Raw genomic sequence first — 115,343 nt, forward strand, 5'->3', positions numbered from 1 at the left:
TAGGTGAGCCTGTTGAAAGACCATCCCAATATTTCGACGTAGCTTATTGATTGGAAATTCATCTAGCTTCTTTCCTTTAAAGAGAATTTCACCTCTATCAGGATCCTCTAATCGGTTCAGCAACATCAATAAGCTACTTTTTCCAGCGCCTGAAGGGCCGATGATCGTTGTTAATGATCCTTCTAGCATATCAAAATGAATATCTGACACACGTTCATTATTCACATTTTTCACTTCAATTATTTTATTCATGAGACGACCTTTCCTTACTGTAAATTAACACCATTATTCTATCATGCATTGATGACCTATGATACGAAAGTGCCTTTCGTGTATAGCTTATGTATTTTCGACCTTCTCATCCTAAAAGACAACCCCAAATAAAAAACTCTGCGCAGTGCAGAGCTATTGTTTCATTCCACTTATTAGCTTTTGCCTATGCGCAGAGTGGTTCGTAGGTCCAATTCCATTACCTATAGAAAAAGAATTTGCAATGGCTGCTGTAATAAATTCTTTTGCAGTTGAGACCGCCTCTTGTATTGTTCGTCCTTTCGCAAGCTCTGCAGCGATGCAAGCAGAGAAGGTACATCCCGTTCCATGAGTATGTTTTGTATCAATTCGTTTAGACTCATAGTGATAAAAACGTTGGTTCGCATACAAAACATCTATAGAAGTTTCTCCATCCATATGTCCGCCTTTAACAAGGACAGCCTTTGCACCAAAGTCCTGTAGTGCCGCTGCAGCTTCTTCCATTTCTCGAACTGAAGTAATTGAGTCGCCACCTAATAACTCCGAAGCTTCAGGAATATTTGGTGTAATAATAGTACCAAGAGGAATGAGTTCTTCCTTCATGGCACGAATCGCCTCTTTTTGAAGGAGTGATGCTCCTCCCTTTGCAATCATAACAGGATCAATCACAAGGTTTGGCACCTGGTATTCTCTTATCTTCTTAGCAACGCCCAAAATAATATCACTAGAGAAAAGCATACCAGTTTTCACAGCATCTGTTCCAATATCCGATAGCACAGCATCTAACTGAGATTGAACCGCTTCTATAGATTGGGGATAAACATTGTGAACCCCTAGAGTATTTTGCGCTGTAAGTGCCGTTATGGCACTCATCCCAAACACCTCACGCTCTTGAAATGTTTTTAAATCGGCCTGAATACCAGCTCCTCCCCCACTATCAGATCCAGCTATCGTAAGTGCTTTACGCATAAAACTCACTCCTTCATTATATAACCTGGAAACGATCAGGTCGAAATTGACCGATCCCTATTTCACTAACACTTCCATCGATTTCATCAGCTACAATCTTTGCTGTAACAGGACTAAGTAAGATTCCGTTCCGATAATGACCAGTGGCTAAAATAACCTTAGGTTTATGATCTAGCTTTCCGATAATAGGAAAGCCATCTTGAGTAGCAGGTCTTAACCCCGCCCACTTATGAAATGGATTTTTCTGCTGTAAGGCAGGCATCACTTGCTTACTCCATTTCTCAAGTCTTCCTACACCATGTTCCGTAACAGCTGTATCAAAACCAGCGATGTCCTCCGAAGCACCAGCAACAACTGATCCATTTGCTTTCGCTACAAGATAGCCTTGACTTGTAAAAATAATGTGATTGAGAGATGGGGCTTCATATGCGCAAATTTGTCCTCGTATTGGATAAATTGGCAACGTCAAACCAAGTGCTTCCTCCCAGTACATAGACCATGCTCCTGCAGCAAGAACAACTCGATCGCTTTCGATCCGTTGACCTTTTACCACAACGTTATTCTCTTCAAACGTCGCCTCTCCCGCATTCTCTATCACCCGAACACCTAACTTGCGACAAGCATCTAAAAGTGCTGAGACGTAGCCAGGAGCATAAATATGTGACTCTTCTGGACACCATAATGCTGCAACAACATCTTGAGAAAGGCCTGGCTCTTTCTCTCTTACTTCGTCAGCATTTAATATTGTAGATTCGACGTTAAACTTACGTTGCCAGGCCTGCTTTGTCTCAAGAGACAGCCGATCAGCCTCATGATAGATACAATAAAGACTGCCGCTCTCGCTATATTCAAAATCAACATCTGAATTCTGTTTGATTTCTTCCTGCCATTTCGGGAAAAGCTTTAAACTATTTTGGCAAAGCCTGAAAAAATCATCTGGATCTTCTTCAATTTCCGAATAAGGCGCAAGCATGCCTGCAGCTGCACCTGAAGCTTGCCCCCCACACTTATGAGCTTCTACTACAGTCGTTTCATGTCCCCTCGTACGGCATTCATAGGCAATGGAGAGACCAATCACTCCGCCTCCTACAATCGTAATGTTAGCCATGATCGCCCTCCTTCTATTAATTTCGTACTGGACTACTTGCAGTGGCGTACTTCTTTTTAGGAATTCTTCCTGCAACGTAAGACAATCTTCCTGCTCTAATAGCCAACTTAACTGACTCAGCCATCATGACAGGGTTTCTCGCTTTCGCTATGGCTGTATTAAGGAGGACTCCATCTGCCCCAAGCTCCATCGCTTGTGTTACATCAGATGCATGTCCAAGACCCGCATCGACTATGACTGGTACCTTCAGTTGTTCTGTAATTAGTTCAATATTGTATGGATTTAAGATGCCGAGACCAGTTCCAATAGGAGATCCACCTGGCATGACAGCCGCTGCACCTGCTTCTTGTAGTCGATAGCAAAGTGCTGGATCATCAGAAGTATACGGTAAAACAACAAAACCTTCTTTAGCAAGAACCTCTGTAGCTTTCAAAGTTTCCACCGGATCAGGGATTAGCATTTTTTCATCACGACTAACTTCGATTTTTATCCAATCACTTAAGCCAGATGCTTTTGCTAAACGAGCGATGCGAATGGCTTCTTCAGCAGTCGTAGCTCCGGAAGTATTGGGCAAATAGTGAAATGATTGATTCTCGATGTGCTGTAAAATCGCATCTTCATTTGGTGCAGTAAGATTCACTCTTCGAATAGCAAATGTGAGAACTTCTGCTTCAGAAGCTTCAATTGCTTTATTTTGAACATATGGATTTGGATATCTTCCCGTGCCAAGAAACAATCGTGAAGAAAGTTCTTTACCGGCTATTGTTAATTTATCATTCATTCGGTCAACCCCCTCCTACAAAGTGGACAAGTTCGATTTTCATTCCTTCTTTTACTTCTGTATCGATCCATTCCGAGCGATCAATAATTGTTCCATTAACTTCAGTGACAACCAACCCTTCTTGCAAGCCAAAATGAGTAACAACTTCTTTCAATGTTGCCACTTCTAAATCATGCTGCTCTCCATTAACTAGTAATGTCACTTGGGAATCACCTCTTTTTGAATGGATTGAATAAATGCTTCGCACGTGCCTTTAATATCGGCACTACCAACTACTTCACTAATGACACATACTCTAGAAGCACCTGAATGGAGGACGTCCGAAACATTATGCAATTTGATGCCGCCGATGGCTACAAACGGAATAGATATTTCTGCTGCAACTTCTTTGAGATAGTCAGTTGTTACTGGATCAACAACATCGCTTTTGCTATTTGTAGGAAAGACTGGCCCAGCCCCAATGTAATCAGCACCACGCTGCTCTGCTTCTCGCGCTTCTTCGATTCGATGTGTGGAGATACCTATGATCTTATTAGGTCCAACAATCTTCCTTGCTACCTCTAAAGGTAAATCATCCTGACCGAGATGAATGCCATCAGCATCAACGGCTAGCGCAATATCAATGTGATCATTCACAATAAAGGGAACTTCATATTTTTGTGTTAGCTCCTTTAATCTCAAAGCTTTTTCTAGTACAACCTTTTTAGAATTCGTCTTATCACGCAATTGAATAATATCAGCACCACCTTGTATCGCTTGCTCCATTACCTCAACTAGGTCTCGATCAGGGTGGAATTCTTCCCCTGTAATGACGTATAATTTAAAATCCTTCATTATTTACCTCCTCTAATACTTTTAACCTTAAGCCTATGTTAACGAGCTTTGTTGATTTTCGGCTCAATTACGCTCTGTGATAACCAATCGCTTCGAGCTAAAAATCGAGAATCAAGAGTATAAGCTACCACCGTAAACGCTTAAAAACGATTAACATAAAACACACTAAAAAACCCCATTCCGCGTAAGGAATGGGGGTAGTAATACGTAATCAATACTGCTACCGACTTCCCTACGCTGGTATCAACCAGATCAGGTTCAAGGGTAAAAGAAATGACGGTTTCTTTTTCTCAGCCTTCCCTTACATGAAGGCACCCCTAGTCTTTGGAATTATGAAATTAAGTTTATTATGACAAAGAAGTGATTAAAAAACAAGCCACTAACCTACATATACAGAGAAGAAAGGAAAATCCCTAACGTATCTTGGTAAATAGTGTTGAAATCAGAAGTAGGCAAAGGACTTTCCCCTTTTCCAATTTCTACGGTAAAACCCGGTCTTCTAAAGTCTTGAATAAACCAATCCTTGTATCCAGCGAAACTATCAACATAGCGAACTGCTCGATAACCGCTCAGTCGCGAAAATTCTCTCACCAAGATTTCTGACTCAGGAGGTTCAAGTCCTTCGAAACCCCAAAAGATCACTTCACCTTGAGAATGAAATGCTAGCGCACGATCAAATTTCTTTCTTCTCGTCAGGTCTGCGATCGCTATTGCTTCTGGCTCTGTAAGCGGTGCTTTTCCCGGGTAATTTCTTGGAGAAGGTTTTGTTGGTTTTCGTTCAGCTTCTATTTCCCATTTAGCAGGATACTGATTGTTTAAATCAACTCCCCTAATGTTCGCCTTCCATCTGTTAAATTGTTCACTTCCATTATTAATTTGATCCGCCAATGAGCGGTAAGGTTCTTCTTCAGGTAATCCATTAATGACAAGATCCACTCCATCTGGGTTTACCATGGGTACAAGAGAGAGAGAAGTCGTTTCATATAGAGATGGGAGGTAAACACCGCTCAATCTCTGACTATTCGTCAATTCACGAGAATAATCATCTACAAATTTCATAATGAGAGTTGAGGTTAACCATTCATTAGCATGAAATGCTCCATTCATATGAACTTTTTTCTTTCCTGTTCCCACTACTAGTTCTGGGATTGGCTTTTCCATGACAGATTCGCCAATGATGGATCGTTTAATAAATGGATAAACAGCAAGTATTTTTCGAATATCATTAACAAGGGTTTGATAATCGTAATTTTGATTTGGGTTAATGAGTGACCACGTTACACGAATCGGTATATTCACTTTTTCTCCTGGTTGTAACGAAAAAGGATTCGAATCGTTTAGCAAAAGAACACCATCTAGGGGTGTTCCGTACCATCCTGCTATTTTCCATAATGTATCTCCTGGCTTAATGGTATAACTTTTCGTGACAAACCCAGGGATCTGAATTTGTTCTCCGACTATAAGTTGATCAGGATTCTCAAGATTATTACTATCTAATATTAATCGAAGTGGAATTTGAAACACTCGGCTATATTTCCAAAGGCTATCCCCACTCTTCACCCTAATTTTCATGTCATACCCTCCCACATTTCATATCCTTCTTACAATGATATGAAATAATGAGTGATGCATATGCTACATAATTAGGACATATTAGCCTTATTGCTCGCCTCAGAAAAAATTCATTACAATACAATAACCCCACCTAACATCCAAGGTGGGGTTTGCATCTTTCATGCTATTTTTCTATTTCTGTATCCTCTTGTTGCTCATCATGCTTGCCTAAGAAACGTAGAAGGTCTCCATAAACGATTTTATCTGAGTAGGCAAGATCAGTTTTTGCCTTCTCCATGTATGGTTCACAGGCTGATTTATCCGTTTCTTCTCCTGTTTCTTTGTCATAACAGACATTTTTAGTGTATAGATTATTTTCAGTAATGAAGCTTCCATCGCGAAGGATAGTGAAATTATCCTGTTCTTTTGCAAAAAGATCGTTACCAAATTTAATCATATCCTTCGTATCAATACCAAGCAGGTGCATGATCGTCGGCTTCAAATCAATTTGACCACCGACCTGGTCCATCACTTCCCCTTCTTGGCCAGGAATATGAACAACGAGTGGAACTTTTTGAAGCTCCGTGGATTCAAATGGTGTGATTTCTTTGCCTAAGAATTCTCCCATAGCTTTGTTATGGTTCTCAGAAATTCCATAGTGATCACCGTACATGACGAAGATGGAATCTTCATAAAGTCCTTCTTCTTTCATGCGCTCAAAGAATTTCTTTAGAGCTTCATCCTGATATCGAACTGTAGTGAAAAATCTGTTAACAGTTCCATCATCTGAAGTCCACTCTGGAATATATTCATCCTCTGATTCAAGTGTAAAAGGAAAGTGGTTCGTTAATGTAATGTATTTAGCATAGTAAGGTTCCGGTAGCGTTTCTAAATATTTAATGGATTGATCAAAGAAATATTCATCTTTCAATCCCCATCCGATTGAATTATCAGGCGTTACTGTAAAATCGTTAATGTCATAGAACTTATCGTATTTAAGGGAGTCATACATAACGTCACGGTTCCAGAAGCTTTTGTTATTCGCGTGGAAGACAGCATTATAGTATCCATCCTCACTTAATATTTCTGGAGATGCATTGTATTCGTTACCTGAATGGGTAAAGAATACAGCTCCACTTGGGAGTCCATATAATGAATTCTCAAGAATAAATTCGGAGTCAGAAGTTTTACCCTGAGCTGTTTGATGATAGAAATTCGGGAAATAATAACTTTCATCTATAAGATCATTTAAGAAAGGCGTAATTTCTTCTCCATCCACTTCTTCATTCACTACAAAACTCTGTGTGGATTCTAACGATACAAGGATGATGTTTTTCCCTTCTGCTTTACCAAACATTTCAGGATCTGGCTCAACGTGGTTAGCTTTTACATAGTTTTCGATATCTACAATCTCACTGCCATCTGCAAATGCTCGCTGTGCTTTTGCTTTGGACTGAAGAACAGCGTCATAAACGTGGTAGTTATAAGTACCAATATATTTTATGAGCATTTCACGATCAAACGTACGAGTTAAAAGCTGCGGGCGTTCTGTTTCTGCAAGCCCAACATTAACAGCAAAAAGAGCTATAGCGCTAGCAAATACAATAGCAATTTCTTTCTTCTTAACCGTGTACGCCTTCGTTTTTCTTACGAAAAGGAAAACTGCCAGAATAATGATATCTACAAAGAGCAAGAAATCAAAACCGCTTACAAGTTCAGCAATACTATTACCGAGCTCTCCCATATTATTCGTTTGAAACAACAATGGTATTGTTATAAAATCAGTAAATTCACGGTAGTATACGACGTTTGCAAATAGAATAAATGAGCCAATAAAATTAATGACCAGTAGTACTCTGTTGCGATACTTTGGTGAGGCAAATAGGGCAAAACCGAGGAATAGCAATACAGAACTAAGTGGGTTTAGCAGTAATATAAACCCTTCCATTTTATTTTCAGGTTCAATGTTGAAAGCAAATTCGTACACCAAATACGTTTTTAACCACAGCATAAAGGCTACGATTAGGAAAAAAGAATACTTATTTTGTAGCTTTTTCATGTTTTCTTAGTACCTCCTTAGTTGAATATAAGGAAAAGCTACCATTACTTTCTACGACCATACATAATCGCTATGATAGTATGTTTTCGAAATTTAATCAACTAACTTTTGTCCTTATTTTAGTATTTCTTTCACAATTATTTTGATTCTGAGCTTCCTGTCTGTTAGTAATAACGAATGAAATGGACAAAAAGTTTCATTTGGGCAATTTTTTTACAAAAAAAAAGAAAAGATCGAACTTAACTGATCTTTTCTTCCCTTGTTATAGCAGGCTGAAACATGAAAAACCAGGACTATTTCATCAATTTCGTTTTTACGAGCCACGCTCCTCCTATTACGCCAGCATCATTGCCGAGTGTGGCAATTGCAAAATCCGTACCTTCTCTAACTCTTGGCAATGCATATTTTTCAAATTGTTTTTTTAAGGGGGTTAGAAGCGCTTCGCCTGCTTTTGATACGCCCCCACCTATTACAATTTTAGAAGGATTCAAAGAATTAGCCAGGTTCGCAATCGCAAGTCCTAGATGGAAAGATACATTATTCACTACTTCAACAGCATATGGATCCTCGGCTTCAGCGCCTTCAAAAATATCACGAGAAGTAATTTCATTCTTTTCTTGATAAATATGATATAGGACACTGTCCTGATGTGACATAAGTTTTTCCATCGCAATACGAACAACACCAGTCGCTGATGCTACTGTTTCAAGGCAGCCTGTTTTGCCACAATTGCATTGCGCTCCACCATCAGGGATGGATGTAATATGACCTATTTCCCCCGCCATGCCATTCGTTCCATGAATGATTGTTCCATTCGTAATAATGCCTCCGCCTACTCCAGTCCCAAGCGTGACGCATAGCAAATCACGTGCTCCATCACCTGCGCCACGCCACATTTCACCAAGAGCAGCAATGTTCGCATCGTTATCAATAATAACTGGTAACCCTGTTTCAACTTCAAGCTTGTCTTTTAAAGGAAAGTCTCGCCATCCAATGTTTACTGCGTGGTAAATAAATCCTGAATCCATTTCAATGAAACCTGGAGCTCCCATACCGATACCAGAAAACTTCTTTCTGCTAACGTTCATTTCTTCCATCTTATCATCAATAGCACGAGCTATATGAGTTGTGATATGACGACCAGCTTCCGATTTATCAGTAGGAATTTCCCATTTACTAATAATTTCACCATAAAAATCTAGGAATGAAAGCTTGATGGTTGTTCCACCTAAATCAACACCAATGAGCCATTTTTCTTCTTTCATCTTAATCCACCTTTCGCAAGTAACACTTTATTTCAGAGGAAAACCTTTCTTTTCAAGAAATTTCTTCATATACGTTCGAACAGGGGTCGCTAATTTATGTGCCATCATAGAAGTCCATCCTGCTGATCGTTGACCTCCCGTTCGATTCGTGTAATAACCTGAAATAACTTCATCATATTCGTTTAATCCTTTTTTAAATGCATTTGCATCCTGCTCATATTCATCAATATGATAGATGTTATTTAGAGGTAATCGTGGTTTTACATCTGGATCCTGATCGGGATATCCAACACAAAGACCAAATAAAGGAATAACAAATCGAGGAAGATTCAATACTTCACTCACTTTTTCAAGGTCGTTCCGAATGCCACCAATATAGCAAATACCTAGTCCCATTGACTCTGCTGCTATGCTGGCGTTTTGTGCAGCAAGCGCTGCATCTATTAATCCTACCATGAACTTTTCAGTTGTTTGCGTCGTTTCCGTTACATCTGTCCCATGCATTTCAGCTGTTGCATGGTGACGATTGAAATCTGCACAAAAAACAAAGAAGTGACCATTTTTTTCAACATAACTTTGCCCACCAGCTAATTCAGCAAGCTGCTTTTTCTTTTCTTTGTCTTCCACACCAATGATCGAATATGCTTGTATGTAGCTTGAAGTTGAAGCGGATTGCGCTGCTTTTACTAACGTATGAATTTGCTCTTCCGTTAATGGCTTATCTTTAAATGCTCTAATTGAGCGGTGAGCAAGCATCGTTTCAATTGTCTGATTCATGTTTTGTCCATCTCCTTGCTAATTTCATTTCTTATGATCATTCTGGCGACGAGGTAATCCTCTTTCTCGAGAATTTTCATATCGTATAACTCTTGGATCTCACCTTCCATTAGTTCAAGATCTCCAAGTCGAGTTCCAGTATAAACAATCATGCCATATTGCTTTAAAAGCTGCTGTATATCATAAAATGTTTTCATTTTCTTCACCATTGTTCATTATAGCAATCCCTAGCGCCAAAAAAAATAATTACGCACAAAAAGACCACATTCCCGTTTAAGAAATGTGGTCTCTGCTTTACATTTGTAAATAAGCCATTGCTAATAGTCTATATTAACGATCTGGATCTTTAGGATGTAATACCGTAGGCCTGCGATTTTTAAGTGGCATAGGTGATCTGAAAATAACATCTCGAAATGCTCGATAAGAAAACGGGATAAACGGCCATAGATAAGGAATATGAAACGATTTTGTACGAATTAAAAGCATTATCCAGAGTGTAAATCCTCCAACAAATCCAACTACGCCAAAAGCTGCGGTCAAAACGAGCAGTAAGAGACGAAAAAGTCGATTGGCAAGACTTAATTCATAGGATGGTGTTGCGAATGTCCCCATTGCTGCAAGGGCCAAATATAAAATGACCTCATTAATAAACAGTCCTACCTCTACTGCTACTTGTCCAATCAAGATGGCTGATACAAGACCAAGCGCAGTCGCAAGGGAGGTTGGAGTATGAATGGTTGCCATCCTGAGTATATCAATCCCTATTTCTATAAGAAAAAATTGAACGAACAGAGGCAATGTTCCGTTTTGATCTACCCCAATAAACTGCATATTTGAACCGAGTAACCGTGGGTTTGTAGCAAATAAATACCATAGCGGCAAAATGAAAATTCCGATCCAAACGGCTATAAAACGAACAAGTCTCAAATATCCGCCAACAAGCGGCTTTTGCCTGTACTCTTCAGCATGTTGCAGATGATGCCAGAAAGTAGTAGGTGTAATAAGCACACTGGGCGATCCATCTACAAAGATCAATACATGACCTTCATAAAGGTGAATAGCTGCTGTATCGGGACGCTCTGTGTACCTCACAAGAGGATAAGGATTTAAATGTCTTCCACAAATAAATTCTTCAATTGTCTTTTCGCCCATCGGTAAGCCATCTGTATCAATGTTACTAACAGAATCCTTAATTCTATTTACGATTTCAGGATCAGCAATATCTTCAATATAACTAATACAAATGTCTGTTTTGGACCTTCTACCTACTTGCATATATTCCATTCTTAACGTTTTATCTCTCACTCTTCTTCTCGTTAGTGATGTATTGAATACGATCGTTTCTACAAAGCCATCTCTCGCGCCCCTTGTTACACGCTCCAAATCTGGTTCCTGTGGTCCTCTGACCGGGTACGTTCTTGCATCGATCATAATAACTTCGCTCATACCTTCTACAACAAGGGCAGTTGGACCAGCAAGCACTAAATCCATTACAACATCAAGATCTTTTTGTCGATCAATTTCAACGTATGGGATATGTACTTTCATGAGCTTCTCAAGTGGATCAGGATCAAGTTGGGAAGGTTCAAGTCTTGATAGTAACTTCATAAGATAGTGAAGAATATCATCTTTGACAAAGCCATCGATTAAAAACATCGCCATTTTTCTACCTGCGTAATCAAGATCTAGCTGAATAACATCAAAACTTTTACCAACACCTAATTCTTTATGAAGGAAATCGATATTTTCCTCAAATGAACGACTAACGGGATGAATGATCTTTTTTTGAGACATAGTTCCCCCTCCTCCCTTCCATCATTCACCATTCTTACATTTTGCATACCTCATTGGAAAATTGGGCATAGAAAAACCAGCCTTTTAAGAAAGGCTGGTTATCTCATTCAATCGATCATTTCCGATAAGAGGTACTGATAAATTAAATGTGCTGTATGAAGCATTGAATCCTGATGTGTTCGCTCATATGCGTGGGAAGCATCAATACCAGGACCAATAAGCGCATGACGAACATCCACTCCTGCCCGAATGGCAGCTGATGCATCTGACCCATAATAAGGATAAATGTCGAGTTTATACTCAATCTTATTTTCCTCTGCAAGCTTCACAAGATGTTTACGTAAGCGATAATGATATGGACCGCTTGAATCTTTGGCACAGATCGAAACCGTATATTCATCAGAAGTTTGTCCATCTCCGAGTGCTCCCATATCCACAGCTATGTATTCGATGGTTTGATCAGGGATATTGGAATTACCACCATAACCAATTTCTTCATTATTCGAAATTAGAAAATGCGTCGTATGTGGAAGCCTGATGTTGTTTTCTTTTAGTTTCTTAATGTTTGCAAGAAGAAGAGCTACACTAGCTTTATCATCCAAATGGCGTGATTTGATAAATCCAGAATCGGTAATTTGGACACGAGGGTCAAAAGAAATAAAGTCACCAACACTCACTCCTAAATTCATGACATCTTCAGGATTAAAGACCCGCTCATCAAGACGCACTTCCATGTTCTGTTCGTCTCGTTTGACCTCCCCATTGTTTTTATAAACATGAACAGAGGTTTGGTGTAAAAGAATCGTTCCAGTAAAACGCTTGCCATCTCCGGTGATAATCTCACAGTACTCACCTTCAATTGCATTAAATCGAAAACCACCAATTAAAGATAAGCGCAGGCGACCATCACTCTTAATTTCTTTCACCATCGCTCCCAATGTATCAACATGAGCTGTTAACATCCGTTGACGCGACGAATCTGCCCCTTCAATAGTAGCAATGAGTCCACCCTTATTATTTCGTTTTGTCTCTACTCCAAGCTCTTGCATTCTCCCCTCAACCCAACTAATGACTTCATCAGTGTAACCAGATGGGCTTGGAATACTAACTAATTCTTTCGTAGTTTGTAGAAGTTCTTCTGCATGAAATAAATCACTCATTGATTTCATCCTCTCAAATTGAATTAATTGGAAAAGCAAACGAATCCTTCTTCATATTTCAGTTAACTATCACATACATATGATGACAAGCTTACTCATTTGGAGGTATCGGGATGATCAAAAGAATTCACTACGTTATCATGCTAGGTATGATTGGTTTTTTTGCGCTCATCCTTGTTAACACTAGTAGTAATCCTGTTAGGGAATCATTTACGTATTTCCCACCTGATCCAGACGTCGCATTTGATTCAGCAAGCACATCTCTTTCTATTCTAACGCAGGACGATGAAGATGAATACACATTGGATTGGAAGACAGAATCAAGTCTTTCTGAAGTGGCTTACCTTCGTCAAGATTTATCGTTTCTCTATGAAGAAGGTCGCCTGATTGATTCCATGTCAATTTGGAAAGAAAATACGGCTACACTTCGTCAAAAAAAAGAATCTACAAGTGAAGATAGTGGACATTATGAAGCGATTACCTACCATTATGGAGAAATCCATTACCCTAATGATGTAATTAAAAGTGCCCAGCAATTGAGTTATGACCAACTTTACGTCATTGACTCTCCGATGACACCACTTGAATCTTTTAAAAAGGCTTCAAGTGAAGAAGAAAAAGAGTGGCAATACATTCTCGATCATGCCATGGATCAACAAGCCCAGTTGGTTTTCAAAGCTATGGTAACAGAATATAATCTTCATCCTGAAGACTATTATATTTTCCCGCTAACCTCGTTAGATCAATATCAACAGCGAACGCTCCCAGGACTATCTCAGAAACAGACTGCTGATACGATCGGAGGTATTTGGGAAGGTCTATACAAAAACTATTTCCTTGGCATAATTCCTCCGAATGGCCCGACAGAATCACCTATTGGCAGTACAATTCCAATCATATTGCTTCATAAACATTCACCATATTTACTCATCCTATTCCAAACGAAAAGTGGAAAGAACATTGAGCTTATTCAATACCTTAACGAGCCTATATTAGAGCCACAAGATACAGAAGAATAAAGAAAGGATTAATTGATTAATACTTTCTTCAGTTTTTCATAAGTCAATATTTCTGGAATATCTTTGCGAATTGCGTGGTCAACAGCTTCATTCCTGGAATTAAAATATATTGCATCAAAGCCTGCTTCTATAGCAGGCTTAATGTCATGATCCCACGTATCCCCTATGTAAAGATACTGCCCCGTACTTCCAAGAACATATTGAAATATGTCAACGTCTGGCTTTTCAATCCCTACAGTTTCTGAAATGTAAATATTCTCATGAGGGATCCATTGAAGCAGTTGAAGAGCTTTAATTTTTGCTAGCTGTGTTTCCTGCCCACCATTTGTAATAATGCCCAGCTCTATTCCACTATCCCTCAAATTAGATAGAATAGAGGAAACCCCGTCATATAATTCAGCGAAGGAGGCAACTTTAGATTGATATTCTCTTTGGAACTCTAACGCTTCCTCCTCAGAGCAAGTTAAGTTAAAATAGTCATTCGTTTTACAAAATCGCTTCACCTGGTACCGCTCTCTTGACCATCTACCTTCTTCATAGGCATTCCAATATTGATCGCAATTAGATTTGAATACATTAAACCACTGCTCAACTGAAACAGATTTACTTTTATTTAGCAACATTTTTTCTGCACAATGCAAAATGGTTTTTTTAAAGGCCTTTTCATGATCATAAAGAGTGTTATCTAAATCAAAGTAGATGTGTGTCCACTTCATCTAAAGCTCCCCCAGTCTCCGGTTAATCAAACTATTCCTTATTGTCTTCCCCCTATTCTAACCTTTTCAATTTTTAGAAGAAAGCTTTGTTAGCTTATATTGTTGATTCTCGACTTTTGCCTCATTCGAGTGGTCATCACAGAGCATAAATGAGCCAAAATCAACTGCGTGCATTAACATACCCTAGAACAAAGAAAAACCTCCACCGGTGAGGTAGAGGTTAAGATAGAAAAGAGCTAAAAAGTTTGTTACGTAAACCTGGAAATTTCAACGAATTTCCGACGACAAAGCGCCTTATCACCGCGACGCCTAGCAGCCCATTTAATAATCGGTATCGGTATTCATACAACACGACTACTAAAGATAATAGAACAAGAACCTTCGTTATTTTCATCATTCTCCTCCTGAAACTGTACTATATCTCTACTGTTTGCAGGTAATGACGTTTTTATCCATGATTCACAGAGGGGTCTTCACCTAATTTCTTATTATTCCAATAGCCCAAAATCACAGTAAATAATGGTGATAGCCATAGAAAGACTGCAAACGGAAGATAGCTTAACACCGATACCCCTAACGTTTCTGCAAAAAAGGCTCCCGATACTCCCCATGGAATTAACGGATTAATGAGCGTCCCAGCGTCTTCTAATGTACGGGAAAGATATTTCCGATCCACGCCTGCTTTATCATAAAACGGCTCAAACGTTTGACCAGGAAGAAGAATTGACAAATACTGCTCACCTGTTAACAAATTCACTCCAATTGCAGATGTGGCTGTGGCAGAAATTAAATGACCTCGCTTATTTAGAAGCTTTGTTAACCCGCTCATGAGGGATTGAATGATTCCCATCACTTGCAGAACGCCACCAAGTGCTAATGCTAAAATAATCAGTGAGACGCTCCACATCATTGATTGAAGGCCACCTCTATTTACGATTCCATTTACAAGATCACTTGATGTATCACTCACAAAACCATTTTGCATCGTTCCAAGAATTGAACCAGCTGAATACACGCCTTGTGTTAACATTGATACGATAATTCCCGCAAGAAGCCCGGCAAACAAAGTGACTAGGACAGGCACTCTTCTTACAGCAAGAACGAGCACGATAACAGGAGGAATTAACGTCCAGAGTGATATATTAAACTCACTTTGCAAAACCGACATAGCTTTGTTCAAATCCTCCGGGTTAACGGAAGTAGATAAATTTTTACTCATCATAAAAAAGAAGATTACTGCTACGACAATGGCTGGAATGGTAGTCTGTGTCATATGTCGAATATGAGTGAACAGATCTACTTTTGCAACAGCAGGAGCAAAGTTGGTCGTATCAGAGAGGGGAGACATTTTGTCTCCGAAGCATGCACCTGAAATAACAGCTCCAGCGGCCAAAGCCGGGTTAACACCCATTGCTGCTCCTATTCCCATCATCGCTACGCCAATGGTACCGATTGTAGTAAATGAACTGCCTGTAAAGCTTGAAACGATAATGGTCACGATCAATGCACTGATGAGAAACCACTCAGGCTGGATGAACTGAAGCCCTCCATATAACAATGTTGGCACCGTACCACTCTGCATCCATACGGCGATCATCATTCCTACTACAAAAAGAATGAGAACTGGCTTTAAGCCCGTAGTTATACTCTGCAGTAAAGCCTTCTCTATTTCTTCCCACTTCATACCAAGAATTAATCCCAAAATCCCCATTCCTACTACGCCAGCAAGAAGAGGAATATGCGGTTCTACCTTTAAGCCAATAATACTAAACAACATCCAGCTCATTAATAGCGCAATCACAACAAGCGCTATTGGAAATGATATTTTTTTCATTTTCTTTCTCTCCCTTGATCTATGTTCTCTCACCGATTAGTTTTGCTCTATCTGTATTTTTCCATTAAAAAAAGCCCTTCAATAATTGAAGGGACGAAATTTTTTCGCGGTACCACCCTTATTGACAGTAATAACTGCCCACTTATATCCTCAATATCGGGAGGATCACCCGTACCTAGCTCCTCAAATGTAATTTCACTCCTAGACGCCCTAGTTTTCACCAACCACCAGGTCTCTTCGACTGCTTATCTAGAGAAGCTACTTTTTCTGAATCTTCGCTTTTGTACTTTTATGCTTTTGTGCGTTTAAGTAACATCGTTATTCTATAATTGAATATGAGCTATGTCAAGGATAAGAGTTAAGATGTCAAAAAGCACCAGCCTAAGGCTGATGCTTTTTACATGCCAATATATCTTGAATAGAGTGCTTTTGCTCTTCCACTATCTTCTGTTCCTTGAATAAGTACCCGTCCATCTGGAAATAACACTAGTCTTTCCCCTTCCTCAAGTTGCGCTTTAAGTAAGAAAGGAGTTTTCTTAACTGTTGTTGTTTTTTCTAGCTTTGATGCCCATTCTTTTAAATCAAAATGACTTTCAAGCTGTATCTGAATCGTTTCTCTTCCACATAGAGAGGTGATATCCTGCTTAGCTCCCGCTTTTAATGATGGATATTCGTTTGTTTGGCATGTTGGACAACCTTCTTTAGGCGAAGAAAATTTCATCGCATAACTATGATTATGCCAAATATCCATTGTCATTAGGCTGCGATGAAGCTTCTCATGGTCTCCCGCTATATATTTCATAATCTCCGTCACTTGATACGATGCGATAATATCAACGATAGGAGAAATAACCCCGATCGTGTCACACGTTTCACCAGTCGTTCCTTCGCCACCCTGAATAAAGCAACGAAGGCAAGGCGTTTCACCAGGAACAAATAGTGCTGTCATTCCCCTTGAACTTACCGCCCCACCATATACAAAAGGAATATTCATTTTAAAACAAGCATCATTTAAAAGAAAACGTGTGGAAAAGTTATCGGTCCCGTCCATAACAAAGTCCACTTCTTCCATAAGGTCACTTACGTTACTTGCATTAACATCCGCTATGATCGCTTCGATTTCAACTGAGGAATTCATTTTTTCTAGTTTCTTTTTGGCTGCAATTGTTTTTGGTAACGCTGCCGAAACATCCTCTTCGTCAAAGAGCATTTGTCTTTGAAGATTGCTCTTCTCAACATAATCACGATCGACAATTCTTACACGACCGAAGCCCGCTCGCACAAGATGATTGGCAATCGCTGTCCCTAGTGCACCCATTCCTACAACAAGAGCCCGTGATTGACTGAAATTCTTTTGGCCTTCTTCGCCTATAGGAGAAAACAGCATTTGTCTTGAATACCTTTTAAAGTCATCCATTTAATCTCTCTCCTTTTGAACAAATTTATATTCTTCTTTTGTATTTACATTTAAAAACTGCTTTTTCAGTTCTTCAACTTTTATATATTGGGCATTAATTAATTCAAAAAGATCATTCATTTTTCTTTTTCCTGATAAAAGAAGCTCTTCGATAATGGATTTACAGGAAGAATGATAGATAGCACAGAGTGGCTGGCTTCTTCCTGAGCTCACCGGTATGACGGCCATTGCTTCTGGATGTTTGATCATTTCTTCAATTAGTGTAGAAAATAGACCATCTGTTACGAACGGCATATCACAAGCGACCGTTAGATAAAGATCACCATTCGTTTGAGTCATCCCAGAATAAAGACCTGCTAGCGGTCCCATCCCTACAAATTTTTCCTCATCTCTTATCACTCTTATATCTTCTGATGTGCTCATCCTAAACTGCTCTAATAAATCTCTATTTGTTACGATAATGGATTCATTTACAACAGGGTGAAGTTGATTCAGTACCACTTCATAAAAAGGCTTGCCGTGATAAGGGGCAAATGCTTTTGGGGATCCAAACCTTCTGGACTCCCCTCCTGCTAGCAATGTACCTATTATTTTCATAACCACCATGCCCCTCCCACAAGAGCGCCAATCATAGACGAGGCGAAATTGACCACGTCATTATTAAATCCTTTTATACCGCTGATTTTGACTGTCCTATTTCCACAATGCATATGGCGTTCGGTTTTTGAACCACATTTCTGACATTTTAATTCTTCTTGCAAGGTTGCTCCAATCAGCGTATCGCTTAAACAGCCGACAAATCCTGCGACCGTAACAATAACTAACCCTAGAAAAGATAAGTCAAAAACAAGTGAACCAACTCCTCCAATTAAACCAGCTCCGAGCAAAGACGCCAATATACCTGGCATACTAATAGCTCCAGAAGTGCCTGCCGGAACGAATTTCATCGTTATTATATGAAGGGGGCGTCGCTTTGAGAGAACGCCAAGTTCAGATGCCCAGGTATCAGAATTAGAAGTGGCAATCGCACTTAGAAAAATAAACAGCCATACATCCCCAGGGAATAAAAGCATCATTATTCCAGCGAAAGCAGCAACCCCACCATTTGCAAGAACTTGATACTGATCTCTCGAAGCGCCCTTTTCAACAATTTGTTCCACGCCATCTTTTAACTGCGCTTTATACTTACTCCATATAGTAGAAGTTAAAAAAAAGATACCAAGAAGCAAGAGCCCTTTCCAGCCAAAACCTAGTGCGATCGCGCACCCAACACCTGTGGCGGCTATTGCTCCATTTCTCGAAAGTGCATGAACTTTATATCCTAAAATACCTGTTATAGCACTTAAAAAAGCGTAAATGATCATTTTACGTTAACAAGCTGTTCATTAGTAATGATGGCTTCCACAGGTACGTCAAAAGATTCGGTTGGCACCTTTTCAACGACTTGAAATTGATAGGCAAGGGATACGGTTGAGTTTGAATAGTGTTGCAAATATCGATCATAGAAACCGCCACCAAATCCAATCCTAAAGCCATTAAGATCAAAAATGAGACCAGGAACAAGCAAAAGATTTATTTCTTCTGGGGGACACATTACTGTTTTATCGGGACGAGGTTCTTCCAACCCAAAATAAACGCTTTCTAGCTGATCCCACTCTGTTAAATAGCGAAAAGTCATCTGCTTCGTTTTCGGATTGCACTTCGGGACTGCTACTCTCTTTCCATTAGTCCAAGCTTTTTCTATAACTTTCTTCGTATTTATTTCACCTTTCATTGCCACGGTTAATCCGATCGTTTTAGCCTTTTTGAATGGTTCATATGTATAAAGACGTTCACGTATTTGTTCATCAAGCAATATTTTCTCATCAGCACTAATTTCTTTTAATTTCACTTTCATGTTTGTTCGCCATTCATGTTTTGATTGCATCATCATTCCTCCTACTTTTCTCTTCTATTAGTTTACGAGAAAATGTGCAAATAAAAAAGCAGTAGGATATCCTACTGCTTACTTTGTTTCGCGATGTAACGTCTGCTTTTTAAGTCTTGGGCTGTATTTTTTAAGTTCAAGACGATCAGGGTTAGTACGTTTGTTCTTCGTCGTGATGTAGTTACGATCGCCTGTTTCAGTGCAAGCCAATGTAATTTGTACGCGCATGAATATCCCTCCAAATCCTATCAAACTGTTCATTTAACAACATACTTCATTATGATAACAAACATATCTCATTCAATCAAGTTGTTTTTGTTGAAGAAAGTGACTCATATTTCTCAAGATAATCCTTCACCACATCTACGTACGTTGCATGTGACCAGGTTAAGGGTGCTACAGATAGTGGTTTACCCGTGTAAGGATGAACCTGCTCTGGTAGTATACCACTTGTGAGGGCCTGCTTAAATACCCAATCAATATGATTCTTCGCATCGCGAAGTTGTTCAATCGTTTGAGCACTAGAAATTTTCCATTTGGCGATCCATAGAGTACAAATAACCCAAGGATTCCCTGGTACTTCTTCTACATTTTGTGATTGTTGAAAATAATAATCACTAACATAACGTGCTACACCGCCTATACTTGTTTTGACAGACAGGCGTTTTTCAATTTCTTCCATTGTACGAACGACCCTTGGATCATCTGCAGGGAATACTCCAAAAGCAAATAGACCAAACAAACTGCTTTCTATTGTATAATCCTTCGTTATCTCTCCAGTCTCACCATTGCGGTACAACCCCCGAATAAAGCAGGAACGGGTCTTATCATATAAATGTGTCTCAATTCCTTTTTTGATCCGCTGCGCCCCTTCAAAATAGCTATCAGCGCGGTCATCTTCACCAAATAGCCTTGCAAACGAATGAGCTGCCATCAAACCTCCATAGCAAGCTGAAGCTGTAAAGCTAAAAATTCCAAATCGCTCTTCCCAAAGATCGTAAGAAGGAAGTGGTAAATCTAGCGCTTCATCCATAAATTGCAACAAGAACTTAGCTCCTGGCCGTACTAAGAACTTATAGAGCGATTGAGCAAATTCAATATCTCCTGTCGATTGATAATGCTCCCAAAAGGCCCAGAGAACAAGAGCAGTTTCATCTTCTTGTATTGGAAGCTGAGATTGCTTTAAACGATCCACATAGGGATGCCAGCTCGATCCTACAGAGCCATCAGGATTGTATTTGTGATGTAAATACCCTTCTTTTGAAAGAAGCTCTGCACAGCAGCGATAGAAGTTCGCCACCATTCCATGGTAACCTGCTTTTGACATCGCTGAAGCAATGAGAGCGCCATCTCTTGGCCACATATAACTATAATGGTCTCGATTGTAATGCAAAATGTCTGAATCATTCGCCGCAATAATCGTTCCATTTTGGTTGGTTTGCGTTCGAACAATTAATAAGCTTCTTTTATAAAGTGAAAGAATGTCCGATCCTAAGTCTGTCTCAGGTAACACCGACTTATTCACCCAACGGTTCCAGTACATCCGAATTTTTTCAACAGTCAATTGTGTTCCAATCTCACTTACATACTCATGAATACTACTAACTTCTTCCTTCGTCCTTCCAACTGTCATCCAATAATAGGCTACTTTCTCACTGTTAGGTTCCAGCTTCGTTTCCAAAGAAAATGTGCTATCTACTGATCCCTGTGCGATGGGATTCACATGTAAGTGGCCGTCTTCAGCATCACGCCACGTACCTTCAGCAGCCTGGAATCGTTTCACACCAGAAGTATACTGTTTAATTCCCGCCCCATCTATTTCACCATTAAAAAGAAAATATCGATATCGTTTGTAATGAATCATCGACTTAGTGTCAGGACAATAATAAGCTGTATCGCCTACTTCAGTTTCATAAATATTTAGATCTTGATGAAAAAAAATCCTAACGTCACGTCTTTGACCTTCAAGGTTATGAATCGTAATCTTACGAATCATCAGCATCTCACGCTGATGGACCCCCTCTTCAAACACAAGCTTAAGTCCAAGATGAGGATGGACAGCCGTACTATATGTTACCAGCGTGTCTTGATCATAATTAGGCTGAATCTCCCATTCAGATGAATGTAACCATGAAAATTTCCCATCTACCCAAACCCCTATACGATTTGCATGACCTTGAACGTGATTTTGCTGCCCAACATACGGATAATAAATATCTCGTATTTGAAGAAACTGATCCATATTTATAAGCAATTGTCCATTTCCTATTACTAAGTGTCTTGGCATTTTGCTACCTCCTATCCATCTCCTACACTAGTTTATTGCACGAGTGGACAGGTCATTACTTAAGCTTTCTAATTATATGAAAAAACCACACTCTAATTTAGAGTGTGGTTCGATCACTATGCATTAAGGTCGTATCGTTTCCCCTTCACAACATAAATCACGCTTTCGGAAATGTTCGTACAGTGATCACCAATACGTTCAACATAGCGGCATATAAATGAAAGCTGTTGAATTTGACTAACACTTTCAGGATGTTCGGTCATTAACTCAAGTAGCTCCTTCACAAGACGACCATACATGTTGTCAATTTCATCATCTGCATCCGCAACAGCCATTGCCTTATTCACATCTTCATCATAGAAAGATGCAAGCACTTCTTTCAGCATGTTGTTTGCTTTCTGAGCGAGCGCTGGAATTTCTTCGATCGGCTTTACAAATGGTTTATCGCCAATACGAATAATCGACTTTGCAATGTTAACTGCTAGATCTCCAACCCGCTCAACATCAGTTGTAATTTTCAGGGCTGAAATAAGTCTTCTTAGATCGGTTGCAAGCGGCTGCTCCTTCGCGATTAACCAAATCGCTGTTTCGTTAATCTCTTCCTCGAGGCGGTTAATTTTATAATCATTATCAATAATTTCAAGTGCTTTATCAACATCCTGATTCTTTAATGCAGTAATCGCATCATCAACCGCCAACTGCGCTAAAGAGCCTAGTTCAAGAAGCTTAGTCTTTATTTCATCTAACTGTTCTTGGAAATTTTCTCTTACTACCATAAATGCTCACCCCCGAAATAATTAACCGAAACGGCCTGTAATATAGTCTTCTGTTCGCTTATCTGTAGGATTAGAGAATAACTGGTTCGTATCAGAAAACTCTACGACTTCACCGTTTAAGAAAAAGGCCGTTTTATCAGAGATACGAGCTGCTTGTTGCATGTTGTGCGTTACGATAATAATACTGAAATCTTTCTTTAACTCTTGAACAAGTTCTTCTACTTTTAGAGTAGAGATTGGGTCAAGCGCAGATGTTGGCTCATCCATCAAGATAACATCAGGCTCAATTGCGAGACAGCGAGCGATACAAAGGCGCTGTTGCTGACCACCAGATAAACCGTAAGCATTTTCGCTAAGACGATCTTTTACTTCTTCCCAAAGCGCTGCACCTTTTAAGCTTTTTTCGACAATTTCATCAAGTACTTTTTTGTTTTTAATACCGTGAATTTTGGGACCATAAACGACATTTTCATAGATTGATTTTGGAAATGGATTCGGCTTTTGGAAAACCATCCCCACTTTTGTGCGCAAATCTTCTACTTTGTATTTGTTCTCAAAAATATTTTTCCCACGATAGTTAATATCACCAGACATTTTTACAATTGGCACCATTTCAACCATTCTATTAAGAGCTTTAATAAACGTGGATTTACCACAACCGGATGGCCCGATAATGGCTGTTACCTGTTTTTCTGGAATTTCGAATTTAATATCTTTTAGAGCCTGGTCTTTTCCGTACCATAAATTAAAATTTTGAATGCTATATACAGAATCTTTTTCTTTTATCTGTTCTTCTGACCGCGGAGCTTTTACGACTTTCTTTTCATCCATAACTGTTTTCATTTTCAAAATCCCCTTTACACATTGATGAGAGTTTTACGTAGCTACAGTCTTTTAGAAAACTTATTTCGAATTAAGACAGCAATTGAATTCATAATGAGCAACATCGCAAGAAGAACGATAATTCCAGCTGCCGCAACATCATGGAACTCTGTCTGAGGTCGACTTGTCCAGTTGAAAATTTGGATTGGCATAACGGTGAAGCCGGACAAGAAATTCTCAGGCAAGTAAGCTACAAACGTTAATGCACCAATCATAAGAAGTGGCGCTGTTTCACCGATTGCGCGTGATAGCGCAAGAATTCCTCCTGTTAAAATCCCAGGGATCGCAGCTGGTAATACAACCTTTTTGATTGTTTGCCATTTCGTAGCACCCATCGCATAAGAAGCCTCTCGAAGTTCTTTTGGAACCGAACGTACAGCTTCTTGAGCAGCAACAACGATTATTGGCAAAATTAATAAACTCATCGTTAAACCACCGGCTAGAACACTGCGCCCCATTTCCAACATCCGAACAAATACAGTTAGACCAAGTAAACCAAAAACGATCGAGGGCACACCTGCTAAGTTTGAAATATTTATTTGAATAAACGTTGTAAACTTATTTTTCTTTGCATATTCTTCAAGGTAAATCGCGGTTCCAACTCCAATTGTAAGTGCCACTGGAGCTATCACTGCCATCATCCATAAAGTACCGAAAAATGCTGCTTTAATCCCTGCTTTTTCAGGGAAACGAGACGCGAAATTTTGAAAGAACTCAAGATTTAAGTAACCAATTCCTTGAGTGAATATCCGATATAACAAGATAACAAGCACTACGAGTGCTAGCATTGTTGCTCCAAAGAAAATTCCTTTAAGAATCTTATTTTGTGCCAGTCTGGTTTGCATTTTACTTTTTACTTTTGCCTGATCTACTAATTGCATTAGTATTCCTCCCTGAATCTACGAGAAATATATTGCGCGATAAGGTTCATGATAAGTGTGAAAAGGAAGAGCGTCATCCCAACAGCATAAATGCTGTAGTAAATTGTTGTTCCATAACCAGCATCCCCTAGACTTACCTGCACAATATAAGATGTCATTGTCTGTATAGACTCCGTTACATCTAGAGTAAGTTTTGGTGTTGCACCACCTGCGACTGTTACGATCATTGTTTCACCGATTGCTCTTGAAATCGCAAGTACAAAAGATGCAATAATTCCTGATAATGCTGCTGGTAGAACTACTTTCACAGCAACCTCAAATCGTGTAGCGCCAAGTCCGAGTGCACCTTCTCGAATTGCGTTCGGTACAGAGCTCATCGCATCCTCTGAGAGAGATGCAACCATAGGAATAATCATAATCCCTACAACGATACCGGGGCTTAACGCGTTGAAAATAGGAAGACTCGGAATAATATTTTGTAGAACTGGTGTAACAAAAGTTAAAGCAAAGAAACCATATACAATCGTAGGAATACCTGCTAATACTTCCAGAATCGGCTTAATGATTCTTCTAACGCTATCACTTGCATATTCACTCAAATAAATGGCTGCTGCTAAACCTAACGGAATGGCAACGAGCATGGCGATCCCGGTAATCATTAATGTTCCAGAAATCAGTGGCCAGATTCCATAATCAGGGTTGTCTCCAAAAAACGGGTACCAATCTTTATTCGTAAAGAATTCAATAATTGAAACACGGTTGAAAAACGTAATTGTTTCTACAATCAATGTAAAAACAATACCAAGCGTTGTTAATACAGAGATAATTGCACATAAAAGCAATAAGCCCGGTACAAGTTTCTCCATAAACTTCGCTCGTGATTGATTTTTCTCTTTTTTGTCTTTAATCATCTGACGAACAGAGCTTTGCATTTATTACTCCCCCTCACAAAGAGCAAAACAGGATAAAGTGAGGAGCCGTAACTCCTCACCAATCTGTTTCATTTTATTCTTACTTACCAGCGATTTCTTCTAGTTTGTTCATGTCTTCTGTATACTTTTCTTCTGGAAGAGCTACATATCCAACTGCTTCTGCCATTTCACCAGCGTTTTCTAGTGCATATTTAGTGAAATCATATACTGCAGGATTTTCTTCTACTGCAGAGTGCTTCACATAAGTGTATAGCGGGCGAGACAGTGGCTCATATGTTCCATCTTGAATTGTTTCTGCATTTGGTTCTACAGCTTCACCGTCACCATTAACGATTGGAACAATGTTAAGGCTATCTTTGTTTTCAAGGTAGTAAGCATAACCGAAGAATGCCATACCGTTTTTAGAGCCAGTTACACCATTTACAAGTACATTGTCATCTTCAGAAAGTGTTGCTTCTTTCACCATTTGCTCATCTTCTAGTACTACTTCATTAAAGTAGTCATACGTTCCAGAATCTGTACCAGGGCTAAATAATTCGATTTTTTCTTCAGGCCATTCAGGGTTAACGTCGCTCCACATCGTTGCTTCGCCTAACCAGATTTTCTTTAAGTCGTCAATTGTAAGCTGATCTACCCAATCATTCTCAGAGTTAACAACGATAGAAAGACCGTCTTTTGCAATTTCAAATTCTGTGAAGTCAATACCAGCTTCTTCAAGTGCAGCTGTTTCTTCTTCCTTGATTGGACGAGAAGCGTTACTCATGTCTGTTTCACCAGCAGAGAATTTCTCAAATCCACCACCAGAACCTGAAACACCTACACTAACTTTTACATCAGGTTGTACAGAAGCGTATTCTTCAGCAACTGCTTCCATAATCGGGAATACTGTAGAAGATCCGTCCATTAGAACTTCGCCAGATACTTCTTCACCAGAAGCTTCTCCGCCGCTGTTTGTGTTACCAGAATTATTTCCGCAAGCTGCTGCGAAAATCATTACCATCGACATAACTACCATAAGCATAATGCCCTTGAACTTCATGTAATTTCCCCCTAAATGGATGTTTGTACTTTGTGACCAACCAGGTTGTTTGTGTATTGGCCTCTCAATCACAATTCTTAGAATACAGGCTAGATATTAATGTCGTATAAACCGAATGTAAAGAGATTGTAAATGCGTGTCGGAAAACGTTTTAATTAGTCTTTTTGGGGCATACCTTACTTTTGCAATGCATTCAGCCTATCACTTCACCTCAATCTGACAGATATTATTCATTAATTTGTCCTTAAACAATAAAAAAAACCGCTTTTCAGCGGTTTTTCATGAAATGCTATTCTGTTTCTTTTTTGTTAGCCTCAATAGGTTTCTTCGCTTCATCTTTTAAATCAAAATAAGCATCTAGAACGCGTCCACCTATTTTTTTATTAACATATCCTGAAGAAGAATCATTTACTTCTGGAACTACTACAGAAAAGGCTACTTCGGGATTATCATAAGGTGCATAGCCAACAAGGGTTAAATTATATCCATCTCCGATTTGCGCTGTTCCAGTCTTCCCAGCAGCTTGATAATCATCACTTTGGAAGTAAGGATAATGTGTACCTGCGGTTCCATTTGCCGTATTCATAACCATCCACATCCCCTTTTGGACATGTGTCACTTCTTCTTGACTCATTTTAATTTTGTTTAACACCTCTGGAGTGTTTTGGAAAAGAATAGTATTTGATAGACCATCTTTTTCAGAAGGTTCATGAACTTCTTTTAATATGTGTGGCTCAATACGATAGCCGCCATTTGCGATTGTAGAGGTATACTGAGCCATTTGCATTGGTGTATACGTATCATACTGTCCAATTGCAAAATCGAGAATTTTACCGAATTCATTCACACCTCCGTTTAATCCTGCACTTTCACCAGGGAGATCAACCCCGGTTTTAACGCCTAGACCAAACTGAGAGAATGACTCTTTTAGCTCATCGTAAGCTGAAGGGTCATAACTACTACTTTCGTACGGAGCATAGTCATAGTCAGCCATCTTCATCGCGATTTTCCACATATATACGTTTGAAGATCTTTGTAAAGCAACTAGGTCTGATATAGGCCCCATCGCATTAGCCGTATACGAAGATTTTTTACCTTCGTCCTTAAAGTATAAAACTTCATCCACAAGCGTCGTATTCGGGTTAATAACACCATACTGATAACCTGTTAAAACAGTTGCTCCTTTAACAGTCGATCCCATTGCGTAGGAGTCACCGATCACTCCAAACGTTCGGTCTTTAAACTCTCCGTTGCTATATTCCTTACCAGCAAGAGAAAGAATTTCACCTGTTTTGGGATCCATCATGACTACATAGCCTCGTGTTGCCCCATATTGTCTTGCATCACGAAGCTCTTCATCGAGAATTTTCTCGACTTCCTTTTGAAGATCGATGTCTAATGAGAGGACCAAATCGTTTCCTCTTTGTCCTTCAATTACTTTCGGTTCACCAATTGGCTCTCCTGATTTGTCGGTCACGTAGGTTTGCTTTTCTTTTTGACCTTTTAAGTACTCTTCATATTCTTTCTCGAGATAGCTAATCCCCACTTTGTCATTTCTTTCGTAATCTCTCAAACCATAATAATCTAACTCATCTTTAGGGATTGGTCCGACCCTTCCGAAAATTGTTTGAAGAGTATTTCCATAAGGATATTCTCGAGTTGCGTCTGCTTGAATTTCTATTCCAGGTAGTGAACCAAGGTTTTCACTTACTTTAGCAATTTCATCTTCAGTTAAACCAATCTTAATTGTTTGAGATGATAAAGCGTACCCAGTATCCATCGCCCTTTTGATAGCAGCTACCTCAAGCTCTTGTGGATCGTTCTTAATCTCTTCTAAATCATCATCATTAATCCGTTCAATTTGGAGTTGATAAGCTTCACTCGACTCAAGTTCTTCCCACTCTTTTTCCGTTAGCTTTGCCTTCGCTTTTTCCGGATTCGTTACAATCCAATAATCTTTAAGATCTCGATCAATGACATCATCTGTATCTTTTTCAATATACCCAGCTAATTTCTGAGCTAATTCAAGCCTCTCAGCTTGCTTAGTATTCTGCGTTCGGATATATGTAAGCGCAAATTCAGGGTTATTATCAACCAGAACTCGCCCATAACGGTCATACATTTTCCCACGAGGTGCTGTTGATTCTGCTGTAACATTCTCAGTTTGCTCAGAAACACGCTCGTATTCTTCACCATTTACAATCTGTATAACGCCCAGTCGAAGAATTAATGTAGAAAACAAAAGGAATACAGATAAAAATAATATATTTAGCCTTAAAGGCACATGATTTTTCTTTTTCTTCGTGTTCACGATAGACTCCCTTCCCTTAAACAAATATAGACACCTGTTCCAGACAGGTGTCTCTGCTCTCTCTTCTACTTACTATACTTAGTGATATAAAAAAAGTAAAGGGTCTAATGAGCTATTGTACGGTGTCAGGAGAAGGGTTTGGGGGGTGGGGAGCTTGAAGTTTTCTTACAAACAGGTAAATAAAAGAATGGCCAGCACCAACAATTAATAATAAAATCGGAATGCTCGTTTCATCGTCGAATAACGCTACTGTTATTAAGAATAAAAGAACGGAAACAATTCGTCCTAAGTTTAAGTATACCTCTCGAACGACAATATACTCAATCCGCATTTCAGCTGCATTCCAAGCCTTACCGATCACATCGTACGTAAGCGAAATGTAGGGGACAAGTAATAGTGGATAAGCAAGAGAAATACAAACACCATACATTAACAACCGGGCAAACGTTAGGTCGGATACAAGTAAAAAAACCGAAGCGTAAAGAATAAGTCCGCCATATAAAATAGCCTTCTTACGATATCGCGGTTTAATCAATCTCGTCGCCAAATAATAGGCTAAAAACGATACTCCTGAATTAACAAGTCCAAAAGTACCAATTGCAAGCTCACTTTCCGTCGTAATAAAAACTAGGACAACGATAATGAAAATAAAGGTACCTTCTCTTATACCTTGAAAAAAATGCGCGTGTAAAATGTTAAGCCAGTCTGTATTCGCTTTTCTTTCTTGAAAAACACGTGTAAATGAAAAAGTCCCTTTGGCAGAACGACGTTCGAGAAAGAAACTTAAGATTACAGCTGCGAAAAACAAAGCAAGTGAGACGGCAAATATTACTTTGTACCCCGTGAATGCTTCTAGACTTGAAATAATAACACCAGCAAATATTGGCCCAATCATCCCAGCGAAAGATGTAAGTAAACCAAGGAATCCATTAAAGAAATCCCTTGTGTCCGGTTCTGTAATTTCGAATGTTAGCACATTAAATGCAAGCCAATAAAAGCCAAACCCTATTCCGAGTAAAGCGCCCAGTAAGATAAGCAAATGACTAGCGTTCTGACCAAGAAAAAGCACTGTTATATAGAAAAGAGCGAGAAAAATCACTCCAATCCGCAATACAATAACTCTATCCATTTTTTTAGCCCATCTACCTGCGAGAATAAAGGTAAGCGGCTGACTTATAACCGCAGCAAGGTTGTATATACCTATATCCGCAAAATCACCAGACTGCTTCCACAAGTAAACATTTACGAACGTATTTGAGAGCGCAATACTCAGCGCGTATAAACCACCGATTGTAAGTAATAACAACAAATCTTTTGTTACCTCTATCTCACCAATCATATGTTTTATAACTTTCATAACAAACTCCCCTTTTTTCATCCACCCTTATTTTGACTTAAATTCTGTTCGTTATGCGGATGAAACAAAAAGGATAAACTGTTTTTGAAAGGGGACTGGGTATGTATTACTTTCTATATCGGACAGACTACATTTCTGAAAACAGTCAAATCCAACTACTTCAAAGCGTTCAACATCTTATAGGAGATGATGAACACTCGTTCTTTATTTATAGGATGAGGCACTATCTTCAAATCCAATATCGAATTGATCTCATCTCTTTAACCATCACAGATCATCAAGTTCTGATTTGTACACCTCATGATTTTGAAACTGGCTGTGATTTTACAGATTTTATAATAAATTTCATGCTACACCATTTAGGAACAATTTATACCTTAATCGAACCATAATAGAAAAACCCCCAACATAAATGTCGGGGGTTTTGAAAGCTTGGTAAATTATTTAGCTGCTTCGTAACGCTTTGCAACTTCATCCCAGTTAACTACATTCCAGAATGCAGCGATATAATCAGGACGTTTGTTTTGATACTTAAGATAATAAGCATGCTCCCAAACATCTAGCCCAAGAATTGGTGTAACACCTTCCATTACTGGAGTATCTTGGTTTGGAGTGCTTGTTACTTCAAGTTCTCCACCTTTTACTACTAGCCAAGCCCAGCCTGAGCCAAAACGACCAGCTGCAGCATTAGCAAATTCTTCTTTGAAGCTTTCAAAGCTACCAAATTTCTTTTTAAGTGCTTCGCTTAGATCACCTGATGGTTCGCCGCCACCGTTAGGGCTTAGCAATTGCCAGAAAAGTGAGTGGTTAGCGTGCCCGCCACCATTGTTTCGAACAGCAGTGCGAATGCCTTCAGGAAGTGCGTCAAGGTTGCCAAGAAGATCTTCAAGGCTCTTAGATGCATGCTCCTCATGACCTTCTAGTGCACCATTTAATTTTGTTACATATGCGTTATGGTGCTTGTCGTGGTGGATCTTCATTGTTTCTTCGTCGATGTGTGGTTCTAGTGCATTGTAGTCGTAAGGTAGTTCTGGTAGTTCAAATTTAGCCATTGTGAATCTCCTCCTTAAATATAGTATGTAACTTGCTGTTAGGGTAGCGTTAGCCACCACTTGAACATGATGTCGTCACAAGTTTACACTAGCAGAATTGTCATGCGTTTTCAAATAATAAACCTTTGAATTTCCGCAACACAGATAAAGTTTCCCCTCAGTATATGGAATTAAACATCTTAAAAGAAAAAATCGAGAATTAACATCGTAATAACATACATAAAACATAAAAAAACTCGTCATTATTTGACGAGTGGGATCTTTATTGAGTGGTGGCTCCGGACGGAATCGAACCGCCGACACGAGGATTTTCAGTCCTCTGCTCTACCGACTGAGCTACAGAGCCGAATCATGTTATCAGTATTAATTTTAATTAGTATGTAGTTTGCATTTACATTCAAAATAATTTGGAGTTGCTATGAGCTTAGGTTGCCCCTAGAGCACTCCATTTAAATTCTAACAAAGAAGTATGTTCGACGTAGTAAGAATTTTATTTTGGTTGCACCAATGGCACTCCAATTAAATTCTGACGAAGAAGTATGTTCGACGTAGTAAGAATTTCATTTTGGTTGCGGGGGCAGGATTTGAACCTGCGACCTTTGGGTTATGAGCCCAACGAGCTACCGAACTGCTCCACCCCGCGATGATGTAAAAGAACCTAATTTGCATCCATTTTTTAGAAAGCTAACTTTTAGAAAATGGAGGAGGAAGAGGGATTCGAACCCCCGCGGGCGACTAAGCCCCTGTCGGTTTTCAAGACCGATCCCTTCAGCCAGACTTGGGTATTCCTCCGATATGCATTTGGTGGACCCTGCAGGACTCGAACCTGCGACCGGACGGTTATGAGCCGTCAGCTCTAACCAGCTGAGCTAAGGGTCCTTATGTAATAAGTGGGGCGGCTGATGGGAATTGAACCCACGAATGCCGGAATCACAATCCGGTGCGTTAACCACTTCGCCACAACCGCCATGTTGTATCGTTGAAATATATGGTAGCGGCGGAGGGGATCGAACCCCCGACCTCACGGGTATGAACCGTACGCTCTAGCCAGCTGAGCTACACCGCCATATGGCTCCACAGGTAGGATTCGAACCTACGACCGATCGGTTAACAGCCGATAGCTCTACCACTGAGCTACTGTGGAATATTTCTTAACGACAAGAACTAATATATCATATGGATAAAGAAAGAGTCAATAAGTTTTTCAAATTTAATTGAATTAATCTTAATTTCAATTATGAAAATACTATATCACGCTTTCATTTTGTCATCAAGAACTTATAGGACATACACTAGGAACACAACCACCATAATCGTTTGGAGTAAACCTTTCATAACAGCTCCACCAAGAAAACCAAGCAATGAACCTACACCTACTTGAACAGATTCTTTAAAAGCTTTTCGATGAATAACTAGTTCAGCTAAGATAGCCCCGATAAATGGTCCAAGGATGATCCCTGCAAACGGAATGACAAATGGGCCAACAAGTAAACCAATTGTACTCCCCCATATCGCCGCCTTTGACCCTCCATACTTCTTCACGCCAAATAAATTACTAGCATAGTCCGCAACAAATAATAGCATCGTCAGCAGAACTTCAACAATCCAAAAGGAAATAGTCATTGAACCAAAATCAAAAAACACCCCATACAGGATAAACCCAACATAAATAAATAGTACGGCTGGAATAATTGGATAAATCAATCCCACAAATGCAATGATGAATGACGCAATGATCAGGCACCATAATAGAATATCCACGCTTTTAACCTCCCTTCAACTTGACTCTATTTTAGCGGAGATGTCACTTTTCTTCTATATAATGATAAAAAGAAGCAGAGGCATCCCTCTGCTTCCCACATTTATTCTTCTCCAATGACGGCTTCTGCAATATTCACCGCATGGTCACCAATACGCTCAAGGTTACTGATGATATCAACAAAAACAATTCCAGCACTTCCAGTACATTCACCCTCATTTAGACGAAGGATATGCTGCTTACGAAGCGTTCTTTCCATTTTGTCGATCTTATCTTCTAGCTTAACAACTTCCTGCGCCTTAGCTACATCCCATTTATCAAGTGCATCAAAGGCTTCATTGAGTGCAGAAAGAGTCAGATTAAACATTTCATCAAGGTCTTTCATAGCAACGTCAGTCATCTTCACTTTATTGCTTATTTGATAATCAACCAACTCAACAATATTCTCCATATGATCGCCAATACGCTCGATATCACGAACTGAGTCCATTAGCATACCGTGTCGTGTCGACTCATCTCCAGACAGAGAAGTTGCTGATAATTGGATAAGGTAATCTGTAATTTTATTATCCAGGTTGTTAATAGCTTCTTCATACTGAGCGGTTTTTTCAGCGCTCTTCTGACTCTTAGATGTTAAATAATTTGATGCTTCTTTAACACCCTTATAAGCAAATCCGCTCATTCGAATCACTTCTTCTTTAGCTTGTCCTAATGCAACAGATGGAGAGCGTTCGATAAATACTGGATCAAGGTGTTTTGGCTTATATTCAATCGTTGCATCATCACCAGGAATAATTTTTGTAACGAGATAGGCAAGTCCGGCAATGAATGGGAACTGGATAACAGTATTTGTAATGTTAAAGATCCCGTGTCCGAATGCAATCGTCATTTCCGGTGTTAAGTTTAATGCATCTCTTAAGTATTCAATAAACGGCGTATAGGCGAATAAGAATATTAGGAAAAGCGCCGTTCCAATTAAATTGAAAATAACGTGAGTCAGTGCTGTACGTCTAGCGGCAACGGATGCACCGATAGAAGCAAGAACTGCGGTAATCGTTGTACCGATATTATCTCCAAACAGAACTGGTAATGCAGCTTGAATATCCATTGCGTTCTGTGAATAAAGACCTTGCAATACACCAATTGTCGCACTGGAACTTTGTACAATGACAGTAAATACTGTACCGATCACAACGCCTAACAGTGGGTTCGAGCTCATGCTTACTGTTAATTCTTGGAAAGCCTCAAGGCTACGAAGTGGTTTCATTCCCGTACTCATTAATTCAAGTCCAAAGAACAACGCACCAAATCCGAAGACGATTTGACCAGCGTAGTTAATTTTCTTGTTTTTAAAGAAGAAAATTAACAAAGAACCGATGGCTATAATTGGAAGTGCGTAATCTTTAATAGGAAAACCAATAATAAATGCTGTAACAGTTGTACCAATGTTCGCACCCATTACAACGCCAATTGCTTGCTTCAGAGTCATAAATCCTGCGTTAACAAGACCGACTGTTAAAACCGTTGTTCCTGAACTACTTTGTATGAGAATAGTTACAATGACCCCAGCGAGCACACCCATAAACGGGTTAGTCGTAAAACGATCGAGAATGTCTCTTAATCGATCACCTGCTGATCGTTGAAGGCCGTCTCCCATATACTTTAGTCCAAACAGGAAAATACCAAGACCTCCCACAAACTGAAAGATCATCTCCTGAACGTTGAGTTCCATCATTTCAACCCCTTGCACTTATGTTTTATTTTTTTCGACAATACTCAACAAAGTCCCTTGTCTATTATCTACATCGCTCCCCCCTTTGTAAAGAGTTAATATAGATTTGTAAAGATATTATGCTGAAAACAAATTTATTTCAATAAAGTTTCACCAAGAATACTGTTCCCTTCTCTCTATATAAGATAAACTGATTGGGTGGAGAAACGCTCCACATTTAGAAAGGAGATTATTAATTTGAACGTTTTTAAACAACTTTACTACAGCTTATTTTCCCCTAAGATGATGGCCAGATTCCGTTTTCAAAAGCTAGGCAAGCCAATATTGTACGTGTTTTTACTTATGTTCCTTTCTTCTGTGCCAGTAGGAATTATGACGGCTCTATCCTTTACAAACGCTTATGAGGATCTCAAAACACATATGTCAGATCTACCAGAATTCACTTTAGAGGACGGATCTTTAACAAGTGAACAGTCTGAACCGCTTATTCGACAAAATGATGAAAATACTTTTATTTTTGATGCGACAGACCAGACAAAGCCTGATGATGTTGATCAATATGATTCCGTTATCGCATTCCTAAAAGATCGTGTAATCGTTGTAGATAGCGGTGCTAGACAGGAGTTTAATTACAGTAACTTTAGTTCGATGACTTTCACGAAGCAAGATGTTAATGAGCTAAGTAATAATCTGGACAACCTGCTCCCTATCTTTATTCCGTTACTGATATTCGTTATCTATTTGTTTCAAACCGGCCTTAAGTTTATAGGAGTTACCGTACTAGCTACAATTGGACTACTATTGAGAAGTATTACCGGAAGAAAAGCTTCTTATAAACAACTTTGGGTCTTATCTGTTTATTCAGTAACAATTCCAACGCTCTTCTTTGCGATTATGGCCCTCATTAAAACAGCAGTCCCTTTAGGATTCCTACTTTATTGGATTGTGGCCATCATGCTACTTTATCTTACGATTAAAGAAATCCCGTTACCAAAAAAACGTGTAACGAACGAGCGAGCAAATGATTCAACAGAAGAAAAATTTTGATAATTTACTCAAATCCCTTGCTTTTCACTTTAAAGTGATGTAGATTATGAAAAAAGCGACACAATAAAATTCCATATATTTTCAATTCTTATCAAGAGAAGCAGAGGGACTGGCCCTATGAAGCTTCAGCAACCACCAGATATTTTCTGGTAAGGTGCTAACTCCAGCAAGTTGATTTCAACTTGGAAGATAAGAAGAAGAGCAACCAAAGTCTTCTTCTTATAGAGGGCTTTTTTTATTGCCCTTATTCAATGAAAAGGAGATTGATTATGTCGAATAAACAGTTAGAAACACTACTTGTCCAATTAGGTAATCATTCAGATACTAAAACCGGTGCGGTAAATCCTCCAGTGTACTTCTCCACATCGTATAGCCATGAAGGCATCGGTCAATCCACCGGATTCGATTATTCAAGAACCAAAAACCCGACACGATCCATTTTAGAATCCGCTATATCAGAACTCGAACATGGTGATCAGGGATTTGCTTTTAGTTCCGGAATGGCTGCGATTCAAGCAATCCTTGCCATATTCAAAAGCGGCGACCATATTCTCGTCTCAGATGATTTGTATGGTGGGACTTATCGATTATTTGCCCATGCTGAAAAACATTATGGTATCTCCTTCACATATTTTGATACACAAAGAAATGAACAACTTTCATCACTCCTAACTCACCGTACAAAAGCCATTTTTGTTGAAAATCCATCTAATCCATTAATGAAATTAACAGATCTTGAAAAAATTGCACGGATAACAGAAAACAGGGACCTATTATTTATTGTAGACAATACTTTGTTCACCCCTCTTCTACAAAACCCACTACTGCTTGGGGCGGATATCGTCGTGCATAGTGCCACTAAGTATTTAGGCGGTCATAATGATATTCTCGCAGGGCTTGTGGTTGCAAAAGGTGAGAATATTTGCGCTGAAATCCAACAATACCAAAACGGTGCAGGCGCTGTGCTTTCTCCTTTTGATTCCTGGTTATTAATGAGAGGCATGAAAACCTTGCCACTCAGAATGAAGCAGCATGAAGAGAATGCCAGAAAGGTAACTGAATTTTTAACAAATCATGAAGCAATAACAGACGTTTTTTATCCAGATAAAGGTGGGATGCTTTCTTTCAGATTGCGCTCCGAAGAATGGGTAGATCTCTTTCTTAGAAAATTAACACTTGTCACATTTGCTGAAAGTCTTGGAGGGGTAGAAAGCTTTATCACATATCCTTCAACGCAAACTCATGCTGAGATACCAGAAGACATCAGACTTGAAAAAGGGGTGTGCAATCGACTGCTACGTTTCTCTGTTGGGATTGAAAACATTGATGACTTAATACAAGACCTGAATCAAGCATTGTCCATTTTTAAAGAGGAGGTTGTTCAAATTGACAAATACTGATTATACATTTCAAACAAAACTTCTTCATAACGATCACAAATTTGATAAAGCTACGGGAGCTGTTAGCGTCCCTATCCAACAGGCTTCTACATTTCATCAGATGGATTTTGACCAACCTGGAAAATACGATTACAGTCGTTCAGGCAACCCCACTCGCGAAGCGCTTGAAGAAACAATTGCCAATCTTGAAGGTGGGGTTAAGGGATTTGCGTTTGCTTCTGGGATGGCCGCTATCGCCACCTCGTTTATGCTCCTTTCACAAAACGATCACGTTCTTATATCTGAAGACGTCTACGGTGGGACGTATCGCATGATTCACGACGTTCTCGGGAGATTTGGAATTAAACATACTTTTGTAGACATGACAGATTTAAATGAAGTGGCGAGAGGTATTCAATCCAATACTAAAGTAATCTATATCGAAACGCCTTCTAATCCTTTGCTGAAGGTAACTGACATTCAAGCCGTTGTTAAATTAGCTAAAGCGAATAATTGTTTAACATTTGTCGATAACACCTTTATGACACCTGCTCTACAACGTCCGTTAGACTTCGGAGCCGATATCGTATTGCATAGTGCTACGAAATTCATTTCAGGACATAGCGATGTCGTCGCTGGTCTTGCTGCCGTAAAGAGTGAGGAATTAGCGGAACAGCTTGCATTCCTGCAAAACTCGTTTGGATCGATTTTAAGCGCTCACGATTCCTGGTTAGTTCTCCGTGGCTTAAAAACATTGCATTGTCGGCTAGATCAATCGTCTAGATCTGCGTTTCGTCTTGCGCATGCTCTTACTAAAGAAAAGATAGTAGAAGAAGTCTTTTATCCAGGGCTTTCTTATCACCCTGGTCACTCCACTCATATTTATCAAGCCGCTGGTCCTGGTGCAGTTTTGTCCTTTCGGTTACCTGATGAAAATGCCGTGCGTCTATTCACAAAGCATGTTCAAATTCCTGTTTTCGCGGTAAGTCTTGGTGCCGTAGAATCAATTCTCTCCTATCCAGCTAGAATGTCACATGCTTCTATGCCTCCTATAGAACGAAGAAAACGAGGCATCACAGATGGATTATTGCGATTGTCTGTGGGACTTGAAAATCCTGATGATTTATTAAAAGATTTCAAAAATGGATTTGCAGCTATTAGAAAGCAATACTCCGCTTCCGAAGCGAGTGGTCAACTATGAGTTTCCTTAATAAATTAAAAAACAATATTCTAATCGGTGATGGCGCGATGGGAACACCTCTCTATTCATATGGGGTAGATCAATGTTTTGAAGAGTTAAACCTATCGCATCCAGAGCAAGTATTAAACATACACCGCGCATATGTAGAAGCAGGTTCAGACGTGATACAAACGAACACCTATGGAGCAAACTACAGTAAATTAGCGAGATATGGTCTTGAAGATCTTGTAAAAGAAATGAACACTGAAGCTGTTAAATTAGCTCGACAAGCAGCAAACAAAGCGACTTATGTATTTGGAACGATCGGTGGCATACGAGGAATCAATACTCAAAAGACTTCTCTTGATGAAATCAAACGTAGCTTTAGAGAACAGTTATACTGTCTTCTACTTGAGGGCGTTGACGGGATCTTACTCGAAACTTATTACGATCTTGAAGAAATTTCATCAGTCCTTGGGATTGCTCGAAAACAAACGAACCTCCCCATAATAGCTCAAGTTTCCATGCATGAACCCGGGGTTTTACAAAACGGGACCTCCCTTCCATCTGCTCTTAAACAATTAGAAAAGTCTGGAGCAGATGTGACAGGTGTTAATTGTAGACTAGGGCCATATCACATGATTCAAGCTTTTGAAGAGGTCCCCCTTTCAACTAGTTATCTCTCTGCTTATCCAAATGCAAGTTTACCTGACTATGAGGAGGGACGATTGGTTTACCCCACTGCCCCTGATTATTTTAAACAAAGTGCTGAATCTCTCCGCAAACAAGGTGTTCGATTAATTGGAGGATGTTGTGGTACAACACCAGAACATATTGCTGCTGTTTCAAAAGCTTTAAAGGGAACAAAACCTATTACTCATAAAAAAATAGAAGTAATAGCTAAAGAAGTCACACAAACCGAAAACAACATAGAACGTTTGCCCCACTTGCATGAAATTGCTCAAAAGCAACGTTCTGTTATCGTAGAGCTTGATCCGCCTAAGAAGCTAAATACAAAGAAGTATCTCCAAGGTACGAAGGCCCTACAAGAAGTCGGAGTAGATGCTATTACACTAGCTGATAATTCCCTTGCCTCACCTCGTATTTGCAATACAGCTATGGCATCAACTATTCAGTCACAATTTAATGTTCGCCCTCTCGTGCACATAGCTTGTAGAGACCGGAATATCATCGGATTACAATCGCATATAATGGGGCTTCATACACTGGGAATTAATCAGGTACTCGCTGTTACTGGAGATCCTACAAAAATAGGAGATTTTCCAGGTGCAACTTCTGTATATGACGTATCATCTTTCGACCTTATCCGGTTAATCAAACAATTCAACAACGGGTTATCTTATTCCGGTAAATCACTTGGGATGAAGACTTCCTTTTCGATCGCAGCAGCTTTTAACCCTAATGTTCGCCATCTTGATCGAGCTGTCGCAAGACTTGAGAAAAAACAGCAGTATGGGGCGGATTATTTTATTAGTCAGCCTATCTATAGCGAAGAACAATTAATCGAAGTACATGAAGCTACAAAACATTTAACGTGCCCTATTTACATCGGAATCATGCCGTTAACAAGCTATCGAAATGCCGAATTCCTGCATAATGAAGTACCAGGAATAAAATTATCTGATTCAATACGTAAGCGAATGTCCACAGCCACCGATGCCAGTGAGTCACAAAATGAAGGACTCGCCATCGCAAAGTCCTTAATTGATGCAGCATTCGATTTATTCAATGGCATTTATTTAATAACACCGTTTTTGCGCTACGAATTAACAGTAGAATTAACTCGTTACATTAAAGAAAAAACTCGTATTGAAGAAGAAAGGAAGATTCATAGTGGTCTACCCCTCATTTGAAGATCTACTTAAGAAGAGAATTCTTGTTCTTGATGGAGCCATGGGAACAATGATTCAACAGGCTAATCTTATGCCCGCTGATTTTGGTGGTGAAGATTTCGAAGGCTGCAACGAATACTTATCTTTAACAAGACCAGACCTTATCTCCTCAATACATGATGATTACTTAGCTTGTGGTGCTGATATTATTGAAACGAACACTTTCGGAGCGACCGATCTCGTACTCGACGAATATAATCTTGGCCATCTTGCTGAAAAGCTTAACTACACATCTGCCATTCTAGCAAAAGAAGCAGTTTCCAAAGTGACGACATTTGATAAGCCCCGTTTTGTAGCTGGTTCAATGGGGCCAACAACAAAAACATTATCTGTTACAGGTGGCACTACATTTGAAGCTCTATGCCGATCCTATCAATTACAAGCAAAAGGATTACTAGAAGGTGGCGTAGATCTCCTCCTTGTTGAAACAAGTCAGGATATGCTAAATGTTAAAGCCGCTTTTATTGGGATTTCAAAATCTTTTAAAGAAAGCAATCGTTCTGTTCCCCTTATCATTTCTGGTACTATCGAACCGATGGGAACAACTCTCGCAGGTCAAAGCATTGAAGCTTTTTATTTATCACTTGAACACATGAACCCAGCTGTTGTTGGTCTAAACTGTGCAACAGGACCAGAATTTATGAGAGATCACCTCCGCTCTCTATCAGATCTTGCCACAACTTCTGTGAGTTGCTATCCAAATGCGGGTCTTCCAGATGAAGAGGGGCATTATCATGAAACGCCAGAAAGTTTGGCATTAAAAATTAGAGGATTTGCGGAAAAAGGATGGCTAAATGTAGTTGGCGGTTGTTGTGGAACGACACCTGCTCATATCAGAGCGATATCAGATTCTGTGAAGAATGTTCAGCCTAGAAAAGCGCCTCACTCCCACCCGCACGCAATTTCAGGGATTGAGCCATTTATCTATGATGAAAACACAAGACCTGTTCTTGTCGGAGAGCGGACAAATGTGATTGGTTCACGGAAATTCAAACGTCTTATAGCTGAGGAGAAATTTGAAGAGGCTTCTGAAATTGCTCGATCACAAGTAAAAAAAGGAGCGCAGGTTATCGATATTTGCCTAGCAAATCCTGACAGTGACGAACTTGCAGATATTGAGAATTTCATGAAATATGTTGTAAATAAAGTAAAAACCCCTCTTATCATTGACTCAACAGATGACGCGGTGATTGAAAAAGCCCTTTCTTATTCACAAGGAAAAGCGATCATCAACTCAATTAACCTCGAGGATGGAGAAGAACGATTTGAAGCTGTCACTCCTCTTATTCATAAATATGGCGCCGCCGTTGTAGTTGGCACTATTGATGAGTCAGGGATGGCGATAACAGCTGAACGTAAGCTCGAAGTTGCCAAACGCTCACATGAGCTACTCGTTTCTAAATACGGTCTCAAATCTTCAGATATCATTTTTGATCCACTTGTTTTTCCAATCGGAACAGGCGATGAACAATACATCGGCTCAGCTTCTGAAACAATTGAAGGGATAAAGCTTATTAAAGAAGCGCTCCCGGACTGTCAGACTATACTCGGAATTAGCAATGTATCATTTGGGCTTCCTCCTGTAGGGAGAGAAGTATTAAACGCTGCCTATTTGTACCACTGTACAAAAGCAGGATTAGATTACGCAATTGTGAACACTGAGAAATTAGAACGATACGCTTCCATTTCTGATAAAGAAGTTCGGCTTGCAGATGAACTTCTTTTCGAAACAAACGACATGACTCTTGCTGATTTTACAGCTTATTATCGTGGTAAAAAGAAAGAAAGCAAAGTACAAACGTCGAACCTCACGCTTCAAGAACGACTTAGTTTATATGTAGTAGAAGGAACAAAAGAAGGTTTGCTGCAGGATTTAGAAAAAGCCCTTAATGAATACAGTTCTCCACTTCAAATTATCAATGGACCTCTAATGAATGGGATGGCAGAGGTGGGTAAATTATTTAATGATAACCAATTAATTGTTGCTGAGGTACTCCAAAGTGCAGAGGTGATGAAAGCTTCCGTCGCTTTCCTCGAACCTCACATGGAAAAAGAAGATGCCTCCCATACCAAAGGGAAAGTATTATTAGCAACCGTTAAAGGCGATGTTCATGATATTGGTAAGAACCTAGTTGAAATAATATTAAGTAATAATGGTTTCGAGGTGGTTGACCTTGGAATCAAGGTTACCCCTACCGATCTTATTCATCAGATTCACGAGCAACAGCCAGATTTTGTTGGACTTTCAGGACTATTAGTGAAATCTGCCCAACAAATGGTTCTGACCGCTCAAGATATGAAGCAAGCTAAAATATCTATACCAATTATGGTAGGCGGTGCGGCTCTATCACGTAAATTTACCGATAATAAAATTTCAGCTGAGTATGATGGACCTGTTTTTTATGCAAAGGACGCAATGGAAGGACTATCGCTTTCCAATCGGCTAAGTAATGAAGAAGAAAAAAGAACTCTTATGGAAGAGCAATCTAAAAAAAGAGCTACTCAACCTGTCATAGAAAGGAAAACTAGCTCTAATAACGGAACGGCCGTTGCTGTTAAACCTGTTTCTAATGTAACGACTGATGTGCAGGTTTATCAGCCATACGATCTCGAGCCGCATATTTTAAGAAATTACTCTGTTGCACATATTGAGCCATATATAAATATGCAGATGTTAATTGGACATCACCTGGGTCTTAAAGGGAAGGTATCAAGACTATTAAAGGAAAAAAACGAGAAGGCTGTTCATTTAAAAGAAGTGGTTGACCAGCTGTTAACTCGAGCGAAAAAAGAAAATTGGATACAGCCCTCAGCGAAGTATCAATTCTTCCCAGCACAGTCCAATGGGAATGAAGTGATCATTTACTCTCCACATGATCATCAAACAGTTATTGAACGGTTTTCGTTTCCTCGTCAGCAAAAAGAACCTTTCTTATGTCTTGCTGACTACCTTCGTTCGGTATCAAGTGGTGAAATGGATTATGTTGGATTCTTTGCTGTTACAGCGGGAAGAGGAATTCGAGAACGTTCTCTAGAGTTAAAAAATAAAGGTGATTATTTGGAAAGTCATGCACTACAAGCATTAGCTCTAGAGACTGCTGAAGGTCTTGCTGAACACATTCATCAGTTGATGAGAGATAAATGGGGATTCCCAGACCCCACAGATTTCACTATGCAGAATCGATTTTCAGCAAAATATCAGGGTCAACGCTTTTCCTTTGGATACCCTGCTTGCCCCGAACTCGAAGATCAAAACAAGTTATTTGCACTCATTCATCCCCGAGACATTGGGATTGAATTAACGGATGGATGTATGATGGAGCCCGAAGCCTCTGTCACTGCAATGGTTTTCGCTCACCCAGAAGGAAGATACTTTAACGTTTTATAAGAAACAAAAGGAGGAGCCAGGGCTCCTCCTTTCTTATCTTATGGTAATTTTAGGATCGCTTCAAATGTATCATTGATGATCTTGAAACAGAAAAATAGTCTAAGCGAATCAATAGCATGTGATTATAGAAATGTCTTATTCATAGCTTTTTCTAAAATGTCCTTCTTTTCACTTTCACACATGTTATTGCTCTTTATTTCCAGCCTTTTCTTATATAAACTCTCTACATACTGTCCATATGACTGGTCATATTGCAACGAAAGGTCATCTCGAATTTTCTTTGCGAGCAACGGACTTGCTCCACCTGTGACAACAGATATCACTAGTCTTCCTCGCCTCAACGTTGCAGGTAGAGACACGTTACCTCTGTCAGCCTGATGTGATGCATTAACTAGCTGATTATCTTCGGCATGTTTGACAACAAATTCATTCACTTCATACGAATTGGTCGCTACAATAATTAAAAACGCATTATGTATATCACACTCCCTAACTGCGCGTTCCACGAGGGTAATATTGTCAGAATCCACATATTTCTTAATATCACTGTGAATATCAGGACTTACTACTTTTAGATTCGCACCGCAACCAAGTAGACCTTTGAGCTTCCTAAGCGCTATACGCCCCCCTCCAACAATGACAACTTTTTTTCCTACCAGGTTAAGGGTAACCGGATATTCCCTCATACCTTTACCTCCATCTCATATGCTTCTATTACTCTTTCTTTCAATACATCTTTCAAAAATTCATGGTAGCCGAGGTAATGACAAAGATAGAAATCTGGACCATCTCCATCTAACCTACTTATTTTATGTTCCATTTCTCTCATTAGAACACCTGTAAATAAAAGATAAGGAATGACAAAGACCTGACTATTAGTGCCGTTTTTAGCGTGTTTAATTCCTTCATCAAAGGTTGGAGTTGCAGCTGCAAGATAGCACACAGAGACCTTTTTAAATCTCATCTTTTCAAGGATTCGCCTTGCGATTCGATCTAAATCTCTTATTATATCAGGATCACTACTTCCTCTCCCTACAAGTAGAGCACTTGCATCTTGTTGAATGGAAACTCCTGTCTCCCTAACTCTTTCTTCTATAATAGAGATCAACTTATCGTGTACTCCTAAAGGACATCCCATGTGAACAGTTATCGATGGAAATTCTCCAGAGACGCGCTCTACTTCGTTCGGAATGTCCTTCTTTACATGAGTTGCTGCAAGTAATAAGACGGGTACTACCACAATTTCTTTCGCACCTTGTTGTACACATGTTGATATACCTTGATAAATATCGGGCTTCGAAAGCTCAAGAAAACATGTCTCTTGTATTGGATACCCAAGTTCTTTTTTACACTTCTCAACAAATTCTACCGCTTGATTTCTTCCTTCTTTCACGCGACTACCGTGACATATATATAGAACGGCTTTCACTATCCACCACCTCCTATAAGGCGCTAACGACCGACTTAGTGCTTTGTTCATCTCGTGACATTTTCTCAAACCAATTCAGTTTCGACCTTAGGTTTACCACTTCACCCACGATAATCATGCTTGGGTTTTGCACTCCTGCTTTCTTTACATCTTCTGTTATTGTCTCAAGGGTACCCGTTACCGTTTGTTGCGTTTGTGTTGTTCCCCAGTGAACAAGCGCAACAGGAGTTTCTTTATTTCTTCCATATTTTCGAAGCATCGAGCAAATATAAGGTAGATTTTTCACTCCCATATAAATGGCGAGTGTATCTATACCTTTGGCGAGACTCTCCCAGCGTAATTCTTCTTCTTCGCCTTCTTTACGATGACCAGTTACAAATGCAAATGTTGAACTTAGTTCACGATGTGTTACTGGAATGCCTGCATACATAGGGGCAGCAATACCAGAAGTAATTCCTGGAACGATTTCAAAGGGGATTCCATGGTTTGAAAGGACTTCGGCTTCTTCACCACCTCGACCATAAACAAAAGGGTCTCCTCCTTTTAACCTTGTGACCACTTTCCCTTTAAGTGCATGCTTTACGAGAAAACGATTTATGGTTTCCTGTTTTAGCGTGTGGTAATCAGGTAACTTACCGCAGTAAATTAACTCGACTCCTTCTTTTGCGTAATCGAGAAGGTCTTGATTGATTAAGCGATCATAGAGGATCACATCTGCCTGCTCAATACACTTTACGCCTTTCACTGTAATTAAGTCGATGTCTCCTGGTCCTGCGCCAACTAGATAAACTTTCCCCATCTGATTTCCTCCTCCACGAGATGATTTTATTCTTAAAAATCACTTAAGATCAAAAGTTATTGATTTATAATCAACCCTTGCTTTACTAAATAGGACATCACTTTATCAGCACATTCTTCTCTTGAGTCGTTATAGGTATCAATGGTGATTTCGGGATTGATCGGTTCTTCGTAAGGAGATGATACGCCTGTGAAGTGAGGAATCTCGCCACTACGAGCTTTTTTGTATAATCCTTTAAGATCTCGACTCTCACACTCATTTATTGGACATTTCACATATACCTCAATAAATTCACCTTGTTGCAGAAGTTCACGTACTACTTGTCTATCACTATTGAACGGGGAAATAAATGCAGTGATTGCGAATTGACCGCTATCAACTAGTAGTTTAGACACCTCCCCAATACGTCTAATATTTTCCTTGCGATCTTCTTCTCGAAAACCAAGATCCTTATTTAAACCCTGACGGATATTATCTCCGTCTAGTACATAACTTTGGACGTTTAATTCATGAAGCTTCCTTGAAACATCATTTGCCAGCGTTGATTTCCCGGAACCAGACAAACCTGTAAAGAAGAGTACTGCACTTTTATGCTGATTCCTCTGCTGCCTCATTTCTTTTGTTATCACTGTATCGTGCCAGGTTAAGTTATTGTTCACTGTCATCTCAAATCTCCCCCTTATGCGTTCACTGTCTTCTCACTCATCCCTTTAATTAATACCTCCACTACCTCAGGACGACTGAATGTTGCTGGAGGCTGCTCCCCATTTCGTAAAAGGGCACGTACTTTAGTACCTGATAAAATGACGTGATGTTCTTTTCCATGAGGGCACGTTTTGGCCGAAGCCATGCTATCGCACTTCTCGCAGTAGAAACTGTGTTCAAAAAAGAGTGGTGTAATTCCTAATTCCTCGCTTGTAAATTGACTAAAGATTCTCTGGGCATCATAAGTGCCATAGTAATCACCTACTCCGGCATGATCTCTCCCCACAATAAAATGTGTGCATCCAAAGTTTTTTCGAACAAGCGCATGAAAGATTGCCTCTCTTGGCCCTGCATAGCGCATAGCAGCAGGAAAGACACCAAGGTGCACACGATCTTCAGGGTAATAGTTCTTAAGTAGAACTTCATAACTTTCCATTCGAATTTCTGCTGGTATATCATCTGATTTGGTTTCACCTACAAGAGGATTCAAGAACAAGCCATCCACTGTTTCAAGTGCGGTCTTTTGAATATACTCGTGCGCTCGATGAACCGGATTTCTTGTTTGAAATCCTACAACTTTCTTCCAGCCCTGACGTTCAAAATACTCTCTTGTTTCAGATGGATCATAATGATAGCGGTCAAACTTGCCTTTTTCGGTTCTTTTAATAAGCGTAATTGGTCCACCAATGTAAACATCTGGTCTATCGTAAACTTTTTTCACTCCTGGATGTTCACTGTCCTCTGTTAAATACACGTGGCGCCCCTCCACTCCCTTATCAGGAGTATATTTGGATTCCACTTCTATTGTGCCGTACACAGTCCCATTATTAGTTAACTTCACTTTATCACCAATTGCGATCTCAGCAGCTCGTTCGTGCGTAACTGGCAACGTAATAGGAATGCTCCATGGCAACCCACTTTCTAATTTGAGGTGATGAACGACTGACGTATACTCATTTTCATTAAGAAAACCAGTTAACGGACTATACGCTCCTGTTCCGATTAATTCCAGATCACTTAACGCAGTAGCGTCTAACTCAATTTCTTGAATAATCCCATCAATTTCAGTATTAGGTTTGTAACGGTTAATCAATGTTCCTCCATGCGCGTTAATTGTTGCCATCTTAATCCCTCCAAATTGAATTTATTATAAGCTTCCTTCGTCTTGTAATGTTCTCTTTTGAGAGCGAATCGATCGAATTAAACTTCCTGACCCAAGCGTCGCTAGAATAACGCTGCCAATTGCAATTAATGTATATAAATCACTTTCTAAAAAAAGTTTGATCATACTATAAGAAATAACTAAAGAAAAAACCGGTGAAACTGCCCAAACTTTAATCATTCGCGTAATGACATCTTTCTGCCAAAGCTGAAATCCATCTTTAGCAGTTCCGATACCAATGATCGATGAGGTGGTAATCTGGGTAAGCGGCACCGGAATCCCAAATAAGGAAGCTCCAATCACAAGTCCAGCGCTCGTACCTGATATAGCACAACCTTCACCAAGTGAAAATTTTGTGATGCGATAACCATTCGTTTCAATGACACGTTTACCAAAAACTAAAGCACCTAAAGCAACAAAAGCTCCCCCAAAAAATGCGCCGTGAGAAAGGGATAAAACTCCCGCTCCAACTAGCGGTCCAATCGCATTTGCGACGTTATTCATTCCCGCTGAAAAGGCTTCTAGAAAACCGGCTACAATTAAAAAAATGGTGAGTGGCTTTTGCCACTTTGAAGTAAGATTGATTCTTTGTTTTAAAAGACCAAAAATTTTCCCAACGCTGAGAGCTGTCGCAAAAGCAATAACCGGTATAACGATCCACAACAACATAATGAACATCACATTCTGAAAGTACAAAGCACGGTAAGCAATACCAACTCCTACCACTGCGCCCACAGTAACTTCACTTGTTGATAATGGAATCCCCATCATATTTGCTAGAAAGAGCGCTGTTGTAGCTGAAATAAAAATAATCAAGATAACCTTTAGACTGAGTACGGAAGAAGGTATAATGCCACTCCCCATTGTTTTAATAACATTACCTCCACCTAATGTGGCACCACCAACAATCCCAATCGCACAAACACTCAGTGCTACGCTTCTTCTTTTAATCGCTCCAGCCCCGTAAGCCACTCCCATCGATGCCGCAGCTCCACTAGCCCCAATATTCATAGCAAAAAAGAGAGCCACTGTAATAACTAGGGTTGTCATGACCGTCACCGATTTGGTGCTGAATCAAAATGCAAGCCGCATTCCGTTTTTTCCTGATTTGCCCATCTCCCAGCTCTAGAATCACTACCTTCCAATACTCTTTCAGTGCATACCGCACATCCTATACTTGGGTACCCTTTATCATGAAGAGGATTGTATGGTAAATCCTTTTCGTACACGTACCTCCAAACATCTTTCCATGTCCAATGAATAAGTGGACAAACCTTAATCGACTGAAACTTATCATCTCTATTGAAATAATTTGTCTTTTGTCTGAGTGGCGACTGCTCTCTCCTTAAACCTGAGATCCATGCACTTACATGATCTAATTCTTCATGCAATGGTATGATTTTCCTCAAGTTGCAGCACTGTCCCGGGTCTCGCTCCCATAGAGCATCCCCTTTACTTAATGCCTGTTCTTCGACCGACTCCTTTGGTTGCTTTAACTTAATATTTAGAGATGGATATTTAGCTTTCACTTTATTAATTAGCTCATAAGTCTCATCAAAATGGAGACCTGTATCCAGAAAAACAATCTTCGCGTTCTGGTTTACCCGGGAAATCAAATCAATTAGAACGACACCCTCAACACCGAAACTACAAGCATATACAATATCATCTTGGTATATTTGATACGCCCACTCCAGAACTTCAAGAGCCCCTTTCGTTTCTGATTCAACGTCGAATTCAGGTTCCTTACCCGACCAATTATTATAGAACCAATTCATTTCTAACCCTCCCAATTCCGATCAAGGAAATATATTTAAAAGTTTAAAAAAAGAGGCGGTTCTAACCTTTAGGGTTAGAACCGCCTCTAGTTTCTCTAGTCAGCGCCAATATTAAAGTCGTTCTTTTTCTTTTCTTTCAAGTTGAACAACTTTCCCATCTTGAACAACAAGCGTAATTGACCCAAATTTTAACGAACTTAGCATTCGTTCTATACGTACAGCAACGTCTGAAAAATTCTGGTCTTTCGTTCCCATCATGCAACCTCCCTTAGTCGTAATAATCATGAGGAGAAGCTTATAAATGAAAAAAGCCTTCCCAAATTGGAAAGACAGATCAGGTTACCTTAATTCACCTTATCTTCCAAAATGGACTCCATTTTGCTGGAAGTAGCACCTTGCCAATCAGGCAGGTTGCTGGACGTCAACGGGCCAGTCCCTCGGTCTCTCTTGATAAGTTATTTTCTAAATCTTAACTATTATCTAACAATATGTCAACCCTAGTTTAGAGATCGGGATAAAGGGATTAGAAAAGAATATGAAAAAAACCCCGAATCTATGACTCGGGGACCATTTTTAGATTGGATGACGTTTACTTTCTTCTTTTTTCTCTTCTATTAAGATACGCGTACCATCTACAGACGTAATAACTACTGCCGTATCCTTGTCGATCCAACTTCCAACAGAAATGGCGCTGTACTTTTTCTCATTGACTTGTATTGTTCCACTTGGTCGAAATGGAGTAATTGTCATAGCCGATTCTCCAACTAAATTCTTATACTCAGCGTTCATGGAATTATACCCCATTTCACTGCTTAACCGATCCTTTAACGTCATTTTCGTCCACATAGAACGTGCGGGGAAAACACGCAAAAACAGGAATGAAGCAGCCGTACCAATTAAAAAACCACTAGAAACGAGAAGGCCATAAAGGAAAGTCGGAGAAGGAATGGCTACGGCTGTAACCATCATAATTAATCCAATCAAACCAAATGTACCATCATTGAGTAATTTCCCATCAAGAATAACTAAGCCTAAACCAACAGCAAACACAAGTCCCATCCAGAGAATTGATGATAAAGAAGTAAGATGGAAACTAAAATAAAATGTGAGCAATAGTATTCCGATCAATCCAAAAATACCTTTTACACGGACAAGTAACTCAGCAAACAAGAATAGCACGCTAAGTAAAACGATAAGAAAGCCAACTGCTGGCAAAGATAGAATCTCCATCCTCGCTCCCTCCTTTTCCTTCTTCTCTTATACGTTCAAAAGGGAAGAAAGTTTCAGTCACTTGTCACCTTACGATTGAAATACCCCTTTTATTCCATCAATAATCGCAATAAAGAAATCAATGATTTTTTGAATAAATGACTGTGTCTCGTCTTTATTTAAAAACTCGTCCAGGTTTTCTCTCGCGTTCTGCAACTGACTCTTCATTTGATCCCAATCAATATCAAGATTTTTCATTCGATTAAACAGTGCAACAAGACCATCCAACTCATCTTGAGTCAATTCAATACCTGAATCGTTAGCAATTTGTTTAATAACTGTTCTTAAATCATCTTCCGTCTCAGGTGGGTTTGTAGCAATTTCATCCTTAATCTTAGTCATTAGCTCTGTTGCTTTATCTGCGCCAATACTATCGCTCAATTTTGCAGTAGTGACAAGCTCTTCATTTGCTACTTGTTTTTGCTCCTCAGGTATCACTTCATCTGTGCTTAACTCATAAGCTTTGATTAAACCAGTTAATGCAGCCGTACCTGAAACCTCCATTGGTGCTGTCACATAAACATCAGCATCTTTTACTCCAGCTGTTATTAAAGCATTTGCGTACATTTCATCTGTTACCCAATTAATATTTTTTGTGTCAACGCTTAAACCAGCATCTTTTTCACCAATGGTTATGGAAGAAGAAGATAAGGCGCGGGTACCGATTAGCGCTTTACTTATATAATTCCCAAGATATTTATGCTCTTCTTCATTTGATACCGTTACCGTCATTGCATTTTCCGGAGCTTCCATTTCATCAACTAGCTTCTGTTTTTGCTCTTCAGATAGATCTTCACCAAGTGTAACGATGACATCCCCGACGCTCGCATCCGCTTGTGCCACCATAGGAATAATAGACATCATTAACACCATCGACAATAAAAACGGCAATCCTTTTTTAAGCATGTTTTTTGTCTCCTTTTAACGTGATGCTCTAATGAAGAGTAACTCAGTTAATCTCCCCATCTCTTAGTATTCTACTCGACACTCGATCGAAAGAAAAGATAATTCACTAGGAAATCTGTCATATCATGGAAGGACAAGCATATCGTAGTACAAAGGAAATCATTCTGAAGGAGTTGCGAGAGATGCGAAAACTATTGTTAAGTTCCCTATTTCTGCTTGTCCTTCATACAACTTATTATGATTTAACAACAGGAACTCTTACAAATAACAGAGCTATTTCAGAAGTATCAGAAGCAGTCGAAGTGGGGTCACCTGAAAAAAACTCTCCCTATGTGGTTTATAAAATAAATGCTGGCGATACTGTTCTTTCTTTAGTAGAAAAAGCGAACGGCTCAATACCGGTTCCGATTGAAACGGTCGTTCACGATTTTGAAACATTAAATAAAATTCATCCAACTCTTATACAAATTGGGAAAGAATATAGGATACCAACTTATGACCAAACATCTGCTCAATGATTATTTCTTGTCAATAGCTCTCTAAAGTTGCTACAATGGGATAGTATTACAGATGAGTCTTATTCCCTACAAGGGAGTATATAAAAGCGATCTAAATCATGAGGTAAGCAATCCTACATGTAAAAGGAGCGATTTTCGCATGAATGAAATTACCCACCGTAGTCAAACTAGACCTGTTAAAGTAGGTCCTTTAACAATAGGCGGTAACGATGAAGTTATTATTCAAAGTATGACAACAACCAAAACTCACGATGTGGAAGCAACAGTTGCTGAAATCAATCGTCTTGAAGAAGCTGGTTGTCAGATTGTACGAGTAGCTTGTCCAGATGACAGGGCAGCAGATGCAATCCCTGAAATCAAAAAGAGGATTAATATCCCTCTTGTCGTTGATATTCACTTTAATTATAAGCTAGCACTAAAAGCCATTGAAGGTGGAGCAGACAAGATACGTATTAACCCTGGTAATATTGGACGTCGCGAAAAAGTGGAAGCTGTCGTAAAAGCAGCCAAAGCAAAAGGCATTCCGATTCGCATTGGCGTTAATGCTGGTTCACTTGAGCGAAAAATCCTTGAAAAATACGGCTATCCTACAGCTGAGGGAATGCTAGAAAGTGCCCTCCACCATATCAAAATTCTTGAAGACCTTGATTTCTACGATATCATCGTCTCCATGAAAGCTTCCGATGTTAACCTTGCAACTGAAGCATATGAACTGGCAGCACGTTCTTTTAATTACCCACTGCATCTCGGAATTACAGAGTCAGGCACTCTATTTGCAGGTACAGTTAAAAGCGCAGCCGGTCTTGGTGTTATTCTTTCAAAAGGAATCGGAAATACGGCACGTATTTCTCTTAGTGCGGATCCGGTTGAAGAAGTAAAAGTAGCTAGAGAGCTTCTTAAATCATTTGGACTTGCAGCGAATGCAGCCACATTAATTTCTTGTCCAACTTGTGGTCGTATCGAAATTGACCTTATTTCAATCGCAAATGAAGTCGAAGAGTACATTTCAACAATCAAAGCACCTATTAAAGTAGCCGTGCTTGGATGCGCAGTGAACGGTCCAGGTGAAGCGCGTGAAGCTGATATCGGTATTGCAGGTGCACGTGGTGAAGGTCTCCTCTTCCGACATGGTGAAATTATCCGTAAAGTTCCTGAGGAAACCATGGTAGAAGAGTTGAAAAAAGAAGTCGACAAAATAGCAGAAGAACATTACAAGAAAATGGCAGAAGAAAAAGAGAAAGCTGAAGCTAACTCTTAATTCTTTTTCTTGATCAAAGAAGAAAAGCCAGGCACTTTAAAAGTGCCTGGCTTTTCTATTAAGGTTTTCAACTAAAAGAACGGTGCGAAGAATAAGCTGATGATCATTGAAGCGGCACCAACACCAATCGCCCATGATCCGAGCGTTGTTAGTCCCTTTCTCCTAGCAACAAATCCTACGACGATTCCCGCTGCTCCAAGAATGACGGGAAGTATAAACAAGGAAATAACCGATAAAGCAAGAGCAGCTACACCCACTCCCACTCCTGTTCGATCCTGTTCTTGTCTTTTAGCTTCAAAGTGTTCATGATGCTCCTCAGCAGTTGGACGTTCATTTTCAGGCGACTGTAAATAAGGACGGTCTAATACACCAGGGGCTACTTCAGCTGCAGCTTCCTCAAGATATTCCTCTTCCGATTCGCTGCGAACTTCGCGCTCCTCGATAAAGTCCAGATCGTCATCATGTCTGTCTTCTGTCATATACATCCCTCACTTTACCTTGTTGTGGAGCATGATTAGTATTTGTCAGTGAGTGTAAGAATATGTTCGTTCAATCAGTAAGATAATCCCAATTCCTTCTTATTGCCTTTCTTTTCTATGATATGATGAAAAGAGAGCAAATCAAAAAGGAGTTTTATTATGACGATCAAAAGACTAGGACTTGATATTGATGGAACTGTAACAAGTCCTAAAACCTTTCTTCCTTATTTAAATTCTTCATTTAATAAACAATTATCCTTACATGATATTACACAGTACAATCTTGCTAACCTTCTCGGCATTCCTCAAAAAGAGTTTTTTGAGTGGTTAAAAATAAATGAAGAGAAAATTTACGCAAATGCCCTTATCGCAGATCAAGCTCATCCTATACTAGAAGAATGGAAAGTGGATTATGAACTTTTCTACATTAGTGCAAGAGGGGATCATTTACTCAACACAACAAAAGACTGGTTTACATCAAATGCCGTCCCTTATCATCACATCGAACTTATTGGAAAACATGATAAAATTGATTCCATTAAAGAACATAGCGTTGACGTTTTTTTTGAGGATAAATACGATAATGCATGTGCGATTGCAGAGGAATGTGAGATCCCAGTGATCCTTTTTGACACTCCATACAACCAGGGAACAGTGCCTTCTAATGTATCTCGATTGGAAACCTGGCCAGAAGCTCAACAGTGGCTTAAGCACCATAATAAAAGCGGAAGAGCATAACTATGCTCTTCCGCTTTTAGGCATATGCCTGACATGCACCACAACGACCGTACACTTCAAATTTATGTCCTGTTACTTCAAACTCAGAGTCCCCTACTGGGATGTTCTCCATTGGACATGATTCTATTTGGCGAGTTTTACCGCAATCCAGACAAATGAGATGATGATGATGCGTATTCGTTGAACAGCTAAGACGATAGCGCTTTTCACCGTTCCATTCTGTCTCCTCTAATATCGTTAAATCCGCAAACAGAGTTAAATTTCTGTAAATCGTATCAACACTCATCCCGGGATAGCTTTCTTGCATATGGTTCAGCACATCTCTTGCTGAAAGATACCTCTTTTCTTTGGCGAAAAGAGTGACGAGATCCTCCCGTTTTTCAGTGTATTTATAACCTTCATCCTTTAAAATACGCAATGCTGTAGAGACATTCATATATCCACCTCATTATGTTAAGATTTCCACTGTTTTAATCTTTTGAATAGAAGAACGAACAACAAGATCAACGCTGATAGAATAACAATTGTTCCACCAGGGGCAATATCTAGATAATATGCCAGAACCAGTCCACCAAGCACCGCAACTTCTCCCAAAATAATGGAGTATGCGATTGTTTGCTTAAATCCTCTAGCAATTCGAATACTTGCAGCAACAGGAAGCGTCATAAGCGCCGAAACGAGTAGTACACCTACAATCTGCATCGAAACGGCAATCACGAACGCGACAAGTAAAATAAAAATGAAATGAATCCACTTTCCTCTAACGCCTGATACGATTGCTTGCTCTTCATCGAATGAGAGAAAAAATAGTTCTTTGTATAATAAAATCACAACAAGTACGACAATAATCGTTATCACTGCCACAGCCATTAAGTCACTTCGACTAATGGCAATGACGCTTCCGAATAAATAATTAAATAGATCAGAATTGAATCCATCTGCTAATGATAAGAATACGACCCCAAGTCCAATCCCCCCAGATAAAGTAATGGGGATCGCTAGCTCTTCAAAATGCTTGTACACTTTTCGCAGTTGCTCAATAAATAACGAACCCGCTGCTGAAAATCCCATTCCCATATAAACAGGATTAACGCCCTGCCAGAATGTAAAATACTTACCTAGAAGTAAACTAGCAGCTATTCCTGCCAAAGTAATATGTGATAAAGCATCCGCTATTAACGCCTGTCTTCTAACAACAATAAACACTCCAAGTAGCGGCGCAATAATTCCAATTAATATGCCAGCCAAAAAAGCGTTTTGCAAAAACTCAAATTTCCATAAAGCTTCTATCATTTTCTAAATGCCTCCGTGATCATGGTCGTGACTTAGAACGTGAACATGATGGCCATAAAATCCAGATAGTTCACGATCATTAAACTGTTCAAATTCATTTGTTTCACCATGAAAGTGAAGGGTTTTATTCAAACATGCCACGTGCGTTACTTTATCCGTAATCGTACCGATATCATGTGTTACAAGAAGCAAGGTAATGCCATTCTCCTGATTAAGCTTACCAAGAAGTTCATAGAAATCACTCGTTGAATTAGCATCTACCCCCACCGTAGGTTCATCAAGAATAAGAATTTCTGGTTTACTGACAAGCGCTCTTGCAATAAACACTCTCTGCTGCTGTCCACCAGAAAGTTCTCCAATATTACTTGATGCATAATCACTCATTCCTACTTGTTTGAGGGCCTCCATAACTGCTTTTCGATGCGCTGCTTTCATAAATTTGAATAATCCAAGTTTACTCGCTAATCCCATCGAAACGACTTCAAATACAGAAGCAGGAAATCCTGAATTAAAACTATTTGCTTTCTGAGAGACATAACCGATTTTGCTCCACTCATGAAACTTATTCATCTTCTTGCCGAATATATTCACTTGTCCCTTTTGAGGCTTCAATAGTCCAAATATGATTTTAATTAAAGTTGATTTACCTGAACCATTCGGACCTACAAGTCCTACAAAGGCTCCACTAGGAATAGAAAAAGTAATGTCTTCAAGAACATATCCATCCCCATAATGAAAAGAGATATTCTGAAGATCAATGATATTTTGAGAAGTTGCCATAAATAAAACCTTCCATCTATAAGAATCATTACGATTTACATTATGTAGTATACCTTACATGATGAACATTTGTAAATTTCCTTGATGATATTCTATCTCAGATAACTTATTGTAGTCGCCCCCCCCGTAATTTGATTGGTCATAAATCGTATAGGAAGTTCCTCAATAACATTAAATGGCCACAGCTTTCAGACTTGAAAGCTGTGGCCATCTTTACGCTTCTTCGGAGAAAGAAACGAAGGTGCTTTTAAGCTGTGTTTACATTTCATGAAGGCTAGCCATCTCCTGAATCTCTTCTGAATAGCTACTTTTCGGTGTTCCTTTTTCTGCTACATAAGCCTTCAATCCGCCGATGCCTCGGTTATAAGCTGTCAGAGCTTCATCCCAATTCTCATATTTTTCATAAAGATAATCAAGATAGGTGACGGAAAGTGTTATTGAAAAATAAGGGTCAAATAGCTTGTCCTCTGAATAATCAATCTCCGCCATATCGGCAATCCATGGAGCCGTATTTGTCATGAATTGAGCCATCCCATAAGCATGCCCATACTTTGTTTCTGGCCCAATGAGTTCAGGATCAAACGTATTTCCTGTCTCAACTTTCAGAAGCTCATAAACGATTGTAGGATCAATATCTTCTTTCATAGCCTGATACGTTAAGAACAATCCCCACTTCTTACTAAACTTCCCCTCACTATCTTGATAGAACTGTTCAGAGTAAGCTTTCGCCTGCTTCCACTCTTCTACACTTACTGAGTTTGGGTCAAGTGAGTAACCCGTTTCTTTTTCTAATTTACTAATAGCTGTCTGTGTTTTCATCTGATCATTCTGGGATGATTTCTGATTCAATTCACCGACAGTTGTTTCAGCATCGGCAACCTGCTCATTAAATAGATGAGATTGTACAAGGACTAGTGCTAGAACAAGTGTTAGAACAATTACAGTGATCATAGACAGAGGTTTTTTGATATTGTTTTGAATAAAATTAATAGTGTTGCACTCCTTTTCAACTGGTATTAATAAAGCTGAAGAGCACCAGTTAAGGTAATACCCTATCATCTTTTTCTCAAACCTTTCTACTATTTTGCTCATAAATCATTACAATTTCATAAGAAAAAAGACCCCCGGTATAGGAAGTCTAATGAATTGGAGATTTGAACTTCGCCCCTCTTGTTTCTTGAGTATTCATAATTGTAATAAATGCATGAGGGTCAATGTCGTAGATCACACTTTTTAGTTTCGTCACCTCTAACCTTGTTATAACTACATATATAACTTCTTTCTCCTCGTCAGTATAACCACCTTTACCAACGAGTTTTGTCGTTCCTCTACCAAGTCGATCTAAAATAGCATTCGAAATTTCCTCGTATAAATCCGAGACAATCAATACAGCTTTCGTTTCATCAAGACCTTGAATCACCGTATCAATTGTCTTAAAAGCGATATAATACGCCATTACAGAATACATCGCATTCTCCCAACTGAAAACAAATCCAGCCCACGTAAAAATAAATATGTTTGTAAACATAACAAACTCGCCAATTGAAAAAGGAATTTTTTTCGTTAACAAAATCCCTAATATTTCAGTTCCATCCATTGAACCGCCATGTCTAATCACCAATCCAACGCCTAGTCCTAATGTCAATCCGCCAAAAACCGTACCAAGAATAGGTTCCGTTGTAAATGGATCTGTATGGTGAAGAAAGGTTTCGAATGTAGCAAGCCCGATAATACCGAATAGTGTTGAAAAGGCAAACGTCTTACCAATTTGCTTATAACCATAATACATAAATGGAAGATTTAACACTACAACCAGAATAGCAAAATTAAATGCTGTGAGGTGATCTAAAATAAGGGATATCCCTATAATTCCACCGTCAATCAACTGATTTGGAACTAAAAATAATTCAATGGCTGCGGCAGCGAGAAAAGCGCCAATCATAATCATAAAAAGTCTATAAATTAAATGCGTTTTACTTTCTTTCCTATGCTGTTTTTTCTCCATGGGACCCTCCAAAGTATGTCTCTTATTTCTTTGAAGCCTATGTTAATGAGCATGATTGTCTATTGGCTCATTCACGACAAGTCATGAGTCAAAAGTCAAGAAAACGATAATAAAATAACCTGATCCTAAAAGTTTAGAATGTTCTTTTAGCGAACACCATCGTGAACTGTGTGCATAGTATGAGATAGGCAAAGGGGGCATCGTGATGAATCCAATACAGCTTCAACTTGTAAATTTCAAATTGAATCGTATTACAACAGAGGAATTGCTTCAACTATCTAACCAATATGGTATTACACTTTCAGCAACAGATGCAAAGAAAATTGTGCAAATTTTAAAACAAGAGAATATTGATATTGCGAACCAAACGCAACGAAAACGTATATTAATGAAAATTAGTCGTGAAGTTAGTCCTTCGGTTGCGTCACGCGTACACAAGTTAATTCTCTCTTTTCTTACCCAATAACAAAAAACCGCTTAAGCGGTTTTTTGTTAGACAGACATTAGTTTACTTTTTAAATCTTCATCAAACTTTTGATTTCGAAGCATTTCAATCTCTAATTTATAAGGCGCCTTCTTATTTTTCTTGTCTTCTCCTACATAAGGCGTTTCTAAGATCTTCGGAACATCTTTCAATTGAGGGTGATGAATCACCTTATTAAGTGCATCAAAGCCAATATAACCAAACCCAATATTTTCATGACGGTCTTTAGACGCACCACGCTCATTTTTACTATCATTCACGTGAAGCACCTTTAACCGATCCACTCCGATTACTCGGTCGAATTCATTTAGAACCCCGTTAAAGTCATGCACAATATCATAGCCTGCATCGTGCGTATGGCAAGTATCAAAACAAACGGATAACTTTTCATTATGTGTAACACCATCAATAATTTGAGCTAGTTCTTCGAAGCTTCTTCCGCACTCAGAACCCTTACCGGCCATTGTTTCAAGAGCGATTTGAACTTCTTGATCGGCTGTTAGCACCTCATTTAATCCTTCGATAATTTTCTGAATTCCTTTATCTGCCCCAGCACCTACATGAGCACCAGGGTGGAGCACGATTTGACGAGCACCAAGAGCATGTGTACGCTCTATTTCAGATCTGAGAAAATCAACTCCGAGTTGAAAGGTTTCAGGTTTTGTAGTGTTACCAATATTAATAATGTATGGCGCATGGACAACAATGTCACTGATACAATGCTCTTTCATATGGGCCGAACCTTTATCAATATTAAGCTTTTCAATCGCTTTACGCCTCGTATTCTGAGGTGCACCCGTGTAAATCATAAAGGTTGTAGCGCCATATAAAACAGCTTCTTCGCTTGCTCCTAGAAGCATTTTATCACCGCTCATTGAAACATGTGAACCTATTTTTAACATTATCTTCAATCCTTCCCTTTTCACTTCATCATTTTATTATACCTTTTTTGCTAATCTGCCATCTATTCATGTCGATTGAAAAAGTAAACTTAACACATGCCCTCTCATACGATTAAGCAGACAAAAACCCTCTGTCATAAGAGGGTTTTGAATTATTTCCGACCGCGCTTTTGCTGAATACGATCTCTTTCCTGCTGCATTTTCTTTTTATAGCCTGGTTTTACTTTCTTAGGCTTAGGTACAAAAACCTCAGGTTTTGATGAGGTAGGCTTTTTTCTTGGAGTTACGGGCTTCGCTTCTACCCACTCACCATTTTTAATTTCTTTGTACTCAATGCTAATGCCTTTTGAAGATAGCTTTTGTATAGCTTGTTGATCAGATGGTTCTGCCAATGTATATGCTATTCCATCGTGACCTGCTCTTGCTGTACGTCCTACTCGGTGAATATAGAAATCAAGATCTTTTGGTAGTTCAAAGTTAATCACGTGTGAAACGCCCTTAATGTCGATCCCTCTTGAAGCAAGATCAGTTGCGACTACATACTGACATTCAGCTTCCTGAATTTTCTTCATGATTTGTTTACGCTGACGTGCTTGAACACCACCATGAAGTCTTTCAACATTATGGCCATTTTCGATAAGGAAGTCAGCCACTTCATCTGCCGTTTGTTTAGTGTTAGTAAAGACAAGAGCAAGATAAGGATTAATTGCCTTAGTCACATTTAAAAGTAGCTCTTTCTTCTCTTTATATCGTGCAGGAATAAAAATGTTTTCTACTTTATCAGCCGTCACTTGTTCTGCATTCACTTCTACAAATTTAGGATTGTCCATGTACTTTTTCAAAAATGGCTGCAAGCTCTTTGGAATAGTTGCAGAGAAAACAAGCATTTGTAATTGTTTTGCCATTCGAGATGCGATATAGTCTACATCTTCAATGAATCCCATGTCCAACATTTGGTCCGCTTCATCAACAACAAGCATCGTTGCAGGAAAAACGCTTAGCGCCTGCTCTTCGACAAGATCCTTAATACGCCCAGGAGTGCCGATGACAATATGGGGTGTATTTTTCATACGACTAATCATACGTTTACGATCAGTTCCACCTACAGCCTTTTTAATAGAAATTGCTTCTTCTTCAGGGAGGGTAGAGATCAATTTTAACGATTCGTTGTAAATTTGATCGGCCAATTCTCTCGTAGGCGCTGTAATAACAGCCTGACATTCATTTAATCCACTATCAATTCGATGAATAAGTGGGAGTAAGAAAGCAAGCGTTTTGCCTGATCCTGTTTGCGATTGTCCGATCGCACTGTCACCATTACGTATCGCTGGGACCAGTCTCTCCTGTATTTCGGTTGGTCTGTTGAATTTCTGAGCTTCTAGAGCATCAACTAAAAAAGGCTTAAGCCCTAATCTATCAAAGTGTTTCATTATTATTGTTCCTCCATCCATTAATCCAACTTGTATTATAGAACATTTTTGCTCAAAGCGCCATACGTTAAGGGAAGAGCGATCCTCTTATTTATTTTAGAAAGCCATAAATTCGATGAAAGTGATCGTTTTTCAATTTTGCTACACGTTTGCCATAGTCACCGAACAAGAACAACAGAAAACTATAAGATTGGATCGTCGAACACCATTTTATTAGTAAAGCGATGCCCTAACTAATTTCACTTCATACAACTTCTCATTACTTGTATTGCCCATTAATCTCTATTCTCACACCTTCTATTTTTGTGGCATACCATATTAATACCAAGAGCTTATTATGGTCAAGTTATCATAAGGAGGGTAAGACATGAATCAATTTCCTCCCTCCCCCCAAAGTGGTCCGGGTCCAGGTATGGGCTTTCCATTTTCCGGAGGAGGGTTTCAAAGTCCTGGGCCAGGATTTACACAGCCTCAGCAAACAGGAGGTGGCGGCGGTCTGCTATCCAGGTTTTTAGGAGGAGGCGCTCCTCAAGGAAGTCAGGGACTCCCGACTCCTCCAGGAGCATTTCCAGCCATGCAACGAGGTACCATCCCAGGTTTACCCCAACAAGCCGGCATGCTCTCTAGAATCCTTCCGGGTGCCGGACAGGGTGGCATGGATATGATGGGAATGATCCAAAATGTTCAAAAAGTGATGCAGGCTGCTGATACAATTAAACCAATGGTACAACAATACGGTCCAATGGTTAAGCAGCTCCCAGAAATGATTGCTTTGTTTAAGGAATATCAGAAGTCTTCAGGGTCAAGTGAAGAGGATGAAACAGAGGATGAAGTCAAAGAAAAAACGATCAAGCAGAAAAAAACCCAAAAGAAAAAATCAACTAAGCAGCCCGCTGGAGTAAAAGCCAAGAAAAAAACAAAAACGACAAGCTCAAATGAAATCAGTATCAAGTCTAAGCCGAAACTCTATGTATGAACATCGTGATTCATTGAGTTATCTCGGAATCTCCTTTATAATTGAGTAAGAACAGTTATACAACAATCCGTATTTGGGTTGAGGAGGTACTCGATGAAAGTAACTAAAATTTCGCCAAGAGGTTATTGCTATGGTGTTGTCGATGCTATGGTAATTGCACGAAATGCTGCATTAGATAAAACATTACCGCGCCCGATCTTTATTCTCGGGATGATCGTTCATAATAAACACGTGACAGATGCATTTGAAGATGATGGTATCATTACACTTGATGGACCAAATCGGATGGAAATTCTCGAAAAAGTAGAATCAGGAACTGTCATTTTCACTGCGCATGGTGTTTCACCTCAGGTTCGAGAGCTAGCGGAGAAAAAGGGCCTAACTGTACTTGACGCTACCTGTCCAGATGTAACAGTGACACATGATTTAATTCGCGAAAAACAAAAAGAGGGCTATCACGTCATTTATATTGGCAAAAAAGGCCATCCTGAGCCTGAAGGTGCGATGGGGATTGCTCCTGACATTGTGCATCTTGTTGAAAAGCCTGAAGAAGTTGATGAACTTGAAATCGATTGTGATAACATCATTATTACAAATCAGACGACCATGAGTCAGTGGGATGTTCAAGAAATTATGGAAAAAGCAATGGAACGTTATCCACATGCGGTTATTCATAATGAAATTTGTAATGCCACTCAAGTTCGTCAGGAAGCCGTAGCCCAACAAGCAGGTGATACAGACTTAGTTCTTGTAGTTGGAGATCCTAAGAGTAACAACTCTAATAGACTTGCCCAAGTTTCCATTGAAGTTGCTGGCACACCAGCCTATCGGATTGCGGACATTTCTGAATTAAAGCTTGAATGGCTTGAAGGTGTTGAATCAGTTGGAGTAACTGCAGGTGCTTCTACACCAACTCCGATTACAAAAGAAGTGATACGTTTTCTTGATCAATATGATCCTGACAACGAAGAAACGTGGACTCGTGAGCTAAGCGTTCCTTCTTCTAAAATTCTCCCTAAAGTGAAAGTGAAAAAATAACAAAAATCCCGCCTACTTTTAGGCGGGATTTTTGTTTATCTAAACTGAAAGGGGTCCGTTATTTCTTGTGAAGACATAATAACCGTATCAAAATTTTTCTCTTCTACAAAAGCCTGCAATTTTTCCCGTACACCCTCAATCATAATCTTTTCAATATTATGGCCTGCATCAATAATTTGGAGCCCCTCCATCATAGCATCGTGAGCTACATGGTAATAAATATCACCTGATACAAATACATCTGCTCCACTAAATCGAGCTGCACTAATAAATTTATTACCGTCTCCACCTAACACAGCAACTTTTTTTATTTTAGAAGTAAGATTGCCTACAATTCTAACACCACTTGCGCCAAGCCTCTCTTTCACAAAACCAGCAAAATCTTCTAATGTCATTTCTGCATCAAGATGACCTATTCTTCCCAGCCCAAGCTTTTCTGGTTCATTTTCTAAAGGATAAATATCGTAAGCTACTTCTTCATAAGGATGCGCCTTTTTAACAGCATTTAAAACCTTCGCTTGTTGATCTGCATGAAAAATGCTTTCAATTTTCACCTCTTGAACAGCTTCTAACTCTCCTGATTCACCAATAAATGGCTGCGCTTGAACTGTGGGCTTGAATCGGCCAGTTCCTTGAGAAGTAAATGTACAATCACTATATTCACCTATAAACCCTGCTCCTGATTTCGAAAGAGCTGTTCTAATTTGTTCCTGATGTGTAATTGGAACGAATATAGCTATTTTCTTTAGTTCTCGTTGAAATGTTTCAACAAGAACGCTCGTTTCTTGTAGTCCTAATGCATCCGCTAGCATATCATTCACGCCACCAGGTGCAACATCTAAATTTGTATGTGCCGCGTAAACAGTGATGTCATTTTTAATTAGCTTCTCTACCATTTTCCCCTGTTCTGTATCCAAATTGATTTTCTTAAGAGGACGGAAAAGAATGGGGTGATGGGCAATAATTAAATCTACCCCTTCTCGAACCGCTTCGTCTACCACGTTGGGAAGAACATCAAGCGCGGTCATTACCTTTTTAACCTTTTTGTTTAAGCTTCCGATTTGCAATCCAATAGGATCACCATTTTCGGCATACTTCTTTTTTGACCAGGCCTCAAATTCTTGAATAATCGCCTGAGCTGAAGCTATCTTGCTCATGAGAGTACCTCCTTAATGATGTCACGCTCATTCGTTACCTGCGCTTCTTTGTCAGAAACACCTTCTGTATTTGTAAGAGACTGTAAGATCCGTTCTCTTTTCTTTAATTCAATCTGCCATTTTTTCATAAACGCTTCATTTCTATCCTTTAGGAGAAAGGGGCCCGCAAGTAAATTCTTTTGAAGTTCTTTGCCATCCATTCCAGCGTAGGGTTGCTTTCCATTGCCAGCATCAAATACAAGGACTTCGTAAATTTTATCATCTTCCTCAAGAATCCGTTCGTCGACAAGTTCCCAGTTCAAATCCGCAAGTCGTTCACGTAAAAGATGTGCCGCAACATTAGGTTGTAAGATTAGCCGCTTTACATTTTCTAGCTTCTCTACTCCGCCTAGCAAGATATCCCGTATGAGTTGCCCTCCCATTCCTGCGATTGTAACCACATCCACTTCTCCAGGCGAGATGACTTCAAGGCCATTTCCCTTACGTACTGTTATTTCATTGGTGAATCCGCTTCGCTTAACTTGCTTGATTGCCGATTGGTATGGACCCTCGTTCACTTCTCCGGCAATCGCCATAGTAATACGTTGATGATTCATCAAATAACATGGCAAATAGGCATGATCAGATCCAATATCAGCCACACTACTTCCCTCTGGAACAAAATTCGCAACCATTTTCAAACGTTCAGATAATAATTTATCGTTCATTTTTTCACCACTACTTATCCAGTTTTCTTCTCTATAGTTTACCCTCTCTGCATGCAAGCTAACAAGAATTTGCATTCCGTAAAGGTTAATTGACATACAAATAGAAAAGCCTCCTGTTCTCACAGAAAGCTTTTTTCCTTCTTATTTTTTCTCAGATAACCACTGAGCTACTGCTTCAGCTTGTTCTCCCTGAATAACTCCAGCTGGCATTCCCGAACCTTTACCATTATTAATAATGTCGAGAATTTCATCTTTGGAGTACTTTCCGCCAACAGCATTTAGAGCTGGTCCAACCTGGCCGCCTAGATCACCGCCATGACAGGAAGCACAGTTCTGAGCGTAAATATCTTCTGGTGCTGCTGCTTCAGCTTGTTCTTGCTTCTCGCCTTCACCTTCAGCACTTTCTTCGCCGCCCTGTTGCAATGCCCAGAAAGAAACACCAATAATGAGAATTAATCCGATAACTGCCGTCCATGCAAATGGAATAAGCGGATTCTTTTTCATTTCTTTTCCTCCTTGTACCGATTCGCTGATATCGTTTTCCCCAATTATGTAAGAGTAAACAAATCATAACTTATTTTACTTGAAAACGCTATGAAAGAAAAGGGGAAGCGAGGCAAATCACATATTTGTCATTGATTTCACTCTATACTTATCATAGCAAATTTTTCTAATAAAACAAACGGCATCAGCACAATCACTGATGCCAACAATTATTTTTATTTGGATATTTCTGAAGTAAGGTTTGCCCATTCAACTGCTGATTCACGTAACTTGTATTTTTGTATTTTTCCCGAAGCTGTCATTGGATACTCATCTACAAAGAAGACGTGTGCAGGTACTTTATATCTTGCAATTTTGCCTTTACAGTATAAAAGAATATCGGAAGCATTAACTGCTTCTTTTTCTTTTAATTGAATGCATGCTACTACCTTTTCACCGTATTTCTCATCTGGTACTCCAATAACCTGAACGTCCTGAACAGACGAATGGGTATACAGAAATTCTTCAATCTCCCTGGGGTAAACATTCTCTCCCCCGCGTATAATCATATCTTTCAAACGTCCTGTAATCTCTACATAGCCCTCTGAGTCCATTTTAGCGATATCTCCAGTATGAAGCCATCCTTCTTCATCAATCACTTGATTCGTAGCCTCAGGCATGTTGTAGTACCCTCTCATCACGTGATACCCTCTCGTGCATAGCTCACCAGCTTCGCCAGATGGAACCTCGAGGCCTGATACGGGATCAACTATCTTCACTTCGACACCTGGTAAGGCTCTTCCCACTGTATTAACTCTATACTCGAGCGGATCATTGGTTCTTGTTTGGGTAATTACTGGTGAAGCTTCAGTCTGTCCATAAGCTATTGTTATTTCTACCATATTCATTCTTTTCATGACGTTTTTCATCACTTCTATCGGACATGGGCTTCCAGCCATTATCCCAGTCCTTAACGAGCTTAGATTATAGGATTCAAATTCAGCAAGACTGAGTTCGGAAATGAACATCGTTGGTACACCATGAAGTGCTGTACATCTTTCTTTCTCCACAGTTCTTAGTACCAGTTCTGGTTCAAACTCAATGATCGGAAAGATCGTCCCTCCTGCAGAAAAAGCCGCTAAAGTTCCGAGCACACAACCAAAACAGTGGAAAAATGGAACAGGAATACAAAGTCGGTCATTATGAGTGAGCTCCATGCATTGGCCAATCTGGTAGCCATTATTGAGAATATTATTATGAGTGAGCATCACTCCTTTTGGAAAGCCGGTCGTTCCTGACGTATACTGCATATTAATGACATCGTCTGGATCAAGTTCTCCATTTCTCATTTCTAATGCTTTATCCGTCACCGATACGCTTCCCTTGAGAAAATCTCGCCACTTCATGAACGAAGAACGTTCTTCTGTACCAATATAAATAACATCTTTCAAATATGGAAGACCAGCTATCGCACATTTCCCAACAGTCAGTTGATCATTGCTTTTTTGAAGTTGCAAGAAAACCTCAGGATAAGAAGTGCCTTTGAAGCCATCAATTAAAAAGAGACGAGTGGATTCTGACTGCTTTAGGACATATTCTAACTCTGATGATTGGTAATTCGTATTAATCGTGACAAGAACCGCCCCCACTTTTGCAGTGGCAAATTGCAATAGTAACCATTCCGGTACATTCGTAGCCCAAACTGCTACGTTCTCTCCTTTAGTAACACCCAACCCTAGCAACGCTTTAGCAACTCTGTTCACTTCATTATTGAACTCTTCAAACGTGTATCGAACTTTTTCTTTTGAGTAGACGACAGCTTCTTTATTACCAAACTGATCCACTTGTCTTTCGAGCATCGATCCGATCGTCTCATGAAGCAATTTCGTCATAGTAACACTCCTATCATCATTAAGAATCCAAAAGAGATAAAGAGATCATCTTCTTCTCTTCTGGACCATGGGTATTTGCTTAGCTAATAATCAGTGTTGGTTTTGGCTCCTTTACGACTTGAACCAAAACTAACTAGTTAATGGGGTTCACTAATAAATTCATGTTATGAAAAAGACAATAATAAAGAAACTTCAAGAGTAACAACTAATCGAGCGCTCGTTCAGTTTAACAACCAATTTCTCGTGCAATAACCATTCTTTGGATTTCTGAAGTACCTTCTCCAATTTCAAGTAGTTTTGCATCTCTAAAATAACGCTCAACGTGATAATCGCGCATATATCCATTTCCTCCATGAATCTGAACAGCTTGATCACAAACTTCCATACAAATTTCTGAAGCATAGAGCTTACAAATAGAAGCTTCTTTCGTGAATTTCTTCCCTTGATCTTTCAACCAGGCTGCTTTATATACCATCGTTCTCGCTAATTCAATTTTCATCGCCATATCCGCTAGCTTAAATTGAATCGCCTGGAAGCGTGAAATCGCACGACCAAACTGCTTACGCTCATTAGCATACTGTAACGCCTTCTCATAAGCTGCCTGAGCAATCCCTACTCCCATAGCACCTATTCCAATTCGACCACCATCAAGAGTAATGAGAAACTGTCTAAAGCCATCTCCGCGTTTCCCCAGCAGATTTTCTTCTGGGACTCTCACGTCTTCCATTACAAGTTCCGTTGTGTTTGAAGAATGAAGTCCAAGCTTCTCATAGTTATCCACTACTCTAAATCCTGGTGCAGAAGTAGGCGCAATGATTGCACTAATTTCTTTATTACCATCCTTACGATCAGTAATAGCGGTTAATGCAAGATGATCAGCATACGAAGCATTGGTTATATAACATTTACTTCCATTAATTACCCATTCTCCATCTTTCAGTACGCCTTCAGTCTCGGTCCCACCTGCGTCAGAACCAGCATTAGGTTCTGTTAAACCAAAGGCTCCTAATGACTCACCAGAACAGATTGGCGCAAGATATTTCTGCTTCTGTTCTTCAGTACCAAATAAGTTCAGCGGTGCTCCTCCGAGTGATACGTGCGCCGAGTATGTAATTCCAGTTGAACCACACGCACGACTCAATTCCTCTACTACGATTGCAAAGCTGACGGTATCTGCACCGCCTCCTCCATATTCTTCTGGAAATGGAAGCCCCATAATCCCCAAGTCACCAAGCTGTTGAAATATCTCTTTTGGAAACCTTTTCTCTTTATCGCGTTGTTCGGCACCTGGCGCCACTTTTTCGTCAGCAAATTCTCGAATCATTTTCTGAATCATTTTTTGTTCTTTCGTTAAGTCAAAGTTCATGAACAAATAACCTCCTGTAAATAAAAATCCAATAATGTGAATGCGCTTACATTTCATTATCTCCTTTGATTGCTACTTTTTCAACATTTTAGAATATAAAAATAATTTTATATATTATTTTTTTGCCAAACTATTTTGAGAAGCCTACTACAACGGGCGTTAACGCTTTTTATACAAAAAGCGGCATTTGCAAAACGAAAGAAAAATCAGTAAAATAAATGACAGGAATTGTATTCTTTATTGATCCGTTCCACTAACGATAAAAAAAGAGTTTTTAACTAAACCGTTTTCACATATGGTAAGAATGTGATTCATTAAGCCATAAAAAAACTCTCTGACTGCATGAGCAGACAGAGAGTGATCCATTCTATTCAAGAAAATCTTTGAGTCGTTTGCTTCTACTTGGATGACGGAGCTTGCGAAGTGCTTTCGCTTCGATTTGGCGAATTCGCTCACGTGTAACTCCAAAGACGCGACCTACTTCTTCTAGGGTTCTTGTACGTCCATCATCAAGTCCGAAACGCAGTCTAAGAACATTTTCCTCTCGATCAGTTAGCGTATCTAGTACGTCTTCAAGCTGTTCCTTGAGTAGTTCATAAGCTGCAGCATCGGATGGTGCCAATGCATCTTGATCTTCAATAAAGTCTCCGAGGTGGGAATCGTCTTCTTCCCCAATAGGCGTTTCTAAAGATACTGGTTCTTGAGCTATCTTAAGAATTTCACGGACTTTTTCAGGAGAAAGGTCCATTTCCTTACCAATTTCTTCAGGAGCAGGTTCACGGCCAAGATCCTGAAGAAGCTGGCGCTGCACACGAATCAATTTATTGATTGTTTCAACCATATGAACTGGAATACGAATCGTTCTAGCCTGGTCTGCAATGGCGCGAGTGATAGCTTGACGGATCCACCACGTGGCATAAGTACTAAATTTGTAACCTTTACGGTAATCAAATTTCTCAACGGCTTTAATAAGCCCCATATTTCCTTCCTGAATTAAATCAAGGAAAAGCATCCCACGACCAACGTAACGCTTCGCAATACTAACAACAAGTCGAAGGTTTGCTTCAGCAAGACGACGTTTTGCTTCTTCGTCACCTTCTTCAATACGTTGTGCTAGACTAATCTCTTCCTTTGCAGAAAGAAGGTCTACTCGGCCAATCTCTTTAAGGTACATACGAACGGGATCATTTATTTTGACACCCGGAGGAACACTTAAGTCATTAAGATCAAATTCTTCTTCCTTATTCACTTCTTGAGGCGAAGGGTTTTCAGTACTATCTTCGATGACTTCTACACCTTGTTCCTCTAGATATTCAAAGAATTCATCCATTTGATCGGAATCCTGTTCAAACGGGGACAACCGTTCTACGATCGTAGAGTAAGTAATTAAGCTTGTTTTCTTTCCAAGCTCTACTAACTGCTCTTTCACTTGATCGATGGTTAATTCACCTTCCGCCGGCTGGCGAGTTGGTTTTTCAGCCATTCGATCCCCTCCTTCCATACATCTCAACAATAAAAATAGTTAATTTCTTAAAATGAATTTTTTAAGTTCTTCTTCATTTCAAGAATTTCCATAGCGATCTTAGCTGCCTGGACAAAGTCTTGCTTCATTTCCGCTTCTTTTTTCTCTTTTTCTCTCTCTTCTATCTTTATCCATTCTGGATAATTTAACACCTGCCGAATATAATCATGAAGTTCTTTATCCGACACGTCTTCATTTAAATCCATCATGGCCAGTTCAGAAGCAATTTTGACAAGGTTAGGATCAGTAAGCTGCTCCATGAATTGACTAATGTCCGCCTCATGGCCGTTAGCATAAAAGCTATACAGATATGCAGCGATCGCACTATGCTCGTCAATATTAAACGAACCGCCAACCTCTTCCTGTACTTTTTCTGCAACATCCAGATCTCGCATCATATATGCAAGTAAGATTCGCTCTGAATTCTGGAAAGCAGGCAGAAGCTTTTTCTTCACATAGAAATTTTTCCTAGCATTATTATCCCTTTTAGGAGGAGCATTATCCTTACTTTTCTTGCCCTCTTTATAAAATTGGGTAACTTGCTGCTTTAGCGCATCGAGTGAAAGCGAGAATTCTTCCGATAGCTGTCTAAGATAATGGTCTCTTTCGACAGGGTTTGAAAGGCCGCTAATTTCTTTAAGTACTTCTTCGATGTAGCGGATTCGTTCTCCTTCATCCGATAGGTTTTTTCCTGATCGAAAAACTTCCATTTTAAAAGCCATTACTGTTGACGCTGCCCCTATTACATCCTTTTCAAACCGTTCTGCACCGTATGTTCGGATATAGTCATCGGGATCAAGTCCGTTTGGCATTTTTGCGATTCTAACATAGCAACCGGCTTGGACTAATTCATCCGCGGCTCTTGTAGCAGCATTAATCCCCGCCTTATCTGAGTCATAACAAATCACCACTGATTCTGTCTGTCTTCGTAGAAGTTTAGCCTGATCTTTGGTTAATGCTGTCCCAAGACTCGCTACAACGTTTTGTACCCCATTCCCGTACGCTGTAATCACATCCACGTAACCTTCTAAAAGGATAGCCTGGTCTTTTAAGCGGATAGAAGAACGGGTAAGATGAAAACCATACAAAAACTTCCCTTTCTGAAACAATTTTGTTTCAGGGCTATTCAAGTATTTCGGTTCACCTTCCCCTAATATCCTACCTCCAAATGCGACCGGTCTTCCTTTTGGATCCCATATTGGGAACATAATACGATTACGAAAACGATCAAAATATTTTCCATCAAATTCCCTTTTCGCAAGAAGTCCGGCATTTGCAATTTTTTCTATAGGATAGTTTCTTTTCTCCAAATATCCCGTTGCATAATCCCACGAATCAGGGGCAAAGCCAAGTTGGAACTTCTCAATCATTTCATTTGTAAAGCCTCGCTCGCTCAGATAATCACGAGCTTTTTCGCCTTCTGGCGTCTTCACCATGCAATGATTATAAAGCTTAGCTAGAAAATCATGAGCCTTATAGATGACCTCATTCTCAGATGTTGTCTTTGGATTACTATTTTGATTGTCTTGAACTTCAGGTAGTTCTATCCCTGATTTCTGCCCAAGTGCTTCAACAGCTTCTATGAAGTTGTAACCTTCAATTTCCATTAAAAATGAAAATGCATTACCACCAGCGCCACAACCAAAACAATGATATATTTGCTTATCGGGAGCTACTGAAAATGAAGGAGTACTCTCCCCATGAAAAGGGCAAAGACCGAAGAAATTCCTTCCTTGTTTCTTCAGTTGGACATAATCACTAATCACATCAACGATATCGGTGGATTTGCGAATCGCTTCAATTTTCTCTTCCGGGATTCTGCCACTCATTAATTATCACCAACAGGTTCTATAATTTCGACAAATAGAAATGAACTCCTTCATAATTCGACAAAATTTTAATTAATTCTTTCCGAAACTCATCTCGATCTTCACTTGTAAACTTACGCGGACCTTTTGTATGCTTACCCGCTCTTCTACTTTTCGATGCTAAATAACGCGTATGTAGAAGAGTAGAAATGTTCTCTTCAGTGTATCTTTTTCCTCTTGGAGAAAGGACAAAAACACCCTTTGGAAGGAGTATACTTGCTAGTCCATAGTCTTGAGTTACAGCTAAATCACCTTTCTTAGCATGACGATGGATGTAGAGATCAGCTTCTTCCTTTTCAGAGTCTACCATAACCCACCTCGCTTCACGGAACGTCGTGCTCATATGAGCATACGATGCCACAAAAACGATTTCGGTGTCTGATAAAGCTTTTTGAAAAGACATCATTTCTTCTTTAATTAGTACAGGACATGCATCTGCATCGACAAAAAGCGTCAGTTTCTTTTTCGTCATAATTCTGTATTCTACATCTCCCTGAGTTATCCTTCTTTTGAAATTTATGTTTTAACTTTCAGAATTTTAGTTCAAGCCTCAATAGTATAAGAATCTTATTAAAGCCTTCTTATATGATTATAGACAATTTTTATTGACAATATTTGATTATATACTAAAAATATTAAATTGAACAGGTAAAAACGATAAAAAAACGCCATCATCGTGACCAGATTCAATCCGATGATGGTGTGATTCATTGATTTTCAAGCTATCTTCATGTTTGTTCATCACTGGTTAAGTTTTCAGCATAGCTAAAAGGCGAGATATCAATAAAATTAGATCAAATAGCTTTTGGTGAAAATGTAGATGAAACCAATCATTCTATCCAAGCTATTTTTAAGAAGTATGCTTCCCTTTATGTAAGCTAAGAATTAAATTAGCTGTTTCTTCAACAGCACGATTAGAAACATCGATCACCTGACAATTCATCTTATTAATAATCGTATCAAAATATTCAAGCTCATCTTTTATTCTTGTCATATTTGCATAGCTCGCTTCGGCATTTAATCCAAGAGCAATTAGCCTTTCTTTGCGTATATTGTTTAATTTCTCGGGGCTTATTTTAAGGGCATAGCATTTACCTTCACCAACAGTAAATAGTTCTTCAGGTGGGTCCACCTCAGGAACAATCGGCACATTAGCCACCTTCAACCTTTTATGAGCTAAGTATTGAGATAGCGGTGTTTTCGATGTTCTTGAAACTCCCACAAGAACAATATCTGCTAGTGCAATTCCTCGTGGGTCTCTCCCATCATCATATTTAACAGCAAACTCAATTGCTTCTACTCGACGAAAATAATCTTCATCGAGTTTATGTACGAGTCCAGGCTCATTGCGCGGAGCTTTACCAATAACTTCTTGCATATGATCAATCATAGGACCAATAATATCAACAGCCTGAATATTTTCTTTTGAGGCGACATCAAGAAGAAATTTTCTTAATTCAGGCACCACTAGGGTAAACGCTACGATCGCTTTCGTTTCTTTTGCAAGTGTCATCACTTCATGTATTGTAGCCGTATCCTCTACATAAGGAACTCTTCTAACATCGAAATCGGTAGGGTCAAACTGACTTGCTGCCGCCTTTACGACAAGCTCCGCCGTTTCACCAACCGAGTCTGAAATAACATACACAATTGCACGATTTGTTGTATTTGTCATATAAACCTCCTAAGCTAAATAATTTCATCCTTAGCCAGATCTACAAGAGCTCTGGTAATATTTGTTTTCGTAATTCTTCCGATAACCTCTATGCCGTTCTCTACATCTTTTACAATCGGTAAGGCATCTATCTGCTTTTCGATTAGCTGATTTGCCACTTCAATTAAAAGATCTTCTCGTGAGCAAACAGTAATATTGGGCATTCTTGTCATAATAATTGTTACTGGAATACTACCAAGATCTTGCTTACCGAGCGCAGCTCTTAATAGGTCTTTTCTTGATAAAACACCGACTAAATGAGCCATTTCATTTACAACAAACAGCGTACCTACATCCTCAAGAAACATCGAGCAAATCGCATCATATACGCTTGCGTTCTCTTGGACAACTACTGGTATAGACTTATAATCGTCAACTTTAATTTTTCTTATTTTCTCAGTAAGAAGTTGTGAGCCTGTTTTCCCTGTATAAAAATACCCAACTCTTGGCCGTGCATCAAGATAACCTGCCATTGTAAGGATAGCAAGATCAGGTCTAAGCGTTGCGCGAGTCAAACTAAGCTTTTCAGCAATATGCTCGCCTGTAATAGGTCCTTCGTTTTTTACGATCTGAAGGATTGTTTCCTGTCGATTATTCAGTTGGATAAGAATCACCACCTCTACTAAAAATGTTATACTGTATTTTCATTATTATATACGATTATACCATTTGAACGAAAGCATCGAGCCTGTATTTGAAAAAATCAAGCCATAAAAACTTTTTAAGTGATATTGTGAAGTAAATAAAAGCTATATGATGGAATATCGTTGATTTAGCTCTATTGAAAATAAAAAGCCTCCGGATTCTCTCTCCGCAGACTTTTTACTCCAGTTTGAATTTGTCTAACTGATCCAAAAATCGTTTTGACTTTAGGTAAAGGCCCGAATAAGCGTCAAAATACAAATTAAGAATGTGCCTAATCTCTTTTTTAGTTTCATCTTTAAGTGAAATATTTCCTAATCTTCCGAGATCAATGTGGGCAAACAGGTGAAGAAGCTCTGCCGTTCGTTTTGTCATTGGAAGATGATAAGGATCGACTGAAAGACAACGGTGACATAGCAACCCACCTTCATTAATTGAAAAGTGGAATTTCCCTTCAGGAAGGCCGCAGTTCGCACAACGATCCAGTTGAGGGGTTATTCCAGCAACACGTAGCATTTTTAATTCAAATATAAACACCACTACTTCAGGGTCTTTTTCTTCATCTAACGCGTGCAGCACCTGATAGAGCATCTCAAATAAATAGGGGTTAGGCTTTCGTTCCTCTGTTAATTTGTCAACAAGCTCTGCCGCATAAGCAGCATATGAGGTAAGAAAAAGATCATTGCGAATGGAACGAAATGAATCAATGATTTCTCCCTGATTCAGTCCCCCAAGACCGGATGTATGCTGGTAAAGATACTGACCATATACAAAAAGTTGAGAAACAGCAGAAAGACGGCTTTTAGGTTTTTTTGCGCCTCTTGCCATAACGCCAACCTTACCCGTCTCTCTTGTAAAAAGTGTTAGTATTTTATTTGTTTCACCATAGTCTACGGTTCGAATCACAATTCCTTCAACCTTTTTTAACAAGAACATTCACCAACCGTTTCCTGTTAACATTCCATAAGGTCAAGTGAGGCGAGTTACTTCTTCCAAATCGATAAGAGATTCTCCCTCTTCATCGCTCGGTGTTTCCATTTCCTTCAAAAGAAGATAAGTATCAATGTTTCCTGTTTCACAAAATATTTTCCAGGTAAACTCTAACACTTTAGATCCCACCTTTCATTTTGTAAAAAAGTTTTTCTCTTACCTCTAGCTTGACCTGACATATGTCGGTTTATGTGATGGAATATTTAACAAAATTTCACTTAATAGTCATCTTCCCGGTAACCATAATCACGTAATGATGATGGTTTGTTTCGCCAATCTTTTACTACCTTCACCCAGATCTCCATAAATACACGCGAACCAAGAAGGGCTTCAATATCTTGCCTTGCTCGCTTTCCTACTTCTTTTAGCATTTTCCCCTGTTTCCCGATGATAATGCCTTTTTGAGAAGAGCGTTCTACGACGACTGTAACATGAATATCAATGACATCAGAACCTTCACGTTTGATCATTTGTTCTGTGACAACTGTAACTGAGTGAGGGATTTCTTCTCTTGTCAAATGAAGAACCTTTTCCCTTACAAGCTCTGCCACAATAAATCGTTCAGGGTGATCGGTCACATGATCACTTGGGTAATATTGGGGCCCTTCTTCAAGATAGCCAACTACCTGCTCTAAAAGTGTATTCACATTATTTCCTTGCAAAGCAGAAATCGGAACGATTTCGGCAAATGAATATTTATCTTTATAAAAATTAATCATGGGGAACAATTGATCAGGGTGGACTTGATCGATTTTATTTATGACTAGGAAGACTGGACTTTCTACATTCTGCAAGCGATCAATAATATACTGATCCCCAGCTCCGTAACCTTCTTCAGCATTAATAACGAACAATATTAAATCGACTTCATTTAATGAACTTTGAGCCATTTTAATCATAAAGTCGCCTAGTTTATGTTTTGGCTTATGAATCCCTGGCGTATCGATAAAGACAACTTGTGCATCATCTCTCGTATAAACGCCTTGAACTTTGTTGCGCGTTGTTTGAGCTTTGTCACTCATAATCGCAATTTTTTGGCCAATCACTTCGTTTAACAAAGTAGATTTCCCTACATTTGGTCTACCAACAATTGATACAAATCCTGACTTAAATACTTCTTTACTCATTCAAATCCTCCGGTGAAAATGCGCCAGGAAGCAATTCGCTGACGGTTAATTCATGTATTTTTCCATCTAAGTTTGTTAAGATAACTTGCATATCTGGAGAACAAAGTTCAGATATCACCTGTCTACACGCACCACATGGTGGGACTGGCCTTTTAGTATCTGCAACTACTGCAATCGCTTTATATGCTTTATGACCTTCTGAGTAAGCTTTAAAAAGGGCTGTACGCTCCGCACAATTACACATGCTGTATGCAGCGTTCTCAATGTTACATCCACCAAATACTGTGCCATCTTCAGAAAGAAGAGCCGCACCTACTTTAAATTTTGAATAGGGAACGTAAGCCATTTCTCTTGCCTTTTTAGCTTCATCAATCAACATTTGCTTATCCATTACTATTCCTCCTTATGACTGAAACAAGTGAACAATCGGTTCGAAAAAGAGAAGGATACCGATTATAACTGAAATGACCGCAAAAAGAAAGACTGCAGCGGCTGAAACATCTTTTGCCACTTTCGCTATAGGATGTTCTTTTTCGGTAATTAAGTCAATCGACCTCTCAATCCCTGTATTTAACGCTTCTAAGCTTAACATGATACCGATTACAGTTAATAAAATGCTCATCTTTATCACAGATAGCTCAAGAATTAGCCCCGCTATCAGAACGAAACTACCTGCAATAAGATGAAATAGAAAATTTTGTTCATTTTTCACTAAATAACGAAAGCCTTGTGAAGCATATAGAAAGCTACGTAAAAACCGTAACAACCTAGACCGATTATCTCGTGAGGCCATATTGTTCTAACAGCACTTTTTGTTTTCCGAACATTTCTTTCTCATCTTCCTCGGTCATATGATCATAACCAAGTAAATGAAGAAAACCATGAACACTTAAAAAGCCAAGCTCCCGCTCAAAACTATGCCCATATTCAGTAGCTTGATCCTCTATTTTTGGAACGGAAATAACAATTTCTCCGAGTAAATGCGGTAGTTCTTCACCAATAATAAGCGGTTCTTCTCCCTCTTCCTCATCATCAAGTGCGAAGGAAATGACATCTGTCGGTTGATCTTTCCCACGATATTCGCGATTGATCTCGGTAATACGTTCATTATCCACAAACATAACCGACACTTCACTTCCCGGTCTAACCTCTTCTTCCTTTGCAGCATGGTTTAATAAATTCTCGAGCATCTCAAGCTGCTCTTTTTTAATTGAGTTCGTCTCATCAACAAAGTCTATCGTTAAATTCATGAAGTCACCTTCTTTTTTAATTCTGTTGGATATTCAATTCGACTATGAAAAATACCATTTAATGTTTCTAATATTGTTTTTGCAACAATGTCGAGCTCTCTGAGAGATAAATCACATTCGTCAAACTGTCCATCTTCAAGTCTTTCAGTAATAATTTTTCTTACGAGCGATTCTATGGTATCAGGGTTTGGTTTGTTCATCGACCTCACTGCCGCTTCGATACAGTCTGCAATTCCAACAACAGCGGCTTCCTTCGTTTGAGCTCTTGGTCCAGGATAGCGGAATTCAGCTTCAGACACCTGCTGATCAGATTGTTCACTTGCTTTGTAATAAAAGAACTTCAGCAGTGTCGTTCCGTGATGTTGTTCAGCTATATCCACAATTTCTTTTGGCAATCGATGCTTCCTGAGCATCTCCGCCCCGTCAGTGGCATGAGAAACGATAATTGTTTTACTTAAATATGGAGAAATTTTATCATGCGGATTTTCCATATTCATTTGATTTTCAATGAAAAAGTGGGGGCGTTTTGTTTTACCAATGTCGTGGTAATAGGCTCCCACCCTTGCTAGTAAACCGTTGGCTCCAATCGATTCACATGCTGCCTCCGATAAGTTAGCAACCATTACACTATGGTGATATGTTCCCGGTGTTTCAACAAGAATTTTTCTCAGAAGTGGATGGTTTGGATTAGATAATTCGATTAATCTTGTAGTCGAGATGATCCTAAAACCTGCTTCAAAGAAAGGCATAAGTCCTAGTGTTAACATAGATGAAAGAAAACCTGATACAAATGCAAACAAGAAATGGTAGCTTAATTCGATACCACTGTATTGTCCGTTCTTTAACATTAATAATATAGCCACTGAAACGATGTTTATTAAGGATACTAGTAATCCTGCTTTCAATATGTTGGATCGATGATTTCTTTTACCGAGGAAAAAGACTCCCGATAAAGAACTCATCAATACATAGAAAGCAAGTGACGCATTCATTGGTCCCGTTATTTCTCCGTTGAAAAACACGCCAGCACATACTCCAAAGAGGAAGCTTGATGCAATGGCTAATTGTTCATTAAAGAGCATTTTTATGAGCATAGAACCTACCGCTACAGGAACAATATAAGCAATACCCGGCAATTCAATTCCCTGCATCAAGCTTGATAGTTTCAGAACAAGCAGTGTGCTGAGATAAATGAGAACGAGAATCAATAAATTTGTATTGGCTGAGCGGACTCTTGAATTTACATCCTGAAAGAAGTAATACAAATAACCAGTAAGAAGGACAACTAGCAATGCAAGGCCGATATAAGGAACTGCATCAAACCCCTCATCAAGAAGACCAGCTAGTCTTAATTGCTCCATCACTTCTCTATTAATCATCGCTCCTTCTTCAACGATAATTTGGCCTTCACGAATCATAACCGGCTGAACTGCTTCTATTGCTTCTTGACGACTTTGTTCGGTTTGTTCTGGATCTAGAAAATAATTAGGCACAATACTCTGCTGTGCTACTGTTATCATTGCTTTTTTCTGCTCAGTAGGTAGAGAAGTAAGGGATAACCGATCTTCCACATCCGTTTTAGATTGCTCTAAATTATCAATAGACACTCTATCAGTCATGACTTCCATTACTTCAGATAGTGTCAGCTCTTTAATTAAGCTAATTTGAGACAATTCCGCTTCAAGAAGCGGCACGAGAGTTTCGTTTGAAAGTTCTGCTGACATCGACACAGATAGCAAAGATTCAAGTTCTGTTATTTTCTCTTCTGTCGTTTCAGCGTCATCACTATCATTTTTTTTAACCTTTTCAATACCTGAAAACAAATCATTTAATTGATCGACCTGTGACTGAGAAACTTCATCTCTGTAAACATATTTTGCGTCGATTTGAGCTGCTTTCGATCGTTCATCTTCTGTGGCTGTTTTATTTTCGATCGTAATAGGCGAAGCTATATCATGATCTGCTCTTGAATAAAGAGAAACGTCCAATGATTCAGGAATGACATTTGAAAGCATCGTTAAATACATGATGAGAGCAACTAGGCCATAAAGAGACCATTTCACCATTTTAATTCGTTCAATATTACGGAGATTATCCTGAAACAGACGTTTAATCTTCGCAACCATAGCTTCCTTCACCTCATAAGTTCTGGCCTCTACTACTCTTCTTCATATTTTATCAGAATTCCCTAATAAATGGAGCGGAATCTCACAATAAGTTAAACTGATTGCTAGCAGTTCAACTTGATGAAAACATAAAAGATAAAGGTATCTTGTTGAATTCTTAAAGGCTAAAAAAAGACCCGTTTTTCACGGGCCTTTGAAAGCTTATTTCGTTTCATGCTCGTATGCGTCAATAATTCGTTGAACTAATGGGTGCCGGACCACATCCGTTTGCTGTAAGTAAATAAATGAAACGTCTTTTACTCTCTTAAGGATTTTTTCGGCAGCAGCAAGGCCTGATTCTTTACCTTTCGGAAGGTCAATTTGCGTTATATCTCCAGTGATAACCATTTTAGAACCAAATCCTAATCGTGTTAAGAACATTTTCATTTGCTGAGAAGTTGTATTTTGTGCTTCATCTAAGATAACGTAGCTATCGTCAAGCGTCCGACCTCTCATATAGGCAAGTGGAGCAATTTCGATCGTGCCACGTTCAATTAAGCGCGTCGTTTGTTCAACACCAAGTACATCATGAAGCGCATCGTACAATGGACGTAAGTATGGGTCCACCTTTTCCTTCAAATCCCCTGGTAAAAACCCAAGACTCTCTCCAGCTTCAACTGCTGGGCGAGTTAGCACAATTTTCTTCACCTGGTTGTACTTGAGAGCTGTTACCGCCATTACAACAGCAAGATACGTCTTGCCAGTTCCAGCTGGCCCAATCCCAAATACCAGATCGGTTTTCTTCATAGCCGAAACGTAATGACGCTGTCCCAGCGTCTTAACTTTAATCGGTTTCCCTTTAGCGTTCGTTGTGATTTCTTCTTGGTAAAGTTCAAGAAGCTGATCTAGCATTCCCTGTTGAACAAGTTGACAAGCATAAACGACATCTCTCCCTGAGATACTTGCTCCGCGTTTTATAAGGGTGTGAAGCGTGTGGACAACTTCCTTTACCATGGCGATGGTTTCTTCATTACCTTTTACGGATATGCCTTCTCCACGAGTAACAAGTGAAACTTCAAGTGATTCCTCAATTATCTTTAAATGCTCATCGCCAGGACCAAATAAGCTTTGAGCTTCATTAGAATTTTCTAACTGCAATGTAAGTTCAACATAAGATTCTGCCAATAGCCATCAATCTCCTTGAATAATCGGTATGTCTTTCCCGATCTCTTCTATTACTTCATAGTGTATCTTTACGTTTACTTTACCATTCTCTACCTCATGGTGCAAAATCTTTTCCTCTTTAATTTCAGCTTCTTTGGAGGTTTTATTTAGGATGTCCTCCCGACTAACACTACGCGCCGCATTCAGTGCTTCTTTTTCTGTGTATTTTCTTGTCACTTCCTTTGTTGCCAGCACCTCTGTCGTTTGAAAAGCTATCGGGATTTCCCACTTCAAAAAATGAAAATCAGTCTCTCTTTTGAGCTCTTCGTAGTGTTCAAAATCTGGTTTAGAGAAGCCCCATATTGGGATGCGTAAGCCAAACAATCCAATCGCGTATTTCGTTTCTGATTCTCCTGTGTTTGTTTGAAAAGTAGATTCAAGTGGAATGGAAACATTAGTTACATACCACGTCTTTCCATAAACTTCGCCTCTTGCAGGAACAAGTTCACTCTTATCTTCTTTTCCAATAAAGCCTGAAATAAGCAATTGACCCGGTTTGACATATGTGTTTTCCTCTACCTGCGCCTGACCTTCCTCAACATACATTTTTGTAATGATCGCTTTCTTATTCGCAACGATATGCCTAGGACTTAGCGCAGGTTCTTTTTCAGGAAGCTGTTTTTGCACAACTTCGAAATGATAGGTAGTCCCGCTTTGCTTAACACCAACCCACGTAATTTCTTCTAAACTCTCTGTAATCTCGCGCTGAAGCTCTTGATTAGAAGGCAATTGAAAGATAAATTTACCCTTCTTTACTCCTAGCTCGACTGCTGCCTGCTTTAGTTTATGCTCCACTTCAGGTGTAGCACCATTTACTGTAATAGACCAAACCATGTTTGATAAAATGAATATCAATACTAAACATCCAATTACTCCACTGAGAAAGCCTCTAGAATATACGATCCTTTTAATTACAAATGGAAAACCTTTTCTTTCATGAATTCGAATTCTACACCTTGTCCTCTTTAAGTGCGGCCTAATTCTCTTTACATCAGAAGTATAGAGCGAAAGAATAATAGTATCTTTATCCAAACGAACAATATCCCAAATTGGTATGTTGTACTCAATACACCGATTAATAAAGAGTTCTGAATAAGAACCCACTACTTTAATTCGAACAAATCCTGAAAAAAGTTCTCGTAAGTATTCCTTCATAGCAGCCTCCTGTATAGTCAGCCTGAGGATATCATAAGGCTTCTGATCAGTTATTAGGTCGATCAAGGTAAGAAACATGTTCAATTTTACCCTCAAGAAGTATCTCTTCTGGAAGAATTGTCTTAAGCATAAAATCTTTTCCTTTAATCAACAATTGGCCATTCTTAAGAAGGAGGCGAACTTCTTCATTAGAGAATTTTAAAACACCTTGATGATTCTCTATGTAGATATGCAGCTGCCCTACCATGGTTATTCGTGGTAAATCCATGACTGCATCTGCAGGAAGCTCTAACCTTCGGGTTAACCAGCTTTTTAGACCATGCTTCCACTTTGCCATGGATGCTCCCCCCTCTCCCTTCATCTTTATGAAAAGAATCGCAAAACTATCCCACTTACATTTGATTAAAAATCCTGTTCTCATCTTATGCAAACTTAAAATGAATGATCGCGCTCCAACAAAAAAAGACGCCAATCGGCGTCTTTTGAACATTTTATTTCTTCATCTGTTTCATGCTTATCATCGAGGGATGCGGTTTTCTTGAGCGCGGCGGCCCAAGGATTTCCGACCAGATTATACCATCCCTTACATTCTTCTTATTTATCGAAAGATTCTTATCATTCTTATAAGAAGTTTGCTTCACATTCTTTTGAACTTTAATATCGTTCTCTGAATATCGATTCTCCCGCTTCGCCATCCGTCCTAGAGCTTCTTGATAAGCACTGACAGTCTCAGTTTGAGGAGTTTCCTCTTCCCCTATCCCATTAGACTCTGAACGGCCTGAGGCGGTATTTCCCTGCTCTCTCCGTCTTTGTGATTGCTGGCGATTGTTAGCAGTGGGCTTCGATTTCTGTTTTTCTTCCTCACTGCCCATTCGCTTAAGGAAACTAATAATTCCCCCAATAGCGACCAACACAAAAACAAAATTATTTAGAAGCAGTTCAATCAGATTATCCAACAAGATCACCTCCACCACAGGACTTAGGAAACAGTTTAGCGATCATCCTCATCTTCTTCCTGATTCGGTTTCCCGATCATGTCACGCATATCTGTATCTGCTTCAATGTTCTTTAAATTCATATAGTCCATTACTCCAATATTACCAGCTCTTAGGGCTTCAGCCATTGCCATCGGTACCTCAGCCTCTGCTTCAACAACTTTAGCACGCATTTCCTCTACGCGAGCGCGCATTTCTTGCTCTTGGGCAACAGCCATCGCACGACGCTCTTCAGCTTTCGCTTGTGCAATATTTTTATCTGCTTCAGCTTGATCCGTTTGTAGAACCGCACCGATGTTTTTACCGATATCAATGTCAGCAATATCGATCGAGAGAATCTCAAATGCCGTACCTGCATCTAACCCTTTGGAAAGAACCGTATGAGAAATCATATCTGGGTTCTCAAGTACCTTCTTATGATTTTGAGAAGAACCAATTGTACTAACAATACCTTCGCCTACTCGAGCAATAACAGTATCTTCACCAGCTCCACCTACAAGGCGGTCAATGTTAGCACGCACTGTAATTCTTGCTTTTGCTTTTACTTCAATTCCGTCCATCGCAACACCTGCGATAAAAGGGGTTTCAATCACTTTCGGGTTAACACTCATTTGCACAGCTTCTAATACATCTCTACCCGCAAGATCAATCGCAGCTCCTCGTTCAAAGCTCAGTTCTATATTCGCGCGGTGCGCTGCAATTAACGCATTAACAACACGGTCAACGTTACCACCAGCAAGGTAGTGGCTTTCTAATTGATTTGTACTTAACTCAAGTCCCGCTTTTACAGCTTTAATTAACGGATTAATAACGCGTGATGGGATAACTCGACGTAATCTCATCCCCACAAGATTGAAAATACTAACTCGCACACCAGCTGCTAATGCTGAAATCCACAACATAACAGGTACAAACGTGAAAAGAATCGCTAAACCAATAATAACTAACCCTACTATAACTAATAAACCTAACGTTCCAGTATCCATAATTTTCCTCCCTGATTTAAACTATTTATTTTCTCTTACAATGACTCTAGATCCATTTGTTTTTACAACCTTTACTGCTGTCCCAGCTGTTAAGAAACTCCCCTCCGTTACAACGTCCAGACGTTCGTCTCCAAACTCCGCTATGCCCGATGGTCTAAGCGGAGTCACCGCTACACCTTCCATTCCAAGCAGTTCTTCCCGAGTAGCATTTGAGACATACCCAAATTCTGACTTCGTTGAATCAGAAAGAACGATTTTTTTGAAGAAGCCACGATAGCCGAATAGCCGAATGAACAGATAAGAACCACCAATTGTAACGGCAACGGCAATAAGGACCGCAATTAAAACGTATTGCATCGATTGTCCTGAAGCAAGAACAATACTTGCTACAACACCTACCGCCCCAAGAACGCCGAATATCCCAAAGCCAGGAATGAATATCTCGACGATGATCAGCACAACTCCGACAATCAATAGAAGAAGAGATTCCCATCCAGCAAAACCAGCAATCATATGACCAAAGAAGAACAGTAGAAGAGCACCCGCTCCCATAAATCCCGGTACTCCAAATCCAGGTGAATATAGTTCCAATACAAGTCCCAAACTCCCTATAGATAATAAGATGGGAATAATGATAGGATTTGTAACAAAACGTGCAATTCTCTCTGCAATACTAACTTCAGCATCACTTACTTCGGCATCCTTAAGATTTAGAACGCTTAGTAGTTCTGTGCGATCTTCTGCAGTCCCTTCGGCATATCCAACTTTCACAGCTTCCTGATCGTTAAGCGTTAAAAGCTCACCTTTAGGTGCGTTATAATCCGGAAGATCTACATCAGGATCAGCCATTGCTAGCGCATACTTTGGGTCTCGGTCATTAAGTTCTGCGGCCGACTTCATAGCCGCATGCCAGAAAGACTCTGCTTTCTTTCCTGCCGTATTGCCAGATTGATCAATGATAGCAGCCGATCCCATAAGTGCTCCTGGTTCCATAATAATCTGATCCGCATTTAAAGCAATATAAGCACCAGCTGAAAGTGCTCGATTGGTAACATATGCTGTAATCGGAACATCTGATGCTTTCATAATCTTGGCAATATTATCAGCCGCATTCACAGCCCCTCCAGGCGTGTTAATTTCTAACACAATGTGATCAGCTCCCTGGTCCTCCGCATCCTGGATCGACCGTTTTAGAAATGCTTCCAACCCCCGCTCCACTTCCTGCTCCACAGGTATAAATGTAACGAGATCTCCTTCGCCTTCACCCAAAACTAACTCCCCAAAGAACGGAAGAAAAACCATCATCATGAAGCAAATACACACTAAAAACCTGACTATGTTTTTTCCGATAGTAATCCCTCCCTCCAACTTCCTAAGTATACGAATGAGATCATCATGAAGTTTCAATTTTATGTAGAAGAATATCTTTAGTATGACAAAAGGATTTAGAAAATACTAGTTTGAAATGGCATATGGATCAAAATTCTTTGAAATATAACATAACTATTTTTCCTTTTCACTTGTATCGTATGTATGAGCGAGCGTTGATAAAAAAAACACGCCCTGTTCGTACAGGGCGTGTTTGCGCTTGATCATATTTATCCAACACTTAATGCATAACTAAGTTCTTCTTCTCTTTAACAGGGAAGTGAACACCCAGTCACGCCTTAAGGTCTGATTGTTTCAACTAGTCATCTTTAGAAAACAGATAATCTTCTAAAGTGACAGCATCACTTTATGATAAGTTTTTTTGTACAAGACGATTAACAAGTCCGCCGTCCGCTTTGCCTTTTACTCGAGGCATTAGCGCACCCATTACCATACCCATATCTTTCTTTGAAGACGCGCCAGTTTCAGAAATAACTTTCTGAACAATCTGGTCAACTTCTTCTTCAGAGAGTTGTTTCGGCAGGTAGACAGATAAAATCGACAGCTCTTCATCGAGATTCTGCACAAGATCACTTCGGCCAGCTTTTTCAAATTCAAGGAGGGAGTCTTTACGTTGCTTGACTTCGCGAGTGAGAACGGTAAGTTCTTCCTCTTCAGTTAGATCATGACCCAATTTAATGGACTCATTCTGAATTGAAGATTTCACCATCCGAATAACAGATAGTTTGTTCTTCTCTTTGTTCTTCATCGCTACTTTCATATCTGCTGTTAAACGGTCATTTAGACTCACTGACCTAACACCCTCTCTTAGAACTTACGCTTTTTCCTTGCTGCCTCAGATTTCTTTTTACGCTTTACACTTGGCTTTTCATAGTGCTTGCGCTTCTTTACTTCAGCCATAGTGCCTTCTTTAGAAACCGTTCTCTTGAAGCGACGCAGAGCATCATCGATCGACTCGTTCTTACGCACGCGAGTTTCCGCCATCTCTATCCCTCCCTCCAAAACATAGACAATCATAACACATGACTTTCTAACAAAGACATGTCACCTGCAATTATAATACATCCCGTCCTGTTTATCAACATTTCTTTCGTATATTTTATTTATATTAGTCTTATTAAAGATTTTTTGTTTTTCACACATAATTGCTTTAAAACCGCAACTAAGTGAAAATTTAACTATTTGAATGAGCGGTGGTTATAATGAAAACTTTTTCCATAGCAATGAGAAAAAACGAGCATGTAACACGGATCCTGTCCATAAACTTTCAATGGAAAGGGGAAGTGCTAAATTGAGTCAATATATTGCATCTTTCATCGTCTTCATTAGTATTTTTCTTTTTGGAATGGCTGTTCTCCGCGTTGGACTAAATACAATCTCCAGTTCCAGGCTACAAACATGGCTTTATAGGGCTGCTTCAACGCCTTTACGCGGACTAATTACCGGCGCTGTTATAACAGCCCTGTTACAAAGCAGCTCTGCTGTGATGGTCATTACAATAAGCTTAATTGCGGCTAAGCTGCTTACCTTTAGACAGTCAATTGGAATTATTCTTGGCACGAATATTGGGACTACTATTACAGCTGAATTAATGACTCTTAATCCCGATCAACTTGTCATACCGCTATTATTGAGCGGCTTTGTCTTGCTTCAAGTTAGAAAACAGCTGCTTTTCAGCATTGGAACAGTTCTCTTCGGCTTAGGTTGCATTTTCGTTGCTATGCATGGGCTAGAAGCACTTGCTAAACCTTTATCGACTTTATCATTTATTAAAGATGTTATCCATCATACGAATTCAAACCTTATGTATGGTATTGGAATTGGGACATTATTAACTGCAGTCATCCAATCAAGTACAGCAACAACTGGAATTACAATGAGCTTTATTAATCAGGACTTACTTTCGCTATCCTCAGCTATTGCCATCCTTTATGGAGCGAATATCGGCACTTGTATCACAGCGGTCATAGCAAGTATCGGAAGCAGTGCAGAAGCTAAACTTGCTGCTTATGCTCACGTTTGGATAAACATAATAGGTGTAGTCATATTCTATCCGTTAATAGGGATTTTTGGCACGATGGCTTCTACCCTTACTACCTTTCCTGACGTTCAACTTGCTCACGTATCTATCCTCTTTAACGTCTTGTCTTCATTACTCTTTTTACCTGTAACTGGTTTGTTAGCACTATCCATAGAAAGGGTACACTCAAAAAACAATTTAATATAAAGCTAGCGAATTCAGCATAAATTCTCAGGCTTAGTTCAATTGACTGTCACCTTATTATCTACTGAGCAAAACGATATTCCCTCTCCTTCATAATATCTAAAAAACCCCATCACTTCTGTTAATAGAAGTAATGGGGTCGTTATATTAATAATCCGTATCTGCTGTTTCACCTTGCACAATTTTGACTCCAGCACTAGCTCCAATACGTGTAGCTCCTGCATCAATCATTGCTTGAGAACCTTCTAGGTCGCGAACTCCTCCAGAAGCTTTCACACCAATGTTCGGCCCAACTGTATTTCTCATTAGTTTAATATCTTCAACTGTAGCTCCACCAGTTGAAAAACCAGTTGATGTCTTAACATAGTCAGCCCCAGCTTTTACCGAAAGCTCACACGCGCGTGTTTTTTCTTCATCAGTTAGAAGACAAGTCTCAATAATTACCTTAACAAGCGCCTTACCTTTTGCCGCTTCAACAACAGCTTTGATATCTTGCTCAACAAAGTCGTTATTTCCATCTTTAAGTGCACCAATGTTAATAACCATATCTACTTCAGTAGCACCCTTTTGAATCGCATCATTTGTTTCGAAGGCTTTTGTTTCTGTTGTAACGGCTCCTAGAGGGAAACCAATTACTGTACAAACTTTAGCTTCAGCACCTTGCAACATTTCCGCTGCGAGGGAAACCCAAGTAGGATTAACGCAAACTGAAGCAAAGTTAAATTCTCTTGCTTCTTCACAAAGCTTTTCGATCTGCTCTCTGCTAGTATCTGGTTTTAGTGCTGTGTGATCAATCATTTTTGCTAGTTCTTTATTCATGATAGTCATCCTTCCAATTCTGTTTAGTTAGGTTAAGTTAATAGCTTAAAATGAAGCAACTGCAGCAGTTGGCTCGTCCTCGTTCATAACGCGAACAAATTGACCTTCATTATAAGGATATCCTGGTTTAGTGATTTTCACTTTAACAATTTTTCCAATCATTTCTTCAGATGCTTCAAAGATTACTTTCATATAATTCGCTGAATAACCAACGAATAAGTTTGATTCTGGGTCATCCTTGTACTTCTCTTCCGGAATTACCTCAAGCACTTCACCTTCATAATGGGATGCGTACTCTTTCGCAAGTTGATTTGAAAGCTCAATTAAATGATGAACACGCTTGTTCTTAACTTCATCATCAACCTGGTCTTCCATCCGAGCTGCAGGCGTACCTGTTCTCTTTGAAAATGGGAAAACGTGAAGTTCTGAGAATTTATGCTTTGCAATAAAGTCATATGTCTCTTTAAATTCCTCATCTGTTTCACCAGGAAAGCCGACAATAACGTCGGACGTAATTGCTAATCCTGGAAGTGCTTTTTTCAAACGCTCTAAGCGCTCACCAAACATTTCCATTGTATACTTTCTTCTCATTCGCTGTAGTACTGTATTGGATCCAGATTGAAGCGGTATATGAAGATGCGGAACAACTTTTTCAGATTGATTCAATACTTCTATCACTTCATCAGTTACCTGACTGGCTTCAATAGAAGAAATCCGAATTCGCTTAAGACCTTTTACTTTAGCATCAAGGTCACGAAGAAGCTGAGCAAAGTTGTAATCTTTCAAATCCTCTCCATAACCTGCTGTATGGATACCCGTTAGAACGATTTCTTTATAACCGGCATCAACAAGCTGTTGAGCTTGTGAAATGACCGCTTCCGGTTCACGAGATCTGAGAAGCCCTCTTGCCCAAGGAATTATACAGAAAGTACAGAAATTGTTACAACCTTCTTGAATTTTAAGAGAAGCTCGGGTGCGATCTGTAAAAGCCGGAACTTCAAGCTCCTCATATACACGCGCTTTCATAATATTGCCTACGCCATTTACAGGCTCTCGTTCGCGCTTATACTGTTCAATGTAATCAAGCATTTTAACGCGATCCTGAGTTCCTACAACAACATCCACTCCAGGAATAGCCATAATTTCTGCAGGTGAAGTTTGAGCATAACAACCTGTTACACAAATGACGGCATCAGGATTTTTACGAATCGCACGACGAATAACCTGTCTGCTTTTTTTATCCCCAGTATTCGTTACTGTGCACGTATTAATAACATAAACATCAGATGCATGATCGAACTCAACGCGTTCATAATCATGATCTTTAAACAACTGCCAAATCGCTTCCGTTTCGTAATGGTTTACTTTACAGCCTAATGTATGGAAAGCAACTGAAGGCATATAATCACCTCATTAGTTCAAAATGATAAGAAACTGCTGCCAGCACGTACATAGCAGCCGTTTCTGTTCGCAAAATCCTTGGACCAAGTCCACATGAAGCAAAACCAGCTTGAATTAAACTGGCTACTTCATTATCTGAAAGTCCGCCCTCTGGTCCAAATACGACCATTATTCGGTCATTCACATTTGCCTCGTGAAGCGTTTGAACAAGCGCAGCAGTTTCTCCTGCTCTCGCTTCCTCTTCATAAGCAATTAATTTATAATCATAAGACTCACTTGCTTTAATAAGTGATGAAATGGAATGAGGCATTTCAATCAATGGAATGGTTGTTCGATGGGATTGTTCAGCCGCTTCTTTTGCAATTTTTTTTAGCCTTTGCAACTTTTTAGCGCTTTTTTGCTCATCCCATTTTACAATAGAACGCTCAGCTTTAAAAGGGATAAACTGATCTGCACCTAGTTCTGTGCCCTTTTGTATGACTGTTTCTAGTTTATCTCCTTTAGGCAGTCCTTGAACAATTGTAACATGAACAGGGAGTTTCTTTTGTTCTTCCAACCATTCTATTGGAACAGCTTTGATTAAGTCCGAATTAATTTCTTCTAATTCGCATAGGGCTGATTTACCGTCTTCAGTGCAACATATGATGTTGTCACCCTCTGTCATTCTCATCACTTTCGAGATGTGCTTCACATCTTCCCCTTCAATAGTAACGTGACCGTCTTGAACTTGAGAGGCAGAAATGAAATATCGTTGCATCGTTCTACCTCCTTACTCGTGGGGTTTTCTGGCAATAAACGCAACCCAATCTTCCATTTGGAGCGTTTCTTCAATGATAAGACCCTGTTCAATGATCGACTGTTTTACTTCCTGCTTTTTCGCAGAGATAATACCCGAGGTGATAAATGCACCACCTGGTTTAAGGACGCGGGCCACATCGTCTGTAAAGCGAATAATAATTTCTGAAAGTAAATTAGCGACAATGACATCGTAAGTTTCATCAATGCCCTCAAGAAGATTATTTTGACTAACACTAACTTTGTGATGAACTTTATTTAATTTAGTATTTAACGCAGCGCTTTTAACAGCTATTTCATCAAGGTCAAGTGCATCAACTGGTTCAGCCCCAAGACTAGCAGCCGCGATACTTAAAACACCTGACCCCGTACCAACGTCAATCACACGCTGACCCGGCACAATGATTTTTTCAAGCGCTTGAACACACAATACCGTTGTCGGATGTGTTCCTGTACCGAAAGCCATGCCAGGATCAAGCTCAATAATAATTTCATCTGTTGTGACAGGCTTGTAATCTTCCCATGTGGGTGTAATCGTAATTCGTTCAGATATTTTGACAGGTTTATAATATTTTTTCCACGCTGTAGCCCATTCTTCCTCATTCACTTCACTGATTTGAACAGTGTTATGTCCTAAATCAATATCATAGACAAGTAGTCCATTAATCGCTTCTTTAATTTGTTCAACCGTTTCACCAAGAAAACTATTGACAGGCAAGTAAGCTTTCAAGATAACGCCTTCTTCAGGATAATCATCTGGATTGAGCTGATAAACCTCTCCGAAAGTAGTATCCCATACTTTCACAAGATCCATTGGGTCTTCAATGACTACCCCACTGGCACCTGCTTCATGTAAAATGTTTGATACTGCTTCAATTGCTTCGTTTGTCGTATGAATGCTTATCTCAGACCATTTCATTCATTGCCCACTCCTCTTTTGGATCCTTTTTTTCGGAAAGGAAACAGGCAGGCCACTTGAAGTAGTAGCCTGCAATCTGTTACCAGCTTTCACCTTACTTATTCTCCTTTGAACGCCTTTTTCACTTTAGAGAAAAAATTCTCATGCTGTTCGTCAGGTACCTGTCCGGAAATTTCACTAAACTCCCGTAGAAGCTCTTTTTGTCGATCAGTTAAGTGCTTAGGAGTAATCACTTGAATTTTAACATGTTGATCTCCCTGGCCATAACCACGTACGTTCTGAATACCTTTCCCTTTTAGACGGAAATTAGTTCCACTTTGTGTACCAGCTGGCACTTTAAGCTTCACTTTACCATGAAGGGTCGGCACTTCAATTTCATCTCCAAGACCTGCTTGTGAGAAGGTGATCGGCATTTGACATAACACATCATCGCCACTACGTTCGTAAAAGTCATGTGATCTCACATAAACAACTACAAATAAGTCTCCTGGAGGTCCACCGTTAACGCCAGCTTCCCCTTTTCCAGTTATGCGGATTTGTTGACCTTCATCGATTCCTGCAGGGAGTTTAACGTGAATTTTCTTTTTAACTTCAACTTTCCCTTTACCGCGACACGTCTTACACTTATCTTTAATAAGTTTGCCTGTACCTTCACAATGATGACACACGCGACGATTAACTACTCGGCCAAACGGAGTATTTTGCTCCACATTCAATTGACCAGCTCCACCACAGTGTGAACAAGTTTCAGGTGAAGTTCCTGGTTTTGCGCCAGAACCATCACATGTTGAACATTCTTCTTCTTTTGGAATAAAGATATCCGTCTCTTTACCAAATGCTGCTTCTTCAAAAGTTAGTTCCATTGAATACTGAAGGTCAGCACCCTGTCTCGGAGCATTTGGATTACGGCGACCTCCGCCACCAAAGAACATATCAAAAATGTCGCCAAAGCCACCGAAGTCAGCTCCTCCGCCACCAAATCCTTGATTTGGATCTGCGTGCCCAAACTGATCGTACTGAGCTTTTTTCTGAGAGTCACTTAATACTTCATAAGCTTCCGTTACTTCTTTAAACTTCTCATCTGCACCCGGCTCCTGGTTGATGTCTGGGTGATATTGCTTAGCAAGCTTTCGATAAGCTTTTTTCAGCTCGGCATCAGAAGCATCCTTACTTACGCCCAGCACTTCATAATAATCTCGTTTACTCATCGTATCCACTCCCGATTCTCTTCACATAACGTTTATCATATCATTGAGTTTATACGCTCTGCAATACTCTATCGTAAGCACCAGTGAACGCTAATAGCAAATTGGGTAAAGTTGGATAATAACCCAAAAGTTAATTGGTGAATATTACCATGATACGTCGCTTCCACCCGATTTTTAGAATTTTTCAAGTATGGAGAAAACGTGACCTGTGATTAGTTATTGTTCAACTGCAAACAACATTCTTAGCATACGTATTATATGGAATTGAATGGTTTGCATTTCATTTTAAACGAAAAAAGTCAAAGTCAAGATACGCCTGACTTTGACTTTTTTTCGTATCATCTTCTTACTTTTTGTCGTCGTCTACCTCTTCATACTCAGCATCAACGACGTTATCATCTGCTTGTTCAGCTCCGCCTTCTTCGCCAGCTTGAGCCTGTTGAGCTTGTGCAGCCTGCTCATAGACTTTCATTGATAAGGCTTGAACGATTTCTTGAAGCTCATCTTTCGCAGTGCGAATTGCTTCAATGTCATCATTTTCAAGAGCTGCTTTCACTTTATCTTTTGCTTCATTAGCTTTTGTCACTTCTTCTTCCTCTACTTGACCTTCAAGGTCTTTTAGAGTTTTATCAGTAGTGAATACGAGCTGATCAGCTTCGTTACGTGTTTCAACTTCTTCACGACGCTGCTTATCTTCTTCAGCGTTAGCTTCAGCGTCTTTCACCATGTTTTCAATTTCGTCATCTGAAAGACCGCTTGAAGATTTGATTGTAATAGACTGTTCTTTATTCGTACCAAGATCCTTCGCGCGAACGTTCACGATACCGTTTTTGTCGATATCAAATGATACTTCGATTTGCGGAGTTCCTCGTGGTGCTGGAGGAATATCAGTCAGCTGGAAGCGACCAAGAGTCTTGTTATACTGAGCCATTTCGCGCTCACCTTGAAGAACATGAATGTCAACTGAAGGTTGGTTATCAGCTGCAGTTGAGAAAGTCTGTGACTTACTAGTTGGGATCGTTGTATTACGCTCGATAAGCTTCGTAAATACGCCACCCATTGTTTCAATACCAAGAGAAAGTGGAGTTACGTCAAGAAGAACAACGTCTTTCACATCTCCAGCAATAACACCAGCTTGAATTGCTGCACCAAGTGCAACGACTTCATCAGGGTTAACGCCTTTGTGTGGATCTTGTCCTGTTTCTTTCTTAATCGCATCTTGTACTGCAGGAATACGAGTAGATCCACCAACAAGAATTACTTTATCAAGTTCAGATGGTGACATTCCAGCATCTTTAAGAGCCTGACGAGTAGGTGCCATTGTACGCTCTACAAGATTTGCAGAAAGCTCTTCGAATTTAGCACGAGTTAGGTTAAGCTCAAGGTGTTTAGGACCTGAAGCATCCGCTGTGATAAATGGAAGAGAAATTTGAGTTTGTGCTACGCCTGAAAGATCTTTCTTCGCTTTTTCAGCAGCATCTTTCAAACGTTGAAGTGCCATCTTATCCTGACCTAGGTCAACACCAGTATCTTTCTTAAATTCAGCTACTAGATGATCGATAATAACTTGGTCAAAGTCGTCACCACCAAGACGGTTATCACCAGCAGTAGACTTAACTTCAAATACGCCTCCGCCAAGTTCAAGGATTGATACGTCAAAAGTACCGCCACCAAGGTCAAATACTAGGATTGTTTGATCTTCATCTTCTTTATCAAGACCGTAAGCAAGCGCTGCAGCAGTTGGTTCGTTTACAATACGCTCTACTTCAAGTCCAGCGATTTTACCAGCATCTTTTGTTGCTTGACGCTCAGCATCGTTAAAGTAAGCAGGCACTGTAATAACCGCTTTTTCAACGCCTTCACCAAGATAATCTTCAGCGTAAGATTTTAGCTTCTGAAGAATGATCGCAGAAATTTCTTGAGGAGAAAATGATTTACCCTCAACGTCTTCTTTATGATCAGTACCCATATGACGCTTAATGGATTGAATTGTGTTTGGGTTTGTGATTGCTTGACGCTTCGCAACTTCACCTACTAGACGTTCTTCATCTTTAAATGCAACGACAGATGGAGTTGTACGGCTACCTTCCGGGTTCGGGATAACGGTAGCTTCTCCGCCTTCCATTACTGCAATACAAGAGTTTGTTGTACCTAAGTCAATACCGATAATTTTACTCATTACATTCTACCTCCTATTTCTTAATATGTAGTTAAGAGCTTACCTTTACCATTGCTGGTCGAAGGACGCGATCGTTTAGTTGATAGCCTTTTTGTAAGACCTCTACAACCACATCTGAATCATGTTCATCTGATTCAACCTGCATGACAGCCTGATGGAGATGCGGGTTGAATGCTTCTCCTACAGAACCAATTTCTTCGACACCTTCATTAGCAAGTGCCTCTTTCAACTGACGATACACCATTTCCATTCCGGTAAGCAATGACGTTACTTGCTCACTATCGCTTTGAACAGCTAGTGCACGTTCGAAATTATCCATAGCTGGGAGTAACCCTTCAGCTAATTTTTGAGAACGGTATTTTGCATCTGCATTTCGTTCTTCACGCGTTCTGCGGCGGAAGTTATCGTATTCTGCCTGAGTGCGCATATATTTATTCTCAAGCTCTTCAACCTGCTGTTGCAAGTTCTCAAGCTCTTCATTTTCATTGGTTTCAGATACTTCAATCACTTCAGGTTCATCATTCTCTTCAGCATTTTGCTCAAGATTCTCTTCCTCTTCAGTTAGAAGTTCTTCTTCCTCTTGATGACTGTTTTGCTTTTCCACGAATTTCACCTCCCTAACGAAATATAACAAATCTTTCTCCCATAGAAAAGGATGGAAGAAATGTTTCTCCCACCTTCTTCACTATTACCAATTTACCAGTGTCTGAAACTTTGATATCGATCGGTCAAGGTTCGAGTAAGATCATTTGCTAGAAAACCAAGAATACTCATTGAACGATGATATTCCATTCTAGTCGGGCCAAGCAAAGCGATAGAGCCCATTCGCTTGCCTTCTATGAAATAGTCGGCGGTTACGATGCTACAATGCTGCATCGCCTCAAGATCATTTTCCTGACCAATTTTAACTTCAATTCCATTTTTCTCAGGTCGAAGTATGTTATACATAACGTCTTCTTGTTCAAATGTATTAAGTAACAACCTGACTTTATCAATATCTTTGAATTCAGGTTGGGTCAGAATATTAGTCTTGCCTCCGTAATACACTTTTTCAGCATTGGTATAGAGAAAAAGATTTTCAAGCATTGTATTAACCTGATTATAATTTTCAATATGTTTCTTTAAGACAGTTGCCATTTCTTTCATCATTGTCGACTTCAAGGAGATTAGTGGAACGTCCTTCAAGCGTTCATTCATGATGTTCACAACTTTTTCAATATCAGACATACTGACCGAAGGCGGGATTTGCATTGTTCGGTTCTCGACATGTCCACTGTCAGCTACCAAAATCACAACGGCCGTATCCTTTGACAAGGGAATGATCTGAATTTGTCGAAGTTTCGTTTCAAATACTTCAGGTCCAAGAATAATGGACGTATATTGAGTTAGCTCTGAAAGTATTCCAGCAGATTGTTGAATCACTTTCTCTACTTCCACCATTCTCTCTGCAAAAAGAGAATGAATGTTATTCACATCTTTTTTCGAAAGCACAGGTGGAGACAGAAGATGATCAACATAAAAACGATATCCCTTTTCAGAAGGTACTCTTCCAGAAGAACTATGTGTCTTCTCGATGTAGCCCATCTCTTCAAGGTCCGCAAGTTCATTACGAATGGTTGCAGAACTGAATGTCACATCTTCACGCTTGGAAATCGTGCGTGATCCAACAGGCTCAGCCGTTTGAATGTAGTCATTAATCAATAACTGCAAAATGAATAGTTGACGTTCTGTTAACATCTCCTCATCACCTCTGTTAGCACTCTAATGTGCCGAGTGCTAAATCTATTAATAAGGTAACAGAAACTTATTTTAGTTGTCAATCATTACGTTAATCATTATTGTGACTAAACATTTCCAACAATAGAAAGGCTCTTAATTATCGCTTTATCGGGGTACTCTGAAGACCACCATCACTACCTTAGTTAACAACCTAAGGGCATAATTGACAACGATGTCACTAGATAGCAAGAAATTCTTGAAATACTTCATTGCCTAAAAAGAAGCCTTGCTCTGTCAATGCAATATGTGATCCAGTATCTTTCAAGAGGTCGCTTCGGACTAACTTTTCAATTTGTTCACTAAAAACTTCCTCAATCGACTGATTAAATTTATACTTAAACGTCTCTTTTGAAACGCCCTCTCTCATTCGAAGGCCCATAAACATTTCTTCTTCCATTCGTTCGTTTTTCGTTAGAACATTGTCATCCATATACGGAAACTTGTTCTCATCTATTTTAGTCATATATTGCTTAAGCGGACCAGCATTTGCTCGTCGTACCCCATCAATATAGCTGTGAGCACCCGCACCTATTCCATAGTACTCATTATTCTTCCAGTACGTTATGTTGTGTCGGCTCTCGTATCCAGGCTTTGCGAAGTTACTAATCTCATACTGCAAAAGACCAGCTTCCTCAAGGCGTTTCATTAGAAGCTCATACATATCAGCTTCAGCTTCTTCCGTTGGAAGAGGTAATTCTCCTTTACGCCATTTGTTATAAAACACTGTTTTCTTCTCTACCTGCAAGGAATAAGAAGAAATATGAGTAATCCCTAATTCAATTGCTTTTGTAATCGACTCTGAGAATTGTTCAATAGTTTGTTCTGGTAATCCAAACATCAGATCCAGTGAGAGGTTAACAAAGCCCTCACTCTGAGCCATCTGAACAATTTCTCCGATTTCTTCAACGGAATGACCTCTGCCAAGCTTGTTTAGAAGCGTATCTTGGAATGCCTGAGCTCCGATACTTAATCGATTCACACCGTACTTCTTCATAATTCGAAGCTTCTCAGGTGTGACACTCCCAGGATTTGCCTCCATTGAAAACTCGAGGTGCTCGGATACATACGGACCAAAGCGTTCTTGAACGTCTTTTAAAAAGCGCTCAAGCTGCGCTTCGTTTAATGCTGTAGGTGTTCCTCCACCTACAAATATTGTGTCTATTCGATTGGTCGGGAATCGCTCCAATGTATTTTTCATTTCAGTATCCATATGAGCTAAATAGTCATCCACAGGCTGACCTTGCATAAAAACTTTATTAAAATCACAATAGTGGCATATATAGTCACAGAACGGAATGTGTAAATAAACAGCGTTAACCATTTCAATCACTGCTTTCTGGCATAATGTAAAGACCGCAGAAACGCTCTGCGGTCTTCTAACCTACATAGTATAAAAATCAACTCAGCACTTCAACTAAAGCACCTTAATTATTCTTCGTGTTATCCTGACGGAGGACAGCCATAAATGCTTCTTGAGGCACTTCTACTTTACCTACCGTTTTCATTCGTTTCTTACCTTCTTTTTGTTTTTCAAGAAGCTTACGCTTACGAGAAATATCTCCACCGTAACATTTTGCTAGTACGTTTTTACGCATAGCTTTGATTGTAGAACGGGCAACAATTTTCTGTCCAATAGAAGCCTGAATCGGGACTTCAAATTGCTGTCTTGGGATAAGGTCTTTCAATGTCTCAGTAATGTCTTTACCACGGTCATAGGCAAAGTCTCTGTGAACGATAATGGATAGAGCATCAATTGTCTCACCATTAAGAAGAATGTCCATTTTAACAAGATTTGAAGCTCTATACCCAATTAATTCGTAGTCGAAGGACGCATAGCCTTTCGTACTTGACTTCAATTGATCAAAGAAATCATAAACAATTTCGGAAAGAGGAATATGATAGACAATATTCACACGACTTTCATCCATATATTGCATATCGATAAAGTCACCGCGTTTACCCTGACATAATTCCATAATAGCACCGACATAATCATTAGGTGACATAATTGTCGCCTTTACATATGGTTCTTGCACTTCCGCAATAGATTGCGCATCAGGCATCATTGCAGGGTTATCGATAATCACTTCTTCTCCGTCTGTTAGTTTAACTTGATAAATAACACTCGGAGCCGTCGTAATCAAATCAATGTTAAATTCTCGTTCAATCCGCTCCTGCACGATTTCCATATGAAGAAGTCCAAGGAAACCACAGCGGAAACCAAAGCCGAGTGCCTGAGATGTTTCTGCTTCGTATTGAAGCGAAGAATCGTTTAACTCAAGACGTTCAAGAGCCTCGCGGAGATCATTGTATTGCGCTGAGTCTACTGGATAAAGACCACAGTATACCATTGGATTCATTCTCCGATAACCAGGCAGAGGAGTTGCAGCAGGATTTTTCACAGCTGTAATTGTATCCCCTACACGAGAATCTCCCACATTCTTAATCGCTGCAGTAAGGAAACCAACATCGCCGACAGAAAGTTCTTTCTTAGATACCGGCTTAGGATTAAACACGCCAAGCTCATTTACTTCAAATTCTTTACCTGTCGCCATCATACGGATCTTATCGCCGACCTTAACAGATCCCTCTGTTATTCGAATATAAGCAACTACTCCCCTATATGGATCATAAAGAGAATCAAAGATAAGCGCTTGAAGCGGCCCTTCAGGATCTCCTTGTGGCGCGGGTACTTTCTCCACAATCTGTTCTAGAATGTCTTCTATACCAATTCCAGACTTAGCTGAAGCAAGCACTGCGTCAGAAGCATCCAATCCAATTACATCTTCTACTTCTTGCCTCACTCGTTCAGGCTCAGCACTCGGTAAATCGATCTTATTAATAACTGGAAGGATTTCTAAATCATTATCAAGAGCAAGGTAAACGTTCGCTAGCGTTTGAGCTTCAATTCCCTGTGCTGCATCAACAATTAATAATGCTCCTTCACAAGCTGCCAGGCTCCTAGATACTTCATAAGAGAAGTCGACATGTCCTGGTGTATCGATTAAATGAAAAATGTACTCTTCTCCATCTTTCGCTGTATAAGTAAGCTGAACAGAATTCAGTTTAATCGTAATTCCTCTTTCACGTTCGAGATCCATCGCATCGAGCGTTTGAGCTTTCATTTCACGGTCAGTTAACGCACCTGTCCGTTCTAAAATGCGGTCTGCAAGAGTCGATTTTCCATGGTCGATATGAGCAATAATGGAAAAATTTCGAATCCTGGACTGTCTTTTCAATTTTTCTTCAAGGTTCATCTACAATCACTCCTAAGGCGAAACTACGCTAGTATAGATTATAGCAATACCGCTGTCCAGATTCAATCCGGAATCCGCCCATTTACATAGACTATGAATTTCTCTTAGAAATTCCTCTCTTTTTCACAAGAAAGAATAACACTCTGTTACCTTTCGAGACTCAAATAATATAGAATAACTAAGCTTATACTTTCGATTCTCGATTTTTTACATAGCCAATAATTTAAAAAAGGCCGCAAATGCGACCTTTATGATTGAAAAAAGGAAAGAACTGTCGTAATTAATGTGAATACAAACGCTAAAAGGGATTTGATTAATGCTGATAACCAGTTACTAAGCTTTGAACCGAGGTCTCCTAGCACATTAAACTCATTTGCACCTTCTAACGTTTCTTGTTTATTTTGGAGATCGCTTTGTGTAATGGATGTTCCTAAAATTTCAGCTTCAACACCATTGGATGCAGTCTTGATTTGAAAAGCTCCAGTACTCTCATGATCCTGCATATAATTCATATTTCTAGAAGCTTGTTCCATTCCAAGAAGCACACCAAATAAAAGCAATGTAACAAGAAGAAAACATTTAAGAAAAAAAGATGCCATCACTTTGGCCCCTTCCTGAAATAGCTCGTCCTTCAGTAATACCTATGCAAAAAAAACCAAAATATACTCAATGGGTATACATTCCACTATTTTGTTGGTTTACTTCCCCATGAAGGCAGCTATTAAGCCCTCCAGATATGACATTCGCCATATCTTCTATAAAAACATCTACTTCTTTAGGTGTAACCATTAAGTTGTGTCCCATAGGAGCAAGAACCTCTCGGATTAAATTACGTTTTTCTTCATCTTCTAGCGTCCCAATCATGCCAAGAAATGTTTGTCTTTTCTCTGCATCAGGGAGATCATCCTCTGTATATGTTTTTCTTTCTCCGAAAGTCATTCCTGCAGGAGCTAATGATTTCGATGGCTTTCCTTTTTCCTTCAACTCTCTTCCAAAATGTTTCAAAATAAAATCAATCGTATCACTCGTTATAGAGACAGCGTCAACAACTGTTGGTATGCCAATCGCTATTACTGGTATGCCGAGGGTATCAAAGCTTAGCTCCTTACGCTTATTTCCTACACCCGAACCAGGATGGATTCCTGTATCAGAAATTTGTATAGTTGTATTTACACGCTCGATTGATCTTGAAGCAAGCGCATCTATTGCAATCACGAAGTCTGGCTTAGCTTTTTCGATAACCCCATGTATAATATCGCTCGTTTCAATTCCTGTTACCCCCATAACACCTGGAGTAATTGCGCTTACAGGGCGAAACCCTTCTGAAACGGTTTCTGGTTGAAGCTCAAATAAGTGGTTTGTAATGAGCAGATTTGAAACAACTAATGGCCCTAGTGAATCTGGGGTAACATTCCAATTACCCAGCCCAACAATAAGACAACTCGCTTCTTTCGCAATATTTTGTTGTTTAAGGAAAGCCGCAAATTCATGAGCAAAGACATCCTGAACGGTTTGTTGAAGAGCAGAGTCTTTTCGACGAATTCCCTGTACCTCGAAGGTAAGATAATGACCAGCTTTTTTTCCTATCTCTTTCTCACCCTCTTCTGTCACTTCAACGGTTGTAATATTTACTCCCTTTTCATTTCTTTCTTTCACAATAACGCCTTTAAGCCCATCAGGCTTATCTTCTTTCATGCTTTTTGCTTTTTTCTCTTTCACCATTTCTTGCGCTTCAACCGCAAGATCTGTTCTCACCTGATATTTTTCTAGATCAACGAATCCCATCAGATCACCTCTCATTCTATCTGTTACATGTTAGCGTAACCCTGAAATAAGGTTTTCATTCTCTATTGCAATTCATTGTGCTATTTGATAGAATGTTTCTTGTTCTATGCACGGATATGACATGGAATTGTTAAGCCTTGCAAGGAGGTGAAAGGTATGCCAAATATTAAATCTGCGGTTAAACGCGTTAGAACTCAATCTGATCGTCGCGCTAATAACCTCGCTTTCAAATCTGAAATGCGTTCTGCAATCAAGACTTTTGAAGCGAAAGTTGAAGCAAAAGACGTTGAAGCTGCGAAAACAGCTCTTAACCAAGCTTCTAAGCGCATCGACAAAGCTGCTGATAAAGGAATCATTCATAGAAACACAGTAGCACGTAAAAAATCTCGTCTAACTAAAATGTACAACGAGATTTCAGCGTAATTCCTTAAAACGTTAAAAGCTGTTGGGGCAACCCAACAGCTTTTTTATGTGTTTTTAATTTTAGTAACTAACAATTCAAGAATAAGTTTTTTATCCATTCTACCTGTTTTCATTTCATAATCCGATTCTGCGATTTGGTCTAGAATAAAACGCAACTTTTCTTCATGAAAACTTCGACTTTGCTGCTGTGCAATTTTAACCGCGTAAGGATGCAATTTAAGTGTCGAAGCCATTTGCTTTTGACCATAACCTCGCTTAGAAAGTTCACTAACCTGGTATATAATTCGAAATTGCCTGCCGATTAAAGAAAGAATTTTGATTGGTTCTTCATTTATTTTTAATAAATCATATAAAATACGAAAGGCTTTATCTAGGTCTTTTCTAACAATCCGGTCTATTAGCGCAAAAATATCATTTTCTAATGTTCTTGCAACAAGGAGATCAACAACCTCCGCATTGACAACTCCACCCTCACCAACGTATAGAGCCATTTTATCAATTTCCTGCTGCAATAACATCAAATGACTACCTGTTAATTGAACAAGCCTCTCTTCACCTTCCTGGTCAAATGTAACACCATTCTCTTTTGCTCGTTGCTGAAGCCAGTCCCCAAGATGACTTTCTTGTAAAGCCTCAGCTTTCACAAAGGCTCCTGCTTTCTTAATTGATTTTACCAATTTTTTTCTCTCATCCAGCTTTTCATAAGGTGCTTCAATTATGAGTATCGTAAAAGGAGAAGGGTTTTCAGCATATCGTTGAAGGGAATCAAGATCATGCTCAACTTTGCTTTTGTCCCTAGCAGCTGTTAAAAACAAAGGATTCTTTACTATTATCACCCGTTTCTCCCCGAGAAACGGCAGCGTTTCAGCATCTTCTACGGCAGCTTGTACGGGGGTTTCGTTTAGATCATAATAAGCAAGTCCAAATTCTCTTTCCTCTTCAGGTAGTGCCTGTTCAATGATCATTTTTTGCAGCTCATCAATTAGGAAAGCTTCTGTTCCTGTTAAGAGATATAGTGGATCTAACTTGTTCTGTTTGATTTTCTTTTTTAAGTCTGAAATGGACATTTATGTACACCTCGATTTTATTCGTCCATTCCTATCCTAATAGCAGACAACAAAGTTGGCAAGTAGAAAAGGGAAGCCGGCTGCTACAACCAGCCTCCCATTTATAGTAAACGCTGCTCCGTAAGGCCTAGGACTCTTACCAAGCAACGATGTTCGGTGTGTAGTAGATAGGATATCCTATGCAAAGTTAAAGTATGGGTGACAACTCTTTACAGGAAAGGGAGTGATTTTTTCGCATAAATTACGTTCATTAAAAACGTAAACAGTTCATGGATAATAAAGACATGAGGAATAATACATGATACAATATTGTTTGAAATGTACATTTAAAGGAAAACCCCTACATAAAGACTACATAGGTAGTTAACAGTGAATACTATTGGGGAAGCAGGAGGGAAGGCAAATGAACGAGTTCGAAAAAGATGTTCAAGCTAAGGAGAACGACGCTGTTCAATCAGCTGTTGGCTTTGCAGTACCATTTTTATTCTTTTCCATCATTTTCTTCACGGCTGTAATTATTAAAGCGCTAGGCTAAATAGACTGCCCCAGGCAGTCTATTTTCAATTTAACATCACAGACCACCTTCCAATTTTGTTGTTTCTAAAGATGTATCTCACCGTACCATTCTCATCTGTTCTGAGGACTGGAATATGAAGTTCTTCATACCTTTTCAAAACCTCTTCGTTTGGATGACCATATCGATTATTTACACCTACTGAAATAATCGAAAGCTCAGGTGATAAATGCTCAATAAACTCTTTAGAGCTGGATGTAGGGCTTCCATGATGCCCTACTTTTAGTACATCGATTTCTTTGAGGTAACCACTTGAAAGCAATCGACGTTCTCCCTCTTCTTCCAGATCTCCTGTAAATAGCCAACTATATCCGCCTAATCGTGCATGAAGTATAATGCTACCGTCGTTCTCTTCTGCTTTCTCTAAAGCCTGAAAAATTGTAAATCGAGCGTCATTCAGAGACCAGGATTGCCCCGCCTCCGCTAAAGAAATAGTGGTCCCCCCTTCTTTCGCAATATGAATCAACTCTTTTTCTAATGCCGTTTGTTCTGTGCTGTGATCGAGTAATAACCTTCTTACAGAGACCCCTTCAAGCAACTCCTTGGCTCCCCCCGCATGATCATAATCCCCATGTGTCAAAATTAACAAATCAACGGCACGAATTCCTTTAGACTTGATATATGGAAGGACTACATCACCCCCTATATCAAATGATGAAGCTCTTTTTCGCCACTCTTCCTCATTGCCATACATCGGTCTTCCTCCTGTATCAATTAAGATGACCTGCCTTTGAAAAGGCAATGTAATTAATATACTATCTCCTTGACCCACGTCAATAAACGACACTTCTCCATATGGATTCAAATAAGGCATAACGTATAATACGATGCAAAATACACTCCACAAAGTTCCGCCTAAGAGAACATTTCCACGCTCCCACAAAAGCAAAATACCAATACTTACGCCTAATGAGACAATTAGCGTTATGGCTGATATTTTCCCGAATACAACAATCGTATCCTTACCTGCAATAAATACAAAGAAAGTATGAATATGATCTATAAAAAAAACGAGAATTTCAGAAATAAATTGAAAAAGAAAATGTAAGTGGAGGAAATGCAATAGAAAGGTAAGCATCAAACCTGGTAATACAATGACTGAAATAATTGGAACATATATGAGGTTTAATCCAAGACTTAGAATGGAAATTTGATGAAAGTGATAAATAACAACGGGGAATGAAATAATTTGAGGGATAACAGAAAGAGAAAGAAGCTGAGCGAATGGATGAGTTGAACGATTAATGATCGATTTGGAAGAAACAATTAAAGCAAACGCAATGAGAAAAGAAAGCTGAAATCCAATATGGTAGGCGTAATATGGGTTTACAGATAAAATAACCACACAAGCGAATGAAACACCATCAAGCGGATTGACATTTAACTTTAGCCGTAAGCTGATGACAACTAGCATAGCCATTAATGAAGCTCTCATAACAGAAGGAGCACATCCTGTTAGAGTCATATAAATCGGATAAAATGCAATGAGTGAAGTATACGCTTTTTCTTTGGTTAGTCCTAAACGGATACATAACCAAAAGAACACCCCTCCCACAACGCCAACGTGTAACCCCGAAACAGCCAGAACATGACTTAATCCTAAAACTTGATAAGCTTCCTCAACTTCATCTGGTAATAGGCTTCGTTCGCCTATTAACAAAGAAGCAGCCAATCCATGAAGGCGGGCTGGGTATTCTGAAACAATGGTCGATAAAACATTTTGACGAGATTGCTGAACTAAAGAAAAAAATGACTTTGATAATTTGTGACATTCAGGCTTTGATTTTAGTTCATAAATCCAATGAATGTTTTGGTAATAAAGATAACGCTCATAATCAAATAAAGAGGGAACTCTGAGAGGGGATGGAGGCTCTAGCGACCCAGAAAGGTAACATGTATAACCAACTTCTAATTGCTCTACTTCATTTTTTTCTTGTATAGAGGAGATATAATAATTGACCTTCAATTTCTCTTTTTCAGTCTTTAGTTCAAATGACATAAAATCGCCATCAATTTCTGGTATTGACGAAATGGTTCCTAGAATATTACTTGGCCCTTCCTTTAAGGATGTTACATTAAAAACATTCACAATAACTGTATAACTAAAGAAAAGAATGCAGGTTAGGCAAACTAACAGCATTAATAGCTTTCGCTTGCCCTTCCATAACCATAGTAATACTACAAATAATACAAAAAAGGCGCCTGAAAAATTGACACTCATTACGCCAATGAATGCAGCAGCTGCTATGACCCACAAATTCCCTTTCATTACATGCCGTATAGTTTTGAAGCTTTCTCATATAAAGGTTTTACTTCTGTTGGATCGAGTCCAGCATCAGATACTTTTCTTAACAAATCAGCCGTTAAATCAAGTTTCTCTTGACTATTTGTATCCAAAATCATTTCTTCCAGCTCAACTTGTCTAACACTTACTCCTGCATCCTCAAATAATTCAATCGCATAAGGATGATTTTTATAATTCTCAGCGTAGATGACCGTTTTAATTCCAGCCTGTATAATTGCTTTACAGCAGTTGAGACAGGGAAAATGAGTAACATAAATTTCAGCATCAGTTGTTTGCACACCAAATTTAGCACATTGTATAATTGCATTCATTTCAGCATGAATGGTACGAACACAATGATTATCAATGACGTAACATCCTTCATCAATACAATGCACCCCACCTGACACAGATCCATTATATCCGCCAGCAATCATACGCTTATCCCTCACAATTGTTGCCCCTACAGTTAAACGAGTGCATGTGCTCCTAAGTGCAAGTAAATGGCTTTGCGCCATAAAATATTGATCCCACGAAATGCGTTCCAAGGTTCTCCCCCCAATGTCTTTTATCTTCTATTAGTTTGATCTAAATAAACTGTCTCGTCAATCTATCTCATTGAACCGTAATCAAATCCTTTAATTTCTCAAACGTTTTCTCCCCGATCCCACTGATATTCATCAATTCTTCTATTGCAGTAAAACTACCATTGTCTTCTCGAAATTGGACAATTGCTTCAGCCTTGGCAGGACCTATCCCCGGCAGTTTTTGAAGCTCATTTAAATCAGCTGAATTAATTGAAACGAGCTGTGATTCAACACTTGGCTTCTCACTAACTGAACTAACTGAACTAGATGTCACTTCCCCAACTATTGGTACATAAATGACCATTTCATCCACTACTTTGCTTGCTAAGTTCAGCTGAACCTGATCGGCATCTTCAAGAAATCCTCCAGCTTTTTTAATGACATCCTTTACGCGCCCATTGCTATTTATTTCATACACGCCTGGCGCTACTACAGCTCCTTTCACGTCTACCAGTACGACACTAACTACTTCATCCGGCTTCTCTACAACCGTTTCTTTTGTTTCTTGGAGTTCACCACCTTCACTTTCTAAAAGCGCATGATCAAATGAGAGATTGTCTTGATTTTCTGCAAATACATTAAAATAAAAGAGGAAACTAATACCAACCGAAACGGCCAGAATAGAAAGAATTACTTTTTCACGAACAGTTAAATTTCGAAAATACTTCATTCTTCTCTCATACCTTTCTAATGTTTCATGGTCTTAAACATATATTTAGACTTTCATACATATGTTGTAGGAGAAATGAGTATGGAAGGAGGGGGAGTAAATTGAAAATCGGTGTAATTGGTACCGGCAATATGGGGACAATTCTTATTTCTTCCTTTATTGATTCGTGCGCCGTAATACCTTCCCATCTCACAATAGTAAATCGATCAATCGAAAAAGCGGCAACATTAAAAAGGCAGTACCCTTCGTTAAACCTTGTGAGAAGCGCAGAAGAAGTAGTGAAAAAATCTGATATGATCTTTGTTTGTGTAAAGCCACATGAGTATTTCCCACTCTTAAAGAAAATTCGACCTGGACTTAAACCCCAGCATCTTGTTGTTTCCATCACAAGTCCAATTAAGGTGAGTGAACTCCAATCGTTTGTTCCATGTGATGTTGCAAGAGCCATCCCAAGCATTACAAACAGGGCCCTAAGCGGCGCTTCACTCGTAACATTCAGCAGTCAGTGTTCTGAAGCAAATAAAGTGAAATTGCTTTACCTCATGTCACAAATTTCAACGCCGATCGAAACAGAAGAAGAAATCACTAGAGTTTCATCTGATATTGTCAGTTGTGGTCCTGCTTTTCTAAGTTACTTGATCCAACAGTTCATCGAAGGAGCAGTAGCTGAAACAGACATATCAAATGAACAGGCTTCCATTTTGGCTACTGAAATGCTGATCGGGATGGGGAAGCTTCTTGAAAAAGATTATTTTTCACTTGAAACATTGCAGAGAAAAGTAACTGTAAAAGGAGGCGTAACTGGAGAAGGGTTGAAAGTTCTCGAAGCGGAAACTGGAGAGATGTTTCGTCATTTAATACAGAGCACTCATAAAAAATTTGATGAAGATCGCGAAGGAATTAAAATTCAATTCAAGGAAGAATCGAGACAAAAATAATAACTACTTAAAGTTCATTCGTCAAAACTTAGCCGTTTCCTTTAACCAAATAAAAAAAGAGTGATTTCAATTGAAATCACTCTTTTTTCATTTCACAGCTCTAAAAAACAGGCGCTCAGATGTAGGAGTTGGAGCTAGCTCAGTAAAGTCAGCTGTTACTGAAATATTTGAAAAGCCTACCTCTGTTAACCAGGCTATATAATCATCCGTTTGGAACGTTCTTTGAAAATGAAGCTCATCAAATCGTTCATAGAGACCTTCTTCATTTTCTACAAAAAAGCTTAATTCATGCTCAACAGATCCCTCTTCTTCCCCGGCATAACTATTCCATATATAAGAAATGTCATCTTCACTACTCGCAAAAGTATGACCAACAAAATGGTTTTCCATTTTGTGAAGAGAGTGAACATCAAATAACAAAACCCCACCTGGTTTTAAATGCTTATAAATGCTTCGAAAAGAATCTTGAACACCATTTTCATCTGTGACATAGTTCAAAGAATCACAAAAAATCGTTACTATGTCGTACGTTTCACCAGTATCAAGTTCTCTCATATCTTGTTGGAGCAGGTTTAAAGGAAGATTGTATTTTAGTGCTTTATCTTGCGCCACGGAAAGCATATGTTCTGAAAGATCCACTGCAGTAACATCATATCCCGCTGACGCAAGTCTAATTGAACATTCTCCAGTACCAGATCCTAAATCCAAAATACGACCATGAGACAATTCCCCTTTAACAAGAGCAGACCATTTCTCATAAGGAGCTTCTTCCATCAAACGATCGTAAACATAAGAAAAGCGTTCATACGATTGCATATTATGCCAGAATTTCTTCAAGGCTTAAATGCGGTGCATCGCCCCATAATTTCTCAAGATTATAATAGTTGCGCTCATCTTTATGAAAAATATGGACAATGACGTTCCCTAAATCAACAAGAACCCATCTCGCTTGGTCATATCCCTCAAGCCTCTTCACATCCATACCTTGCTCTAATGCCTGGTCTTTAACCTCTTTTGCAATAGCTTGAACTTGCTTCTCTGAATTCCCGTGACAAATCAAGAAGTAATCTGCAATTAAAGAAACTCCATTCATATTAAGGGCTACAATATCTTCAGCTCTTTTATCATCGGCTGCTTTTGCAGCAAGGTTAATCATTTGGTTTTCATTCATATTGTTTCCTCCAATTCTTCTCAGGCGTTCAATGATTTTACAATGCTGTTATATGTTAAGAACGTCGCCGGATAAACGGGTTGATTCTTCTTCATTAGAAACTGCACAGTGTTCCTGAGAGACAACGCAATAGCTTGATCGAGATCTTGTTGAACCATTTCTCTGACCTCATCTACACCAGGAAATGACCGTCCTGGTTCAATGTAATCAGCTATAAACACACATTTTTCCATTAATGTCATTTCAGGACGACCTGAAGTATGATATTTGATGGCATTTAGAATTTCTTCATCCTCAATCCCTATCTCACAACGTACTAAATAAGCTCCAACTGGAGCGTGCCAGAGTTCAGGCGAATACTCCAGCAAATCTTCAGGAAATCCTTGATCAATAATAACCTGGCGCATTTCATCCTTTGGACGAAACTTAGCATAATCATGAAAAATAGCCGCAATTTCTGTCTTTTGACGATCTGCGCCATATTTTTCTGCAAGCTCAATTGCAGTATCCGTTACTCCAACAGTATGAACGTAGCGATGCTCAGTTAAATGAGGCTCAACTAACTTTAACGCTTCAGTTCGATTCATATAATCCCTTCTCTTCAATAAAAGTTCGGACGGCTTCTGGAAGCAAGTACCGTCCACTCTTTCTATGGCGTAAATCGTCTCTTAATTCACTTGAAGAAACATCGATTTGAGGAACGTCTATAACAGAAACATTGTAACGTTCTTTATCTGGATCATACCCAGGTCGATTTACTCCTACAAATGAAATCATCGAAGACAACTCATCAATTCGATGCCAATTGGGGAGATCCTCAATCATATCTCCACCAATGATAAAATAAAAATCGATATTAGGATAATTTTCTTTCAATATTTCAATTGTATCAATTGTATAGGATCGATCATTACGTTCAAATTCGATTAAAGAAAGCTTAAAGTAAGGGTTCCCCTCTATTGCCAACTGTACCATCTTCACACGGTGATGATTATCAGTAATATGACTACCATTTTTATGTGGAGGTCGATGACTTGGCATAAACCAAATTTCATCCATTTGGCAAGTTTCGAGCACCCCTTGCGCAATGGTAAGATGACCGAGATGAGGGGGGTCAAATGTTCCACCGAGTAGGCCGACTCTTAATTTTTTCTCAACAGTCATTATGGAAGAATAATTTCTTTATTCTCTTCTGATTCTTTATACAAAACAACCATATTCCCAATAATTTGTACGAGCTCCGCCCCTGTTTCAGTTGATAGTTGTTCCCCAACTGTATTGCGATCTTCGTCACAATTTTGAAGAATGCTTATTTTAATAAGCTCTCTAACCTCTAATGCTTCTTCAATTTGTTTTGTCATATTCTCATTCACGCCACCTTTTCCTACTTGGAAAATAGGGTTTAGACGATTAGCTTTTGCGCGTAAGAAACGCTTTTGTTTTCCTGTTAACATTAATATCCTCCTAGCTCTTTTAAAACCGTATTTCGCATTCGTTTCCGATCAGGCGAGACTCCTGTCCACTTTTCAAATGCAAGCGCCCCCTGTTCAACAAACATCGAGATGCCATTATCAGTGACTGCGCCTTTTGATTTTGCAAGCTTCATCCATTTTGTTTCTAGTGGATTATAAATCAAATCACTAACAACCGTACCTGATCTTATATGTTCAAGTGATATTGGCATTCGATCAAGGTGAGGGCTCATACCAATAGACGTTGTATTAATAACGATATCGAACTGTCCCAATGAAGTCTCTGCTTCAGATAGCGTTATAGCATTTGCCACGCTGTAATGTTGACATAATTTTGATAGCTCTTCTGCTTTCTCAAGTGTTCGATTGGCAATCGTTAAAGATGCCACCTCGGATTGGGAAACAGAAACAGCAACTGCTCGAGCAGCGCCTCCAGCACCAATAACAAGGATTTTCTTTCCGCTCAAGTTTTTTTCTCCAATCAAAGTGAGCAACGAAAGTAAATAACCTGATCCATCAGTGTTCGTACCGATATATTTACCATCACGCTTATAAACCGTATTAACCGCACCAATATCAATAGCTTCTTGCTCCACCTCATCTAGTAATGGAATAATGGCGACTTTGTGTGGAATGGTCACATTGAAACCTTGAATATCAAGCATTTTCATTGCATCCACACCATCTTCCAGCTGTTCTGGCGATAGATCAAATGCATGGTAATGATGCGATAAACCAAGCTCTTTAAATTCACCGTTATGCATGACCGGTGACATCGAATGTCCTATAGGATGACCAATCAGTCCATATAACTTCCCCATTATCTGCCTCCTAGATGAGTGATTTTCTAATAGACACGCCTACTCCTTCAGGTGCATATGCTTTCACAGTTGTTCCTTTACCGGATACGGTTACCCATCCTAGACCTGAAAAAACGATATCCATCTTTTCCTCTTTGATCCGGAGTTCATGACCAACTAGAGCAGGCAGCTCTTTCTTTGACTGATATCCTGGAGGATAAAGAAGTTCTCCTAGATGCTCATCATAAAGATCATCAGCCTTCTCAATTTTTGTACGATGGATATAGAGATCATTTGACACATGACAAATAAAAGACTGTCTTCCGCCCTCAACAAAATCAAGGCGTGCAAGTCCACCGAAAAACAGCGTTTGTCCTTCATTTAACTGAAATACTTTAGGCTTAATTTCTTTCTTTGGACTAATCACTTTTAATTCCTCAGCGTTGACAAAGTGTGCCATCTGATGATGATTAATAATACCTGGAGTGTCATATAATGTGTTTCCATCATCAAGCGGAATATCAATCAAGTCAAGTGTTGTACCTGGAAACTGACTTGTTGTAATCATTTGCTCTTCATCTCCGCCAAACTCTTGTATAAGTTGATTTACAAAAGTTGATTTACCAACATTTGTACAGCCAATTATATAAACATCTTTTCCATCTCTCAAGCGATCAATTTCACCTGCTACATCCATAACGCTATCGCCTTTTTCTGCACTCATTAACATGACATCAGCAGGCTTTAGTCCATTCTCTTTGGCGCTTGTTTGCATCCACTTTACTAACTTTGATTTGTTTACTGACTTGGGCAACAAATCTACTTTGTTTCCAACTAATAAAACAGGATTTCCTCCTGCGAATCTCTGAATACCAGGAAGCCAACTTCCATTAAAATCGAAGATATCGACAATCTTGACGATAAGAGCATCCGTTTGGCTAATTTCATTTAGTATTTTCAAAAAGTCATCATCTGTTAAAGAAACGTCTTGAATTTCATTATAGTGCTTTAAACGAAAACAACGCTGACATATAATGACGTCTCGATTAAGTGCAGACGGTGGTGCATAGCCAAGTACGTTTTTGTCTTCTGTTTGAATGTGTACACCGCATCCGGCGCAAATAATTTGTTCGTTGTCCAAACTTATTCCTCCCAATTTATCTTCCCTTTTCGTTTCATCCAGGTAAGGAAAATGCTTTCTATTTTTCGATTGAATTTCGTAAAGAACCCATCTGTGCTTGCAACTGGCACGACAAGAATTGTATGAAGGCCCATGCGATTTCCTCCGACCACATCCGTGAAAATTTGATCTCCAATAACTACAGTATCATCTGCGCTAAGATTCATATCCTTCAACGCTTTCCGAAAAGCTTTAGTCATCGGTTTTCGAGCTTCATATATAAATGGCACCTCAACTGGTGAGGCAAACTTTTCTACTCTTGTCTTATTATTATTCGAAACAATGGTAACGAGAATGCCCTCATCACTCATTTGCTTAAACCATTTTAGCAACTTAGGTGTGGCGTCAGCTCTATTCCATTCCACAAGGGTGTTATCGAGATCAGTAATAATGCCCTTAATGCCTCGCTCTTTCAATAATTCTGGGCTTATTTGAAAGATGTCTTGTACATGTTCATTTGGTAAAAACTTATTTAGCAAATTGCAACACTCCTACTATTAGTGACATCCCTATTGTATCAATATTTTCACCTCGTACAACTATTAACTTACGAATGAACAAAATGAAAACAAAATAATAAAATCAAAATTTTTCGACACATTATGTCATTCACAAAATATGTGGATAACATTATTAACATAAACAAACCATTAAATCATTGTGAATGACTAAGATATAAACATGATACCCACAAATTATCCACTCTTCACTGTGGATAACGGAACGGTTGTTCTCCGTATGTTTACGTGGTAAGCTTACTGCAAATAAAAGATCCACATACACAATATGCGGACTAGACGGAGAATAGAACCTTATTCAGGAGGTGCTTAATCATGGAAAAGTTATCAGATGACTTATTGATTGAATCCTTTTATAAGGCAAAAGAATTAAAGCTAAGTAGCGACTTTATTGGTCTTATTCAACGTGAGATCAAAAGGCGCAGACTTGATAAGCAAGTTTCTCTTATCGGGATTTAAACATTGCCAACCTTGATCGTATCCAGGGTTGGCCTTTTTATTTTATTCGATTTCAAAGTAGTTCCCCCATGAAGAAGTCCACTCTTCGCTTGTTACTTCATCAGTCGTCTTCATTTTCTTCGCTTTTCGAAAGTGATCAGGTTCTGATAAGAAGACAACCGCCAATCCTTCTGCTTGAAACCATTCCTTGTACTCTGTAAGCAATGGCTCAATATCTTGTCTTGTATATGCAAAAGGTTTCAACGCCACCACCGTTTGGTCATTACGGGATAAAATAATGACATCATTTATAGCAGACTCATTTTTTATTTTTTTTCGAATAGCTTCTAATGAACTTAACGGTTTATGATCTTTCATTATTGCGGCTCCGATGGGAGCCATTTCTATTGAGCGAAAATATTCTCTTGGACCAAATGGAGATTGATCCTCGCTTTTATATATCGTTTGACACGCCGTTAACAATATAAGGATAGGAATAAGAATAGAAATGGATTTTATCACGTGAATCCTCCTTTCGCAAATAGAATCGGCGATGTTTGGAAAACTTATACGGGAAAGTTGCTTTTTTAAACAGGAAAAGTTGATAAACGTGTCGGTTTTTGATTACAATTGAGGTATCGCAATATGAGTTCATTTGAACTTTTATCATATTGAGCATTAGTGGGGAGGTTTTTGTAGAATGCTTCATGCAGCTGTCTTGCTACCTTTTCTGGCAGCGTTTTTCATCCCGTTACTTTATCGGGGCGTCAAACAAGTCCATTTAGGATGGTTTGTTCTTTTAGTTCCGATAGTGTTGTTTGGGTATTTTCTTACGTTTATAAAAGAAGTTACGCAGGGTGTACATACACTTAAAACGTTTGAGTGGATTCCATCACTCGGAGTGAACGTTACATTCTATATTGATGGTCTTGGCCTGTTTTTCGCGCTTTTGATCA

119 protein-coding genes, 7 tRNA genes, 3 riboswitches and 1 other annotated feature (2 of these 130 running past the window's edge) are annotated in these 115,343 nt (G+C 39.4%); of the genes, 19 read left to right on the forward strand and 107 right to left on the reverse strand.

What is annotated here, in order from left to right; translation table 11 throughout:
* The 13 genes from AC0VYJ_RS14280 to AC0VYJ_RS14340 form a co-directional block, all read right to left on the reverse strand.
* Positions 1 to 252: the 5' portion of an ABC transporter ATP-binding protein gene (locus AC0VYJ_RS14280; RefSeq protein WP_194222153.1), read on the reverse strand. Its footprint begins 444 nt before the window's first position; only the first 252 of its 696 coding nucleotides appear in the window; it begins with the start codon at positions 250 to 252; the stop codon falls past the left edge of the window.
* A 153-nt stretch (positions 253 to 405) separates the two neighbouring features.
* Entirely contained in the window at positions 406 to 1,218 is an 813-nt protein-coding gene (gene thiD, locus AC0VYJ_RS14285) for a bifunctional hydroxymethylpyrimidine kinase/phosphomethylpyrimidine kinase (RefSeq protein ID WP_475365479.1), read from the reverse strand.
* A gap of 16 nt (positions 1,219 to 1,234) precedes the next feature.
* Entirely contained in the window at positions 1,235 to 2,326 is a 1,092-nt protein-coding gene (gene thiO, locus AC0VYJ_RS14290) for a glycine oxidase ThiO (RefSeq protein ID WP_475365480.1), read from the reverse strand.
* Between the two features lie 16 nt (positions 2,327 to 2,342).
* Positions 2,343 to 3,107: a thiazole synthase gene (locus AC0VYJ_RS14295; protein WP_194222155.1), complete on the reverse strand. Its 765-nt coding sequence runs from the start codon at positions 3,105 to 3,107 to the stop codon at positions 2,343 to 2,345.
* Between the two features lie 4 nt (positions 3,108 to 3,111).
* Positions 3,112 to 3,309, reverse strand: a complete 198-nt coding sequence (gene thiS, locus AC0VYJ_RS14300; RefSeq protein ID WP_194222156.1) for a sulfur carrier protein ThiS — start codon at positions 3,307 to 3,309, stop codon at positions 3,112 to 3,114.
* Positions 3,306 to 3,941 carry a thiamine phosphate synthase gene (thiE, locus tag AC0VYJ_RS14305; protein ID WP_475365481.1) on the reverse strand — a complete coding sequence of 212 codons (636 nt, stop codon included), beginning with the start codon at positions 3,939 to 3,941 and terminating at the stop codon, positions 3,306 to 3,308. The genes thiS and thiE overlap by 4 nt, the downstream gene beginning before the upstream one ends.
* Before the next feature lie 212 nt (positions 3,942 to 4,153).
* Positions 4,154 to 4,270: riboswitch (TPP riboswitch) on the reverse strand.
* A gap of 55 nt (positions 4,271 to 4,325) precedes the next feature.
* Positions 4,326 to 5,513, reverse strand: a complete 1,188-nt coding sequence (locus AC0VYJ_RS14310; protein ID WP_194222158.1) for a M14 family metallopeptidase — start codon at positions 5,511 to 5,513, stop codon at positions 4,326 to 4,328.
* Between the two features lie 166 nt (positions 5,514 to 5,679).
* The gene (locus AC0VYJ_RS14315) at positions 5,680 to 7,554 is read right to left on the reverse strand and encodes an LTA synthase family protein (protein ID WP_475365482.1); all 1,875 of its coding nucleotides are present in this window, start codon (positions 7,552 to 7,554) and stop codon (positions 5,680 to 5,682) included.
* A 293-nt stretch (positions 7,555 to 7,847) separates the two neighbouring features.
* Complete coding sequence (locus AC0VYJ_RS14320) at positions 7,848 to 8,819, reverse strand: ROK family glucokinase (RefSeq protein ID WP_475365483.1); 972 nt, start codon at positions 8,817 to 8,819, stop codon at positions 7,848 to 7,850.
* A 27-nt stretch (positions 8,820 to 8,846) separates the two neighbouring features.
* A complete protein-coding gene (nfsA, locus tag AC0VYJ_RS14325) occupies positions 8,847 to 9,596 on the reverse strand; it encodes an oxygen-insensitive NADPH nitroreductase (RefSeq protein WP_283153986.1) in 750 nt (249 codons plus the stop codon).
* Positions 9,593 to 9,793 carry a YqgQ family protein gene (locus AC0VYJ_RS14330; protein WP_194222162.1) on the reverse strand — a complete coding sequence of 67 codons (201 nt, stop codon included), beginning with the start codon at positions 9,791 to 9,793 and terminating at the stop codon, positions 9,593 to 9,595. Before AC0VYJ_RS14330 ends, nfsA begins: the two co-directional genes overlap by 4 nt.
* A gap of 133 nt (positions 9,794 to 9,926) precedes the next feature.
* Entirely contained in the window at positions 9,927 to 11,390 is a 1,464-nt protein-coding gene (locus AC0VYJ_RS14335; protein WP_194222163.1) for a spore germination protein, read from the reverse strand.
* Positions 11,391 to 11,497: 107 nt separating this feature from the next.
* Entirely contained in the window at positions 11,498 to 12,550 is a 1,053-nt protein-coding gene (locus AC0VYJ_RS14340; protein WP_430244288.1) for a M42 family metallopeptidase, read from the reverse strand.
* 113 nt (positions 12,551 to 12,663) lie between these two features.
* On the opposite strand from AC0VYJ_RS14340, the gene AC0VYJ_RS14345 reads away from it, so the two are divergent.
* Positions 12,664 to 13,569, forward strand: a complete 906-nt coding sequence (locus AC0VYJ_RS14345) for a hypothetical protein (RefSeq protein ID WP_475365484.1) — start codon at positions 12,664 to 12,666, stop codon at positions 13,567 to 13,569.
* A gap of 8 nt (positions 13,570 to 13,577) precedes the next feature.
* Here the strand turns inward: AC0VYJ_RS14345 and AC0VYJ_RS14350 are convergent, their stop codons facing one another.
* The 16 genes from AC0VYJ_RS14350 to AC0VYJ_RS14425 form a co-directional block, all read right to left on the reverse strand.
* On the reverse strand, positions 13,578 to 14,285 hold the full coding sequence (locus tag AC0VYJ_RS14350; RefSeq protein ID WP_475365485.1) for an HAD family hydrolase: 708 nt from the start codon (positions 14,283 to 14,285) through the stop codon (positions 13,578 to 13,580).
* Positions 14,286 to 14,505: 220 nt separating this feature from the next.
* Positions 14,506 to 14,679, reverse strand: a complete 174-nt coding sequence (locus tag AC0VYJ_RS14355; RefSeq protein WP_194222167.1) for a hypothetical protein — start codon at positions 14,677 to 14,679, stop codon at positions 14,506 to 14,508.
* A 54-nt stretch (positions 14,680 to 14,733) separates the two neighbouring features.
* Positions 14,734 to 16,119, reverse strand: a complete 1,386-nt coding sequence (gene nhaC, locus AC0VYJ_RS14360; RefSeq protein WP_475365486.1) for a Na+/H+ antiporter NhaC — start codon at positions 16,117 to 16,119, stop codon at positions 14,734 to 14,736.
* Between the two features lie 86 nt (positions 16,120 to 16,205).
* Positions 16,206 to 16,404: a binding site (T-box leader), on the reverse strand.
* A gap of 112 nt (positions 16,405 to 16,516) precedes the next feature.
* The gene (locus AC0VYJ_RS14365; protein ID WP_475365487.1) at positions 16,517 to 17,536 is read right to left on the reverse strand and encodes a ThiF family adenylyltransferase; all 1,020 of its coding nucleotides are present in this window, start codon (positions 17,534 to 17,536) and stop codon (positions 16,517 to 16,519) included.
* The gene (mobA, locus tag AC0VYJ_RS14370) at positions 17,537 to 18,133 is read right to left on the reverse strand and encodes a molybdenum cofactor guanylyltransferase (protein ID WP_475367496.1); all 597 of its coding nucleotides are present in this window, start codon (positions 18,131 to 18,133) and stop codon (positions 17,537 to 17,539) included.
* The gene (locus tag AC0VYJ_RS14375; RefSeq protein WP_475365488.1) at positions 18,130 to 18,900 is read right to left on the reverse strand and encodes a DUF92 domain-containing protein; all 771 of its coding nucleotides are present in this window, start codon (positions 18,898 to 18,900) and stop codon (positions 18,130 to 18,132) included. The genes mobA and AC0VYJ_RS14375 overlap by 4 nt, the downstream gene beginning before the upstream one ends.
* Complete coding sequence (locus tag AC0VYJ_RS14380) at positions 18,897 to 19,463, reverse strand: 5-formyltetrahydrofolate cyclo-ligase (RefSeq protein WP_475365489.1); 567 nt, start codon at positions 19,461 to 19,463, stop codon at positions 18,897 to 18,899. The genes AC0VYJ_RS14375 and AC0VYJ_RS14380 overlap by 4 nt, the downstream gene beginning before the upstream one ends.
* Positions 19,464 to 19,541: 78 nt before the next feature.
* Positions 19,542 to 19,691, reverse strand: a complete 150-nt coding sequence (gene rpmG / locus AC0VYJ_RS14385) for a 50S ribosomal protein L33 (RefSeq protein WP_048308894.1) — start codon at positions 19,689 to 19,691, stop codon at positions 19,542 to 19,544.
* A gap of 76 nt (positions 19,692 to 19,767) precedes the next feature.
* Complete coding sequence (locus AC0VYJ_RS14390) at positions 19,768 to 21,750, reverse strand: glycoside hydrolase family 15 protein (protein ID WP_226614275.1); 1,983 nt, start codon at positions 21,748 to 21,750, stop codon at positions 19,768 to 19,770.
* Positions 21,751 to 21,866: 116 nt separating this feature from the next.
* Positions 21,867 to 22,526 carry a phosphate signaling complex protein PhoU gene (gene phoU / locus AC0VYJ_RS14395; RefSeq protein ID WP_475365490.1) on the reverse strand — a complete coding sequence of 220 codons (660 nt, stop codon included), beginning with the start codon at positions 22,524 to 22,526 and terminating at the stop codon, positions 21,867 to 21,869.
* Positions 22,527 to 22,547: 21 nt separating this feature from the next.
* Complete coding sequence (gene pstB / locus AC0VYJ_RS14400) at positions 22,548 to 23,369, reverse strand: phosphate ABC transporter ATP-binding protein PstB (protein ID WP_224883996.1); 822 nt, start codon at positions 23,367 to 23,369, stop codon at positions 22,548 to 22,550.
* 41 nt (positions 23,370 to 23,410) lie between these two features.
* Positions 23,411 to 24,289, reverse strand: coding sequence for a phosphate ABC transporter permease PstA (gene pstA, locus AC0VYJ_RS14405; RefSeq protein ID WP_160918775.1), 879 nt, complete (start codon positions 24,287 to 24,289; stop codon positions 23,411 to 23,413).
* Positions 24,289 to 25,221 (reverse strand): phosphate ABC transporter permease subunit PstC, encoded by a 933-nt coding sequence (gene pstC, locus AC0VYJ_RS14410; protein ID WP_098444237.1) that lies wholly within the window; start codon positions 25,219 to 25,221, stop codon positions 24,289 to 24,291. The genes pstA and pstC overlap by 1 nt, the downstream gene beginning before the upstream one ends.
* A gap of 79 nt (positions 25,222 to 25,300) precedes the next feature.
* Positions 25,301 to 26,260 (reverse strand): PstS family phosphate ABC transporter substrate-binding protein, encoded by a 960-nt coding sequence (locus AC0VYJ_RS14415; protein WP_475365491.1) that lies wholly within the window; start codon positions 26,258 to 26,260, stop codon positions 25,301 to 25,303.
* 289 nt (positions 26,261 to 26,549) lie between these two features.
* On the reverse strand, positions 26,550 to 28,571 hold the full coding sequence (locus AC0VYJ_RS14420; protein ID WP_475365492.1) for a peptidoglycan D,D-transpeptidase FtsI family protein: 2,022 nt from the start codon (positions 28,569 to 28,571) through the stop codon (positions 26,550 to 26,552).
* A 112-nt stretch (positions 28,572 to 28,683) separates the two neighbouring features.
* Positions 28,684 to 29,928 carry an MFS transporter gene (locus AC0VYJ_RS14425; RefSeq protein WP_475365493.1) on the reverse strand — a complete coding sequence of 415 codons (1,245 nt, stop codon included), beginning with the start codon at positions 29,926 to 29,928 and terminating at the stop codon, positions 28,684 to 28,686.
* A gap of 101 nt (positions 29,929 to 30,029) precedes the next feature.
* Here AC0VYJ_RS14425 and AC0VYJ_RS14430 point away from each other — a divergent pair, with 101 nt between their 5' ends.
* A complete protein-coding gene (locus AC0VYJ_RS14430) occupies positions 30,030 to 30,320 on the forward strand; it encodes a hypothetical protein (RefSeq protein ID WP_430244264.1) in 291 nt (96 codons plus the stop codon).
* A gap of 48 nt (positions 30,321 to 30,368) precedes the next feature.
* Here AC0VYJ_RS14430 and AC0VYJ_RS14435 read toward each other — a convergent pair whose 3' ends face one another.
* The 10 genes from AC0VYJ_RS14435 to AC0VYJ_RS14480 form a co-directional block, all read right to left on the reverse strand.
* The gene (locus AC0VYJ_RS14435) at positions 30,369 to 30,980 is read right to left on the reverse strand and encodes a superoxide dismutase (protein WP_194222182.1); all 612 of its coding nucleotides are present in this window, start codon (positions 30,978 to 30,980) and stop codon (positions 30,369 to 30,371) included.
* A gap of 270 nt (positions 30,981 to 31,250) precedes the next feature.
* Positions 31,251 to 31,326: transfer RNA gene (locus AC0VYJ_RS14440), tRNA-Phe, on the reverse strand.
* A 220-nt stretch (positions 31,327 to 31,546) separates the two neighbouring features.
* Positions 31,547 to 31,623, reverse strand: a tRNA-Met gene (locus tag AC0VYJ_RS14445).
* Positions 31,624 to 31,679: 56 nt separating this feature from the next.
* Positions 31,680 to 31,772: transfer RNA gene (locus AC0VYJ_RS14450), tRNA-Ser, on the reverse strand.
* A gap of 10 nt (positions 31,773 to 31,782) precedes the next feature.
* Positions 31,783 to 31,859, reverse strand: a tRNA-Ile gene (locus tag AC0VYJ_RS14455).
* Between the two features lie 12 nt (positions 31,860 to 31,871).
* Positions 31,872 to 31,947, reverse strand: a tRNA-His gene (locus tag AC0VYJ_RS14460).
* A gap of 22 nt (positions 31,948 to 31,969) precedes the next feature.
* Positions 31,970 to 32,046: transfer RNA gene (locus tag AC0VYJ_RS14465), tRNA-Met, on the reverse strand.
* 3 nt (positions 32,047 to 32,049) lie between these two features.
* Positions 32,050 to 32,124, reverse strand: a tRNA-Asn gene (locus tag AC0VYJ_RS14470).
* Positions 32,125 to 32,258: 134 nt separating this feature from the next.
* Positions 32,259 to 32,741, reverse strand: coding sequence for a DUF456 domain-containing protein (locus tag AC0VYJ_RS14475; RefSeq protein WP_283153979.1), 483 nt, complete (start codon positions 32,739 to 32,741; stop codon positions 32,259 to 32,261).
* 101 nt (positions 32,742 to 32,842) lie between these two features.
* On the reverse strand, positions 32,843 to 34,471 hold the full coding sequence (locus AC0VYJ_RS14480) for a Na/Pi cotransporter family protein (protein WP_283153978.1): 1,629 nt from the start codon (positions 34,469 to 34,471) through the stop codon (positions 32,843 to 32,845).
* Positions 34,472 to 34,708: 237 nt separating this feature from the next.
* Between AC0VYJ_RS14480 and AC0VYJ_RS14485 the strand changes: the two genes are divergently transcribed.
* The 5 genes from AC0VYJ_RS14485 (at position 34,709) to metH (ending at position 43,378) form a co-directional block, all read left to right on the forward strand.
* The gene (locus tag AC0VYJ_RS14485; protein WP_283153977.1) at positions 34,709 to 35,518 is read left to right on the forward strand and encodes a DUF1189 domain-containing protein; all 810 of its coding nucleotides are present in this window, start codon (positions 34,709 to 34,711) and stop codon (positions 35,516 to 35,518) included.
* Between the two features lie 85 nt (positions 35,519 to 35,603).
* A riboswitch (SAM riboswitch) is annotated at positions 35,604 to 35,714 on the forward strand.
* A gap of 73 nt (positions 35,715 to 35,787) precedes the next feature.
* Positions 35,788 to 36,918 (forward strand): methionine biosynthesis PLP-dependent protein, encoded by a 1,131-nt coding sequence (locus AC0VYJ_RS14490; protein WP_475365494.1) that lies wholly within the window; start codon positions 35,788 to 35,790, stop codon positions 36,916 to 36,918.
* Complete coding sequence (gene metC / locus AC0VYJ_RS14495) at positions 36,905 to 38,098, forward strand: cystathionine beta-lyase (RefSeq protein ID WP_475365495.1); 1,194 nt, start codon at positions 36,905 to 36,907, stop codon at positions 38,096 to 38,098. Before AC0VYJ_RS14490 ends, metC begins: the two co-directional genes overlap by 14 nt.
* Positions 38,095 to 39,951 (forward strand): bifunctional homocysteine S-methyltransferase/methylenetetrahydrofolate reductase, encoded by a 1,857-nt coding sequence (locus AC0VYJ_RS14500; protein ID WP_475365496.1) that lies wholly within the window; start codon positions 38,095 to 38,097, stop codon positions 39,949 to 39,951. Before metC ends, AC0VYJ_RS14500 begins: the two co-directional genes overlap by 4 nt.
* A 40-nt stretch (positions 39,952 to 39,991) precedes the next feature.
* Positions 39,992 to 43,378, forward strand: a complete 3,387-nt coding sequence (metH, locus tag AC0VYJ_RS14505; RefSeq protein ID WP_475367497.1) for a methionine synthase — start codon at positions 39,992 to 39,994, stop codon at positions 43,376 to 43,378.
* Positions 43,379 to 43,500: 122 nt separating this feature from the next.
* Here metH and AC0VYJ_RS14510 read toward each other — a convergent pair whose 3' ends face one another.
* The 10 genes from AC0VYJ_RS14510 to AC0VYJ_RS14555 all read right to left on the reverse strand — a co-directional run bounded on the left by AC0VYJ_RS14510 (position 43,501) and on the right by AC0VYJ_RS14555 (position 51,426).
* The gene (locus tag AC0VYJ_RS14510) at positions 43,501 to 44,064 is read right to left on the reverse strand and encodes an NAD(P)-dependent oxidoreductase (RefSeq protein ID WP_430244251.1); all 564 of its coding nucleotides are present in this window, start codon (positions 44,062 to 44,064) and stop codon (positions 43,501 to 43,503) included.
* A complete protein-coding gene (locus tag AC0VYJ_RS14515; protein ID WP_475365497.1) occupies positions 44,061 to 44,807 on the reverse strand; it encodes a sirohydrochlorin chelatase in 747 nt (248 codons plus the stop codon). The genes AC0VYJ_RS14510 and AC0VYJ_RS14515 overlap by 4 nt, the downstream gene beginning before the upstream one ends.
* A 13-nt stretch (positions 44,808 to 44,820) precedes the next feature.
* Positions 44,821 to 45,606, reverse strand: coding sequence for a uroporphyrinogen-III C-methyltransferase (gene cobA / locus AC0VYJ_RS14520; protein ID WP_283153972.1), 786 nt, complete (start codon positions 45,604 to 45,606; stop codon positions 44,821 to 44,823).
* A gap of 56 nt (positions 45,607 to 45,662) precedes the next feature.
* Positions 45,663 to 46,271, reverse strand: coding sequence for an adenylyl-sulfate kinase (gene cysC, locus AC0VYJ_RS14525; RefSeq protein ID WP_475365498.1), 609 nt, complete (start codon positions 46,269 to 46,271; stop codon positions 45,663 to 45,665).
* A gap of 14 nt (positions 46,272 to 46,285) precedes the next feature.
* Positions 46,286 to 47,434 carry a sulfate adenylyltransferase gene (gene sat, locus AC0VYJ_RS14530; RefSeq protein ID WP_475365499.1) on the reverse strand — a complete coding sequence of 383 codons (1,149 nt, stop codon included), beginning with the start codon at positions 47,432 to 47,434 and terminating at the stop codon, positions 46,286 to 46,288.
* Between the two features lie 24 nt (positions 47,435 to 47,458).
* Complete coding sequence (locus tag AC0VYJ_RS14535) at positions 47,459 to 48,523, reverse strand: inorganic phosphate transporter (RefSeq protein ID WP_475365500.1); 1,065 nt, start codon at positions 48,521 to 48,523, stop codon at positions 47,459 to 47,461.
* Positions 48,524 to 48,528: 5 nt separating this feature from the next.
* Positions 48,529 to 49,251 (reverse strand): phosphoadenylyl-sulfate reductase, encoded by a 723-nt coding sequence (locus AC0VYJ_RS14540; protein ID WP_475365501.1) that lies wholly within the window; start codon positions 49,249 to 49,251, stop codon positions 48,529 to 48,531.
* Between the two features lie 111 nt (positions 49,252 to 49,362).
* Entirely contained in the window at positions 49,363 to 49,506 is a 144-nt protein-coding gene (locus AC0VYJ_RS14545; RefSeq protein ID WP_194222197.1) for a YezD family protein, read from the reverse strand.
* Between the two features lie 96 nt (positions 49,507 to 49,602).
* A riboswitch (SAM riboswitch) is annotated at positions 49,603 to 49,708 on the reverse strand.
* A 116-nt stretch (positions 49,709 to 49,824) separates the two neighbouring features.
* Positions 49,825 to 50,481: an NfeD family protein gene (locus tag AC0VYJ_RS14550; protein WP_430244241.1), complete on the reverse strand. Its 657-nt coding sequence runs from the start codon at positions 50,479 to 50,481 to the stop codon at positions 49,825 to 49,827.
* 69 nt (positions 50,482 to 50,550) lie between these two features.
* A complete protein-coding gene (locus AC0VYJ_RS14555) occupies positions 50,551 to 51,426 on the reverse strand; it encodes a DUF1002 domain-containing protein (RefSeq protein WP_430244239.1) in 876 nt (291 codons plus the stop codon).
* Positions 51,427 to 51,608: 182 nt separating this feature from the next.
* Here AC0VYJ_RS14555 and AC0VYJ_RS14560 point away from each other — a divergent pair, with 182 nt between their 5' ends.
* Positions 51,609 to 51,944 (forward strand): hypothetical protein, encoded by a 336-nt coding sequence (locus AC0VYJ_RS14560; protein WP_404681555.1) that lies wholly within the window; start codon positions 51,609 to 51,611, stop codon positions 51,942 to 51,944.
* A 139-nt stretch (positions 51,945 to 52,083) separates the two neighbouring features.
* Entirely contained in the window at positions 52,084 to 53,202 is a 1,119-nt protein-coding gene (gene ispG, locus AC0VYJ_RS14565) for a flavodoxin-dependent (E)-4-hydroxy-3-methylbut-2-enyl-diphosphate synthase (protein WP_194219537.1), read from the forward strand.
* Between the two features lie 71 nt (positions 53,203 to 53,273).
* On the opposite strand, the gene AC0VYJ_RS14570 is transcribed toward ispG, so the two are convergent.
* Positions 53,274 to 53,681 (reverse strand): hypothetical protein, encoded by a 408-nt coding sequence (locus AC0VYJ_RS14570; RefSeq protein ID WP_226614328.1) that lies wholly within the window; start codon positions 53,679 to 53,681, stop codon positions 53,274 to 53,276.
* A gap of 159 nt (positions 53,682 to 53,840) precedes the next feature.
* Here AC0VYJ_RS14570 and AC0VYJ_RS14575 point away from each other — a divergent pair, with 159 nt between their 5' ends.
* Positions 53,841 to 54,419, forward strand: a complete 579-nt coding sequence (locus AC0VYJ_RS14575) for a hypothetical protein (RefSeq protein ID WP_475365502.1) — start codon at positions 53,841 to 53,843, stop codon at positions 54,417 to 54,419.
* A 16-nt stretch (positions 54,420 to 54,435) separates the two neighbouring features.
* Here the strand turns inward: AC0VYJ_RS14575 and AC0VYJ_RS14580 are convergent, their stop codons facing one another.
* From AC0VYJ_RS14580 to AC0VYJ_RS14600, 5 genes are all read right to left on the reverse strand, one after another.
* Positions 54,436 to 54,855: a Fur family transcriptional regulator gene (locus tag AC0VYJ_RS14580; protein ID WP_430244234.1), complete on the reverse strand. Its 420-nt coding sequence runs from the start codon at positions 54,853 to 54,855 to the stop codon at positions 54,436 to 54,438.
* A gap of 17 nt (positions 54,856 to 54,872) precedes the next feature.
* Positions 54,873 to 55,712: a metal ABC transporter permease gene (locus AC0VYJ_RS14585; RefSeq protein ID WP_194219534.1), complete on the reverse strand. Its 840-nt coding sequence runs from the start codon at positions 55,710 to 55,712 to the stop codon at positions 54,873 to 54,875.
* A gap of 3 nt (positions 55,713 to 55,715) precedes the next feature.
* Positions 55,716 to 56,492: a metal ABC transporter ATP-binding protein gene (locus AC0VYJ_RS14590; RefSeq protein ID WP_430244231.1), complete on the reverse strand. Its 777-nt coding sequence runs from the start codon at positions 56,490 to 56,492 to the stop codon at positions 55,716 to 55,718.
* 258 nt (positions 56,493 to 56,750) lie between these two features.
* Positions 56,751 to 57,551 (reverse strand): lytic transglycosylase domain-containing protein, encoded by an 801-nt coding sequence (locus tag AC0VYJ_RS14595; RefSeq protein WP_475365503.1) that lies wholly within the window; start codon positions 57,549 to 57,551, stop codon positions 56,751 to 56,753.
* Positions 57,552 to 57,630: 79 nt separating this feature from the next.
* A complete protein-coding gene (locus AC0VYJ_RS14600) occupies positions 57,631 to 58,497 on the reverse strand; it encodes a YitT family protein (protein WP_371018242.1) in 867 nt (288 codons plus the stop codon).
* 205 nt (positions 58,498 to 58,702) lie between these two features.
* Between AC0VYJ_RS14600 and AC0VYJ_RS14605 the strand changes: the two genes are divergently transcribed.
* Positions 58,703 to 58,963, forward strand: coding sequence for a DUF2624 family protein (locus AC0VYJ_RS14605; protein WP_475365504.1), 261 nt, complete (start codon positions 58,703 to 58,705; stop codon positions 58,961 to 58,963).
* Positions 58,964 to 58,989: 26 nt separating this feature from the next.
* Here the strand turns inward: AC0VYJ_RS14605 and AC0VYJ_RS14610 are convergent, their stop codons facing one another.
* Together AC0VYJ_RS14610 and AC0VYJ_RS14615 are read right to left on the reverse strand one after the other, a co-directional pair.
* A complete protein-coding gene (locus tag AC0VYJ_RS14610) occupies positions 58,990 to 59,883 on the reverse strand; it encodes a deoxyribonuclease IV (RefSeq protein WP_475365505.1) in 894 nt (297 codons plus the stop codon).
* Between the two features lie 152 nt (positions 59,884 to 60,035).
* Positions 60,036 to 61,313 (reverse strand): DEAD/DEAH box helicase, encoded by a 1,278-nt coding sequence (locus tag AC0VYJ_RS14615; RefSeq protein WP_194219529.1) that lies wholly within the window; start codon positions 61,311 to 61,313, stop codon positions 60,036 to 60,038.
* A 367-nt stretch (positions 61,314 to 61,680) separates the two neighbouring features.
* Between AC0VYJ_RS14615 and vrrA the strand changes: the two genes are divergently transcribed.
* The gene (gene vrrA / locus AC0VYJ_RS14620) at positions 61,681 to 62,289 is read left to right on the forward strand and encodes a VrrA/YqfQ family protein (protein WP_475365506.1); all 609 of its coding nucleotides are present in this window, start codon (positions 61,681 to 61,683) and stop codon (positions 62,287 to 62,289) included.
* Positions 62,290 to 62,382: 93 nt separating this feature from the next.
* Positions 62,383 to 63,327 carry a 4-hydroxy-3-methylbut-2-enyl diphosphate reductase gene (locus AC0VYJ_RS14625; RefSeq protein ID WP_430244221.1) on the forward strand — a complete coding sequence of 315 codons (945 nt, stop codon included), beginning with the start codon at positions 62,383 to 62,385 and terminating at the stop codon, positions 63,325 to 63,327.
* A 35-nt stretch (positions 63,328 to 63,362) separates the two neighbouring features.
* Here the strand turns inward: AC0VYJ_RS14625 and AC0VYJ_RS14630 are convergent, their stop codons facing one another.
* The 25 genes from AC0VYJ_RS14630 to rpsU form a co-directional block, all read right to left on the reverse strand.
* Entirely contained in the window at positions 63,363 to 64,484 is a 1,122-nt protein-coding gene (locus tag AC0VYJ_RS14630; RefSeq protein WP_430244219.1) for a Nif3-like dinuclear metal center hexameric protein, read from the reverse strand.
* Positions 64,481 to 65,191, reverse strand: coding sequence for a tRNA (adenine(22)-N(1))-methyltransferase (locus tag AC0VYJ_RS14635; RefSeq protein WP_475367498.1), 711 nt, complete (start codon positions 65,189 to 65,191; stop codon positions 64,481 to 64,483). The genes AC0VYJ_RS14630 and AC0VYJ_RS14635 overlap by 4 nt, the downstream gene beginning before the upstream one ends.
* 141 nt (positions 65,192 to 65,332) lie before the next feature.
* A complete protein-coding gene (gene cccA / locus AC0VYJ_RS14640; RefSeq protein WP_194219525.1) occupies positions 65,333 to 65,695 on the reverse strand; it encodes a cytochrome c550 in 363 nt (120 codons plus the stop codon).
* A gap of 215 nt (positions 65,696 to 65,910) precedes the next feature.
* On the reverse strand, positions 65,911 to 67,566 hold the full coding sequence (locus tag AC0VYJ_RS14645; RefSeq protein WP_475365507.1) for an AMP-binding protein: 1,656 nt from the start codon (positions 67,564 to 67,566) through the stop codon (positions 65,911 to 65,913).
* Positions 67,567 to 67,792: 226 nt separating this feature from the next.
* Positions 67,793 to 68,932, reverse strand: coding sequence for an acyl-CoA dehydrogenase family protein (locus AC0VYJ_RS14650; protein WP_475365509.1), 1,140 nt, complete (start codon positions 68,930 to 68,932; stop codon positions 67,793 to 67,795).
* Between the two features lie 367 nt (positions 68,933 to 69,299).
* Positions 69,300 to 70,415: an RNA polymerase sigma factor RpoD gene (gene rpoD / locus AC0VYJ_RS14655; RefSeq protein WP_194219522.1), complete on the reverse strand. Its 1,116-nt coding sequence runs from the start codon at positions 70,413 to 70,415 to the stop codon at positions 69,300 to 69,302.
* A gap of 47 nt (positions 70,416 to 70,462) precedes the next feature.
* Complete coding sequence (gene dnaG, locus AC0VYJ_RS14660) at positions 70,463 to 72,283, reverse strand: DNA primase (RefSeq protein WP_475365510.1); 1,821 nt, start codon at positions 72,281 to 72,283, stop codon at positions 70,463 to 70,465.
* A gap of 19 nt (positions 72,284 to 72,302) precedes the next feature.
* Positions 72,303 to 72,794, reverse strand: coding sequence for a YaiI/YqxD family protein (locus AC0VYJ_RS14665; RefSeq protein ID WP_475365511.1), 492 nt, complete (start codon positions 72,792 to 72,794; stop codon positions 72,303 to 72,305).
* 378 nt (positions 72,795 to 73,172) lie between these two features.
* On the reverse strand, positions 73,173 to 73,997 hold the full coding sequence (locus AC0VYJ_RS14670; protein WP_194219519.1) for a pyruvate, water dikinase regulatory protein: 825 nt from the start codon (positions 73,995 to 73,997) through the stop codon (positions 73,173 to 73,175).
* A gap of 14 nt (positions 73,998 to 74,011) precedes the next feature.
* The gene (ccpN, locus tag AC0VYJ_RS14675) at positions 74,012 to 74,653 is read right to left on the reverse strand and encodes a transcriptional regulator CcpN (RefSeq protein ID WP_276511807.1); all 642 of its coding nucleotides are present in this window, start codon (positions 74,651 to 74,653) and stop codon (positions 74,012 to 74,014) included.
* Between the two features lie 205 nt (positions 74,654 to 74,858).
* Complete coding sequence (gene recO / locus AC0VYJ_RS14680; RefSeq protein ID WP_303530562.1) at positions 74,859 to 75,608, reverse strand: DNA repair protein RecO; 750 nt, start codon at positions 75,606 to 75,608, stop codon at positions 74,859 to 74,861.
* 39 nt (positions 75,609 to 75,647) lie between these two features.
* On the reverse strand, positions 75,648 to 75,785 hold the full coding sequence (locus AC0VYJ_RS14685; RefSeq protein ID WP_194219518.1) for a YqzL family protein: 138 nt from the start codon (positions 75,783 to 75,785) through the stop codon (positions 75,648 to 75,650).
* Positions 75,786 to 75,886: 101 nt separating this feature from the next.
* Complete coding sequence (era, locus tag AC0VYJ_RS14690) at positions 75,887 to 76,795, reverse strand: GTPase Era (protein ID WP_430244206.1); 909 nt, start codon at positions 76,793 to 76,795, stop codon at positions 75,887 to 75,889.
* Complete coding sequence (locus AC0VYJ_RS14695; protein ID WP_226614372.1) at positions 76,788 to 77,186, reverse strand: cytidine deaminase; 399 nt, start codon at positions 77,184 to 77,186, stop codon at positions 76,788 to 76,790. Before AC0VYJ_RS14695 ends, era begins: the two co-directional genes overlap by 8 nt.
* A 12-nt stretch (positions 77,187 to 77,198) precedes the next feature.
* Positions 77,199 to 77,588, reverse strand: coding sequence for a diacylglycerol kinase family protein (locus tag AC0VYJ_RS14700; RefSeq protein WP_194219515.1), 390 nt, complete (start codon positions 77,586 to 77,588; stop codon positions 77,199 to 77,201).
* Entirely contained in the window at positions 77,572 to 78,045 is a 474-nt protein-coding gene (gene ybeY, locus AC0VYJ_RS14705) for an rRNA maturation RNase YbeY (protein ID WP_194219514.1), read from the reverse strand. The genes AC0VYJ_RS14700 and ybeY overlap by 17 nt, the downstream gene beginning before the upstream one ends.
* Positions 78,042 to 80,171, reverse strand: a complete 2,130-nt coding sequence (locus AC0VYJ_RS14710; protein WP_475365512.1) for an HD family phosphohydrolase — start codon at positions 80,169 to 80,171, stop codon at positions 78,042 to 78,044. The genes ybeY and AC0VYJ_RS14710 overlap by 4 nt, the downstream gene beginning before the upstream one ends.
* 201 nt (positions 80,172 to 80,372) lie before the next feature.
* Entirely contained in the window at positions 80,373 to 81,335 is a 963-nt protein-coding gene (locus AC0VYJ_RS14715; protein WP_475365513.1) for a PhoH family protein, read from the reverse strand.
* 6 nt (positions 81,336 to 81,341) lie between these two features.
* Positions 81,342 to 82,529 (reverse strand): sporulation protein YqfD, encoded by a 1,188-nt coding sequence (gene yqfD / locus AC0VYJ_RS14720; RefSeq protein ID WP_475365514.1) that lies wholly within the window; start codon positions 82,527 to 82,529, stop codon positions 81,342 to 81,344.
* Between the two features lie 46 nt (positions 82,530 to 82,575).
* On the reverse strand, positions 82,576 to 82,866 hold the full coding sequence (yqfC, locus tag AC0VYJ_RS14725) for a sporulation protein YqfC (RefSeq protein ID WP_194219511.1): 291 nt from the start codon (positions 82,864 to 82,866) through the stop codon (positions 82,576 to 82,578).
* Positions 82,867 to 83,020: 154 nt separating this feature from the next.
* Complete coding sequence (locus AC0VYJ_RS14730; protein ID WP_475365515.1) at positions 83,021 to 83,485, reverse strand: hypothetical protein; 465 nt, start codon at positions 83,483 to 83,485, stop codon at positions 83,021 to 83,023.
* Positions 83,486 to 83,520: 35 nt separating this feature from the next.
* Positions 83,521 to 84,510: a flotillin-like protein FloA gene (gene floA / locus AC0VYJ_RS14735; RefSeq protein ID WP_430244195.1), complete on the reverse strand. Its 990-nt coding sequence runs from the start codon at positions 84,508 to 84,510 to the stop codon at positions 83,521 to 83,523.
* A gap of 21 nt (positions 84,511 to 84,531) precedes the next feature.
* Positions 84,532 to 85,818, reverse strand: coding sequence for an NfeD family protein (locus AC0VYJ_RS14740; protein ID WP_475365516.1), 1,287 nt, complete (start codon positions 85,816 to 85,818; stop codon positions 84,532 to 84,534).
* A 427-nt stretch (positions 85,819 to 86,245) separates the two neighbouring features.
* Positions 86,246 to 86,689, reverse strand: coding sequence for a GatB/YqeY domain-containing protein (locus AC0VYJ_RS14745; RefSeq protein ID WP_194219507.1), 444 nt, complete (start codon positions 86,687 to 86,689; stop codon positions 86,246 to 86,248).
* A gap of 17 nt (positions 86,690 to 86,706) precedes the next feature.
* Positions 86,707 to 86,883 carry a 30S ribosomal protein S21 gene (gene rpsU, locus AC0VYJ_RS14750; RefSeq protein ID WP_048312787.1) on the reverse strand — a complete coding sequence of 59 codons (177 nt, stop codon included), beginning with the start codon at positions 86,881 to 86,883 and terminating at the stop codon, positions 86,707 to 86,709.
* 307 nt (positions 86,884 to 87,190) lie between these two features.
* Between rpsU and AC0VYJ_RS14755 the strand changes: the two genes are divergently transcribed.
* Positions 87,191 to 88,126 carry a Na/Pi symporter gene (locus tag AC0VYJ_RS14755; protein WP_475365517.1) on the forward strand — a complete coding sequence of 312 codons (936 nt, stop codon included), beginning with the start codon at positions 87,191 to 87,193 and terminating at the stop codon, positions 88,124 to 88,126.
* A 144-nt stretch (positions 88,127 to 88,270) separates the two neighbouring features.
* Here AC0VYJ_RS14755 and deoC read toward each other — a convergent pair whose 3' ends face one another.
* From deoC to gpr, 12 genes are all read right to left on the reverse strand, one after another.
* Positions 88,271 to 88,942, reverse strand: a complete 672-nt coding sequence (gene deoC / locus AC0VYJ_RS14760) for a deoxyribose-phosphate aldolase (RefSeq protein ID WP_475365518.1) — start codon at positions 88,940 to 88,942, stop codon at positions 88,271 to 88,273.
* Positions 88,943 to 88,987: 45 nt separating this feature from the next.
* Positions 88,988 to 90,343 carry a tRNA (N(6)-L-threonylcarbamoyladenosine(37)-C(2))-methylthiotransferase MtaB gene (gene mtaB / locus AC0VYJ_RS14765; protein ID WP_194219504.1) on the reverse strand — a complete coding sequence of 452 codons (1,356 nt, stop codon included), beginning with the start codon at positions 90,341 to 90,343 and terminating at the stop codon, positions 88,988 to 88,990.
* Between the two features lie 4 nt (positions 90,344 to 90,347).
* Entirely contained in the window at positions 90,348 to 91,100 is a 753-nt protein-coding gene (locus AC0VYJ_RS14770; RefSeq protein WP_475365519.1) for a 16S rRNA (uracil(1498)-N(3))-methyltransferase, read from the reverse strand.
* Positions 91,101 to 91,112: 12 nt separating this feature from the next.
* Positions 91,113 to 92,057 (reverse strand): 50S ribosomal protein L11 methyltransferase, encoded by a 945-nt coding sequence (gene prmA / locus AC0VYJ_RS14775; RefSeq protein WP_475365520.1) that lies wholly within the window; start codon positions 92,055 to 92,057, stop codon positions 91,113 to 91,115.
* Positions 92,058 to 92,155: 98 nt separating this feature from the next.
* Positions 92,156 to 93,265: a molecular chaperone DnaJ gene (dnaJ, locus tag AC0VYJ_RS14780; RefSeq protein WP_194219501.1), complete on the reverse strand. Its 1,110-nt coding sequence runs from the start codon at positions 93,263 to 93,265 to the stop codon at positions 92,156 to 92,158.
* 346 nt (positions 93,266 to 93,611) lie between these two features.
* Positions 93,612 to 95,444: a molecular chaperone DnaK gene (gene dnaK, locus AC0VYJ_RS14785; RefSeq protein ID WP_194219500.1), complete on the reverse strand. Its 1,833-nt coding sequence runs from the start codon at positions 95,442 to 95,444 to the stop codon at positions 93,612 to 93,614.
* A gap of 31 nt (positions 95,445 to 95,475) precedes the next feature.
* The gene (grpE, locus tag AC0VYJ_RS14790) at positions 95,476 to 96,048 is read right to left on the reverse strand and encodes a nucleotide exchange factor GrpE (protein WP_194219499.1); all 573 of its coding nucleotides are present in this window, start codon (positions 96,046 to 96,048) and stop codon (positions 95,476 to 95,478) included.
* A 92-nt stretch (positions 96,049 to 96,140) separates the two neighbouring features.
* Positions 96,141 to 97,181, reverse strand: a complete 1,041-nt coding sequence (hrcA, locus tag AC0VYJ_RS14795; RefSeq protein ID WP_475365521.1) for a heat-inducible transcriptional repressor HrcA — start codon at positions 97,179 to 97,181, stop codon at positions 96,141 to 96,143.
* Positions 97,182 to 97,401: 220 nt separating this feature from the next.
* On the reverse strand, positions 97,402 to 98,544 hold the full coding sequence (hemW, locus tag AC0VYJ_RS14800) for a radical SAM family heme chaperone HemW (protein ID WP_194219650.1): 1,143 nt from the start codon (positions 98,542 to 98,544) through the stop codon (positions 97,402 to 97,404).
* Positions 98,545 to 98,647: 103 nt separating this feature from the next.
* Positions 98,648 to 100,480, reverse strand: coding sequence for a translation elongation factor 4 (lepA, locus tag AC0VYJ_RS14805; protein ID WP_194219497.1), 1,833 nt, complete (start codon positions 100,478 to 100,480; stop codon positions 98,648 to 98,650).
* Between the two features lie 248 nt (positions 100,481 to 100,728).
* Positions 100,729 to 101,079, reverse strand: coding sequence for a DUF3679 domain-containing protein (locus AC0VYJ_RS14810; protein WP_430244175.1), 351 nt, complete (start codon positions 101,077 to 101,079; stop codon positions 100,729 to 100,731).
* Between the two features lie 67 nt (positions 101,080 to 101,146).
* Positions 101,147 to 102,265, reverse strand: coding sequence for a GPR endopeptidase (gpr, locus tag AC0VYJ_RS14815; protein WP_430244173.1), 1,119 nt, complete (start codon positions 102,263 to 102,265; stop codon positions 101,147 to 101,149).
* Between the two features lie 156 nt (positions 102,266 to 102,421).
* On the opposite strand from gpr, the gene rpsT reads away from it, so the two are divergent.
* Positions 102,422 to 102,688, forward strand: coding sequence for a 30S ribosomal protein S20 (gene rpsT, locus AC0VYJ_RS14820; RefSeq protein WP_194219495.1), 267 nt, complete (start codon positions 102,422 to 102,424; stop codon positions 102,686 to 102,688).
* Positions 102,689 to 102,732: 44 nt separating this feature from the next.
* Here the strand turns inward: rpsT and holA are convergent, their stop codons facing one another.
* Positions 102,733 to 103,755 (reverse strand): DNA polymerase III subunit delta, encoded by a 1,023-nt coding sequence (gene holA / locus AC0VYJ_RS14825; RefSeq protein WP_430244171.1) that lies wholly within the window; start codon positions 103,753 to 103,755, stop codon positions 102,733 to 102,735.
* 403 nt (positions 103,756 to 104,158) lie between these two features.
* Here holA and AC0VYJ_RS14830 point away from each other — a divergent pair, with 403 nt between their 5' ends.
* Positions 104,159 to 104,290 carry a YqzM family protein gene (locus AC0VYJ_RS14830; RefSeq protein ID WP_194219493.1) on the forward strand — a complete coding sequence of 44 codons (132 nt, stop codon included), beginning with the start codon at positions 104,159 to 104,161 and terminating at the stop codon, positions 104,288 to 104,290.
* A gap of 25 nt (positions 104,291 to 104,315) precedes the next feature.
* Here the strand turns inward: AC0VYJ_RS14830 and AC0VYJ_RS14835 are convergent, their stop codons facing one another.
* The 3 genes from AC0VYJ_RS14835 to AC0VYJ_RS14845 form a co-directional block, all read right to left on the reverse strand.
* Positions 104,316 to 106,598 carry a DNA internalization-related competence protein ComEC/Rec2 gene (locus AC0VYJ_RS14835; RefSeq protein ID WP_475365522.1) on the reverse strand — a complete coding sequence of 761 codons (2,283 nt, stop codon included), beginning with the start codon at positions 106,596 to 106,598 and terminating at the stop codon, positions 104,316 to 104,318.
* Positions 106,598 to 107,161 (reverse strand): ComE operon protein 2, encoded by a 564-nt coding sequence (locus tag AC0VYJ_RS14840; RefSeq protein ID WP_194219491.1) that lies wholly within the window; start codon positions 107,159 to 107,161, stop codon positions 106,598 to 106,600. The genes AC0VYJ_RS14835 and AC0VYJ_RS14840 overlap by 1 nt, the downstream gene beginning before the upstream one ends.
* Positions 107,162 to 107,228: 67 nt before the next feature.
* Entirely contained in the window at positions 107,229 to 107,870 is a 642-nt protein-coding gene (locus AC0VYJ_RS14845; protein WP_430244165.1) for a helix-hairpin-helix domain-containing protein, read from the reverse strand.
* A gap of 101 nt (positions 107,871 to 107,971) precedes the next feature.
* On the opposite strand from AC0VYJ_RS14845, the gene comER reads away from it, so the two are divergent.
* Entirely contained in the window at positions 107,972 to 108,808 is an 837-nt protein-coding gene (gene comER, locus AC0VYJ_RS14850) for a late competence protein ComER (RefSeq protein ID WP_475365523.1), read from the forward strand.
* Between the two features lie 87 nt (positions 108,809 to 108,895).
* Here comER and AC0VYJ_RS14855 read toward each other — a convergent pair whose 3' ends face one another.
* Genes AC0VYJ_RS14855 through AC0VYJ_RS14890 form a run of 8 tightly spaced genes read right to left on the reverse strand, consistent with a single transcriptional unit; the run spans position 108,896 to position 113,910 of the window.
* On the reverse strand, positions 108,896 to 109,624 hold the full coding sequence (locus AC0VYJ_RS14855; RefSeq protein WP_475365524.1) for a class I SAM-dependent DNA methyltransferase: 729 nt from the start codon (positions 109,622 to 109,624) through the stop codon (positions 108,896 to 108,898).
* Between the two features lies 1 nt (position 109,625).
* Entirely contained in the window at positions 109,626 to 109,979 is a 354-nt protein-coding gene (gene rsfS / locus AC0VYJ_RS14860; RefSeq protein ID WP_194219487.1) for a ribosome silencing factor, read from the reverse strand.
* Between the two features lie 20 nt (positions 109,980 to 109,999).
* The gene (yqeK, locus tag AC0VYJ_RS14865) at positions 110,000 to 110,566 is read right to left on the reverse strand and encodes a bis(5'-nucleosyl)-tetraphosphatase (symmetrical) YqeK (RefSeq protein WP_194219486.1); all 567 of its coding nucleotides are present in this window, start codon (positions 110,564 to 110,566) and stop codon (positions 110,000 to 110,002) included.
* Entirely contained in the window at positions 110,553 to 111,143 is a 591-nt protein-coding gene (locus AC0VYJ_RS14870; RefSeq protein WP_371018229.1) for a nicotinate-nucleotide adenylyltransferase, read from the reverse strand. The genes yqeK and AC0VYJ_RS14870 overlap by 14 nt, the downstream gene beginning before the upstream one ends.
* The gene (yhbY, locus tag AC0VYJ_RS14875) at positions 111,143 to 111,433 is read right to left on the reverse strand and encodes a ribosome assembly RNA-binding protein YhbY (protein WP_475365525.1); all 291 of its coding nucleotides are present in this window, start codon (positions 111,431 to 111,433) and stop codon (positions 111,143 to 111,145) included. Before yhbY ends, AC0VYJ_RS14870 begins: the two co-directional genes overlap by 1 nt.
* Positions 111,433 to 112,272: a shikimate dehydrogenase gene (gene aroE, locus AC0VYJ_RS14880; RefSeq protein ID WP_430244160.1), complete on the reverse strand. Its 840-nt coding sequence runs from the start codon at positions 112,270 to 112,272 to the stop codon at positions 111,433 to 111,435. The genes yhbY and aroE overlap by 1 nt, the downstream gene beginning before the upstream one ends.
* Before the next feature lie 10 nt (positions 112,273 to 112,282).
* Positions 112,283 to 113,392: a ribosome biogenesis GTPase YqeH gene (gene yqeH, locus AC0VYJ_RS14885; protein WP_475365526.1), complete on the reverse strand. Its 1,110-nt coding sequence runs from the start codon at positions 113,390 to 113,392 to the stop codon at positions 112,283 to 112,285.
* A gap of 2 nt (positions 113,393 to 113,394) precedes the next feature.
* Positions 113,395 to 113,910, reverse strand: coding sequence for a YqeG family HAD IIIA-type phosphatase (locus tag AC0VYJ_RS14890; RefSeq protein ID WP_194219481.1), 516 nt, complete (start codon positions 113,908 to 113,910; stop codon positions 113,395 to 113,397).
* 354 nt (positions 113,911 to 114,264) lie between these two features.
* Between AC0VYJ_RS14890 and sda the strand changes: the two genes are divergently transcribed.
* Positions 114,265 to 114,408, forward strand: a complete 144-nt coding sequence (gene sda / locus AC0VYJ_RS14895; protein WP_194219480.1) for a sporulation histidine kinase inhibitor Sda — start codon at positions 114,265 to 114,267, stop codon at positions 114,406 to 114,408.
* A gap of 42 nt (positions 114,409 to 114,450) precedes the next feature.
* On the opposite strand, the gene AC0VYJ_RS14900 is transcribed toward sda, so the two are convergent.
* The gene (locus AC0VYJ_RS14900) at positions 114,451 to 114,909 is read right to left on the reverse strand and encodes a hypothetical protein (protein ID WP_194219479.1); all 459 of its coding nucleotides are present in this window, start codon (positions 114,907 to 114,909) and stop codon (positions 114,451 to 114,453) included.
* A 178-nt stretch (positions 114,910 to 115,087) separates the two neighbouring features.
* Here AC0VYJ_RS14900 and AC0VYJ_RS14905 point away from each other — a divergent pair, with 178 nt between their 5' ends.
* Positions 115,088 to 115,343 carry the 5' portion of a Na+/H+ antiporter subunit A gene (locus tag AC0VYJ_RS14905; RefSeq protein ID WP_475365527.1) on the forward strand. The gene runs 2,087 nt beyond the window's last position, so 256 of the gene's 2,343 nt are visible here — the first part of the coding sequence; its start codon is at positions 115,088 to 115,090; the stop codon falls past the right edge of the window.

It is taken from the genome of Anaerobacillus sp. 63XJN7_5_ISO-PGPR-S23-430 (assembly GCF_056173695.1).

Coding starts and splice junctions, on each gene's coding strand:
- thiD (WP_475365479.1), bottom strand. CDS start 1,218: ATGCGTAAAGCACTTACGATAGCTGGATCTGATAGTGGGGGAGGAGCT.
- thiO (WP_475365480.1), bottom strand. CDS start 2,326: ATGGCTAACATTACGATTGTAGGAGGCGGAGTGATTGGTCTCTCCATT.
- AC0VYJ_RS14295 (WP_194222155.1), bottom strand. CDS start 3,107: ATGAATGATAAATTAACAATAGCCGGTAAAGAACTTTCTTCACGATTG.
- thiE (WP_475365481.1), bottom strand. CDS start 3,941: ATGAAGGATTTTAAATTATACGTCATTACAGGGGAAGAATTCCACCCT.
- AC0VYJ_RS14310 (WP_194222158.1), bottom strand. CDS start 5,513: ATGAAAATTAGGGTGAAGAGTGGGGATAGCCTTTGGAAATATAGCCGA.
- AC0VYJ_RS14315 (WP_475365482.1), bottom strand. CDS start 7,554: ATGAAAAAGCTACAAAATAAGTATTCTTTTTTCCTAATCGTAGCCTTT.
- AC0VYJ_RS14320 (WP_475365483.1), bottom strand. CDS start 8,819: ATGAAAGAAGAAAAATGGCTCATTGGTGTTGATTTAGGTGGAACAACC.
- nfsA (WP_283153986.1), bottom strand. CDS start 9,596: ATGAATCAGACAATTGAAACGATGCTTGCTCACCGCTCAATTAGAGCA.
- AC0VYJ_RS14330 (WP_194222162.1), bottom strand. CDS start 9,793: ATGAAAACATTTTATGATATACAGCAGCTTTTAAAGCAATATGGCATG.
- AC0VYJ_RS14335 (WP_194222163.1), bottom strand. CDS start 11,390: ATGTCTCAAAAAAAGATCATTCATCCCGTTAGTCGTTCATTTGAGGAA.
- AC0VYJ_RS14340 (WP_430244288.1), bottom strand. CDS start 12,550: ATGAGTGATTTATTTCATGCAGAAGAACTTCTACAAACTACGAAAGAA.
- AC0VYJ_RS14345 (WP_475365484.1), top strand. CDS start 12,664: ATGATCAAAAGAATTCACTACGTTATCATGCTAGGTATGATTGGTTTT.
- AC0VYJ_RS14350 (WP_475365485.1), bottom strand. CDS start 14,285: ATGAAGTGGACACACATCTACTTTGATTTAGATAACACTCTTTATGAT.
- AC0VYJ_RS14355 (WP_194222167.1), bottom strand. CDS start 14,679: ATGAAAATAACGAAGGTTCTTGTTCTATTATCTTTAGTAGTCGTGTTG.
- nhaC (WP_475365486.1), bottom strand. CDS start 16,119: ATGAAAAAAATATCATTTCCAATAGCGCTTGTTGTGATTGCGCTATTA.
- AC0VYJ_RS14365 (WP_475365487.1), bottom strand. CDS start 17,536: ATGGATGACTTTAAAAGGTATTCAAGACAAATGCTGTTTTCTCCTATA.
- mobA (WP_475367496.1), bottom strand. CDS start 18,133: ATGAAAATAATAGGTACATTGCTAGCAGGAGGGGAGTCCAGAAGGTTT.
- AC0VYJ_RS14375 (WP_475365488.1), bottom strand. CDS start 18,900: ATGATCATTTACGCTTTTTTAAGTGCTATAACAGGTATTTTAGGATAT.
- AC0VYJ_RS14380 (WP_475365489.1), bottom strand. CDS start 19,463: ATGCAATCAAAACATGAATGGCGAACAAACATGAAAGTGAAATTAAAA.
- rpmG (WP_048308894.1), bottom strand. CDS start 19,691: ATGCGCGTACAAATTACATTGGCTTGCACTGAAACAGGCGATCGTAAC.
- AC0VYJ_RS14390 (WP_226614275.1), bottom strand. CDS start 21,750: ATGCCAAGACACTTAGTAATAGGAAATGGACAATTGCTTATAAATATG.
- phoU (WP_475365490.1), bottom strand. CDS start 22,526: ATGGTAGTAAGAGAAAATTTCCAAGAACAGTTAGATGAAATAAAGACT.
- pstB (WP_224883996.1), bottom strand. CDS start 23,369: ATGAAAACAGTTATGGATGAAAAGAAAGTCGTAAAAGCTCCGCGGTCA.
- pstA (WP_160918775.1), bottom strand. CDS start 24,289: ATGCAATTAGTAGATCAGGCAAAAGTAAAAAGTAAAATGCAAACCAGA.
- pstC (WP_098444237.1), bottom strand. CDS start 25,221: ATGCAAAGCTCTGTTCGTCAGATGATTAAAGACAAAAAAGAGAAAAAT.
- AC0VYJ_RS14415 (WP_475365491.1), bottom strand. CDS start 26,260: ATGAAGTTCAAGGGCATTATGCTTATGGTAGTTATGTCGATGGTAATG.
- AC0VYJ_RS14425 (WP_475365493.1), bottom strand. CDS start 29,928: ATGAAAGTTATAAAACATATGATTGGTGAGATAGAGGTAACAAAAGAT.
- AC0VYJ_RS14430 (WP_430244264.1), top strand. CDS start 30,030: ATGTATTACTTTCTATATCGGACAGACTACATTTCTGAAAACAGTCAA.
- AC0VYJ_RS14435 (WP_194222182.1), bottom strand. CDS start 30,980: ATGGCTAAATTTGAACTACCAGAACTACCTTACGACTACAATGCACTA.
- AC0VYJ_RS14480 (WP_283153978.1), bottom strand. CDS start 34,471: ATGGAACTCAACGTTCAGGAGATGATCTTTCAGTTTGTGGGAGGTCTT.
- AC0VYJ_RS14490 (WP_475365494.1), top strand. CDS start 35,788: ATGTCGAATAAACAGTTAGAAACACTACTTGTCCAATTAGGTAATCAT.
- AC0VYJ_RS14500 (WP_475365496.1), top strand. CDS start 38,095: ATGAGTTTCCTTAATAAATTAAAAAACAATATTCTAATCGGTGATGGC.
- metH (WP_475367497.1), top strand. CDS start 39,992: ATGGGAACAATGATTCAACAGGCTAATCTTATGCCCGCTGATTTTGGT.
- AC0VYJ_RS14510 (WP_430244251.1), bottom strand. CDS start 44,064: ATGAGGGAATATCCGGTTACCCTTAACCTGGTAGGAAAAAAAGTTGTC.
- cobA (WP_283153972.1), bottom strand. CDS start 45,606: ATGGGGAAAGTTTATCTAGTTGGCGCAGGACCAGGAGACATCGACTTA.
- cysC (WP_475365498.1), bottom strand. CDS start 46,271: ATGACAGTGAACAATAACTTAACCTGGCACGATACAGTGATAACAAAA.
- sat (WP_475365499.1), bottom strand. CDS start 47,434: ATGGCAACAATTAACGCGCATGGAGGAACATTGATTAACCGTTACAAA.
- AC0VYJ_RS14535 (WP_475365500.1), bottom strand. CDS start 48,523: ATGACAACCCTAGTTATTACAGTGGCTCTCTTTTTTGCTATGAATATT.
- AC0VYJ_RS14540 (WP_475365501.1), bottom strand. CDS start 49,251: ATGAATTGGTTCTATAATAATTGGTCGGGTAAGGAACCTGAATTCGAC.
- AC0VYJ_RS14545 (WP_194222197.1), bottom strand. CDS start 49,506: ATGGGAACGAAAGACCAGAATTTTTCAGACGTTGCTGTACGTATAGAA.
- AC0VYJ_RS14550 (WP_430244241.1), bottom strand. CDS start 50,481: ATGGAGATTCTATCTTTGCCAGCAGTTGGCTTTCTTATCGTTTTACTT.
- AC0VYJ_RS14555 (WP_430244239.1), bottom strand. CDS start 51,426: ATGCTTAAAAAAGGATTGCCGTTTTTATTGTCGATGGTGTTAATGATG.
- AC0VYJ_RS14560 (WP_404681555.1), top strand. CDS start 51,609: ATGCGAAAACTATTGTTAAGTTCCCTATTTCTGCTTGTCCTTCATACA.
- ispG (WP_194219537.1), top strand. CDS start 52,084: ATGAATGAAATTACCCACCGTAGTCAAACTAGACCTGTTAAAGTAGGT.
- AC0VYJ_RS14570 (WP_226614328.1), bottom strand. CDS start 53,681: ATGACAGAAGACAGACATGATGACGATCTGGACTTTATCGAGGAGCGC.
- AC0VYJ_RS14575 (WP_475365502.1), top strand. CDS start 53,841: ATGACGATCAAAAGACTAGGACTTGATATTGATGGAACTGTAACAAGT.
- AC0VYJ_RS14580 (WP_430244234.1), bottom strand. CDS start 54,855: ATGAATGTCTCTACAGCATTGCGTATTTTAAAGGATGAAGGTTATAAA.
- AC0VYJ_RS14585 (WP_194219534.1), bottom strand. CDS start 55,712: ATGATAGAAGCTTTATGGAAATTTGAGTTTTTGCAAAACGCTTTTTTG.
- AC0VYJ_RS14590 (WP_430244231.1), bottom strand. CDS start 56,492: ATGGCAACTTCTCAAAATATCATTGATCTTCAGAATATCTCTTTTCAT.
- AC0VYJ_RS14595 (WP_475365503.1), bottom strand. CDS start 57,551: ATGATAGGGTATTACCTTAACTGGTGCTCTTCAGCTTTATTAATACCA.
- AC0VYJ_RS14600 (WP_371018242.1), bottom strand. CDS start 58,497: ATGGAGAAAAAACAGCATAGGAAAGAAAGTAAAACGCATTTAATTTAT.
- AC0VYJ_RS14605 (WP_475365504.1), top strand. CDS start 58,703: ATGAATCCAATACAGCTTCAACTTGTAAATTTCAAATTGAATCGTATT.
- AC0VYJ_RS14610 (WP_475365505.1), bottom strand. CDS start 59,883: ATGTTAAAAATAGGTTCACATGTTTCAATGAGCGGTGATAAAATGCTT.
- AC0VYJ_RS14615 (WP_194219529.1), bottom strand. CDS start 61,313: ATGAAACACTTTGATAGATTAGGGCTTAAGCCTTTTTTAGTTGATGCT.
- vrrA (WP_475365506.1), top strand. CDS start 61,681: ATGAATCAATTTCCTCCCTCCCCCCAAAGTGGTCCGGGTCCAGGTATG.
- AC0VYJ_RS14625 (WP_430244221.1), top strand. CDS start 62,383: ATGAAAGTAACTAAAATTTCGCCAAGAGGTTATTGCTATGGTGTTGTC.
- AC0VYJ_RS14630 (WP_430244219.1), bottom strand. CDS start 64,484: ATGAGCAAGATAGCTTCAGCTCAGGCGATTATTCAAGAATTTGAGGCC.
- AC0VYJ_RS14635 (WP_475367498.1), bottom strand. CDS start 65,191: ATGAACGATAAATTATTATCTGAACGTTTGAAAATGGTTGCGAATTTT.
- cccA (WP_194219525.1), bottom strand. CDS start 65,695: ATGAAAAAGAATCCGCTTATTCCATTTGCATGGACGGCAGTTATCGGA.
- AC0VYJ_RS14645 (WP_475365507.1), bottom strand. CDS start 67,566: ATGACGAAATTGCTTCATGAGACGATCGGATCGATGCTCGAAAGACAA.
- AC0VYJ_RS14650 (WP_475365509.1), bottom strand. CDS start 68,932: ATGAACTTTGACTTAACGAAAGAACAAAAAATGATTCAGAAAATGATT.
- rpoD (WP_194219522.1), bottom strand. CDS start 70,415: ATGGCTGAAAAACCAACTCGCCAGCCGGCGGAAGGTGAATTAACCATC.
- dnaG (WP_475365510.1), bottom strand. CDS start 72,283: ATGAGTGGCAGAATCCCGGAAGAGAAAATTGAAGCGATTCGCAAATCC.
- AC0VYJ_RS14665 (WP_475365511.1), bottom strand. CDS start 72,794: ATGACGAAAAAGAAACTGACGCTTTTTGTCGATGCAGATGCATGTCCT.
- AC0VYJ_RS14670 (WP_194219519.1), bottom strand. CDS start 73,997: ATGACAAATACAACAAATCGTGCAATTGTGTATGTTATTTCAGACTCG.
- era (WP_430244206.1), bottom strand. CDS start 76,795: ATGAGTAAAGAAGTATTTAAGTCAGGATTTGTATCAATTGTTGGTAGA.
- AC0VYJ_RS14695 (WP_226614372.1), bottom strand. CDS start 77,186: ATGGATAAGCAAATGTTGATTGATGAAGCTAAAAAGGCAAGAGAAATG.
- AC0VYJ_RS14700 (WP_194219515.1), bottom strand. CDS start 77,588: ATGGCCTCACGAGATAATCGGTCTAGGTTGTTACGGTTTTTACGTAGC.
- ybeY (WP_194219514.1), bottom strand. CDS start 78,045: ATGAATTTAACGATAGACTTTGTTGATGAGACGAACTCAATTAAAAAA.
- AC0VYJ_RS14710 (WP_475365512.1), bottom strand. CDS start 80,171: ATGGTTGCGAAGATTAAACGTCTGTTTCAGGATAATCTCCGTAATATT.
- yqfD (WP_475365514.1), bottom strand. CDS start 82,529: ATGAAGGAATACTTACGAGAACTTTTTTCAGGATTTGTTCGAATTAAA.
- yqfC (WP_194219511.1), bottom strand. CDS start 82,866: ATGGCAAAGTGGAAGCATGGTCTAAAAAGCTGGTTAACCCGAAGGTTA.
- floA (WP_430244195.1), bottom strand. CDS start 84,510: ATGGATACTGGAACGTTAGGTTTATTAGTTATAGTAGGGTTAGTTATT.
- AC0VYJ_RS14740 (WP_475365516.1), bottom strand. CDS start 85,818: ATGATGATGGTTTTTCTTCCGTTCTTTGGGGAGTTAGTTTTGGGTGAA.
- rpsU (WP_048312787.1), bottom strand. CDS start 86,883: ATGGCGGAAACTCGCGTGCGTAAGAACGAGTCGATCGATGATGCTCTG.
- deoC (WP_475365518.1), bottom strand. CDS start 88,942: ATGAATAAAGAACTAGCAAAAATGATTGATCACACAGCACTAAAACCA.
- mtaB (WP_194219504.1), bottom strand. CDS start 90,343: ATGCCTTCAGTTGCTTTCCATACATTAGGCTGTAAAGTAAACCATTAC.
- AC0VYJ_RS14770 (WP_475365519.1), bottom strand. CDS start 91,100: ATGCAACGATATTTCATTTCTGCCTCTCAAGTTCAAGACGGTCACGTT.
- prmA (WP_475365520.1), bottom strand. CDS start 92,057: ATGAAATGGTCTGAGATAAGCATTCATACGACAAACGAAGCAATTGAA.
- dnaJ (WP_194219501.1), bottom strand. CDS start 93,265: ATGAGTAAACGAGATTATTATGAAGTGCTGGGCGTAAGTAAGGATGCT.
- dnaK (WP_194219500.1), bottom strand. CDS start 95,444: ATGAGTAAAATTATCGGTATTGACTTAGGTACAACAAACTCTTGTATT.
- hrcA (WP_475365521.1), bottom strand. CDS start 97,181: ATGTTAACAGAACGTCAACTATTCATTTTGCAGTTATTGATTAATGAC.
- hemW (WP_194219650.1), bottom strand. CDS start 98,544: ATGGTTAACGCTGTTTATTTACACATTCCGTTCTGTGACTATATATGC.
- lepA (WP_194219497.1), bottom strand. CDS start 100,480: ATGAACCTTGAAGAAAAATTGAAAAGACAGTCCAGGATTCGAAATTTT.
- AC0VYJ_RS14810 (WP_430244175.1), bottom strand. CDS start 101,079: ATGGCATCTTTTTTTCTTAAATGTTTTCTTCTTGTTACATTGCTTTTA.
- gpr (WP_430244173.1), bottom strand. CDS start 102,265: ATGGGATTCGTTGATCTAGAAAAATATCAGGTGAGAACAGATCTTGCG.
- rpsT (WP_194219495.1), top strand. CDS start 102,422: ATGCCAAATATTAAATCTGCGGTTAAACGCGTTAGAACTCAATCTGAT.
- holA (WP_430244171.1), bottom strand. CDS start 103,755: ATGTCCATTTCAGACTTAAAAAAGAAAATCAAACAGAACAAGTTAGAT.
- AC0VYJ_RS14830 (WP_194219493.1), top strand. CDS start 104,159: ATGAACGAGTTCGAAAAAGATGTTCAAGCTAAGGAGAACGACGCTGTT.
- AC0VYJ_RS14835 (WP_475365522.1), bottom strand. CDS start 106,598: ATGAAAGGGAATTTGTGGGTCATAGCAGCTGCTGCATTCATTGGCGTA.
- AC0VYJ_RS14845 (WP_430244165.1), bottom strand. CDS start 107,870: ATGAAGTATTTTCGAAATTTAACTGTTCGTGAAAAAGTAATTCTTTCT.
- AC0VYJ_RS14855 (WP_475365524.1), bottom strand. CDS start 109,624: ATGCAATCGTATGAACGCTTTTCTTATGTTTACGATCGTTTGATGGAA.
- rsfS (WP_194219487.1), bottom strand. CDS start 109,979: ATGAATGAAAACCAAATGATTAACCTTGCTGCAAAAGCAGCCGATGAT.
- yqeK (WP_194219486.1), bottom strand. CDS start 110,566: ATGAATCGAACTGAAGCGTTAAAGTTAGTTGAGCCTCATTTAACTGAG.
- AC0VYJ_RS14870 (WP_371018229.1), bottom strand. CDS start 111,143: ATGACTGTTGAGAAAAAATTAAGAGTCGGCCTACTCGGTGGAACATTT.
- yhbY (WP_475365525.1), bottom strand. CDS start 111,433: ATGTTAACAGGAAAACAAAAGCGTTTCTTACGCGCAAAAGCTAATCGT.
- aroE (WP_430244160.1), bottom strand. CDS start 112,272: ATGGGGAAGTTATATGGACTGATTGGTCATCCTATAGGACATTCGATG.
- sda (WP_194219480.1), top strand. CDS start 114,265: ATGGAAAAGTTATCAGATGACTTATTGATTGAATCCTTTTATAAGGCA.